Annotated in this window: 107 protein-coding genes and 5 pseudogenes (1 of these 112 running past the window's edge); 42 read left to right on the top strand and 70 right to left on the bottom strand. The window is 56.0% G+C overall.

All coding sequences use genetic code 11. The features are described 5' to 3' along the window. On the bottom strand, positions 1-697 hold the beginning of the coding sequence (gene mobH / locus AB3226_RS00560) for a MobH family relaxase (RefSeq protein WP_367371552.1). 1,028 nt of this gene lie to the left of the window's left edge; 697 of the gene's 1,725 nt are visible here — the first part of the coding sequence; the start codon lies at positions 695-697; its stop codon lies beyond the left edge, outside the window. 611 nt (positions 698-1,308) lie between these two features. On the opposite strand from mobH, the gene AB3226_RS00555 reads away from it, so the two are divergent. Both AB3226_RS00555 and AB3226_RS00550 read left to right on the top strand, forming a co-directional pair. After that, positions 1,309-3,471 carry a methyl-accepting chemotaxis protein gene (locus AB3226_RS00555; RefSeq protein WP_367371551.1) on the top strand — a complete coding sequence of 721 codons (2,163 nt, stop codon included), beginning with the start codon at positions 1,309-1,311 and terminating at the stop codon, positions 3,469-3,471. Between the two features lie 222 nt (positions 3,472-3,693). Beyond that, complete coding sequence (locus AB3226_RS00550) at positions 3,694-3,888, top strand: hypothetical protein (RefSeq protein WP_093432593.1); 195 nt, start codon at positions 3,694-3,696, stop codon at positions 3,886-3,888. A 144-nt stretch (positions 3,889-4,032) separates the two neighbouring features. On the opposite strand, the gene AB3226_RS00545 is transcribed toward AB3226_RS00550, so the two are convergent. Both AB3226_RS00545 and AB3226_RS00540 read right to left on the bottom strand, forming a co-directional pair. Then, positions 4,033-4,995 (bottom strand): ArdC family protein, encoded by a 963-nt coding sequence (locus AB3226_RS00545; protein WP_367371550.1) that lies wholly within the window; start codon positions 4,993-4,995, stop codon positions 4,033-4,035. Positions 4,996-5,130: 135 nt separating this feature from the next. Continuing rightward, positions 5,131-5,460, bottom strand: coding sequence for a hypothetical protein (locus AB3226_RS00540; protein ID WP_367371549.1), 330 nt, complete (start codon positions 5,458-5,460; stop codon positions 5,131-5,133). A gap of 456 nt (positions 5,461-5,916) precedes the next feature. On the opposite strand from AB3226_RS00540, the gene AB3226_RS00535 reads away from it, so the two are divergent. Further along, entirely contained in the window at positions 5,917-6,300 is a 384-nt protein-coding gene (locus AB3226_RS00535; protein WP_367371548.1) for a DUF3742 family protein, read from the top strand. Positions 6,301-6,309: 9 nt separating this feature from the next. On the opposite strand, the gene AB3226_RS00530 is transcribed toward AB3226_RS00535, so the two are convergent. The 5 genes from AB3226_RS00530 to AB3226_RS00510 all read right to left on the bottom strand — a co-directional run bounded on the left by AB3226_RS00530 (position 6,310) and on the right by AB3226_RS00510 (position 10,885). Next, positions 6,310-7,854, bottom strand: a complete 1,545-nt coding sequence (locus tag AB3226_RS00530) for a conjugal transfer protein TraG N-terminal domain-containing protein (RefSeq protein WP_367371547.1) — start codon at positions 7,852-7,854, stop codon at positions 6,310-6,312. A 10-nt stretch (positions 7,855-7,864) separates the two neighbouring features. Beyond that, positions 7,865-8,173, bottom strand: coding sequence for a hypothetical protein (locus AB3226_RS00525; RefSeq protein ID WP_367371546.1), 309 nt, complete (start codon positions 8,171-8,173; stop codon positions 7,865-7,867). Positions 8,174-8,177: 4 nt separating this feature from the next. Next, positions 8,178-9,560 (bottom strand): integrating conjugative element protein, encoded by a 1,383-nt coding sequence (locus AB3226_RS00520; RefSeq protein WP_367371545.1) that lies wholly within the window; start codon positions 9,558-9,560, stop codon positions 8,178-8,180. After that, entirely contained in the window at positions 9,557-10,513 is a 957-nt protein-coding gene (locus tag AB3226_RS00515; RefSeq protein WP_367371544.1) for a TIGR03756 family integrating conjugative element protein, read from the bottom strand. Before AB3226_RS00515 ends, AB3226_RS00520 begins: the two co-directional genes overlap by 4 nt. Before the next feature lie 117 nt (positions 10,514-10,630). Beyond that, positions 10,631-10,885 (bottom strand): helix-turn-helix domain-containing protein, encoded by a 255-nt coding sequence (locus AB3226_RS00510; RefSeq protein ID WP_258668114.1) that lies wholly within the window; start codon positions 10,883-10,885, stop codon positions 10,631-10,633. Positions 10,886-11,054: 169 nt separating this feature from the next. On the opposite strand from AB3226_RS00510, the gene AB3226_RS00505 reads away from it, so the two are divergent. Continuing rightward, a complete protein-coding gene (locus AB3226_RS00505; RefSeq protein ID WP_367371543.1) occupies positions 11,055-11,309 on the top strand; it encodes a LasR-specific antiactivator QslA in 255 nt (84 codons plus the stop codon). A 44-nt stretch (positions 11,310-11,353) separates the two neighbouring features. On the opposite strand, the gene AB3226_RS00500 is transcribed toward AB3226_RS00505, so the two are convergent. The 9 genes from AB3226_RS00500 to AB3226_RS00460 are packed head-to-tail and all read right to left on the bottom strand — an operon-like array spanning position 11,354 to position 18,818. After that, positions 11,354-14,107, bottom strand: a complete 2,754-nt coding sequence (locus AB3226_RS00500) for a conjugative transfer ATPase (RefSeq protein ID WP_367371542.1) — start codon at positions 14,105-14,107, stop codon at positions 11,354-11,356. Further along, positions 14,107-14,523, bottom strand: coding sequence for a TIGR03751 family conjugal transfer lipoprotein (locus tag AB3226_RS00495; RefSeq protein ID WP_367371541.1), 417 nt, complete (start codon positions 14,521-14,523; stop codon positions 14,107-14,109). The genes AB3226_RS00500 and AB3226_RS00495 overlap by 1 nt, the downstream gene beginning before the upstream one ends. Continuing rightward, a complete protein-coding gene (locus tag AB3226_RS00490) occupies positions 14,486-16,003 on the bottom strand; it encodes a TIGR03752 family integrating conjugative element protein (RefSeq protein WP_367371540.1) in 1,518 nt (505 codons plus the stop codon). The genes AB3226_RS00495 and AB3226_RS00490 overlap by 38 nt, the downstream gene beginning before the upstream one ends. After that, positions 15,993-16,805: a TIGR03749 family integrating conjugative element protein gene (locus AB3226_RS00485; RefSeq protein ID WP_367371539.1), complete on the bottom strand. Its 813-nt coding sequence runs from the start codon at positions 16,803-16,805 to the stop codon at positions 15,993-15,995. Before AB3226_RS00485 ends, AB3226_RS00490 begins: the two co-directional genes overlap by 11 nt. Next, a complete protein-coding gene (locus AB3226_RS00480; RefSeq protein WP_154974023.1) occupies positions 16,802-17,443 on the bottom strand; it encodes a PFL_4703 family integrating conjugative element protein in 642 nt (213 codons plus the stop codon). Before AB3226_RS00480 ends, AB3226_RS00485 begins: the two co-directional genes overlap by 4 nt. After that, positions 17,440-17,853 (bottom strand): TIGR03750 family conjugal transfer protein, encoded by a 414-nt coding sequence (locus AB3226_RS00475; RefSeq protein WP_367371538.1) that lies wholly within the window; start codon positions 17,851-17,853, stop codon positions 17,440-17,442. The genes AB3226_RS00480 and AB3226_RS00475 overlap by 4 nt, the downstream gene beginning before the upstream one ends. Before the next feature lie 7 nt (positions 17,854-17,860). Then, on the bottom strand, positions 17,861-18,232 hold the full coding sequence (locus tag AB3226_RS00470; RefSeq protein WP_108538393.1) for a TIGR03745 family integrating conjugative element membrane protein: 372 nt from the start codon (positions 18,230-18,232) through the stop codon (positions 17,861-17,863). Positions 18,233-18,249: 17 nt separating this feature from the next. Continuing rightward, a complete protein-coding gene (locus AB3226_RS00465) occupies positions 18,250-18,489 on the bottom strand; it encodes a TIGR03758 family integrating conjugative element protein (RefSeq protein ID WP_122513574.1) in 240 nt (79 codons plus the stop codon). Continuing rightward, a complete protein-coding gene (locus AB3226_RS00460) occupies positions 18,486-18,818 on the bottom strand; it encodes an RAQPRD family integrative conjugative element protein (protein ID WP_367371537.1) in 333 nt (110 codons plus the stop codon). Before AB3226_RS00460 ends, AB3226_RS00465 begins: the two co-directional genes overlap by 4 nt. Before the next feature lie 323 nt (positions 18,819-19,141). Here AB3226_RS00460 and AB3226_RS00455 point away from each other — a divergent pair, with 323 nt between their 5' ends. The 4 genes from AB3226_RS00455 to AB3226_RS00440 all read left to right on the top strand — a co-directional run bounded on the left by AB3226_RS00455 (position 19,142) and on the right by AB3226_RS00440 (position 21,893). After that, the gene (locus AB3226_RS00455; RefSeq protein WP_367371536.1) at positions 19,142-19,822 is read left to right on the top strand and encodes a tyrosine-type recombinase/integrase; all 681 of its coding nucleotides are present in this window, start codon (positions 19,142-19,144) and stop codon (positions 19,820-19,822) included. A gap of 536 nt (positions 19,823-20,358) precedes the next feature. Further along, positions 20,359-21,024 carry a competence protein CoiA gene (locus tag AB3226_RS00450; RefSeq protein WP_367371535.1) on the top strand — a complete coding sequence of 222 codons (666 nt, stop codon included), beginning with the start codon at positions 20,359-20,361 and terminating at the stop codon, positions 21,022-21,024. 32 nt (positions 21,025-21,056) lie between these two features. After that, a complete protein-coding gene (locus AB3226_RS00445) occupies positions 21,057-21,416 on the top strand; it encodes a hypothetical protein (protein WP_367371534.1) in 360 nt (119 codons plus the stop codon). 93 nt (positions 21,417-21,509) lie between these two features. Further along, the gene (locus tag AB3226_RS00440; RefSeq protein ID WP_367371533.1) at positions 21,510-21,893 is read left to right on the top strand and encodes a hypothetical protein; all 384 of its coding nucleotides are present in this window, start codon (positions 21,510-21,512) and stop codon (positions 21,891-21,893) included. 339 nt (positions 21,894-22,232) lie between these two features. Here AB3226_RS00440 and AB3226_RS00435 read toward each other — a convergent pair whose 3' ends face one another. The 27 genes and pseudogenes from AB3226_RS00435 to AB3226_RS00305 all read right to left on the bottom strand — a co-directional run. After that, positions 22,233-23,213: an integrase domain-containing protein gene (locus AB3226_RS00435; protein WP_367371532.1), complete on the bottom strand. Its 981-nt coding sequence runs from the start codon at positions 23,211-23,213 to the stop codon at positions 22,233-22,235. A gap of 138 nt (positions 23,214-23,351) precedes the next feature. Further along, positions 23,352-24,080, bottom strand: a complete 729-nt coding sequence (locus AB3226_RS00430; protein WP_367375726.1) for a TIGR03747 family integrating conjugative element membrane protein — start codon at positions 24,078-24,080, stop codon at positions 23,352-23,354. Between the two features lie 40 nt (positions 24,081-24,120). Beyond that, positions 24,121-26,280, bottom strand: a complete 2,160-nt coding sequence (traD, locus tag AB3226_RS00425; protein ID WP_367371531.1) for a type IV conjugative transfer system coupling protein TraD — start codon at positions 26,278-26,280, stop codon at positions 24,121-24,123. Positions 26,281-26,289: 9 nt separating this feature from the next. Then, the gene (locus AB3226_RS00420; protein WP_367371530.1) at positions 26,290-26,805 is read right to left on the bottom strand and encodes an integrating conjugative element protein; all 516 of its coding nucleotides are present in this window, start codon (positions 26,803-26,805) and stop codon (positions 26,290-26,292) included. Then, positions 26,802-27,350 (bottom strand): lytic transglycosylase, encoded by a 549-nt coding sequence (locus AB3226_RS00415; protein ID WP_367371529.1) that lies wholly within the window; start codon positions 27,348-27,350, stop codon positions 26,802-26,804. The genes AB3226_RS00420 and AB3226_RS00415 overlap by 4 nt, the downstream gene beginning before the upstream one ends. After that, positions 27,332-28,051: a TIGR03759 family integrating conjugative element protein gene (locus AB3226_RS00410; RefSeq protein ID WP_367371528.1), complete on the bottom strand. Its 720-nt coding sequence runs from the start codon at positions 28,049-28,051 to the stop codon at positions 27,332-27,334. The genes AB3226_RS00415 and AB3226_RS00410 overlap by 19 nt, the downstream gene beginning before the upstream one ends. Positions 28,052-28,060: 9 nt before the next feature. Then, a complete protein-coding gene (locus tag AB3226_RS00405) occupies positions 28,061-28,729 on the bottom strand; it encodes a chemotaxis protein (protein WP_367371527.1) in 669 nt (222 codons plus the stop codon). Beyond that, positions 28,726-29,268: a PilL N-terminal domain-containing protein gene (locus AB3226_RS00400; protein ID WP_367371526.1), complete on the bottom strand. Its 543-nt coding sequence runs from the start codon at positions 29,266-29,268 to the stop codon at positions 28,726-28,728. Before AB3226_RS00400 ends, AB3226_RS00405 begins: the two co-directional genes overlap by 4 nt. Before the next feature lie 105 nt (positions 29,269-29,373). Beyond that, positions 29,374-30,114: an ABC transporter substrate-binding protein gene (locus AB3226_RS00395; RefSeq protein WP_367371525.1), complete on the bottom strand. Its 741-nt coding sequence runs from the start codon at positions 30,112-30,114 to the stop codon at positions 29,374-29,376. Positions 30,115-30,166: 52 nt separating this feature from the next. Beyond that, entirely contained in the window at positions 30,167-30,661 is a 495-nt protein-coding gene (radC, locus tag AB3226_RS00390; RefSeq protein ID WP_367371524.1) for a DNA repair protein RadC, read from the bottom strand. 100 nt (positions 30,662-30,761) lie between these two features. Beyond that, positions 30,762-31,019 (bottom strand): hypothetical protein, encoded by a 258-nt coding sequence (locus tag AB3226_RS00385; RefSeq protein WP_367371523.1) that lies wholly within the window; start codon positions 31,017-31,019, stop codon positions 30,762-30,764. Positions 31,020-31,090: 71 nt separating this feature from the next. Further along, positions 31,091-31,672, bottom strand: coding sequence for an STY4534 family ICE replication protein (locus tag AB3226_RS00380; protein WP_367371522.1), 582 nt, complete (start codon positions 31,670-31,672; stop codon positions 31,091-31,093). Positions 31,673-32,583: 911 nt separating this feature from the next. Continuing rightward, entirely contained in the window at positions 32,584-34,551 is a 1,968-nt protein-coding gene (locus tag AB3226_RS00375) for a DNA topoisomerase III (protein WP_367371521.1), read from the bottom strand. A 225-nt stretch (positions 34,552-34,776) separates the two neighbouring features. After that, a complete protein-coding gene (locus AB3226_RS00370; protein ID WP_367371520.1) occupies positions 34,777-35,247 on the bottom strand; it encodes a single-stranded DNA-binding protein in 471 nt (156 codons plus the stop codon). Beyond that, positions 35,244-35,762 (bottom strand): DUF3158 family protein, encoded by a 519-nt coding sequence (locus AB3226_RS00365; RefSeq protein ID WP_367371519.1) that lies wholly within the window; start codon positions 35,760-35,762, stop codon positions 35,244-35,246. The genes AB3226_RS00370 and AB3226_RS00365 overlap by 4 nt, the downstream gene beginning before the upstream one ends. Beyond that, on the bottom strand, positions 35,759-36,514 hold the full coding sequence (locus AB3226_RS00360) for a PFL_4669 family integrating conjugative element protein (RefSeq protein ID WP_367371518.1): 756 nt from the start codon (positions 36,512-36,514) through the stop codon (positions 35,759-35,761). The genes AB3226_RS00365 and AB3226_RS00360 overlap by 4 nt, the downstream gene beginning before the upstream one ends. A gap of 231 nt (positions 36,515-36,745) precedes the next feature. Continuing rightward, entirely contained in the window at positions 36,746-37,936 is a 1,191-nt protein-coding gene (locus tag AB3226_RS00355) for an STY4528 family pathogenicity island replication protein (protein WP_367371517.1), read from the bottom strand. Next, positions 37,933-38,481 (bottom strand): DUF2857 domain-containing protein, encoded by a 549-nt coding sequence (locus tag AB3226_RS00350; protein ID WP_367371516.1) that lies wholly within the window; start codon positions 38,479-38,481, stop codon positions 37,933-37,935. Before AB3226_RS00350 ends, AB3226_RS00355 begins: the two co-directional genes overlap by 4 nt. Then, positions 38,478-40,064, bottom strand: a complete 1,587-nt coding sequence (locus AB3226_RS00345) for a ParB family protein (RefSeq protein WP_367371515.1) — start codon at positions 40,062-40,064, stop codon at positions 38,478-38,480. The genes AB3226_RS00350 and AB3226_RS00345 overlap by 4 nt, the downstream gene beginning before the upstream one ends. Positions 40,065-40,078: 14 nt before the next feature. Further along, the gene (locus AB3226_RS00340) at positions 40,079-40,288 is read right to left on the bottom strand and encodes a hypothetical protein (protein WP_367371514.1); all 210 of its coding nucleotides are present in this window, start codon (positions 40,286-40,288) and stop codon (positions 40,079-40,081) included. Positions 40,289-40,370: 82 nt separating this feature from the next. After that, positions 40,371-41,213 (bottom strand): ParA family protein, encoded by an 843-nt coding sequence (locus AB3226_RS00335; RefSeq protein WP_367371513.1) that lies wholly within the window; start codon positions 41,211-41,213, stop codon positions 40,371-40,373. 4 nt (positions 41,214-41,217) lie between these two features. Continuing rightward, a complete protein-coding gene (locus AB3226_RS00330) occupies positions 41,218-41,448 on the bottom strand; it encodes an AlpA family transcriptional regulator (RefSeq protein WP_367371512.1) in 231 nt (76 codons plus the stop codon). 115 nt (positions 41,449-41,563) lie between these two features. Next, entirely contained in the window at positions 41,564-42,313 is a 750-nt protein-coding gene (locus AB3226_RS00325) for a hypothetical protein (protein WP_367371511.1), read from the bottom strand. A gap of 263 nt (positions 42,314-42,576) precedes the next feature. Continuing rightward, positions 42,577-43,012 (bottom strand): annotated as a pseudogene (locus tag AB3226_RS00320) (helix-turn-helix domain-containing protein); the annotation flags it as partial. Between the two features lie 269 nt (positions 43,013-43,281). After that, entirely contained in the window at positions 43,282-44,304 is a 1,023-nt protein-coding gene (locus AB3226_RS00315) for a patatin-like phospholipase family protein (protein WP_367371510.1), read from the bottom strand. Next, a complete protein-coding gene (locus tag AB3226_RS00310; RefSeq protein ID WP_367371509.1) occupies positions 44,301-47,765 on the bottom strand; it encodes an adenylate/guanylate cyclase domain-containing protein in 3,465 nt (1,154 codons plus the stop codon). Before AB3226_RS00310 ends, AB3226_RS00315 begins: the two co-directional genes overlap by 4 nt. 378 nt (positions 47,766-48,143) lie before the next feature. Beyond that, positions 48,144-48,395 (bottom strand): annotated as a pseudogene (locus tag AB3226_RS00305) (short chain dehydrogenase); the annotation flags it as partial. Between the two features lie 60 nt (positions 48,396-48,455). Here AB3226_RS00305 and AB3226_RS00300 point away from each other — a divergent pair. After that, the gene (locus AB3226_RS00300; RefSeq protein WP_367371508.1) at positions 48,456-48,617 is read left to right on the top strand and encodes a hypothetical protein; all 162 of its coding nucleotides are present in this window, start codon (positions 48,456-48,458) and stop codon (positions 48,615-48,617) included. A 3-nt stretch (positions 48,618-48,620) separates the two neighbouring features. Here the strand turns inward: AB3226_RS00300 and AB3226_RS00295 are convergent. The 8 genes and pseudogenes from AB3226_RS00295 to AB3226_RS00260 all read right to left on the bottom strand — a co-directional run bounded on the left by AB3226_RS00295 (position 48,621) and on the right by AB3226_RS00260 (position 57,434). Beyond that, positions 48,621-50,016, bottom strand: a pseudogene (locus AB3226_RS00295) (NAD(P)(+) transhydrogenase (Re/Si-specific) subunit beta). A 106-nt stretch (positions 50,017-50,122) separates the two neighbouring features. After that, positions 50,123-51,064 carry an electron transfer flavoprotein subunit alpha/FixB family protein gene (locus tag AB3226_RS00290; protein ID WP_367371507.1) on the bottom strand — a complete coding sequence of 314 codons (942 nt, stop codon included), beginning with the start codon at positions 51,062-51,064 and terminating at the stop codon, positions 50,123-50,125. Positions 51,065-51,079: 15 nt separating this feature from the next. Next, positions 51,080-51,829, bottom strand: coding sequence for an electron transfer flavoprotein subunit beta/FixA family protein (locus tag AB3226_RS00285; RefSeq protein WP_367371506.1), 750 nt, complete (start codon positions 51,827-51,829; stop codon positions 51,080-51,082). Positions 51,830-51,894: 65 nt separating this feature from the next. Then, positions 51,895-53,046, bottom strand: coding sequence for an acyl-CoA dehydrogenase family protein (locus AB3226_RS00280; RefSeq protein WP_367371505.1), 1,152 nt, complete (start codon positions 53,044-53,046; stop codon positions 51,895-51,897). Between the two features lie 26 nt (positions 53,047-53,072). Beyond that, positions 53,073-54,167 carry an enoyl-CoA hydratase/isomerase family protein gene (locus tag AB3226_RS00275; protein WP_367371504.1) on the bottom strand — a complete coding sequence of 365 codons (1,095 nt, stop codon included), beginning with the start codon at positions 54,165-54,167 and terminating at the stop codon, positions 53,073-53,075. Between the two features lie 2 nt (positions 54,168-54,169). Then, positions 54,170-55,060 (bottom strand): 3-hydroxyisobutyrate dehydrogenase, encoded by an 891-nt coding sequence (gene mmsB / locus AB3226_RS00270; protein WP_367371503.1) that lies wholly within the window; start codon positions 55,058-55,060, stop codon positions 54,170-54,172. A gap of 27 nt (positions 55,061-55,087) precedes the next feature. Beyond that, the gene (locus tag AB3226_RS00265) at positions 55,088-55,861 is read right to left on the bottom strand and encodes an enoyl-CoA hydratase (RefSeq protein ID WP_367371502.1); all 774 of its coding nucleotides are present in this window, start codon (positions 55,859-55,861) and stop codon (positions 55,088-55,090) included. A 49-nt stretch (positions 55,862-55,910) separates the two neighbouring features. Beyond that, positions 55,911-57,434 (bottom strand): CoA-acylating methylmalonate-semialdehyde dehydrogenase, encoded by a 1,524-nt coding sequence (locus tag AB3226_RS00260; RefSeq protein WP_367371501.1) that lies wholly within the window; start codon positions 57,432-57,434, stop codon positions 55,911-55,913. 153 nt (positions 57,435-57,587) lie between these two features. Here AB3226_RS00260 and AB3226_RS00255 point away from each other — a divergent pair, with 153 nt between their 5' ends. Then, positions 57,588-58,496, top strand: coding sequence for a LysR family transcriptional regulator (locus AB3226_RS00255; RefSeq protein ID WP_367371500.1), 909 nt, complete (start codon positions 57,588-57,590; stop codon positions 58,494-58,496). Between the two features lie 153 nt (positions 58,497-58,649). On the opposite strand, the pseudogene AB3226_RS00250 reads toward AB3226_RS00255, so the two are convergent. The 3 genes and pseudogenes from AB3226_RS00250 to AB3226_RS00240 form a co-directional block, all read right to left on the bottom strand. Continuing rightward, a pseudogene (locus AB3226_RS00250) lies at positions 58,650-58,778 on the bottom strand (methyl-accepting chemotaxis protein); the annotation flags it as partial. Next, positions 58,723-58,983 carry a PAS domain-containing protein gene (locus AB3226_RS00245; RefSeq protein ID WP_367375725.1) on the bottom strand — a complete coding sequence of 87 codons (261 nt, stop codon included), beginning with the start codon at positions 58,981-58,983 and terminating at the stop codon, positions 58,723-58,725. The gene AB3226_RS00245 and the pseudogene AB3226_RS00250, both read right to left, overlap by 56 nt. A 78-nt stretch (positions 58,984-59,061) precedes the next feature. Then, complete coding sequence (locus AB3226_RS00240) at positions 59,062-59,220, bottom strand: hypothetical protein (protein ID WP_367371499.1); 159 nt, start codon at positions 59,218-59,220, stop codon at positions 59,062-59,064. Positions 59,221-59,808: 588 nt separating this feature from the next. On the opposite strand from AB3226_RS00240, the gene AB3226_RS00235 reads away from it, so the two are divergent. From AB3226_RS00235 to AB3226_RS00125, 23 genes are all read left to right on the top strand, one after another. Further along, entirely contained in the window at positions 59,809-61,008 is a 1,200-nt protein-coding gene (locus AB3226_RS00235; protein ID WP_367371498.1) for an NAD(P)/FAD-dependent oxidoreductase, read from the top strand. 28 nt (positions 61,009-61,036) lie between these two features. Next, positions 61,037-62,314, top strand: a complete 1,278-nt coding sequence (locus tag AB3226_RS00230; protein ID WP_367371497.1) for a Rieske 2Fe-2S domain-containing protein — start codon at positions 61,037-61,039, stop codon at positions 62,312-62,314. Between the two features lie 2 nt (positions 62,315-62,316). After that, positions 62,317-62,805: an aromatic-ring-hydroxylating dioxygenase subunit beta gene (locus AB3226_RS00225; protein ID WP_367371496.1), complete on the top strand. Its 489-nt coding sequence runs from the start codon at positions 62,317-62,319 to the stop codon at positions 62,803-62,805. Between the two features lie 13 nt (positions 62,806-62,818). Then, on the top strand, positions 62,819-63,718 hold the full coding sequence (locus AB3226_RS00220) for a VOC family protein (RefSeq protein ID WP_367371495.1): 900 nt from the start codon (positions 62,819-62,821) through the stop codon (positions 63,716-63,718). Continuing rightward, the gene (locus tag AB3226_RS00215) at positions 63,715-64,491 is read left to right on the top strand and encodes an SDR family oxidoreductase (protein WP_367371494.1); all 777 of its coding nucleotides are present in this window, start codon (positions 63,715-63,717) and stop codon (positions 64,489-64,491) included. Before AB3226_RS00220 ends, AB3226_RS00215 begins: the two co-directional genes overlap by 4 nt. Next, the gene (locus tag AB3226_RS00210) at positions 64,488-64,877 is read left to right on the top strand and encodes a non-heme iron oxygenase ferredoxin subunit (protein WP_367371493.1); all 390 of its coding nucleotides are present in this window, start codon (positions 64,488-64,490) and stop codon (positions 64,875-64,877) included. The genes AB3226_RS00215 and AB3226_RS00210 overlap by 4 nt, the downstream gene beginning before the upstream one ends. Continuing rightward, positions 64,874-65,584, top strand: coding sequence for a class II aldolase/adducin family protein (locus AB3226_RS00205; protein ID WP_367371492.1), 711 nt, complete (start codon positions 64,874-64,876; stop codon positions 65,582-65,584). Before AB3226_RS00210 ends, AB3226_RS00205 begins: the two co-directional genes overlap by 4 nt. A gap of 78 nt (positions 65,585-65,662) precedes the next feature. Continuing rightward, positions 65,663-66,295 (top strand): TetR/AcrR family transcriptional regulator, encoded by a 633-nt coding sequence (locus AB3226_RS00200; RefSeq protein ID WP_367371491.1) that lies wholly within the window; start codon positions 65,663-65,665, stop codon positions 66,293-66,295. A gap of 101 nt (positions 66,296-66,396) precedes the next feature. Continuing rightward, positions 66,397-67,263 (top strand): alpha/beta fold hydrolase, encoded by an 867-nt coding sequence (locus AB3226_RS00195; RefSeq protein WP_367371490.1) that lies wholly within the window; start codon positions 66,397-66,399, stop codon positions 67,261-67,263. An 8-nt stretch (positions 67,264-67,271) separates the two neighbouring features. Then, entirely contained in the window at positions 67,272-68,066 is a 795-nt protein-coding gene (locus AB3226_RS00190; protein ID WP_367371489.1) for a 2-keto-4-pentenoate hydratase, read from the top strand. A gap of 5 nt (positions 68,067-68,071) precedes the next feature. Then, positions 68,072-69,022 carry an acetaldehyde dehydrogenase (acetylating) gene (locus AB3226_RS00185; RefSeq protein WP_367371488.1) on the top strand — a complete coding sequence of 317 codons (951 nt, stop codon included), beginning with the start codon at positions 68,072-68,074 and terminating at the stop codon, positions 69,020-69,022. Between the two features lie 3 nt (positions 69,023-69,025). Then, positions 69,026-70,045: a 4-hydroxy-2-oxovalerate aldolase gene (dmpG, locus tag AB3226_RS00180; RefSeq protein ID WP_367371487.1), complete on the top strand. Its 1,020-nt coding sequence runs from the start codon at positions 69,026-69,028 to the stop codon at positions 70,043-70,045. 261 nt (positions 70,046-70,306) lie between these two features. Then, a complete protein-coding gene (prpE, locus tag AB3226_RS00175) occupies positions 70,307-72,259 on the top strand; it encodes a propionate--CoA ligase (RefSeq protein ID WP_367371486.1) in 1,953 nt (650 codons plus the stop codon). A gap of 104 nt (positions 72,260-72,363) precedes the next feature. Continuing rightward, complete coding sequence (locus AB3226_RS00170; RefSeq protein WP_367371485.1) at positions 72,364-73,119, top strand: SDR family NAD(P)-dependent oxidoreductase; 756 nt, start codon at positions 72,364-72,366, stop codon at positions 73,117-73,119. 45 nt (positions 73,120-73,164) lie between these two features. Continuing rightward, positions 73,165-74,649 carry an aldehyde dehydrogenase family protein gene (locus AB3226_RS00165; RefSeq protein WP_367371484.1) on the top strand — a complete coding sequence of 495 codons (1,485 nt, stop codon included), beginning with the start codon at positions 73,165-73,167 and terminating at the stop codon, positions 74,647-74,649. A gap of 58 nt (positions 74,650-74,707) precedes the next feature. Continuing rightward, positions 74,708-75,838 carry an alkane 1-monooxygenase gene (locus tag AB3226_RS00160; protein ID WP_367371483.1) on the top strand — a complete coding sequence of 377 codons (1,131 nt, stop codon included), beginning with the start codon at positions 74,708-74,710 and terminating at the stop codon, positions 75,836-75,838. Between the two features lie 15 nt (positions 75,839-75,853). After that, entirely contained in the window at positions 75,854-76,360 is a 507-nt protein-coding gene (styC, locus tag AB3226_RS00155; protein WP_367371482.1) for a styrene-oxide isomerase StyC, read from the top strand. A gap of 24 nt (positions 76,361-76,384) precedes the next feature. Next, complete coding sequence (locus tag AB3226_RS00150) at positions 76,385-77,434, top strand: 2Fe-2S iron-sulfur cluster-binding protein (RefSeq protein ID WP_367371481.1); 1,050 nt, start codon at positions 76,385-76,387, stop codon at positions 77,432-77,434. 39 nt (positions 77,435-77,473) lie between these two features. After that, positions 77,474-78,856 (top strand): OmpP1/FadL family transporter, encoded by a 1,383-nt coding sequence (locus AB3226_RS00145; RefSeq protein WP_367371480.1) that lies wholly within the window; start codon positions 77,474-77,476, stop codon positions 78,854-78,856. Between the two features lie 233 nt (positions 78,857-79,089). Further along, positions 79,090-80,394: a phytoene desaturase family protein gene (locus tag AB3226_RS00140; protein ID WP_367371479.1), complete on the top strand. Its 1,305-nt coding sequence runs from the start codon at positions 79,090-79,092 to the stop codon at positions 80,392-80,394. A gap of 21 nt (positions 80,395-80,415) precedes the next feature. Continuing rightward, positions 80,416-81,720, top strand: a complete 1,305-nt coding sequence (locus AB3226_RS00135; protein ID WP_367371478.1) for an NAD(P)/FAD-dependent oxidoreductase — start codon at positions 80,416-80,418, stop codon at positions 81,718-81,720. A gap of 525 nt (positions 81,721-82,245) precedes the next feature. Then, entirely contained in the window at positions 82,246-83,589 is a 1,344-nt protein-coding gene (locus AB3226_RS00130) for an FAD-dependent oxidoreductase (RefSeq protein ID WP_367371477.1), read from the top strand. A 392-nt stretch (positions 83,590-83,981) separates the two neighbouring features. Further along, positions 83,982-85,580 (top strand): methyl-accepting chemotaxis protein, encoded by a 1,599-nt coding sequence (locus AB3226_RS00125; protein ID WP_367371476.1) that lies wholly within the window; start codon positions 83,982-83,984, stop codon positions 85,578-85,580. Positions 85,581-85,718: 138 nt separating this feature from the next. Here the strand turns inward: AB3226_RS00125 and AB3226_RS00120 are convergent. The 4 genes and pseudogenes from AB3226_RS00120 to AB3226_RS00105 all read right to left on the bottom strand — a co-directional run. Beyond that, a pseudogene (locus tag AB3226_RS00120) lies at positions 85,719-86,646 on the bottom strand (site-specific integrase); the annotation flags it as partial. Between the two features lie 102 nt (positions 86,647-86,748). After that, on the bottom strand, positions 86,749-87,243 hold the full coding sequence (locus tag AB3226_RS00115; protein WP_367371475.1) for a MaoC/PaaZ C-terminal domain-containing protein: 495 nt from the start codon (positions 87,241-87,243) through the stop codon (positions 86,749-86,751). Positions 87,244-87,506: 263 nt separating this feature from the next. Further along, positions 87,507-88,697 carry an acetyl-CoA C-acyltransferase gene (locus AB3226_RS00110; RefSeq protein WP_367371474.1) on the bottom strand — a complete coding sequence of 397 codons (1,191 nt, stop codon included), beginning with the start codon at positions 88,695-88,697 and terminating at the stop codon, positions 87,507-87,509. A gap of 60 nt (positions 88,698-88,757) precedes the next feature. Continuing rightward, positions 88,758-89,525: a 3-hydroxyacyl-CoA dehydrogenase gene (locus AB3226_RS00105; RefSeq protein ID WP_367371473.1), complete on the bottom strand. Its 768-nt coding sequence runs from the start codon at positions 89,523-89,525 to the stop codon at positions 88,758-88,760. Positions 89,526-89,915: 390 nt separating this feature from the next. Between AB3226_RS00105 and AB3226_RS00100 the strand changes: the two genes are divergently transcribed. The 5 genes from AB3226_RS00100 (at position 89,916) to AB3226_RS00080 (ending at position 96,651) form a co-directional block, all read left to right on the top strand. Further along, positions 89,916-90,941, top strand: a complete 1,026-nt coding sequence (locus tag AB3226_RS00100; RefSeq protein WP_367371472.1) for an AraC family transcriptional regulator — start codon at positions 89,916-89,918, stop codon at positions 90,939-90,941. A gap of 338 nt (positions 90,942-91,279) precedes the next feature. After that, positions 91,280-92,623, top strand: coding sequence for an MFS transporter (locus AB3226_RS00095; RefSeq protein ID WP_367371471.1), 1,344 nt, complete (start codon positions 91,280-91,282; stop codon positions 92,621-92,623). Between the two features lie 45 nt (positions 92,624-92,668). Further along, positions 92,669-93,415: a nitroreductase gene (locus AB3226_RS00090; protein ID WP_367371470.1), complete on the top strand. Its 747-nt coding sequence runs from the start codon at positions 92,669-92,671 to the stop codon at positions 93,413-93,415. Beyond that, positions 93,412-95,064, top strand: a complete 1,653-nt coding sequence (locus AB3226_RS00085) for an AMP-binding protein (protein ID WP_367371469.1) — start codon at positions 93,412-93,414, stop codon at positions 95,062-95,064. The genes AB3226_RS00090 and AB3226_RS00085 overlap by 4 nt, the downstream gene beginning before the upstream one ends. A gap of 279 nt (positions 95,065-95,343) precedes the next feature. Then, positions 95,344-96,651: an OprD family porin gene (locus AB3226_RS00080; RefSeq protein WP_367371468.1), complete on the top strand. Its 1,308-nt coding sequence runs from the start codon at positions 95,344-95,346 to the stop codon at positions 96,649-96,651. Positions 96,652-97,022: 371 nt separating this feature from the next. Here the strand turns inward: AB3226_RS00080 and AB3226_RS00075 are convergent, their stop codons facing one another. The 10 genes from AB3226_RS00075 to AB3226_RS00030 all read right to left on the bottom strand — a co-directional run bounded on the left by AB3226_RS00075 (position 97,023) and on the right by AB3226_RS00030 (position 106,587). Then, a complete protein-coding gene (locus tag AB3226_RS00075) occupies positions 97,023-97,934 on the bottom strand; it encodes a hypothetical protein (protein WP_367371467.1) in 912 nt (303 codons plus the stop codon). A gap of 20 nt (positions 97,935-97,954) precedes the next feature. After that, positions 97,955-98,818: an HpcH/HpaI aldolase/citrate lyase family protein gene (locus AB3226_RS00070; RefSeq protein ID WP_367371466.1), complete on the bottom strand. Its 864-nt coding sequence runs from the start codon at positions 98,816-98,818 to the stop codon at positions 97,955-97,957. A 36-nt stretch (positions 98,819-98,854) separates the two neighbouring features. Further along, positions 98,855-99,556 (bottom strand): alpha/beta fold hydrolase, encoded by a 702-nt coding sequence (locus tag AB3226_RS00065; protein WP_367371465.1) that lies wholly within the window; start codon positions 99,554-99,556, stop codon positions 98,855-98,857. Positions 99,557-99,630: 74 nt separating this feature from the next. Further along, positions 99,631-100,527, bottom strand: coding sequence for a bifunctional methylenetetrahydrofolate dehydrogenase/methenyltetrahydrofolate cyclohydrolase FolD (folD, locus tag AB3226_RS00060; protein WP_367371464.1), 897 nt, complete (start codon positions 100,525-100,527; stop codon positions 99,631-99,633). Positions 100,528-100,638: 111 nt separating this feature from the next. After that, entirely contained in the window at positions 100,639-101,523 is an 885-nt protein-coding gene (purU, locus tag AB3226_RS00055) for a formyltetrahydrofolate deformylase (RefSeq protein ID WP_367371463.1), read from the bottom strand. Positions 101,524-101,585: 62 nt separating this feature from the next. Continuing rightward, the gene (locus tag AB3226_RS00050; RefSeq protein WP_367371462.1) at positions 101,586-102,917 is read right to left on the bottom strand and encodes a glycine cleavage T C-terminal barrel domain-containing protein; all 1,332 of its coding nucleotides are present in this window, start codon (positions 102,915-102,917) and stop codon (positions 101,586-101,588) included. Between the two features lie 44 nt (positions 102,918-102,961). Further along, positions 102,962-103,888 (bottom strand): 3-keto-5-aminohexanoate cleavage protein, encoded by a 927-nt coding sequence (locus AB3226_RS00045; RefSeq protein WP_367371461.1) that lies wholly within the window; start codon positions 103,886-103,888, stop codon positions 102,962-102,964. 77 nt (positions 103,889-103,965) lie between these two features. Continuing rightward, positions 103,966-104,979 carry a hypothetical protein gene (locus tag AB3226_RS00040; RefSeq protein WP_367371460.1) on the bottom strand — a complete coding sequence of 338 codons (1,014 nt, stop codon included), beginning with the start codon at positions 104,977-104,979 and terminating at the stop codon, positions 103,966-103,968. 20 nt (positions 104,980-104,999) lie between these two features. Continuing rightward, positions 105,000-105,452, bottom strand: coding sequence for a nuclear transport factor 2 family protein (locus AB3226_RS00035; RefSeq protein ID WP_367371459.1), 453 nt, complete (start codon positions 105,450-105,452; stop codon positions 105,000-105,002). Between the two features lie 718 nt (positions 105,453-106,170). Next, positions 106,171-106,587 (bottom strand): winged helix-turn-helix transcriptional regulator, encoded by a 417-nt coding sequence (locus AB3226_RS00030; RefSeq protein WP_367371458.1) that lies wholly within the window; start codon positions 106,585-106,587, stop codon positions 106,171-106,173. Positions 106,588-106,673: 86 nt separating this feature from the next. Here AB3226_RS00030 and AB3226_RS00025 point away from each other — a divergent pair, with 86 nt between their 5' ends. After that, entirely contained in the window at positions 106,674-107,525 is an 852-nt protein-coding gene (locus AB3226_RS00025; RefSeq protein ID WP_367371457.1) for an SDR family oxidoreductase, read from the top strand. 169 nt (positions 107,526-107,694) lie between these two features. On the opposite strand, the gene AB3226_RS00020 is transcribed toward AB3226_RS00025, so the two are convergent. Beyond that, positions 107,695-108,657: an AraC family transcriptional regulator gene (locus tag AB3226_RS00020; protein ID WP_367371456.1), complete on the bottom strand. Its 963-nt coding sequence runs from the start codon at positions 108,655-108,657 to the stop codon at positions 107,695-107,697. Between the two features lie 437 nt (positions 108,658-109,094). Here AB3226_RS00020 and AB3226_RS00015 point away from each other — a divergent pair, with 437 nt between their 5' ends. The 3 genes from AB3226_RS00015 (at position 109,095) to AB3226_RS00005 (ending at position 114,083) form a co-directional block, all read left to right on the top strand. Beyond that, a complete protein-coding gene (locus tag AB3226_RS00015; RefSeq protein WP_367371455.1) occupies positions 109,095-110,246 on the top strand; it encodes an OmpP1/FadL family transporter in 1,152 nt (383 codons plus the stop codon). A 45-nt stretch (positions 110,247-110,291) separates the two neighbouring features. Beyond that, entirely contained in the window at positions 110,292-112,385 is a 2,094-nt protein-coding gene (locus tag AB3226_RS00010) for a 3-hydroxyacyl-CoA dehydrogenase NAD-binding domain-containing protein (protein ID WP_367371454.1), read from the top strand. 93 nt (positions 112,386-112,478) lie between these two features. After that, entirely contained in the window at positions 112,479-114,083 is a 1,605-nt protein-coding gene (locus AB3226_RS00005) for a methyl-accepting chemotaxis protein (RefSeq protein ID WP_367371453.1), read from the top strand. Positions 114,084-114,257 lie beyond the last annotated feature (174 nt).

Here is a 114,257-nt window from a genome sequence, read left to right as displayed (position 1 = left end):
TGGAGACGCGGTCGGCTTGAATCACCAACTCACCGAGCACGCCGGCACGTTCGTACTGGCCCGCCAGGACATACAGCAGGCTGGCCCACAGTGACGGAAATCCACTGAGCCAATCGAGGATTGGGCGATCGAGAATCTGGGTGTAGAGCAAACCCGCGGCCGCGCCGTGCAGGTGGTAGTCACGATCCTTGAGGTAGCGAAAACGGTAGGGCTGATCCAGGGGACCGTGCCAAGGATGCCAAGGACGGCCATCCTGGCGTTCGATCAGCAAGTCCACGGCGATCTTGCCAATGTCATGCAGCAGGGCGCCGTAGGCGATACCGGCGGACCAGGCGTCGGTCTGGGCGGCCTGGTCTTCGGGCGCGGCGCCAGTGGGAAGTAGATACGACTGGCGCAGCTTCAGACTACAGGCGACCAACTCCAGACCATGGTCGAGCATGCCGCCGAGATAAGCATGATGGTGCGTCTCGCTGGCCGGGAGTTGCTGGACCTGTTCGGCGTAGCGATGGATCGGCTGCAAGTAGAGATGAGTGAATTGGGCGTGGGAGAGGGCGGTGTACTGCCAGATGCGATCGAGCAACTGGCGGCGGTGCTCCGCTGCTAACAAGCTGTGGGCCGACTCGATGGGCAGGTAACCTTCGGCGACGCTCACGGTCGGAGGCGGCTTCTGCCTTTTGTGGCGAAACAAACCGAGCATCGTGACCTCCGGGAAGTGACTGGGTCAGCGGCCTTTTAGCCTTTTCGGATAGCGCTCTTACCCTTGAGTCCCCATTCCCTTCCAACCCTTACCCGTCCTTTTGGCGCGAGTCCCTTTATGCGGCAATGGGAATACCGATTTCTCCGGGTACCGTTTAGTTGCCGAGCGAGGAGGGAGCCGGTTGGTGCTGTGCCATGATTTCGCTGATCAGCGGTAGACAATGATCCAGCGTCATATCGCCGACTATGAGTGATCGGTGAGGTGATACCGGTTCCCAGGGGGGCGGTCAAATCAATGATCTGAACGAGGTCGGCTGCAATACTCTTGTCGAGCTATCAGCGGTATCGGGTAGTCGTTTGCGGCCCTGTTTGTGAGCACGGATCGCATCGCGCACTTATTTGAAACACGAATGTTCCAATCGGATCGCTCGCAAATAACCTTCTGCCGCTCTGAGCTCCTACCTAGCGCCGATAACCTTCAGCTTGGGAGGTTCCTACGCAACCCAACTCGGAGTCTAAGTTCTTAAGCTGCGGCGATGGATAGCAAGCTTTCGAGTTGGCGTGGTATTTGCCTGAAGTTTCGGCACTCGTATGTCGTACTTGGGGAAGTGAATGTCGCTATCAAGCAATTCCATGCAGTTATCCTCCGCCGAAAAGCACTGGTTACCCTGGTTTGGCAAGACAGGAAAACTGGCGATGAACTGGTCCTGCCGACTCAATCGGTCTGCCTATCCGGTGATTGAGCAGACATTCGAGGCTATTGCCGAAACCCGAGTCAAATTGCTGCACAACTGGACTCGGGAGCAGTGGGAACACTTGGCCGAACTGGCCGCGACCCTTAGCCGCGACTTCTCCCATCTCGACAATCATCCGCTGCTGGACAAGCTCGGCCAGGCCGAGGACTTTTCCGAACTCTTTGTCGTCGATACAGGCGGCGCAGTCATCGCCTCGACCTGGAGTGGTCATGGCAAAAGCAGCCCCTGCAATCCCAAAGCATTGGCCGAAGGTTTGAAAGCTCCGTTTCTCCACGGCCCTTACAGCGATCCTCTGACTTTGCAGATTGGTCCCTCATCTTCGCGCTTTCACGATGAGGTCACGCTGATGTTCTACCAGCCCCTGAAGGCTGACGGCAAAGTCCTTGGCTGTCTCTGCGGTCGCGTGCCGAATGATGTCTTGAGTGACCTGATCCAGCGTGAGGCCGGGCATATTTTTGCCGAGTCGGGAGATAATTATCTATTCATGGTCCAGTCGCGCTTCGATCCAACGATTCAGCCGGGTATTGCCCTGTCTCGTTCGCGCTTCGAGGACGGTACGTTCACTCGCGGCGAGAATCTCAAAAGTGGCGTGCGCACCCCCTGGAAGACCGTACAAATACAGCGCCACACCGAACTGGAACTGCGCTTCACTGATCCGGCGACTCAACAATTGCACCCCGGTGTGCGGGAAACCATTCGCACTGGCTCCAATCTGTTCGTCACCTATCCCGGCTACTCGGACTACCGGCACATTCCGGTGGTTGGCAAGGGCGTTACTTTCCAATTGCCCGGTTCGCCTGACCGCTGGGGCATGATGTGCGAAGCCGATCTGGAGGAAGTCTATCGACGGCGCTCGCTGAGTTACGGGTTAATGAAACCTTACCTGGCAACCATGGTTGGCTTGTTCACCTGCAATTTCCTGGTCCAGCACTACAGTGGTCTGGAGCAGAGCCTGATCGATGCTTGCGAGACTTTGAGCATGCTGGCGGCTGCGCTCCTGTTCAGCACTTTTGGCCCGAAGCGGTTGGCTGCGCGTCTAAACGAAATGACCGGTGTGATCAGGACCATCGCTGAAGGCGAGGGCAATCTGCGTCAGCGCCTCGACACCACGCGTATGGCCAACGACGAGACCGGAGATATGGGCCGTTGGATCAACAGTTTTATCGACCATCTGGATGCGGTCGTTGGGCAGGTGATCAAGGCCAGTCACAGCGTCGGCAAAACCAACCAGCTGATGCTCGGCCGCAGCCAGGAGGCCAGCCTCACCTCCGGCGAAGTTGCGGAGGCGGTGCATCGCATGATGATCATCGTCGAAGAGCAACTGGGCGAGATCCAGCAAGCCTCGGCCAGTGCCGAACAAATGAAGCAAGCGATGGACGAAGTGGTCAGCCGAGCCCGCGAGCAATTTCTCGCGGTACAGGTGGGGACTCAGTCAATTCGCGATGTCGTGGAGCGGTCTTCTTCGAGCGTGCAGTTGCTTGACAGCCGGATGGCACAAATCGGCAATATCACCGGCCTGATCAGCGACATCACCAACCAGACCAACCTGCTGGCGCTGAACGCCGCCATTGAGGCCGCCCGCGCCGGCGAACATGGTCGTGGTTTTGCGGTGGTAGCCGATGAAGTTCGAACCTTGGCCTCGCGCACATCCCGCGCCGCCGACGACATCCGGCAGATGGTCGAAGGCCTGCAAAACGAAACGCAAAAAGCCGTGGGCTTTATGGAAAACGGAGTCAAGGATGTTGACAACAGCCTGCGCCTGGCCGAAGAGGCATCCTCGGAAAATGTGCAACTGCATCAGGCAGTGGAAAGCATGTTCAGCATCATCCAGCAACTCAATGAACGCAGCCTCGACTATGGCAAAACGATCAAGCAGGTCGACCAGTCGTCCGCAGAGATGCGCCAGACGGTGATCGTGCTACAGACCAGTGCGGAAACGGTACGGCTCGATGCCAATAAACTGCAAAAGCTGGTGGGGCTGTTCGAGGTGAGCAACAACTCCCGGCAAAGTGCTGCTTGAGGCTTTGTCGCGTACTTCAGAGTACGGCAGATCGGTGAAGAGTACGGGGTTGATCCGGGCCGTCATCGAAACGCTGGCTCATAGTTTTGGTGAGGAACCCAGATAATAAAAGACTGAAATATTGCTCACTCTCTTGCTGTGCGGTGAGTACATCGATGATCTAGTTAGTGTTGGGTACGGAGAACTCGGTACACTGCGGTGCAAATTTTTGTGAGTCCTATCATGACCCTCACTGACGCCACACTAGTGCTGCTGCTTGCGGCACGCATCCATGGGACAGACGAAGCCGTCAGGGCCTCGGCGAAGAGCGTGGTCAAGAAGTTGCCGCGCAGTAAACGCGATCTGATCTACAAGGTGATCGACAGCCGAAGTCCGCTCGAACTAGTGGATTTTCTGGCGCAGAACCTGGATACGTAACGGCGTGCTGCGGGTGTGCACCCATCTGGTGCTCTTTGCGTCAGAGTCCCGCGGCATGGCCCTTTTTTCTGAGTACCGGTACAGAAAAAAAGGGCCTAACTCGCGTTGGGCCCTGTGAAGCACTTGCAGTGGGTGAGGTAACAATTAAGCTCCATCGTTCATACATAGTGAGTCATCCAAGACCGCTTGCTGCAGTTGCTGCTCCAGGTTGAGCACATACTCCGAGGCGCTGCGGGCATGACCACTGGCGCGGAAGATCGCGCGTTTGTCAGCCTTAAGCAGGCCGAGCCAGGAGTCGATGTAGCCCTCGTGCCTAAGCTCTCCCTGTATACCGGTGTAGGCACATAAAAAAGCTGCGCCCATTTCGGCGATCAACTCCTCAAACGCGTAGCCTGGCGAGCCGAACGGACAGGATGACGTCACGCCTTCGCGCTGCAACCGAGAGTGATGCCCGGTCCAGTGCGTCAGCTCGTGCAGTGCGGTGGCGTAGTACCCGCCTTTATCGTGAAATTGCGCTTTTGTCGGTAGTTGGATGAGATCCCTGATCGGATGGTAAAAGGCTTCGTCGGTAGATCGATGAACGATGTGTGCACCCGAACTTAACAGCAGATTTTCCGCAGCGATGTTGGCCTGGAAGGGATCACTCGGTTCCGTCTCAAGCAGGGTTTCATTGAGCATTTCGAACCCCTCCGTTTGCTCGATGTTGAACAGAAAATGCGTCCTGAGAATACCGAAGTGAGCGACTTTGGGCTCACCGTGTTCATCGAGTATGGGCTGACCTGACTCGTTCTGTTCTTCACGCTCCATCGGCTTGTAGAGCACTGCCAAGGCACTGTGTTCACCCTTACGGATGTGTCCGCCGGCCTTTTTGGCTTGGTTGAAGGTCAGCCAACGATCTTGAGTGAATCCCTGCAACCTGGCCTCGGCCCAGAGCAACGGCAAGTTGATCCCCGAGTAGGGGCGACGCGTGATGGCGTTAATGGGGAAGGGTTGATGGTGACCGACGTCAGCTGAGCCACTTGAGGACCAGGGTTTGATCCAAGGGGCAGCGCCTTGGTTTAACGCGGTAACGATCTTGTCAGTCACGTCTTGGTAGATATCGCGCATGGCATTTTCCTCGAGAGAAAACGGAGGAACGCCTTGCCCGTCGGGGAGGGTTCCCCGGTGGGTGATGGTTGGATTGATGCAGGGCTTACATGCCGTCTGAGTGTGGATCGGGGTGTCGAGTACGACCGTATGCGTTTAGCGTTGATGTTCTCCTGTAAGCGCTATCAGCAAGGCGTTAGGCTGGCCAGGCTCTAGGAGCAGGCTGAGGCTCAGTTGCAGCAACGGATCATGGCGTGGATGACCCGTTGGGGCGATTTGGGCTACCTCGAACAGCACATAGGGCTCGTGTGGATAGGCCAGGTGAGCCTCGAAGGCTGCGCGCAATACGTTGCTCAGCCGATCGACCTGCAGCTTCTCAGGATGACCCCAGCGATCGAGCAGTACTGCGCGTTGCCACGCGCCAGGCGTGAACACAATGGGCAACCGAAGGGTGTTCAGTACTTCCGGTGTAAGTAAGTTGGACATGGTGTGCCTCCGTTGAAAACGCGAAGAAACCTGTCCCGCTGGGGGAAGGGATTTCCCCGCGGTGGGTTGAAGAAAAACAAGGGGATTTGCCTGGCGAGCAGAGCTCGAAAGGCGCTCAGGAGAGCAGTAGGCGTTCATCACCGTAGAAACGGTGACCGTGCGAGCTACCGAACGCTAATCGCACTTGGGGAGAACCATCACCGAAGTGACGTAGTCTTGAAGGCTCTGGCTACCTGGAAAGATGCTGTCGATAACAGCGATCCGTACCTTGTATTTAGCGGAGCGATTTATACGGGTCAACCTCCGAAGAAAAGCTGTGTCCTGATGTTCGTCTTCTATCTTCCAGTGAAGATTTTTTGGCTGGGCAAGCTGATAAACGGTCAGGCACGGATAGTTTTCAGTAGTACGCTGTTACTCCTGTTTCAATCATGAAAACGCTCAGAAGAGGGCGAGGCCATGGCGACTCAGCAACCTGTTCAGAATTCACGTGCCCACCGCTGGGCGTACGCCTGTGGCATGTTGGTAAAGCGTGGTCACCGTAGGTTGAAAATGTTTGAATCCCGCGTGGCTGAGCGAGTGGTGATGGCAGGCATGCCCGCAGGTAAAATACTTGTTCGCGGGAGTTTTCTAATCATCAAGTTGGCAGTTGCTGCCGGACTCCTTCTAGTTAGCTTATGGTTCACAGTGTCGGTGATGATCCTTATTGTCTTGTGTTGGGCCATCGCCAATGGAACGCCTATCAAACCTAAGGATGCTCACCGTTACAAAGCATATGGCGACCCATATGGTGAGTATGAATATGGCCGCGCACCCGGTCAGCCTGATTTAAAGGATCTGTAGTCGAGTTCTTCACCCCTTCCTCAAGGCCTTTCCAGCAGACATCAGAGCTCCAGCGCCCCTTGCTCCAGCGTCCTGCGCTTGAGCTGCTCCTTTGCTAAGCATGCCATCGCCAATTGAGCCAACGCTGTATCCTGCCCAGCTCATCGCAGCCAAAAACAACATTGGAAGCACGATGAACATTGCCCCCATCACGTACTCGATCACCTGCGCCGTGACCGTCCCCTCCATAAACCCGGACGTAGGCAGCGATAACAGCACTTGATTGGACGCCGAAACTTGGTTGTACAAGGTGTCGAGCATGCTGGAGTCGACCCAGCGGGCCAACTCCCACCAGAAGGTCAGGATGTGCAAGGTGAACAGCGCGAACGTCACCGTCATGACGGTCTTCAGCTGGTAGGTGCTGACCAGCAGGATCAGCGGCAAGCTGATGATGACGCCCATGATCAGGAAGGCCTGCACCATTGGCAGGGCGGCGCGTAGCGCATTCATCGCCGGGAAGTTGCTGAAGGAGCCTAGGGCCAGCCCGGTGTTGGTGGCCAGGTTATTGAGCCCCTGATTGATCGAGCCGCCGCGAGCACTGGAGCCATAGTCCTGGTACACCTGTCCGGGCGACATGGACATCGATTGCTGGCGCGGGCTGACCAGCTCGCGCAGGGTGGCATCCTCGATCTCGTTGCTTGAACGGCCAGTCAACCAACCTTTCAGCTGAGTCAGCAGCGAAGGATCGACCTGCCCGATCAAACGTTCGCGCAACCCGACACCGCTATCGCTCCACCATTGCTTGCAGGTGGGGTAGCCCCCGCCATTCTCCAGCCGCGGTAAGGAAACATCGCGGCTGTCGTCATACGGCCAGCTGACTCGCGGTGTGCGTGAACGATCGGTGTCGTAGTAGCCGGGCGTGTCGAGAAAATAGCTTGAGCCGATCCAGGAGGCGTCATGACTTTGTGCCTTATCCAACTGCGGGCGATTGGTAAACAACCGAGAACGGGAATAGCCATAACAGTCGCGAGTGAAGTCGGCGACTTCCTGCAGCAGTAACTGGCTGTCGATGCGCGAACTGTCGATCTCCATGCGCATCTGCCGGATATCCGGTGCGCAGGGAATGGAGGCGGTGGCCGCCGCGGTCACGCCTTTGCTCAAGGCATGCACCAGAAACCACCAGATCGGCACGTTGGCGGAGCGTTCGCCGATGGTATTGAAGGTGGTCCCCCAAGCGGTTTCCGCTGGTTTGGTCACACTCACGCCGCAGCGCTGGCTCGCCGCGTCATCGAACGCCATCGAGGCGAGGCTCAACGGAAAGACCGGCGCGCAACCGAACAACACGACGATATAGGCCAGCCACAGCCGGTTTTCGATTCGCGGCACCGAGAGCAGTCCCTTGTTGCCTTCATCCGCGCCTTGCTGACGGGCAGACAACCATTCCTGCAAGATGATCGCGCCGAAGGGTGCGGCGAACAGTCCAGTATCGGACAATACACTCCAGAGGCCGTTATTGATGATCCAAGCCAGCAGGGAGAGGTAAAACTCGAGGTAGCTGTTGGTACTCATGAGCATAGTGGTGACCTCACAGTCGGGTGAACTCGACGACGGTCAAGAGCACGAGCCCTAGTGTCCCAATGCGCTTCACGCGCAGTCGATCCAGTGGTCGATGGCGGTAGTGTCGAAGCAGATCCCACCAAAGCGTAAAGAGGGCGCCGTAGAGCAGGGCACGCCACCACCGCAGATAGGGCCGTACGGATTCGAATGCCTGCTGCCAGACCTCGAAACTGCCCAGCGCAGTGCGGCCGATCCAGGCGACCAGTGCGGCGCTCAGGATCATCACCGCGGCAATCCCCAGACCTGAAAGCAGAGTGAACAGCCGTGAGCGTTTCATGGCTTCAGTTGCGCCTGGCGTCTGCGTCCTTGAGTCGACCGGGCTCGGGGTCGCCTTGCTCGACGGTGCGCGAAGCGTCGGCACCCCCGGCATGCCTATCGAGCACCAGGCTGGCGGTATTGGTGGCGAGCATCTGCCGAACCTGCAGCTCGGTTTGTAGCAGACGTATTTCGCGCTCCAGGGCGTCGATGTTTTTTGTCAAGGCGGTCTGGGCCGGCTCGGCTGAAGCGATGTTCGGTTCGTGACTGCCTGCCAGCAGGGTGCGCAGTAGCAGGAGCGCGTTATCGAGTACGCTGGACAGGGCCGTCTCGCTGGCCAGGCGTCGCGCCAGCAGATCCTGGTCGGGATCGTCGCGCAAGGCTTCGATCACGCCACGGGTCACCGGCAGCATCGGGCTGGAGGCTTTCACCAGGTTGTCAGAGGTAGGCGGCAGAGAGCCAGACAGCAACCCTTGCAGGGCCTTGAGGCGTTCGCTGTAGGCCTCCTGAATCAACGGCGTCAATCCGCTGCCAGCGGTCGCACGCAGGGTTTCGCAGGTGTCACAGGTCGCGACTTCGCTCTCGCCCAACACGCGAACGGCCCATTCGGATTCTTCTTGGGGCGAGGCCCAGGTCTGGCAAATAGCGCCACCCAGGCAGTCGCTGCTACTGATCGAGGCACTGTCATCCACCGTACGGTTATGCAGCAGGTTATAGCCCGCGCGCACCACGTCGGCGGTCACCCGAATGGGCGTCTGCCCATTACCTCCAGCCTTCGAGCCACCGACCCAGGACACCCCATTGTTGCCGTTATGGGCTTCGGTGTTTTTCACCGCGGCCACTGCATCACCGCCGGTTTGCTCCAAATTACCCTGCATCTCCTGGTTCTTGGCCAACGCGCCCCAGCCGGCTTGACCAACCTTGTCCGCCATCTTCTCGGCCATGGCCTGGCAGGTCAGTTTGGAACGGTCGAAGTCGATACGGCCCTGCATCACCCCGTTGCTCAACAGCTCATAGAGGCCAGGGTTAGCGCGTTGGATGATCAACGCCGGCAGCGACATCACCGCCTGGGTTGCGTTCTGCACGATGCTGCCCATGATCTGCTGGAAACCTTCGGTGGCGCCGTTCAGCTGGTTTTGCAAGGTGTTGGTGAGGCTCATGTTTCCGCACATCATGTTCGCTCGCCAGGACCCGCCGACACCGAGACCGCTGGGTCGGTAGAGCGAACTCGGTGAGCCGACTGCCGAGCCGCCACCGATGGTGTACATCACCCGGTCGTCGAGCACTTCGCCTTGAGTGCCCAGGCGGTAATCGCTTTCGGCGGCGTGGGCATGCGTGGCCATGGCGAGCAGTCCACAGAGCAACAGACTCACCACGCCGAAACAGGGGCGCGCGAGAAGCCGACTCATGATGCACCGCCTTCGAAGTCGATGCTGAACAGAAAGGTCTGCCCCTCACGTTTGCAGCAGCTATAGGGCCGCCACAGCGACCAGGCGTAGCCGTCATCCGCACTCTGGACCGGATCGCTGGGGAAGATGCCGCACGTGGGCTGAGCCTGGGGGTAGAGCAATTGCCACTTGTGGGTCGAAGCGTCGTTTTCAACGACCGGGCCAGGTGGCCAGTAGCCGTCGCGTTTGGCGGGCGTGAGCGGTAAGTACACATGTGGTTGTCCGTTACGGGTGATGACATCGCCGGCCCGTTGCGCCATGACCGCGGCCGCTTTGAAGTCGTCGGGCTGTACTAGAAAGCCCTGGCGGGGATAGACGCTGCCCCACATGTTTCCCGAAGCCTGACGACCGATTTCACGGATCCCCGGCACGAGGGCCTCGGGGAAGAAGTTTTCCGGGATGCCCTGGCGCCAGGCCAGTGAGTCCAGGGTGCTCAGGTAGTAGGGCATGAACGCAGTAGCGCCGCTGACGCAAGCGTAACCGGACTGCGAGGCCAGTTGCGTGGCGGCCCAGCCACCGGGGTGGCCAATACCGTCGACGTTCTTGAAACGGGGCAGGTTGTCGCGCTGGGTGTTCGGCGTGATCAGGTTGCCGCCACCTTCCGCACCGCTGATGGGAGAGGAGAGGGGGGCCATCTCGGTCCAGGGGTTGTTGCCGGTGGTGGCGTAGCTCGAGACCACCAGCTCAGGAATGAAATGACGCACCTTGGTCGAGGTTTTGACTGTGCAGCCGAAGGGCGTGCAGAGGAGCCAGAAACAAATGCCGACGACCCTGTAGGCGAGGCAATTGGGCGACAACACCGAGGACGTGATGCTGCCGGTGTCCAGCGCCATGCTTGGCCCGCACGCCAGCAGGATGCTCAGCGCCAAAGGTCGTAGCTTTTGGGGCGCAATTGACGGGCATAGGACAGGCATGATCCAGGCTCTTTGGGCTAATGGCCTGGACACGTTCAATGATTGACCGTACACCGTCAGTGATAAAGCTGAAGCTGGCGTTGTCGGTTTACAAGGATTTTCAGGGCGACGAGGTGGCTATTCGATGGTCAACGCACGGCGAAGGGCGTCTGGCTCGGTGAGTAGCTGATCCGTCGTAACCTCGAGGATATTGGCGAGCTTGCACAGGACCATCAGCGACGGATTGCCCGTGCATCGTTCGATTTGACTGACGTAGGTACGATCGACTTCGGCCATGAGCGCCAACTGCTCTTGGGTAAGATTCTTTATGCGTCGCATCCAGCGGATGTTTTCCGCCAGCTGCAGACGAAGCTGTTCGTAGTCTTGAGTCATGCGCGCAAATTGCGCCTTGAGGGACTCTCAATCCACGGGATATAGTCTACATTGGTATTGATCTAGGCCATTTGATGCACATACCTGTTATCCAGCGTTCATTTGGTTACGTTATGATTTCGAGGCTGGGTCCAGCGTCTAACAATAAAATCAGAACCCTAGGGTGTGTATGGACGAAAACTACATCTCAATTCCTGCGGCAGATGGTTGCCCAAGTCTTCTGACACCTTGGGGCAACGAATTTGCCCCAATGATCGAACGTGGTGTGCAATGCGCTCAGGCTTGGCTTGATACGCCCAGCGAGATTCCACTGTGGTGGGAGCTGGCGCAAACACGCAAGACCTTTCCTGTCGGTGACTGCCAAGATGCTTTTGAAGCCGGATTCTTGTTGAGGATTCAGCAGCGGGTTCGAGGCACATCGTAATAACCGGTCACTCGCTTCAGCGCGCGATACCTGAATAGATTTTCCTATGCGGGTTCTATGCCTCGTGCTCTATCGATCCGTTCAGCTACCCAGTGAGCCGCTTCCAACTCTGAGCAGCCATTCTCTTGCATCAGTGTCCAGCGCTCGGCTTTTTCCTCGGGCTCTGTCATGGCCAGGGCGAGATAAAGACTGGGCGGCACGGCTCGAAACAGCGTTTCGAGTTTTTTCGACAGCACGACCCCCTCGGTGTATTTGCCCGGCTCCTTGCTGGCGGAGAGCAACAAGGCTTTCTGTGCCGGCGTGAGTTTCTTGAAGCGAGCGATTTCTTCGATTTCCGCCGGTGGCATGTTCAAGCAAATCCACCATTCGATCATGTTGAGCATGGTCTGCGCGGCCGTGGGGAAGTCGGCCAGGTTCTGTGTGGCGAGCCAGAACCAGGCACCGAGCTTGCGCCACATCTTCGTGCCCTTGACCACGAACGGTGCCAACAGCGGGTTCTTGGTGATGATATGACCCTCGTCGGTGACCATGATGATCGGCCGGCCCAGATACTGATCACGCTCGGCGAGGTTGTTCACGGTGTTCATCAGGCTGATGTAGCTGATGGACATCTGCGCCTCGTAGCCTTCGCGAGCGTAAGTGGCCAGGTCGACAATGGTCACATCGCTCTCGGGCCAAGACGTGCCCTCGCGGTCGAACAGTTCACCCTCGAAACCCTGGCAAAACAGGTCGATGGACTCGCCCATTTCCTGGGCACGCTCGCGACGCTTCTCCGGCAGGTGCGGGTCGGCGGCGATGCGCAGCAAGGCGTCGCGCACGTCGCGGGTCAGTACCTGACGGCCGGCGGCAACACAGGTCTGCGCCGCATCGAGGATGCACTCGCGGATCAAGCTGCGATCGGCTCGACTCAGGCGGGCTTCTTCCTTGGCCTCGCCACCGGTGATCATCAGGCGAGCGGTGATTTCCAATTCGCCAAGAACATCGCGTTGGTCTTCGCGACTGGCTACCGCCTCATCGTCCAGCTCATCAATCGACAGACTCGCCACCTGATCCGGTTGCTCGACCAGGCGCCAGGCATCGACAAAGGGCGCGAGGCTAACCGAGGCGCCAGGTTTCAATTGGACCTTGTTGACCGACAGGCCCTGTGTCGCGAAGTAGTCGCCCTGCAAGCCGAATGAGTTGCCGGCCTCGACGATAAACAGGCGAGGGCGGTACACCGCCATGACCTGCATCAGCAGGGTGACGAGGGTCGCCGACTTGCCGGCACCAGTGGGGCCGAACAACAGCAGATGACCGTTCATGGCTCGGTCCAGGCGTGATAGCGGATCGAAACTCAACGGCGAGCCGCCACGATTGAACAGGGTGATGCCCGGGTGGCCGGTGCCGGTGCTTCGACCCCACACCGGAACCAGGTTCGCCAGGTGCTGGGCGAACATCAGCCTCGTGTACCAGTTGCGCGTGTCGCGGGCCGGGTTGTACGCCATTGGCAACCAGCGTAGGTAGCTGTTGCAGGCGGCGACCTCGTCGCCTTCACGTACTGGTTGCAGCCCCGCACCCAGCAGCGCGTTGGCCAGGCTGACCGAGCGCTGGTGCAATTGGTGCTCATCGTGACCGCGCACGTAAAACGCCAGGGTGCCCCGGTACAGCTTGTGCTGGCGGCCGATGATCGCGCGAGCCTCTTCGACATCCTGACGGGTCTGGGTCGAGGCCAGGTTTTCACCGATGGCTTTGCGGGCCAGGCGGTTCAACTGCTCCTCAAGTACATCCTGCGGTTTGACCACCAGGGTCAGGCTCATCACCGTCCCTTCAGGTAACTGGTCGAACAGGGCATTCACCGCGTCACCCTTGCGGGTTTCGCCGGTGAGTTGACCAATCAAGGGTGCCCGGCGCAGCTTGTCCACTACCATGACCCGATGGGGCTGACCGTCGAAAAACCAGAGTCCACGTTGGACCTCCGAATGCGGCTCATTGAAAAATAGGCGCTCGGCGAAATCGTGATCGAAGGGCAGTTCCAGCGACTCGCCATCGCCCGGCTCCGGATAGGTCACGCGGCGGTAGAACTCCTCGGGCGCTTCATCGGTGAGCTTGGGGGCTGGATTGAACCAAGGCAGCAGCCAGGCATACAAACTTCGGCCCTCGACTCGCGTCGAATGCACCCCACACGCTTGCAACGAAACCGCGATACGTTCGCAAGCCTGTTGCAGGGATTGCACCGGGGTGAGTCCCGTCTCCTCATCGCCAGACTCGAGCCAGCGATAGACCACCAAGCGCACCCGACGGTTATTGCCACGCCAGGGCAGGCGCGTCACCACCTTATCCTCAAACAGACCACCGGGCTTGGCGATGGCCTTCAGATGACGGCGGCTGAGCTCCAAATACGCCTCGGTGAAGACCGTGCCTCGCGCGCTGTCCTGGATATAATCGGTGAGCCGGGTCAGGTAGGGGGTGAAGTCTTTGTCGTCCTGGCAGAAAAACTGCGCCACCCACGGCGCTTGATCCAGCTCGTCAAAGCTATCCTGCAGAGCATCCTCGAGGGCATCGCGGGCTGCCATCAGCCAATCGGGTTCGCGCCCTTCGGTGCCAATGGGCAGCAACTCGAACACTGCACCCACCGAACGATTGTCATCGAGCAGAAAACACTGCTCGGTGTCGAGGTACTCGACCCACGGCAGGTGATCGGTGAAGCTGGGGTGGTGCGCATAGAGTGCCGCGTCATCGGCCAAGGTGGCGCGCGGGCGCAATGGGTGGCGCCAGGCTTTCCACGCAGGAGTGCGGTTGCCCGAATCGCCGGTACGCACTACAAGTCTTCCTGACGTTCACCCGGCAACGCGTACTGCACCCGTTGGTAGAACGGAAAGACGGTTGAGTAACCCGGGATCGGTGCCTGCTCGGTACCACTCAAGTGCGGATACACGTACAGCACCAGATCGGGATTGGGCAGGCGAGGGAACAGGTTGCGGATCTCGTTCGTCGTTGTGCGAGTGTACAGTTCCTGGAGAGAAGCGGAGACATCTGCCTGAGCCAGTGGGCGGCGTAACTGTTGGCGAGCATCCAGCAGTTGCTGCTGAGTGCCTTGCGAACCGGCGCCGTTCCAGATGTCCAGCATGGTTTGCTCGCCATGGGGCAGAAGCGTCTCCTTGTCGGTGGAACACCCCGCCAGGACCCAGCAGAACACGCTAATCCAGATCAGGCAGAGATGCATGGTCTTTTTCATGGCGAACGCTCCGGCCCTTGGGCTCGTAGTCGATGGTGATCTCATGGTCGAGGTGCAGGGCGACTTGTGCTGCCGGTGGCACGTACACGGCAGCAAAGGCTTCGCCATACAGTTTGTTGACCCACTCGCGGATGTCGCTGACCCCACCACTGAGAATTGAATTCAGCGCGCTGTTGCCCGTGCTACTGGTGACCCCGAGGGCACTGCCGCCCGAACTGATCACGCTGCTGTTTTTTTGCTCATTCCCGAGCAAGGCGGCAACACCCGCGCCGGCCGCAGTGATCAGGCTCTGGCTGCCGAGGTACTGCTGGGCGTTCGAGCGGCGCTCGCCGGCAATGCAAGGAATGCCATACGGATCGGACAGGTAACCGAGGCCGCCACGGATCTTGTCGGTGTTCGAGCTCTGGGTGGTGGAGGCATTGCGGGTGGCTACCGCCTTTGGCTGAGGCACCGTGCGGATGGTGCCATCGGTAAACACAAAGGTGATTGACTCGACCTGCCCGCGTACGCAAGACAGGGTCCAGTCACCGGACGCCGTGCCGCTCATCACGGCGCCCGCGACGTCCGGCAGGTCGATGCCGTTGGCAGTCAGGTTCTCCGGACCAACCAGCACCTTGAAGGGGTAGGGATCATTCACTGTGCCGTCCACCGGGACTCGGCCGATCAGCGCGGTCATGGCGACCGAGCCCATCAATGTCGCGTTTTCGGGAATCGTGTAGACCGGCTTCGCGCCTTCGGTACGATCAACAGACTGGGTCAGGTCACGCTCACCCTGGGTGACGGCACGCAGCTGTTTCTGGCTGCGATCAATCGCGTTATCGTTCAAGCCTTCCAGTGAGTTGAAGGCGGTAGGCAGACTCAGTGCGGAGGCAGTCTTGGTTTTGCCTCGGGCATCGGTGGACGGAGCATCCGAAGGTTCAATCCACTGCAGCGCATCATTGGCAAGATGGCCACCCTCGAACTGAGCCCCATCGCCCGACTCAAGCCCCAATCCGATTGGCATGTCCTTGCCTTTGCCGGTCAGCCCCGACAACTGCTCCTGCAATTGCGTCAGCAGACCGCGAGCCTGGCGACTGTCTTGTTCCGCTTTGAGTCGGGCCTCATTGGCTTGTCGGCGGCCTTCGTCGACCTGTTGGGTCACGCTGCCAAGCGCGGTCTGGATGCGCGAATCAACACTGTTTTCCCGCTCGCGCAGGCGGTTGTTTTCCGTCTGCAGCGAATCGTTGTGTTTCTTCAAACCGAGCATGTCGCTGCGCATGGCTTTCACCTGGCCGACCAGGGTGGCGACCGTATCGCGTGGGGTATCGCCCGCAATGCCGAGCGACTTGGCTTGCTCGGCGGATAACTGAAGGTTGCCCTGATCGACCGGCTTCTCTGGAGAGGAACTACTGCCGCCCGCGACCCAGGTTTTCAGAATGATCAACACCACGGCCAGTAGCGCAGCCGGTACCAACCATTTGAGCAAGGCGTTAGCTTTCATCGTCAGCACCTCGCACAACGAGCGGGAGCAGCACGGCGTGTTCGAGGCCAGCACCGCGAGTGACGAGGTAAGCGATCGTGGTGTCTTCAGCACTGCCGACCGGCCCGAGGAAAGCATGCTGGAAGGTCGCAGCGAACAGCGTGGCCTGCAGCCGACGCGGATCGAGTTGCACCGTCGCTGGACCACGGTTGCGCAGCTTCACCGCCGTCACCCAGTAATCACCGAGTCGCCAGGCGGCGATGGGTGTGCTGGACACATTTTCGGTCGGCAGCAGGGTCGGCAATTCGGTGCGCAGCTTGAGCGGTACGCGGCGTACGCCGGGTAGGGATTCTACGGTGCGCAGCGGCGCGTACAGGCTCTGTGCGGCATAGCGCGTCAAAGCGACCGGAGTCGGCGTGCGTTCTGGAACAGGGGCGGTGCTCGATTCCGCCTCGGTAGCCTGCACCTGAGCATTCTTGAGAATACGCACGGGCTCCAACGGTTGATCACCAGGAGTGGCCGCGATATCCAGCAGGATAATCTCGCCCGTCGTGAGCGATTGCAGTTGCAGGCGGGTCGGGGCAATGGCTTCCGACGCGCGCAGGTACAGCGTGCCGCCGGCTGATTGCACGCGCAGCTTGCCCGTCAGGGTTGAGGGCATGCCGACGCGAACAGCCTCATCGACAAAGACCACCCGCTCCTGATTGATCACCAGTGGGACCGCGAGCGGTAGGCGTTCCCAGTGCATCAGCTCGACGGCCTGCGCTGCAGCTCCCCATAGCATCAGTGCGACGGTGAGTCCCAGAGTAGACATCCACTTCATGGCTCACCTCCAGGTAGGGAGATTTTTTGCGGCGTGCCCTGATAACAATCCAGTGCCAGCCCCCACTTATTGCGTTCGGGATCCAAGTCAAAACGCACCACGCGCAATGGATAGCGCACCACTACCCGTTTCACCGGTTCGGCGGCGTAATACTCATCGGCATTGAGATCGAGCTTGACCAGCCAGCTGTCGCGGTCGAGTTGCTTGACCCTGAGGTCCGGATCTTCGCTGTAGCCTCGGCCCAGAATTTCGTAGACGCCACGCACCCGCTGGCGCAGTTCGCCGGCGGCCTTGCGGTACTCGTAGTCGCCGTCGAGGAAGGCCTTGCAAGCGGGTGTCAGGTAGGACTGCAAGCCATAGATCGCGCGGCGATAGTCCTGCTCGCCATCCGACGGCCAACGGTTGAGCTGGCCAAAGATGTACAGGGCAAAGGCATACACATTCTCTGAGGGGATATCCCACCACTTGCGTGTGCTGCCCGAGCGCAGATCTGGGGGTACATGCACGGTCAGATCGGTCGGTGCCGAACGCCAGCCGTACCAGAGCCCGGCACAGACCAGGGCAAGGATCATTACCGCCAGGCGCAGGCTGAAGATGTGGGCCTGTTGGGCATCGACCTTGTTTCGAAATCGGCTCATGACTGCCACCGAGACAGGGCAGGGCGCAGTCGACGCGAACGGCGAACCGTCCAGGCACCGGAGTGGAGGATCAGACTGCCGCGACCCAAGCGCCAACGGCTAGCCAGTACCCATTCGAGTTTGCGGTACAACCAGGTCTCGGGGCGAGCCCGTTTGGCCCGGCGCAGTAGCGTGCCACCGGCAAATAGCACCAGCGCCATGCCTGCGATCATGCCGGTCGGCGCTACGGCAATGGAAGCGGTGGCAATCGCTAGAGGAACGCCCATCAGTAGGCCAATGACGGCGCCGGTGCCGAGTGCTACCCACATCTCATCATTGGTCAACCCGCGCAATACGGCGGGATCACGATTGAGTCGCTCTGGGAGAAAGACCAAGGTGCCGTCAGCCAGGCGTTCGATAGTGTCGTTCATGCCGACCTCACAGAATTGCGGCAGCCTTGGTCAGGAACCAGATGATGATCACCACCAGCAGGGCACCGATGCCGACCACTGCACCCAAGTCCTTCCAGGTCTTACGCTGGTTTTGCACGTCGGCGTACACGGTCAACGAGTGCCAGGCCACACCCAAGAAAGCGAGTAGGGCGATCAGCAGACCGAGCAGGATGCCGCCGTCGTAGGCATAGTTTTTGATCGTCTCGATCAACCCGGATCCTTCGCCGCGCGAGGGGGCTTCCATGGTGGGGAGCTCGGCAAAAGCCAGGCTTGGGCCGAGTACCAGGAGCAGACCGATCAAGCGCAGGCTGGCACGATCACGCAGGTTGTTTTTCAGGGGGGCAAAGCACTTGAGCATGGCGGCGATCTCCTGGATTAGGACAGGGTGAAGAACATCAGAACGAGTAGGGCGAGCAGCACGCGAGCGGTGCTGCCACCGAAGGCACCGAAGCGCACACTGCCGGTCGCCCATCCCCGGTAGGCCGTCCACATCACCCAGGCACACCAGAGCAAAGCCAGGACCAGAACCAGGGACAGCCAGAGGGTCGAACTGCTCTGTGCCGAAAAGCCGGAGGCGTTTTGGAACGCTGAGCTCTGCGCGTCAGTCATGCTCATGGCGACGGCTCCGTGGGCAGTGTGTCGAGACGGTAATCACCGACCAGCTCAGTGGGATCGCGGGGTTGAGCACGGGAGGGAGACAGGTAGCCCTGAACGCCTTGGCGAATGCGTTGGAGGTCTTGAGTCAGCCGGGGATAGTCGAAGCGATAGCGCTCGACTGATTCAGCCGCGCTGGCTGTCGCAGCTCGTGTCGTAAGACGCTCGATAGTGTCGAGCTGCTGCAGAATCAGAATGAATTGACTCTGTTCATGAGTGGAGTCGGCATAGCTGCTTCCATGGACGGCTATGACGAGTAGTAATAAGCAGCGAACGACGGTATTTGGCATGATGCTGGTCCATATGAATCTGGAAACAGAATCAAGTAAGAGGTCGAATTATTCCGTAAGAAACCTGAGGTCTGAGGAATCGCTTTTTCTGGGGAAGGGCTGGGGATGTTTACATTACCGCTAATGTGGTCCTTCGATCTTTGGTGGAGGGAGCGGGGCTGCTGGGAAATTGCACTCTCGATGAGTTTTGTTGATGACAATATCGTCACAACCCACTTTCCGTGAACACCATGTCGGGCCTGCTGATATGCTTTTCAGGAGGCTCTGACCCGACTCTCTCAGGATCAATCACAAATCACCGCCATTCCTGACAGAGAGTACCCATGGTCACCGCAATCCGCCGCGCTACATCCCTTCGCCCTGGACAATTTCGGCACCTGAGTCGCGTTGCATCTGTCACGTGTCGAATGCCAGAGAGGGACGTACTTTTACTTTGGCTTACTCATACAACCGGCATTCGCGTTACCGAGCTGGCTTTGCTGGAGATTGCCGACGTGTTTCATCCCAGTGGTGCTATCAAGCCCGAGATGTACTTGTGCGCAGAAATCACCAAGGGTTGCCGGCCGCGAAACGTTTATTTGACTCATGCCCGGTGCCTAGCTGGTCTCGATGTTTGGTTTGAGGTGCGTTCCCGTCGCAGCTGGGGGCTTTCCGGTACTGATGAGTATCGATGGTTCCGACCTACATCGAAGTTGGTCACGACTCACAAGGGACAGGCTTTTAAACTGGCCTTCAAACATCGGGAACTGGACAGTGGGCCAGAGGTTTATCGGGCGTGTGATTCGCTTCAACAGATCATCAGCAGGCTCTACCGACAGGCCGGTATTAAGCTGGGATCCTCCCACAGCGGCAGACGCTCGCTTGCTGCAAAAGTCCTGGCCGCAACCGGCAGTGTCGAGACAGTTCAGATCATTCTCGGGCACGCCTGTCTCGACCACAGCAAGCCGTATATGACTGTTGACATCGAGGTTATCCGCCGCGCTTTCGAGGTTGCACTAGCATAGTGATATCGGTAACTGTATCCGCTAGTCAGCATTAATAAGGAAACGAAATTTATGACGACTTATGGACGACAGTCACTACCTATCATTGCGACAATTCTGCTATCGGCCTGCGGCGGGGATAAGGCTCACGATTCGAGCCCGCAGGACCGAATGACAAGGGAAGCGGCGTGCGTGGCTGCATCAGAGCGCTTCGCTCTATATGACGATGCAAAAAAACATTTTGCTCATGGCATGGATGCGGCTTCGGACTACTTTAGGTCGTCTGGCAAACCTGCCCAGTTCCCTAAAATGATCAACGTAGCTCGATCATCGCTCGTTTCAAAGCCCAATGAATTCGTGGCTACTCTGATCTCGACAATGTGCAACGGCCAAGTGACAGTCGGGCAGGTAGCTGATTTTTAGGCGCTAAATGAATGCCTGTATCAAGAATCACAGTGTTAAGGGAAAGGATCGCTGCACACCACCGGCCCTTGATTGGGCCTTTTGCAGTACCAGGGTGCGCCTTTCGCGTCCGAGAACTGACATGGAAAGCCTGAATGCGATATGCAGACGTCAATGGGGTGAAGTCAGAGGCACAGCCTAAAACGCGGGCGTTATGCCGCGCTTGCGGCGGTGAGGTTGTCGCAAAATGCGGCAAACATGTCATTTGGCATTGGTCTCATATTTCCTTGGCCACCTGTGATCGGTGGTGGGAAACAGAAACTGAATGGCATCGTCGATGGAAGGATCGGTTCCCGAAGGACTGGCAAGAAGTCGTTCAATACGACGCACTGACGGGGGAAAAGCACATCGCCGATGTTCGTACAAGACATGGTGTAGTCGTGGAGTTTCAGCGCTCGACTATCGAGCCTTCCGAAGTAAAAGATCGCGAGAGCTTCCACCAGCGAATGGTATGGGTAATCGATGGGGCAAAAAATGAATCTGACTGCGTGAACTTCTCGAATATGCGCACCCGTCCTGATGACAATGGTTTTGCAGTTTTTCAGTGGTATGGCAGGAGCAAATTGTTTCACCGCTGGCATACAACAACACCAGTATTCATCGACTTTGGTGATCAGTATGGGTTTTGGCGAGTGTGTAGGTTCGATCCCCAAAACAAAAAGGGAGTAGCGCTTCTGGTAGATCGTTCACTGTTCACCGCAGCGTTGATTGAAGGGACGTCAGATTTTAGTAGAAATGGTGGGCCAGCATCCGCCTTTTGATAGATAGGCAAATTGCACAAGGAAAACGCCCCGTGTTCTGGATCTTCCGCAAGAAAACTCCTACGCAAAAGGCATTTGGAGTTCTCCAGCGCCAATGTCGCCGCTCGCCGTCTGTAGAACAAATCGGTGCAGGGGTGGTGATTGATGTGCTCCATGGTGGGTTCAGCAAGGAGTTCGGTAGCCTGAGCGAGTTTTGCAACCTGTCTCGCACGGTTCAAAGTGAATACATGAGGCGGTTAGCGCAAATGCAGGGCCACAAACAAACCAAGCTTGGCACCGATCTGTTTGGCTTGTGGGTCATCTCTGCCCAAGTTGAAGATACTGTGACGCATTATGCAGTCGAGAAAATTATGAAGCAGTTCTCTCGTCAAGCCAGCAGCGTTAAGTCATAGGAAAAGCCGCTCCACCGCCAGCCCGCCAATGCGCGGGCTAAGCCCGTAGGAGAGGACTACTTTCGCGTCCACGTTTACAAGGGGATCAGCATTATGAGCATTGCTACCTGCCGCATCTGCGGGCTTCTTTATGTGTCGTCTTTGGTAGAGGATCAAAAAACTCACGCTGCTATTCATAAAAAGCTAGCAAGCGGTTCACAGCCGCAGAAGGTTCGGGACTTTTCCAAAGCCTTTGGCTGGGCGGTAGCTCATAACGATGGCGGTCTTGAGCGAATGAAAGATCAGCATGACCCTGAACTCGGTAAGCTGGTAGTCGCATTTTCTTGGTGGAGTCGCGCTCTTTCGAATGGTGTCCAGGTGAAGGACTTTGACAGTTACATGGAGGCTCACCTTGCATTTGCCGATTCACTCGTCAGTGGTATAGACGTGGATAAAACCAGCGCAGCGATCAAAAAATGGGAAAGGTTCGCAGGCTGATCACCAGCTAGAGGAAACCACGGCTATGACCATGCGCACGTATGAATACTTTGCTTGCCCCAACGGCCACTAGGGCGAAGAGAAAACCACCGAGAACGATCAGCCATATTCGAAGTGCTGGGAGAGTATTTTGATCAAGGGCCTCAGAAACGGGCCAGATGGCAGCTACCTATGCGAAGTGTGCGGGTTGCTGATGTCTCGCGTCCCGAAGCCATCCACATAGGAAACGACCATGTCATTCCCAAAGATCCACCAGCACAATTCACACGTCACGGCCGATCCGATCATATCGGACTACGTTCGCGAGCAGTAGCAACGGCTTCATATCGGATGGCTTACTCATGTTCGACCACCAATGTAAGTCGATAACAGGTCGATACGGCCGAGTCCCAACTCGTAGCTGATTTGCACTCGGGCATCCTGATCTAGGCGTCGGTCGAGTTGGTAGCAACGGCCACCGTTGATGGGCGCAAGATGATGAGTGCTCTGCTCATAGCGTTCGCACGCATAGGCGGCCCGAAGCTCGTGGAAGCCTTTGAGGTTGTGCGAATGGAGGATCTCTCGTGCGGGGCGGACGATTTGCCGTTGTAAATCGACATAGCTTTCGTTCGGTGCAAGCAGATTGCGGCTACCGTTGGGTGAAACCTGTTCGGCAAATTTCAGCGCGTCACGAATAGGATCATTTACCGTAATCCAACGAAGCGCCGACGCACGTGAGCGGCCACCTTGGATGCCATCTCGGATGTTGATTTTGCCGTAGTGTTCGGTCTCATGTTTTAGGCGCGGTAGGTCGGCCAAAATGGCCTCGCGCAAGCGCATGCCGGTGGCTCGCGCCAACTGAACGATGGCCGCCGCGCGCGGCATTTGGTGTTCGCAGAGCACGTCGACGATCCGCTTCACCTGCTCATGGTCTTGGCCTTGCGGCGTCGAGCGATGAACACTGGTACGCCGCATTCCCAAGGCCTTACTCGGGCTTGGCACCGCCACAGACTGATCGCCGCGAAGCGCCGCCATAGTCCGGTTCACGCTGGACAACCGGTTTTGCGCGGTGGCGATGCCGATAGCGCCTTGTTCAACTTGTTGGCGAAGATGCCCTGCGTAGTCCAGCAAGGTCTGCCGATCTACCTGTCGCGCATCGTTAAACCCCGGCCCATCCTCCGAACGACACCAGCGGACAAACGCCTGCCAGCGATCACTGTGCGCCTTGACCGTGGCGTAATGCCCGCCGCCAAAAAGATCGCGCAAGGCTTGCGGTCCGGCATAACTCAGTTGTCGGCCATAGCCAAAATTGCGCCCATCTCGTCTACCAACCAATGCCATGATCAAACTCCTCTCGAAGCCAAACACCTGTGAGGGTTGTCCACTAACGCGGGACTGGCGGCTCCTTACGACCGGGAACTTGGGCCTCTCATGAGCTGGCCTCCTGAACACTTCCGCAGATAAGCATTCGTGTCGCACTCAGAGATATTTTTTGAATGTCGCCGTCGTGATGGCCATGGCGACCCCGAGCATCACGGCGCAAGGCAGAAGTACCGCCATTGGGTTGAGCGAAAAGGGTAGGGACAGGTAAAGGATCCAGGGCACGATCAGCAGTGGGATGACCGCTCGCTTGGCCCGATGATAGACAAAGCTGCTTTCGCGCCCAGCGCCGAATTTACGCAGGTCGCGGCGCATCAAACCATCGATGAAGCCGGTGAACATGGCCAGCAGAAGCAGGGGGGTCGCCAAGACCAGAATGGTCAGACGCACCACGAAAGTGAAAGTGACATACACCGCCGCCAGTACAAAATCCTCGATGCTCACATACAGCTGATTGAGCCCGCTCCAGATACCTTTGTCCTGGCTCGACGCCCGCGCCTGCTGGGCGAAATCCGTAAAACCGGTCTTGACCAGTAACCACTGCTGGAGGAAATCCAGCCACTGGACAATCGTCTGTCCAGGCTGTTGGATAATCAGTGAGGATGTGAAGTGCTCACTGAGCCAGCCCAGTTCGCTGCTCAGCATCGCCTGACTGTGTCGCCAGCCTTGAGCACCCCAGAACAGCAGCAGACCGACCCACTCGATCAGAATCGAGAACAGCAACGAGGCGATCAGCAAACCGATGACGTGCAGGACCAGGTTAATCGCCGAGACGATTAGCCCTGGGCGCTGGATGGGTTGCGGTGGAGGGTTCTGAGCTGAAGTCATCCTTCTTGACTCCGCGAGATGCACTGCAGGGCCGACGGCGTCATGGGGCCTCCTGAGCAGGAACACTTGCATCCACCGCTGAAGAAGTGCGTGGAGGCGTAACCCGATCTGGATCGAAGTCGAGCGTCGGGCCGCCGCCACTGGCACTCCACCAGTGACCCGCCTGTTCGTTGTAGCTGGCGCGCATCCGCTGGGTAAGCTCCTGCAGATCCTTGGGCATCGCATCGTCGGGAGAGGGTCTGGGCAGTGGCATACGGACTTTCCAGAGCTGCCCGCCCACCTGGAAGGAGAACATTTGCCCCTTTGGCAAGCTGACGATGTGAGCCGGCTCGATCAGGGGCACGCAGGTGCTGCTGACCCGATCTTGGGAGGACGAAGTGAAATCCGTATTCGCCTCAGGATCGGAGGTGTCGGTGGCGCCCGACACCAGGGTTTTGGTCAGCACGTTGACCTTGGGCAACTGCTGGGTGAGCAGTTCAGCGGTGGCGGTTTCGCGCACACGGAGCATCTGCAGGGTGTTGAAATTGCCGATCACCTGGCCAGCTTTGGCGCGGTTGCCGATACGTGCTTCGATATCACTGAGGGTCTGGGTGTAGGCGGTTACCTGGATACCGGCACCGCCGCCCTTATTGATCAGCGGGATGAATTCATCACCCATCAACTCGTTGAACTCATCGGCGTGGAGGTTGATCGGCAACTTGTCACTGTTGTTACCCGATTGGGGCAGGCCATGGTCGATGCCGTGTTTGTAGATGTGTCCGGCGACCGAGACCAAGTCGGCGAACATGGAGTTGCCTACAGCGGCGGCCACCTCGGCGTCGGTCAGCGCATCCAGACCGACGTAGACGATGCCGCGCTTACGGATGATCTGCATCCAGTCGAAGATTGGTCGCGGGTCATCTAAATCGGTGTAGTTGGGGGCCAGTAACTGGGCGGTCTTGCCGGTGGTGAGTTTTTCCAGCAGCGGCAGCAGCGAAGCGACGATTTTGTCGAAGTAAGTACGGTCATATCGTACCGCCGAACGCAGTCCATCCAGCACCGGATCAAATACCCGCCTCACCGCCAGGTACTGCTCAATGGCCACCACACGCTTTTCGCGCCCGATCATATGCCGGGGGATGTTCTTCTCGGTGAGCTTGCCTTCAAGCTGAACGATCACCTCCCACGCCTTCGGGTCGGTCTTGGCGAAAAACTGCTGGGCGTACTCGATGAACAGTGCGTCGATGTTGACCACATGCCGTTGGATCTGCAGGTAGTCCGGACGCCGGCCTAACTCGATCAGGGCACGGGCGATGATGTTGACGAAACGCCAGGCAAACTCGCGAAAGGCCGCGGAGTTACCTTCGCCGCTGAGCTGCCCGGCGATGCGTGACGCCACTTCCGAGATACGCCCGAAGCGTCCCACGGCGTTGTAACGAGCGGAGATCTCCGGCCAGCCTAGATGGAAAACATAGAACTCCTTATCCCGACCGGCCCGCTTGGCTTCAACGTACATCCGTTTGAGCAAGTCGGCATCGCCCTTCGGATCGAAGACGATGACCACCTCATGTTCGATGCGATGAATGTCCTGGGTGATATACACCTCGGCGAGCCGCGTCTTGCCGACACGGGTCGTGCCCAGCACCAGTGTGTGTCCGACCCGTTCGCCCAGCGGCAGACTGACTTCCGTTTCGTCGGGCTCGACCCCATGCAGCAGCGGCGAGCCACCTACCGGGGGCAAAGGGCGCAACGGATTGAAGGCACTGTCCCAAGCCGTGACTCGGGCCAATGTCGAGAGCGGAAACGGTGCGTATTCCAGGCGTCGTTCGAGTTCACGGGCCAGGCGATAGCTGGTCGGTTGGTCGACATAGTGAGCAACAGCCGGATCCTGGGCCTCGACCAAGCGCTGGGTGTGCAGGCGGGTCCAGCGAAAGCCGCGCCCCATAAACAAACGCTTACGGCTGACCGGAATCTGCCGACTGGTCAGCTCGTAGCGGGGCAGCCGGCGGATATTGCGCCGATAACGCAGCACTTCCCAGGCTTGGCGCAGGCGGATCAAGCCGAACAGGGTATAGGCCAACGCCGCAACCAGACCGATCTCGGGTGACAGGGCCACGGCCCAGGGTGAGTACGCGCACAGCACTGTAGCGGCGATGCAGATCGCTACGGTATACAGTTCCACCGCTGGCCGGAGCTTGGACTCCATTGCATGCTCGGCCATGACCTGGACTCACTGTTCCAGTGAGGTGGCGGTGATCAAGACGGGGTAGTGCTTAATCAGCAGACGGGTGGCGATGTCGTTGCCGTTGACCGGCAGGATGGTGATGCCCGGAGCGGCTGCTCGAATCCGGGCCAGGGCTTCAGTATCGGTCACTTCGACGGCGAGGCCGGCCGCGCCCATTTCCTGCAGTTCAGCCGCACGTTGACGCAACCAAGCCAGTGAGTGGGGATCCTCACCGACCAGGAAAAATGGTCGCAAGCCCGGCATGTTCAGGGCGCGGGACGTGATCTGGCCGGGGCTCAAGTGAGAGCTGTGGACGGGCAGTATCCAGGTTTCATCGGCAACCGTGGACAGGTCCGCATGCATGGCCCGATCAGGCTGAGTCTTGTTGTTGATTGGCGGTCTGGAAACTTGAAAATGGGGCCGGGTGAAGTCGCTAGGCTGATCCCTAGCTACGGTCAGTTCCGACTGGGCGAAAGGTGCGAAGAGCAGGATGAAATAACAGGTAAGGGGGATTCGCTTCATGGCGGTGTGCCTTGTTCGAAGGAAACCAGCAGTCGTTCAAGTTGCCGGGAAAAACCTGCGCGGTAACGTGCGGCCAGCGCTCCTCCCGCCGGGCGGTGATAGCGTCCGGCCGCTGACACCCAATCACCGGTGGCGGCGTGATGCTCCTGCAACAGCGCGGCGGTCACGGCGAGATTTCGGTAGGGGTCGAGGGCTACGCAGGGGCTGGAAAAACGTTGTCCGTGGTAACCCAAGTTGGTTTGCCCAAGTCCGGCATCGACCCGCTTGGCGTCATGGTGGGCGAGCGCCTGAAGTAAGGCGTGACAGGCGGCCTGGCGAGTGGCGAAGCGGTAGGGTGTTCCGGCGATGTTCAGCGTCCAGGGCCAGGGCAGCAGTCGACCACGGACGCGGATACCACTCTCCTGCAGGGCAATCGCGAACAGCACCGTAGAAGGGATGTCGGCGTCATGTGCCGCCAATTGGTAAGCGGGAGGCGGAAGTTCGTCAGCCTGGCCGGCGAGCATCGTCAGCAGGAGCGCAATACCACTCAGTCGAGGCGTTGCCATTGTCCATTTACCTGTTGAAATGTGGCAGGCAAGGATCCCGGGGCACCGAGGCTGAACCAGCGACCACGGTCATGGTTCAAGGTGATCTGTCGTCGTTGGACCTTGGCCGGATCGATGTCTGCTTGCCGAGCCCAGCTACGCACGCGTTCATCCTCACCTTGGCTGCCCACCAGGAAGATATCGAACGCCGTGTCACTGCTTTGCAGACGCTGTGCTTCGGCGGTGCACGCTGGGCAGTGGTCCTCCACAAACAGGGCCTGGCGCGGCACGACCGCTGAGCTGGCAGGGGACGGGGATGCCATGCCCTGGATCGGCAGCAGCCCGGGAAACAGCTTGGCCCAGGCCGCGGTGTAAGCGTTTTGGTAGGCCAACTCGCGCTCGGCGCGTTTGGCTTCCAGCGCTACCTGTAATTCGGCATAGCGCTGGCGCTCTTGGTCGGTCTGGGCCTCAACCCCAAGTGCGGTCAACGGATCGAGGTTCGGGCTCCAGAAACCGCGTGGACCGGCTTGGATCTGTTCGAAGCGAGTCCACTCCTGCTCCGTCAGCCCCCAGCTTGCCGCCTGTTCAGACTGAGAGCGCCCCAGCGGAGCGGACTGTGTGTCCTGGATCCGTGACTGTGTCGTGACGGGGTTACCCATCGCAACGCCCATGGCCAGTAGCGAAGCGAGACAGACAACGGTGGGCAATAGCGCTCTGTTCATGATCGCTTCTCAAGGGAGATGCACGGTCTGGTCTGGCTGAGCGGCCACCGCGAAGATGGCTGCGTTCGGCCCCAGCACTTTCAGGTGCCAGGCGCCGAGCTGCTCGCCGCTATGCAGCAGCCGAACATCCATAAGCGAGCGACTGTCATGAGGAGCGACCGCTAGAAAGCGCTCACCACCGCGGGACTCGACGCTCAACACCGAGAACGGTGGCGAGAGTGGGTCAGGTTTAGGGCGAGCCGTTTTTTTCGGCTTGGCTCTGGCAGTCGATGGTGGAGTTGATGGCTGGGTCTTGAGCTCCAGGAGCTGTTGCTCGACTTGCTCAAGGCGTGCGCGTAGCGCGGTCATGTCCGCTGCGGTGGCACGGGCTGCCAGACCGTCGCGCAGTTCCTGTATTTCTTGCGCCCACTGGTCCAGCATCGGATCGAGGGTATTGGCCTGTTGCTCACCGGAATCGACCATTTGCTTTAGGTCTTTCAGCGCGTACTGCAGTTTTTCCTGTGCATCCTTGAGCGCGTTTGAATCAAGTCGCAGGGTGTCCAGGGTTTGTCGGTATTGCGTGTTCATGTTCTGCAGTTCGGCCACGCGTTGATACTGGTTATACAAACTACCGCTCAGGCCGGCAATCGCTAGGCAAAGTAAGCCGACAATGAGGGTTTGAAACGTTGAGGCTTTCATGGACGCACCTCCAACTGATGCGACGAGCCTGGTGTGACCCGCACGATGCCAACATCAGCTTTCTGCCGTTCGAAGCAGACCGAACGGCTGACTTCATCGGTTGTGAGTTGCCAGGCGGGGCCAGCCAGCACTTGCAGCGCGCTGCGCAAAGAGATCGGGCCGAGCCGGTAATGGGCTGCGGGTAGAGGCCGGGTAAAAAGCACCTTCACCGAAGTGGAAACTGGACAGAGCGAATAGCCCGAGCGCCGCAAGACGTGCTGCAACGCCTCCTGCACCGAAGGGCTCAGGCTGGACGGGATGCTCACGTCGATGATCTGGACGAGAAGATCGCGTTGTTCCGTGGTGGGCTCGGTGCTGACCAGCGTATAGCGGCCATAGCGAAGTTCTGGCGGATGACTTTCTTCAGCGGTGACTGTCGAGAACTGGGCCCGATTGGAGCCGTTGTCGATCGCTGGATCGGTCGGCAATGGGGTGGGGATTTGCCCGGTACAGGCGCTCAGCAACCCCAACAGGCAGACAGGCGTGAAAAAACGCTCCATGGAAAAGCCTCATGTCAGATTCAGTGCAGAACCTGACATGAGGTGAAGGAGCGATTCAGTGAGAAAGTTGATTCAAGACGGGTCGTGTTAAAGCAGAACACGTTGTTACTCATCAAAAACGGCGAGCCCATCCAAGACGGCAGCGTCGGGGTCGAAGATCAACAATCGCACATCTGCCAATGCTGCGAGATACAGTACGTTGACTAAGGCTTCCGGCGTGCCGGCGTCGAGTTGTTCTTGTTTGAGGGTTGAATAAGGTTTGCCGTCAATGTTCTGCACGTTGTCGTCCGTCCATGGTGTGCCGATCAGTTTGCAACCGATGCAATCCGGCAACGCGAACAGTTCGAACAAGAGGCCAGTTTGCCTCGGAACGAAGTGACTGACCCACGCCTCCAGATACAGCATCGCTTCTTCGGGAATGTGTGCGGTACTGATCTCCCAGGCTCGGCTGTAGTGTCCCGTTTCGAAGACTAGGCGATGGACCATAGCTTGGGCTTCTTCTAGGGAGTACAGGTCGCCGACGTGATGCCGCTCTTTGAGCACTTCTCCCATCACGGCGTAAATCACTTGGCGCACCAGACCGGTGGATTGGCAGCGTTCATCCAACTCATCCGGAATGAATTGGCCTTCGCTGATCAAGGCGAAATCGTCATTGAACAGGCAGGGGAACAGTTGCAGCTCATCGTCGGGCAGATGGGCCTGTGAGTCGTGTACGGGTCGAAAGCAGGGAGGGCAGTCGTCTTCGTAGGTGATCAGTAGCAATCGTTCGATATGCAGGTTGTCGTAGCCGCGAGCAAATGGGTTGGAGGCCGGCAGCAGGGCTGGAGCTTGATGTGTAGGGTTCATGAAGGTTCTCCAGAATGAAAGTGAACAAGGCGCCCGAAGGCGCCTGCGAGGGTTAAAGCCAGCCGTATTCGGCCAGGGAGAGCGGATGACCTTCACCGACGATGAAGTGATCCAGTACGCGCACTTCGATCAAGGCCAAGGCCTCCTTCAGCCGTGCGGTCAAGGCGCGATCCGCCTGACTGGGTTCCGTACACCCAGAGGGATGGTTGTGCACAAAAATGGCGGCTGCAGCGTTATGTGCGAGAGAGCGCTTAACGACTTGGCGGGGGTAAACGCTGGCGGCATCAATGCTGCCGTGAAAGAGGATTTCGAACGCCAGCACGCGGTGCTGGGCATCGAGAAAAATCACACCGAAGACTTCATGCTCCTGTTGTACAAGATGCAGTTTTAGGTATGAGGCCACGGCGCCAGGTGACGTCAGGTTAGGGCCGCGGGCGAACAGCCGACGATCCAGAATATGCAGTGCCTCGTCGATCAGCTGGTTTTCGTGGACGATACGATCAGCCTCGAAATCCGAGGTTTCAATCAGGGTGAATTGGGTGTTCATGGTGGTACCTCCGAAGGGAATAATCAGGGGTACACGCCCGAGGGGAGCGGTGTCCCCTAGGTGGAAATAGAGTCGCGGGCATTAGCCGATGACGCGCTGTTTACAGCCGGGTGAATCGGTGACGTTGACCGTGTAGGGGTGAGCCACAACCGCCGCAGGGCAATGGGGAAAAGGCTTTTGTTCCCCAGCCGGTTTCGGGATCGAAGTCGGCACTGATGGGCATTAAGCGAACCAGTCCACGCTGGATACCGGCGATGCGTTTCTCGATTTCATCCGTCGTGTAGTAGAGCGATAACGTGCTGTAGTCCTCGTAAGCCGCAGCGAACAAACAGTCGTCGCAAAGCCAGAAGGATTCCATGTGGATTCTCCTGTGCGGATTGAAGAAAAGGCGCTCGAGGGAGCGCCTTGATGTGGAACATCGTGGACTATTCAGGCGGACTGAACGGTACGGGTGGCATCACGGCGGGCCGTGCGGGGAGCAGCTGGAGATTCAGGTTCGACCCGAGTTTCTATTGGGTTTTCACTCTCCTCAACTTCGGCATCAGCCGATGATGGGGATGACTCACTGGTGGGCGCTTGCTCAGCAGGTGCTGTTGCTTCCTGCCTGGCGGGCGCTTTGTACTCGAATGTGCCGTCGACCTTGATCCAGTCGATGAACAGCAAACGACCTTTCAGACTGGCGCCTGGTTGACCTTGTTTATCGCCTTTCTCGTAGAGAAACGGATCGATCCACAGGTCGCCAATACGGAACGAAAGCAAGACTTTTTTCTCGGCCTTGACGGCGTCCATATAAAGACGAATCAAGCGTTCAGCTTCACCCCCCGCGACTTTGCAGTCGAAGCGGGTGTACTCCACCGCATCGGTGGCGCCGTGCAGGGCGGCGATATCGCAGGCCATAAATGGCTGGCCGCGGCGGACTTGGACTTCACGAACACGATTGAGGTAACCGATACCGACGGTGTGCAGGTTGAAGTAAGTGGTCGCTTCTTGGGATTGGTTGGCGTGGGCCATGGTGGTTCTCCTGTTTCAAGGGGAACGGCGACGCACAGGCCCTGACGGGGAAGTGAGCCCCCGTCAGGGTGGGTAAGGTGAAGGCGAGCGATGAAGGACTTGGTACCGGCAAGCCAATGACGAGCAGAACTTTGCGTCTGGGGGAATAGCGATGCAGCAGAGGAACGTCTGCGGTAGTGGTCCGCAAACCTGGGGTAGTGGGCATTCATCACCGCTGAAGCGGTAACCGTGCGAGCTTCCGAACGCTGATCACACTTGGGTAAACCACCACGAACGTGGCGTAGCCTTGAAGGTTCTGGCTACCTGGGCTGGGCTGTCAACGACAGCGAACCACGCCCTTTGTATAAGCCCGTTACAGGGGAGCGTCAAGACGCTGCAACCCAGTTTTTTATGGCCGGAACTCAGTGGCAGTCACTGGAATGAAGAAAATGAAGAGTGAGCCTGACGGGTCGCCAGGCGAGGAAGAGAAAAGCCACCTTTGACGGTCTTGTGCAGTCGACAAGCTCCTCGCAAAGCTTGGTTTAACTGCATCATGATTCGCCAACCGACCCTTGTCGTGGCCTGGGTCGGAACATGCTGGCACGCATCCGCGCACAAAGGGTGCCCAGTGTTTCCCCGGTGGGCTCCGGGGCTGAATACGATCGCCGAGGCGGATGACCGCTATTGCCTGGTAGAGGCAACAGTGGTCATCCGCCACCACGATCAGGTGGAGCACAAAACGGGAATGTAATCCCGCAGAGGAGAAGGCTCCGAACTCTAAGAGTTCGACCGAGCTACCCGGAGCGAATCGGTCTTGGGTCGCCGTTGGCGATGATCCTGAGGCACTACAGCAGAGAGGGTGGGATGACGTCAAGGCAGAGTGCGTTGCCTTAAAGGTCGCCCCAATATTCAAGTTGATCTTCAATGGGGAGTCATGGGCGCCGCACATCTTTGCTGATCGGCACAGTGCCCTTGCAGTCGGGGTAGTGGGAGCACGACCAGAACGACCCTGATTTTCCCTTTCGCCTGAACATTGAGGTGTTGCAAATGGGGCAGACCGGGCTGGCTTCGACAGGTAAGGCTAAAGTAAGTGAGCCGTAGTGTGCGACCAACTGCGCAATCCAATTCGCCTGCTTGGCGACGAACGCATCAAGGGTCAGACGTCCTGCTTCGATTTCGTCCAGAGCCTGTTCCCAGACTGCGGTCATACCCGGATCTGCAACCGCTGTTGGTACCGCTTCGATCAGGGTATGGGCCGCCGCCGAGGCCATTAAGGCGCGTTTTTTCTTCAGCAAATAACCGCGATCAATCAACCCCTTGATGATGCTGGCTCGCGTGGCTTCGGTACCGATACCGGTGGTGTCCCGAAGTTTCTGTTTCAGGCGTGGATCGTTGACCAGCTTGGCCACATTTTTCATCGCCTTGATCAGATCGCCCTCAGTGAGAGGTTTGGGGGCGGCGGTGCGCATGGACTTGAGTTCGACGTCGTCCACTGCGCACTGAGTACCTTGTTGCAAGACGGGTAAGACCTGGGACTTGTGATTGGGCTCATCCTTCTCGGTGTTTTCGTAGAGCAAGCCTTTCCAGCCCTGAACCAGGATCTGTTTGCCAACAGCGGTCAATCGCTCTGCGCCACACTCCAGTTCGACCTGGGTCCGATCAAACTCATGGTGCGGAAGAAATTGCGCGAGGTAGTGGCTACGGATCAGTTCGTAGACTTGGCGCTCTTGTTCAGACATCCGCGCAAGGTTGGCCGACTCGGTGGTGGGGATGATGCCGTGGTGCGCGGTGACCTTGTCATCGTTCCATACCCGTGAGCGCAGTGATCGATCGAGGCTTCCGAGTGCGTGCCGCAGTGCGGGATCCGTTTTGAGCAGGGCATCGAATACCGCGGGTACCTCGTCGAACATACTCGCTGGCAAATAGCGGCAATCGCTGCGCGGGTAGGTGGTGGCTTTGTGGGTTTCATACAGGGCTTGGGCGATGTTTAGGGTTTCCTGAACGCCGAGCCCCAGCTTGCGCGAGCAGATTTCCTGCAGGGTACTCAGGTCGAAGGGCAGTGGCGGTGGTTCTCGGGAATGCTCAGTCTGCAGCGAGAGTACTGTGGCGGCGCAACCGTCAATGATTGTTTGGACTGCCTGACGTGCAATCTCGCGCTGAAGGCAACGACCGGCTTCATCTCGTCCTGAGCTGGGTGGTAACCACGATGCGATAAATGGTTGCCCCGTGGAGGACAGGTGCACATCCACTTCCCAGTAGGGCACCGAGACGAAGCTGGCAATCGCACGATCCCGATCGACCACCAGACGTAAGGTGGGTGTCTGGACGCGTCCCACTGACAACACGCCATCGTAGCCTGTTCGTCGACCAAGAAGGGTAAACAAACGACTGAGGTTCATGCCGATCAGCCAGTCGGCGCGGCTGCGGGCGAGGGCTGAGTGGTAGAGTGGGTAGGTCTCCTGACCAGACTTCAGCGAGGACAGTGCCCTGCGAATCGACGCCTCGTTGAGTGCGGACAGCCAGAGGCGCTGAACAGGGCCTCGATACTTGCAGAGCTCCAGCAATTCTCGGGCAATCATTTCACCTTCGCGATCGGCGTCGGTGGCGATGACGACGGTGGCCGCTTCACTGAGCAGGCGCTTGATGACTTTGAACTGTGCCGCAGTCTTGGGTTTGACCTCGACCTGCCACTGCGCGGGAATGATGGGTAGATGATCCAACGACCAGTTCTTGTACTGCATGCCATAGGCTTCGGGAGGGGCCGTCTCCAGCAGGTGGCCGATACACCAGGTGACGGTTGTCTCGGGTCCGATCAGGCAGCCATCGCTGCGCCGGCTAGCTCCGAGAACCTTGGCAATGTCACGACCTTGGGACGGTTTCTCACAGAGGAAGAGGCGCATAGAACTGCTCCGGATTGAGTTCGGAGCAGCGTTGTTGGAAACCGCAGGTGAGGGATATGAGAAACCTGAATCGAAGGATCTTCATATTAGTCAGTCAGGGCCGCCAGGTATGGGACGAGGTTGCACCCCCGTCGCATCCCGACGACAGTGTGCATATTCACGAGCAGAGAGTGAAAATGGCTCAGCAACTTCACGCAAAGGCGCAATTTTTATGCCTGAAGTCTGTCAGTCTGTAGGTGGTTGCCCTCTGCTTTTTCTGGGTTTCGACGCAGGTGAACTGGCGCGCTCTGTGTTTTGCCCGACGGGTGTCGCAGATGCTGCCGGTTCAGTGGAGCGTTCCCGCATGACTACATTGTGCACGCGGTGAGGCAGGATGCCGACGCGGCGGGCCTCGATCTTGAAGGTGACCCGCGCATTGTCTTCGCTGTCCTCCCACTCATCGCGTACGGTGCGGCCTTCGACCAGCACACGCATGCCTTTCTGATACAGCGTGCCCCAGTGTTCAGCATCGCGGTGCCAGAGCTCAACCGGCGCCCAGTAGCCACCTCGATCTTCATAGCTGCCTTCGCGTGGCACGGGGTTGTCGAAATACACATTCAGCCGTAGCAAACGCCGTGGCTCGTCATTGCCTGATGGAAATTCCTGGAACTCTGGCGCACTGCCGATATTGCCTTCACCGACGAAAAAAGTACTCATCCTAATACCTCCACTGCTGGTGTGAACTGGCGCAGCAGCCGTTCGGCACTGGCCAATTTGATCGCGCAGGTCGAGGCCTGGCGGTAGAGCGAATGCACTACGCTCATCTGCAGGTTCAGTGCAATGCGCTCGCCTTCGAAACGGTGCAATCCCTCGCGTACGACTTGCGGCAGGGCTTGGTTGCAGACTTGGCGTTCCCAGACCGCAACCCCCATACGGGCGAAGTCACGGCTGCGCCAACGCAAAAAAGTGCTGCCCACGCTGGTGTTCTGCAGCACCAATCGAATATCCAAGTGTGAGTAAGGGGGCTGTCCGGCTTGCTGCACAACAGCCTCCATCAGATGACATAACTGCGCCTCGATTTCCCTCGCCACCTGCGCCAGGTGCTCCAACTCACCCTTACCCTTAAAGGGCTTTAAAAGGCCTTTTAGGGAGGCGGCGTGTTCGAGCTGTCGATAGGCATCGCTTGTCAACACATCGAAGGGCATTGGTTGAGCCGAAGTCAGGGGATTCATGCTTCGTCCTCCGGCTCATCCACCGTTGCAGATAGCTCTCCCGTTTCCTCTGCCAACGCGTCAGCGTCATCCACTGCCACAGCGCCCCGCCGAATGATCGGCGGCGCGAACTGGGAGCGGCGATGCCCCTCAAGGATGTCCATGGGAGGCAAACCCAATTTCTCGATGGCCGCAATGGCACGGGCGTTGTTCGCCGCCATGTCATCGCGGGTTACGCCGCCATGCCGATAGCGCTGCGCCTGGCCGAATAGGCTGCGCAGCAGATGGGCGCCGTCGTCGATCCAGGCTTCCATGTCGGTGCGGCCGATCAAGGCGGTGTGATGGGCCAATAGGGTCCGGCGCACCAGGGTGTCATAGTCGGTCAGCAGGTAGACCGCCAGAAAACCCAGCTGACTGCCGATGTACAACGGCAAGGTGACGGGGTGGATGTTGAGGTTGTCGCCCATGTCGATTTGTGTCGGCAGGTCCTGCCTGATCCGATCCAGTTGCTGAGTCAGTTCCAGCATTCCAGCTTTGGCCTGCATCAGTTTTTCTTCGAGTTGCACGATGGCCCAGTCGGCATAGGGATCGTCCTGGGCCGCGGTTTGTTTGATCAGGTTGGTGACACTGATGTAGCCGGCCATGCCCATGATCGAGTGGACGCCTTCGCGTGCGGTTCGGCCTTGCCAGATACGGGCAGCGTGGTGGGTGTGCAGGGTCAGGGTGATGCTGCTACGCAATGAGCCCAGGTTGAGTTGGTAGTGATCGGCCACGGTGTTGTCCTCGCATCGGCTTGGACGGGAACGTTGTGACAGATGATCGTCAAGAGCAGCCAAAAAGCTGAATGCGGTCTGTTCGGTTTGGTGTGAGAGGGTTCATTTCGAAGACGTTCGTGAGTGACGCTGGTGACATCAGACGATGGCCGTATCAGTCGGAGTGCGCAGGTTCGGCGCTTTGCGATCTCATAATAGAACTCAGTAGATTTGATGCCACTGGCATCAAATCTACTGACGTCCAGGACGTTTGCCGCGCAGTTGGCGCAACTCATTCAGGCACGTTTGGGCGAGGACGGAGGCGGGTTCGCCCTGTTGTCGGGACGGGCGTGACGGGCCTGTTGGGGGCGGTTCTGCAATGGGGGAGGGCTCTGTCTGACCTGCCCAAGGATGAAAATCACCGTTCAGTGCGCGCTGGATCAAGCCCATCAGATAGGCCGCTGGCTTGCGGATACCTCCTGCGGTACAGCGTGCACCGGCTTCGTTGAGCACCGCCTGACGATCCGCCGGTTTGAGTTTGTTCAGCGCCACGGCGACGGCCTGACGCTCGCTTGGACTCAGGTGCAGCGGATCGGGCCAGTGCAGGTTATCCACCGCTGGAGTCGCGCGCGGTACAGTACAAATACTTTCTTTTAATACAGTACAGGCGGCGTTCGGATTCCGAACGGTGCCGGAAATATTGGCGTTCAAGCCCGGTTCGGAATCCGAACGAGGTCCCACACGATTCCGAACGCGGTGATCGTCACCCAGTTCGGAATCGTGTAAGGCGTCCTCGGGTGCGAAATCCAGTCCTTGCTGCATCCAGTGTTCGCCCCAGCTCTCCAGTCGTGTCGGTAATCGACCTAAATCAATATCCGTGTCTTGGCGAATTTCTTCCAGCATGTGCTGGGCGACAATCCGCACCGCCTTGGTGGCATGGCTGAGGCAATGTCCCACCAGCTCGAGGTAATCTTGATCCAGCTCCTTGGCTTCAGCGGGGGTTAACGGTTCATCATGTAGGACGTACAGAGAACCTTGCAGACGTCCGCTGAGCTGGTCGCGTCCGCGACTCACCAAGCTGAGCCAGCGCGTGAGCCTGAGCATGGTCAAGACGCGAGCGATGGTTTCACGGGAGGCAGACGTGCCATAGGGCACGCTTGATAGGTAAGGCTGCAAATCCTCATAGCGCGGCGTGACCACGCCCTGGCCTTGCAGCATGAGTCGAAACACTTGCCAGGCATTACGCTCCAACGGCGTCAGCCGACTATCCAACAGCAGGCGACGTGGCACGACTTCGTGTGATTGGCCACTGAACAGAAAGCCAGCCTGCAGAGCCTGGTTGGAAGGTTGTTCGGTGGTAGGGCGTGCGGGCCAGCGTTCACTCAGCTGCTGGGTGCATTGCTGCAGGACTCGCTGCCAGCGGCTGGAAGGGGCAGTGTTCATGTTTCGGTGCTGTACTGGTCAATCTGCTGCCAGACGATGGCCAAGCTGATCTGTTGCTCCTCCGCCAGCATCATCATGGCATCGAGTTGATCCTCGGTACCGTCCTGCGTGCGTAGTTGGCACCATCGCTGCCAGAGCGCATGTTCCTGCGCTTCGCTCAAATGCTGAGGGCGGCCCTTTCGGGTTTCTATTTTGAGCAGACGTCGGCGCAGAGCGGTTTCCGAATGCGCCAAGCCGAAGCACTGATACATGATGGTGCTGCTGGCACCGAGCTTGAGCGCCCGGTTGATCAATCTCTCGTTCTGTTCGTCGCGTTCGGATTGCTCTATCAACCGATGCAGCACCGGCGAGTCAATCTTGACCTCAACCCAGGGGACAGTGGCGTGGGCCAGGCGCGACAGCGTGGTGGCGGGTAAAGATTGCAACAGGTAGATGTCGTCTTCACCCAGTCCGAGGGCTTTGCAGCGTTGCAAATTACCCAGGCGCAGCTCATGCAGTACCTGGGTCAGCATGGCCTGGTTGAGCATATTGAAGGACAGGTTCATGGCAGCTCCTTCGGTGAGTCAGCTTCAGAGGTTAGCGTTAGATCGATCAGGCGACGGGCCAGACGGATCAGGCGATACAGTTTGATTAACAAACTGTCAGGCAGTCGCTCCAGTCCTACGTCCACGGCGGGACGATCTATCAGCGGGAGTTTATAGATCCCCAGCAACAGCTGGCCAAACAGGGCTGAAGGCAGTTGCTTGCGATCCTCCCAGTTCACGTCGTCTTGAGCGCGCAATAGGGCCAGGAGCAGAAGGTGAACTCCGGTCGAGCGAGGTGTCGCAAGATCTACCCGCTCCATATCTAGAGCAAAACCCAATCCATGCTGCTGATCGATGATGCTCGCGGGATGTCCGGCATAGGCCGCCATTTCCCGCGCCAGTCCGGCAATGGCTAAACGCAGCTGTTCGGGGGTGTCCAGTGTGGGTGCGATGGTCCAGATGTCTTCGATCGCGCAGGCCTCGACTGTCGGTGTTGCTTCGATGGAAATCTCGTGATCGATCTGTTCGCGAATCTGTTGAATACGTGACGGAGGGTTGACTGCTGAGGCGCCATTCGTTTCGGGCGGGGTGAGCAGCTCCTCTCGCGCTGTTTCGGTCTGGGTTCTGGCCTCGCTTGATTTATGACGGGACTCGGAGGCAGGAGGTCCGGCCGCAGTTTCATCAACGCTCGGCAGATGGCTGTTCTCCGAAGGCGTGGTGACGACAACGCCGGGCGTCGAGATGACCCGTTGGTTGTCGCTCAGCTCCAAGGCCAACATGCGGTAGGACTGTCCGAGCAAACGGCTCATGCGCTCGAGCAGTTCATCCTGGATCTGCTCAAGATCGAAGGATTCGGGATCGGCATCGAAGTTGCCCAGGATCTCGAGCCAAAACTCGGCGAACGCAACGGTGGCGGTTGGATAACGGTTCCAGGTTCGTTCCGCTTGGCTACGCAGAGCGATCAGGCGTTCGACCTGGGGCTTACCCAATCCGGCATACAGGGTTTGTGGAATGGCGGGCAGTAAGTGTTCGAGGGTGTCGAGCATCCGGCTGATGTGCGACTGCGAAATGGGATAGCCACCAGCGGCAAGACGTCGTGCCAGCTCCCGTTGCGAGAGCACAGCGCCATCTGGTTCCAGCATGGTTTTGAGTTTGGCCACCGCCAGAGCACGCTCGATGAAGGTAAGTTGGCCGTGCAGATCGCTTTCGGCAAGATGGCCGAGAAGGGCGGTTATTTCATTGCTCCAAGGTCGGAACAGGCAATGAATGCGGAAGTAGCGCTCATCACGAGTTTCCTGCCACAGCTCGCCGAGAATCGCCAAGCGCGTATTACCGCCGTTGCGGATGATGAAATAGGTTTCACCCGGACGGCGAGTAATCGGCGGTGGTTGATCCAACCCGCGTTCACGGATCGAGGACTTGATATCCTCGTAAAGCGGATTACGGATGAAGCGCGGGTTGTGTTCGTAGGGTCGCAACTGCTCCAGAGTGACCAACATAGGCGTATCAGTGAGTGGATCGGACAGCCGCTCCACTTTTGGACCTGGAGTGAAGTGGTCCTGGTACAGCCTGTCGGTGATCTCCTCCTGACTGAGCTTCTTCATCGGAACAACCTCAGTTAACGCCGTATGCACAAATGGTCACCGACCTCGAACTTGACGATCTCGACAGTCCCCGAACCTTCGAAATGTTGGGAGAGTTCTGCGAGGAGCCAACCCATGGCCGAGCGTCCACCCTGCAGACGAAAGACCACGGTGCAGTACTCCTCGCAAGGTGGATGACGTGGTCGAATAGATGGCTGAACGATGATGGGCAGTTGATCCAACATCAAAGGACTCCTTGCCAAACGCAGTTGGCAGCAAGGTCGATAAAATGTGATATGACGAGAAATACCGGCTTGTTGATTCGTCTCATTGAGCCTCCGTGCACCTGCCCACCGTAGAGATTGCTTCGCGCCATTCCGGAAACAACTCGATGGCCAGTGCTTGCATGGTTTCCAGCGCCGATGGCGAGCGTCGTTGACGTGATTGGCGCGTCTCGATTCGGTGGACCGGTAGGCCAAGAGAGGCGGCATTGAGATACGCCACTCGGTCTGGAACTACGGTGTCTAGAACCAAGATGTTGGTAACCCCAGCGAAAGTCTCCCGCAAACCGCAAATGATCATCCTAGTGTCCATCCGAATGGCGTTCACCTGGTTCAGTAGCAATCGCAAGGGTGGTGGGGGAATGCCCAGGTGGCGGAACGGTTCGAGTTCGCTGAGCAGCTTCAAGGTGCCGCGGCGCAGTTCGCGAGCGGCGAGCATTTCCGGCGTGATGGGAGAAAGGGCGAGATCGGATGCAAGGATGGCCATCTCCAGCAGCACGCTACGTGCGCCTTGGGTGTCGATCAACAGCAGGTCATAACTGGAACGGAAATGGTCGAGCAAATTGCGCAGCCGTAATCGCCCGTCAGGGGCATGCAGCAGCAAAGTGCTCAGTCGGCCTTGGTCGTCGTTGGAGAGGATCAGGTCGAGACCGACGACCTCCGTCGCGGAAATTATCTGCGCAGGATCTGTCTGGTTGAGCGCAATGAGTTCGTACGCACCTGCGATAGCCTTGTGATTCAAGGCGTAATAGCTGGAGAGGGTGGGTTGGCTATCCAGATCGAGCAGCAGGACGCGTAGGCCAGCATCCGCCAGCAGACCGCCGAGATTGGCAGCCACTGTTGTTTTGCCTACTCCACCTTTGGTGGACACCGCTGATACCACACGCATGGCATCAAGCCTGCTGCGCCAAACGCTCGGTGATCCACTGTTCGATCTCCAGCGAGTCCCAGCCGACGGCGCGCAGTCCAATGCGTTTGGCATGAGGGAATTTACCTTCCTTCATCAAGTTGTAGATGTGCGCACGCTTGAAGCCGGTTTTCCGCTCCACTTCGTCACGCCGCATGATGTGACGTTCGGCCGGTGGTTGAGGGCTGTCGGCGAGCGAGACGGATGAGCTGGACATGCTGGTCACTCCTGGCGCCGCTTGGCGCGTGGTGGGAAGTGACCTGAATTGAATATCAGAAAAGCGAGGGAGTCATTGCACTGCAATCGAGTGCATTGCAGTGCAATGATTTGGCTCAGGTGGTTTTTTTGAGAGTGCGATTGGCTGCCGCGAACTTTTTATCCAGCGTTCGTTTGCTGAGACCGGGAATGTCATTGTGGCGCGCGGTCAAAGCATCGACGATTGCGGCTTGGCTTTTGAACACGGAAAGCGGTTTACCTGCGGGCGACACGTCTAAGACGGTGTTGACCAAGGCACCGATGATCTGCAGGTAGGTATGTTCACTACGATCGCTGAGCTGTCCCTGCGTTTTTACCAGCGTTTTAAGGCTTTCCTGCTCAAGTCCCAGTGCCTGAAGGTCAGCTTCGACATCTTGGAGCTGACGTTGCAGAGCATCGCGCTCTCGCAGGAGGGCATCCCGCTCGGCCTGGAGTGCAAAATAAACACCCATGCTGATTTTATCTTGAGCGTCGTCGTTCGATTCGAACAGGAAATCGGGCCGCTGATCGGGGTAGTAGATTTGCATCCAAAGACGTAAGTCGGAGTGTCTAACGGTCAACAGCGTGAGCTCGACAGGGGTGCCCAGGGGGACCGAAATGCCGAAGGAGCCATACGGTAATTCCCCATTGCGGACGGCGTCATAAATTTTGTCAGTATTGGCCTGTAGGCACGGCCATTGAGGAAACAGATTCCTGAGCTTTTCCGGGCAAGACCAAGCTGCTTGCACGATCTGCGCTTCGTAACGAATGAGATTGCACCAGCGCAATGCGGCGTCGATAGGCCGATAGAAGATTTTAGCCTGCGGGTTGAAGTTGTTTGAAGACATGTGCGAACGGACCTCCATTCCTTATGGATCGGCCTCCCGCGAAACATCTCTACATCGCCTACCTGCTGGAAAACTGCTGGCAGTGGCTGTTTTAATCGGATTTTTTACTCGATGAGGTCATTCCATTTACCAGCATCTGAAGAAGTTACATTTGCTTTGTTGATGGCTTCGTCCCAGGCAGGTGGGGGGATCGCTAATTGGATCCAATGTGAAGACCATCATTTTCAGGGCGGGTTCAAACCGTCAGTCGTGAACTAGTGGAGATCGTTGTTGATTTTGAAAGTCTTCAGGCGATGGGGTTTGAGGTCGGAAGCGGCCCAGACCTGCCGAACTGACACGTGGTGACCCGCGCATACTTGGCCATCAAACGAACGCTCCAGTGAGTGGCTTCCCGGGGGACACGCCGGGTGGTCAGTGTCAGGATTTCGTTGATTTTTTTGGGCCCAAGTTTGAGTGGTTGGCCGCTACGCGGCAGATCGCTCAACCCTTCGATTCCGCCTCAAAATAATATTTTCGCCATTTGAATACCGTCGACGGCGTGACCTATAACTGCTAGCTGACGACCTTGGGCGTCAATCCATCAGCCAGTAGAAACAGGATGGGCGCTCGCTGGGGGAGGCTCTGCTCCAGCGCGCAACAACTTTGCAGGGCGAAGAGATCAGAAGGCGTTAAAGCAAAGGGGGAAGTCGGTCGGGTTATGCGCATAACCAATCCATGACATTGGACGCACAGTATATCGTTACCTGTAGATAAATTAATTAATCGCTAAGACCGCTGCACGCCAGCCGGACGCTCAGGACACTAAATGGTTTGATAGGGGCAGTTAGAGTGCCCCTGCCTTCGCGGCTGCGGGGGCCTACGTGCTACCCAAGATTCGTTCGGAAATGTGTATCATCGTCCGGCAAGCGTCGCCAGCACTACGCGCCAGTCAAAAACGCCAGCCACCTTTTCCCGTGTCATGGTAGCGTTCAAAGAAACTCCTTTCGGATGTCAATACTCGACCGTTCGCCAATATTCCGGTAGTTCTCCGTCAGCCACGCCTCGACCTCGCGTCGTCCGCTGTCGCGCAGTCCGCAAAGGAAGTCCCAACCCGCGTTGTACTTGCTGGACACGCTGAGCGCGCACATCGCCTCGTCGGATCGAATGGAGTGAATCAGCATCTCCTTCATCTCGTCGCGATCGAGCTTGCCTTGCTGGATAAGGTCGGTGACAAAGGCGATGGTGCGCATCTCACGCATCAGCGACGAGTTGAAGCTGATTTCATTGATGCGATTGAGGATGTCGGCAGCTGTAATGGGCACGCCCGGGCGGACAAGTGGGTTGATGTGGACGATCACCACATCGCGCGTGTTGCAGTGGTAGATCAACGGGAAAATGGCCGGGTTGCCCATATAGCCGCCATCCCAGTAGTGCTGGCCGTCGATCGCAATCGCCTGGAACAATGTCGGCACACAGGCCGAAGCAAGCACCGCTTCGACGCAGACGTCCTCGCCCGAGAAGATGCGGATCTTCCCCGTCTCGACATTGGTCGCGCACAGATAGAGGTGGAGCGGGCATTGCTTGCGCAAGGCGGCGAAATCGACCTGACTCTCCAGCACCCCCCGCAGCGGATTCAAGTTGTCGCGATTGAACTGGTAAGGCGAGAAGAGACGAAGCGCCATGTCCGCGAATGCATACATGGGCGAATAGTCCAGCCCGAAGCTGTGCGTTCCTTTCAGCCATGGCATCCAGCGCAACGGGTTATGACGCTCGGCGGACTGCGCCACGGCGTACCAGAAATCGTGCAGCGCCTGGCGCGCGCCGGCCTCGTCACCCTGCAGCATACCGTAGGCCAGCACGGCGGCATTCATCGCGCCGGCACTGGTTGCGCTCACCCCTTCAATGGCAAGCCTGCCGTCCTCGAGCAACCGATCGAGCACGCCCCAGGTGAACGCACCGTGCATCCCGCCGCCCTGCAAAGCCAGAGCGACCGACTTACGCTCATGCGTCATCGACCGTTCACCCCCTCGTTTGGCGCCCATGTATCGAGCAGCGCCTTGGCTTGTAGCAAATCAACGCTGTCGAAGCCTTCGGTGAAGAAACTATAGATGTCAGCCAACATCTGCCTGGCCGCCTCTTTGTCTCCTGCCTCCCATAGCTGAGCAAGGCTCACGGTGGCTCGCAGTTCGAGCGACTTTGCCCCTTGTTGTCGAGCGACCGAGATCGCCTTGTGAAAGCATGCTTGCGCTTGCTGCTGCACGGAAGAAGCCTGGCTGTCTTCACCCGGACATTGGAGGGTAAGCGTTCCCTTGAGCCGGTACAGTTCTGCTTCGTAAAAGTGCTCGCCGGTTCTGTTCACCATAGCCAGAGCGTCGGTCACGGCAGCCAATCCTGTCTGCGGTTGCCCGGCGCGTCCGTGAGCTGCGGCCAGCAGGGCCAGAAAATAAGAGCATCCAAGCTCTGCTCCGGCTGCTTGGTAAGTAGCGATACCCTTGGTTATCTGAGCGATTCCCTCGTCAAAGTTTCCCTGCTCGGCACGAGCCCAACCTTGGAGAATAGTCCCCCATGCCAAATAAATCGGAAACCCTAGTTCCAGGGAAAGCTCGATGACGGCATCAGCACATTCTTCGGCGAGTTTTACGTCGTGTCGAAACTGTCCTAGTGCCGACGTAGCAGTCAAAGTGAAGGCCAAGCTCAACGGGTGGAAAATCTTCTTGGCCAGAGCAAGGGCCTCCCGGCTGCGCGTGCTTGCCTGATCGGGGAACCCCAAGTACCAAAGACTCCAGGCCGAAAATGTCAGGGTGTAGCCCGGATCCATGCCGTAGGTAATGGCATGTGTGCGATGACGGTCTGAGTTGTAGAGGGCACACGCCCGCTCCTGGTGTTCATGGGCATTTTTGAGAACACCTTGGAAAAGCAATGTCGAACCGAGTGCGGCATGGGCTTCCACGAGCAAGTCTGGATCTTGCGCTGTTTGCGCAATATTGAGCATTCGTTCAGCCAGTTCGCATGCAGTTGAGTATTGCGCACGCAGCGTGTAGTAAGTGCGCAGCCCCAGCAGCGCAGGGAAAAGCCCTGAGTCGTCGCCTACTTGCGCGCATAGCGCCAGTGCGCGGGTGTAGGTGGTCGCAACCTCGGGCGCAGCATAGCCTCGCACGGCCATCAAGGCCGGCCCCAGGCAGAGCAGCAACGTCAGTTCCTGATGAGCACGCGCGGGCGTGTCGGGCAAATGCTCGAGCAATTCCAGCGCCGCGCCGAGGTGCCGCACCGCATCGAGATGGGCGGAATTCTGGAGGGCCTGTTGCCCGGTACGGTGCAGGTATTCCACGGCCTTCGGGACATTGCCGCTCAGCCTGTAGTGGTGCGCCAGTTCGCTGCAGTAATCCGCGATGCGGGTGGGGAACAGTGCCTCGATGGCCTGCGCCGTGCGTTCATGCAGTGCGCTACGCCGCTCCGTGAGCAGCGAGTGGCCCGCGACCTCCTGGGTCAGCGCATGCTTGAACGAATACTCCACCTCCGGAAATGCGGGCCGCTGGTAAATGAACTCCGCGGCCTCCAGTCGGGCCAGCAGATCGCGCAAATCGTCGTCCATCCGAGCGCCCCGGCCCTCATAGATGCGCTGGATCAGACTGAACACAAACTCCTTGCCGATGACGGCGAGCGTCTGCAGCAATTCCTTCTGCGCAACGGGGAGCCGGTCGATACGGGCGGCGAGCACACCCTGCACGGTGGTGGGAATATGCAGCGCCGCCGGCGTTTGCTCGATCCGGTAACGGCCGGGTTCGCCGAGCAACGATTTCTCCTCGACCAGCGTCTGGACCACTTCCTCCATAAAGAACGGGTTGCCCTCCGTCTTCTCCAGGATGAGCTGTTTGAGGGGAACGAGCGTGGGATCGTCCCCCAGCAGGGCCGCGAGCAGTCTCTGGGCTTCGGCCGGGCCCAGCGGTTCGAGCCGTAGCTGGCGGCAATGACCGGCGCGCGTCCACCCAGGCTGATATTCGGGCCGGTAGTTCACCAGGAGCAGGATCGGAGCACTCGCCACGCGGTCGATGAGGCACGCCAGGAATGCTTCGGTCTCGCGGTCCAGCCATTGCAGATCCTCGAACAGCAGTTCGATCGGCTGATCGCGACTCTCGCGCATCAGAAGTTGCGTAATCGCGTCGAAGATACGATCGCGCCGGATCTGCGGATCCATTTCCGCGAGCGCCGAACTGCGTTCGCCGATACCCAGCAGATAGAGCAGGTAGGGCACGAGTTCCTCGAAGCTGCGCTCAAGCGTCAGGGTCTTGCCCATGACCTTTTCCCGGCACCGCCGCTCGTCGTCCAGAGCAGTGATCTGAAAATAGCTTTTCAGCAGCTCGATGAGCGGAAAATAGGCAAAGGCCTTGCCGTGCGACACCGAGAACGTCTCCAGCACCAGACAGCCGCGCCGCGAGCGTTCCTTGAACTCATGGAACAGCCGCGACTTCCCGACCCCGGCCTCGCCTGCCACCGCGACAACCTGCCCGTGGCCCGCTTTGGCCTGATCGAGCGCCTGATGCAGGTGGTCGAGCTCGACCTGGCGGCCGACGAACCTGGCCAGCCCGCGATGTGCCGCCAGTTGCAGGCGCGTGCGCAGCGCGCCGATACCCTGCACCTCGTAGACGACGAGCGGCTCGGGGATGCCTTTGACCTGGGTGGCCCCCAGAGTCCTGAACTCGAAATAGCCCTCTGCCAGCTTGTGGGTGGACTCGCTCACCAGGATCGACGATGGCGCGGCGATTCCCTCCATCCGGGACGCAATGTGAATCGTGTGCCCGACCGGATCGTAATCGGTGTGCAAATTGTCCGTGCGGATCGAACGCACGATGACCTCTCCGGTGTGGATGCCGACGCGGATTTGCAGCGCAATGCCTTTCTCCAGACGAATACGGTCGCCATGTCGGTGTATCGCCTCCTGCATACGCAGCGCCGCATACAGCGCCCGCTGCGGATGGTCCTCATGGGCGATGGGGGCGCCGAACAGCGCGAGGATGCCATCGCCCAGCGTCTTGGCCACATAGCCTTCGTAGTAGTGGACGGCTTCCATCATCATCGCGACGACAGGCTCGATCAGGCGCTGGGCCTCTTCCGGATCGAGGTCGTGGATCAGCGCCATGGAGCCGGCCATGTCGGCAAACAGCGCGGTGATGGTCTTGCGTTCGCCGGCGGTCTCGCCCCGGGCCTCCATGGCCGCCTGTTCGGCGCGGATGCGCTCGGCAAGGTAATGGGGCGTATAATGAATGGGCTCTGGAGAAGACCCTAAAATAGGCGTGGAGCGCGATGACGGCGCAGCAGGTGCATCAGTCAGCGGCGCCCCGCACTCACTGCAGAATTTGGCGCCAAGGCCCGCCTCGTGTCCACATCGCGGACAGTCGTGAGACAGCCTGGCGCCGCACGCTTCACAGAAGCTGGCACCGAAGGGACTCTCGAATCCGCAGTTTGCGCAGCCCATACGACCTCTTCGCTTGCCTGGCCCACCGGGAGGCCGATGGCGCGCTCAGCATGCTGAATAACGGCTGACCGTTATCTTGATCGAAAAGAGGTGTGGTGCATAGGTTCGCGTAACCTTTTGCTTGATGGGCGGCGCTTTTCTCCGAGGAGTTCGGAGCAGCACCACAGTCATCCTTTTGACCGCAAAGCAGCGCCCATCAGGCGTGCTCTAATACATGATTAGCGTGCGCGTTGCTGGCGTCCAAGATGAAGCGCGATCAAAGACCCGACAAGTAGCAGTCCAGCGCTAGCTGCCTTCGACTCGACTTGAGGGAGTGAGGTGCTGATCATGACTGTCGTCAGTCTCTTGAGGGGGCAGATCTACGTGAGCGTTATAGTGCACCATGTTCAACTTCAGACCTGCGCTGTCGGCTAACGCCAGTGTAAGGTCTTCGATGGTGCCGGCGACTCGATCGGGAAACACTAGCTCGCCTGCCGGTTCAAGTTCCTCGTACAGAAAACTTCTGGCCCTCCAGCCACCCGACGGCGGTCAGCAACACGGGGTTCAGGTAATACTGCCAAGGAGAAAGAAACCGGGGAAATGTCGCATGCGTTCGGGGCTCTCGACGGCGTACCGCTCGCCTGGCTTCATACCGGGTGAGGGTCAATCATAGACGGCCCTTACCATTACCCGTCGGAATATATCCGTGGCATGGGCGGGACCACTTGGTACTGGGTCGCCCAGGCGTGGCGGCTGGTGCCCGGTGCTCTGAGAATCATGAGCCTGTACGACGTAGCTGTCGACTGGCCCATGACCTTCGAGGAGCTCGACCCTTTCTATCAGGAAGCGGAACAGATCTGGGGTATCCATTAGCCGTCAGTCGACCGCTTTGACCATGTCCTCGATGACCTTCTTGGCGTCACCGAAGACCATCATGGTCTTGTCCAAATAGAACAGTTCGTTGTCCAGGCCGGCGTAGCCGCTGGCCATCGAGTGTTTGTTGACGATGATGGTCTTGGCCTTGAACGCCTCGAGAATCGGCATGCCGGCAATCGGCGATTTAGGGTCGTTCTTCGCGGCCGGGTTGACCACGTCGTTAGCGCCGAGCACCAGTACCACGTCGGTCTGACCGAATTCGGAGTTGATGTCTTCCATCTCGAACACTTGCTCGTAAGGCACTTCGGCCTCGGCCAGCAGGACGTTCATGTGCCCCGGCATCCGCCCGGCCACCGGGTGGATCGCAAACTTCACGGTGACACCACGGTGAGTCAGCTTCTCCGCCAGCTCCATCAGCGTGTGCTGGGCACGCGCCACTGCCAGGCCATAGCCGGGCACGATGATCACGGTATCGGCGTTGGTCAGCAGGAACGCGGCGTCGTCGGACGAGCCGGACTTCACCGGGCGCGCTTCCTTGGAACCGGCAGGACCGGCCACATCCGCTGCACCGCCGAAACCACCGAGGATCACGTTGAAGAACGAGCGGTTCATCGCCTTGCACATGATGTACGAGAGGATCGCGCCCGATGAGCCCACCAGGGAACCGGCGATGATCAGCATCGAGTTGTTCAGCGAGAAACCGATACCGGCCGCCGCCCAACCCGAGTAGCTGTTGAGCATCGACACCACGACCGGCATGTCGGCGCCGCCGATCGGGATGATGATCAGCACGCCCAGTACGAAAGCCAACGCCAGCATCACTGCGAACGCCGTGAGGTCGCCGGTCAGCGTGAACACCAGGCCCAGGCCCAGGCCCAGGGTGGACAAGCCCAACACCAGGTTCAACTGGTGTTGACCGCCGAACTGTACCGGTGCGCCCTGGAACAGGCGGAACTTGTACTTGCCCGACAGCTTGCCGAAGGCAATCACCGAACCGGAGAAGGTAATGGCACCGATCGCCGCGCCAAGGAACAGCTCCAGGCGGTTACCGGCCGGAATCGCATCACCCAGCTGCTTGACGATACCCAGCGATTGCGGCTCGACCACGGCGGCGATGGCGATGCCCACCACAACGGTACCGTTCTTGATCTGGGTCAGTTCGCTGTCGCTGGGCGCCACAACCTTGAGAATCAGTTGCGTACCGAAGGCATCGGCAGCGCTGCCAATAGTGGCACCGGCTGCTTCATAAGCACTGTTCGGGATGCTCGCGCTGACGCCGGCACCGGTTTGTACTATGACCTGATGGCCTTGGCCGATCAGCTTCTTGATGGTTTCTGGCGTGGCAGGTACACGCGTCCTCGCTGGCATGGGTTTCGAGAGGAACACCGATGTGCACTTAAAGCCTCCAGTGAATATTTTTAAGCAAAACCCACCTGCAGATGCGTGAAGGGCATCCGTAAGGTGGGTTGGCAGCAGGGGCGGCGAGGTGCCGGAGGAGTCCCTTAAAGGGTTTTTTCCAGCTCTGGAACAGCCTCGAACAGATCCGCCACCAGACTGTAATCGGCCACCTGGAAGATCGGGGCTTCTTCGTCCTTGTTGATCGCAACGATCACCTTGGAGTCTTTCATGCCGGCCAAATGCTGGATCGCGCCGGAGATACCGACGGCGATGTACAGCTGTGGAGCAACGATCTTGCCGGTCTGACCGACCTGCATGTCATTGGGTACGAAACCTGCGTCGACCGCGGCGCGGGAAGCACCGACGGCAGCGCCCAGCTTGTCGGCTAAGGCGTACAGGTGTTTGAAGTTGTCGCCGTTCTGCATGCCACGGCCGCCGGAAACGACGATCTTGGCAGCGGTCAGTTCCGGACGATCGGACTTGACCAGTTCTTCGCCGACAAAGCTCGAAGTGCCCGCGTCGTGAGCAGCCGCAACGGCTTCAACAGCCGCCGAACCACCTTCAGCAGCAACCGGGTCGAAACCGGTGGCGCGAACGGTGATCACTTTGACCGCAGCGTTCGACTGAACGGTCGCGATGGCGTTACCAGCGTAGATCGGGCGCTTGAAGGTGTCAGCGCTTTCGACCGAGATGACCTCGGAGATCTGATCAACGTCCAGCTGAGCGGCAACGCGCGGCAGGATGTTTTTGCCGTTGGAAGTAGCTGGCGCTAAGACATGGGTGAAAATCGTGTGTTGCTCGATCACCAGACTGGCCACTAACGGGGCGACATTCTCAGGTAGTTGATGGGCGTAGACGGCGTTGTCGGCCACCAGCACTTTAGCCACGCCAGCGATTTTCGCAGCGGCTTCAGCCACGGCGCCAACGCCTTGACCTGCAACCAGAACGTGGATGTCACCACCGATTTTGACGGCAGCAGCCACGGTGTTCAGTGTGGCCGGGGCCACTACTTTGTTGTCGTGTTCAGCAATAACCAAGATAGTCATATTAGGCTCCTTAACTCAAAGCACCTTCGCTTCGTTTTTCAGTTTCTCGACCAGTTCAGCCACCGACTTGACCTTGATACCCGCGCTGCGTGCAGCGGGCGCTTCGACTTTCACGGTCTTATTGGTGGAGGCTGTGGAAACGCCCAAAGCGTCCGGAGTCAGCACTTTAAGAGGCTTCTTCTTGGCTTTCATGATGTTTGGCAGGGATGCGTAGCGCGGCTCGTTCAAACGCAGGTCGGTGGTGACGATGGCCGGCAGTTTCAGGGAAACTGTCTGCGCGCCGCCGTCGACTTCGCGAGTCACGGCAACAGTGTCGCCGGACACTTCGACTTTGGACGAGAAGGTGCCCTGACCGTAGCCGCTCAATGCCGCGAGCATCTGGCCAGTCTGGTTGTTGTCGCTGTCGATGGCTTGTTTGCCAAGGATCACCAGCTGAGGCTGTTCCTTGTCGACAACCGTTTTCAACAGTTTGGCAACGGCCAGGGAAGTCAGATCTTCGGCGGATTCGATGAGGATGGCGCGGTCGGCACCCAGAGCCAGCGCGGTGCGCAGTTGCTCTTGAGCGGTGGACGGGCCGACGGAGACGACGACGATTTCAGTCGCCACGCCTTTCTCTTTCAGGCGCACGGCTTCTTCCACTGCAATTTCGCAGAATGGGTTCATCGACATCTTGATGTTGGCGAGGTCGACGCCGGAATTGTCCGCCTTGACGCGAACCTTGACGTTGTAGTCGACCACGCGTTTGACGGCTACCAGAACTCTCATGGGGTCTCTCTTGATTGAATAAAAAAGCGCAGGCCTCTCGGGGAGGTGATCCTGCGAAAATGGACTCACAACGGGTAGTGGGCCAGCTCGCGGGCGATCAATAGGCGCTGGATTTCGCTGGAGCCTTCGTAGATCTGGGTGATGCGGGCATCGCGGTAGTACCGCTCCACCGGGTAGTCCTCCAGGTATCCGTAGCCGCCGTGGATCTGCATCGCCTTGGAACAGACCCGTTCGGCCATCTCCGAGGCGAATAGCTTGGCCTGCGAGGCCTCCGACAGGCAGGGGTACCCGGCGCTCTTCAGCCGTGCCGAATGCAGGATCAGCAGGCGAGTGGCATTCAGCTGGGTGTGCATGTCAGCGAGCATGTTGGCGATGCTCTGGTGCTCGCCAATAGATTTGCCGAACTGGATACGCTCGCGGGAGTAACCCAGGGCTGCGTCGAAGGCCGCGCGGGCGATACCGAGGGCCTGGGCTGCGATGCCGATGCGGCCCCCTTCCAGATTGGACAGGGCAATCGACAACCCTTTACCGCGCGGGCCGAGCAAGTTGGCTTCGGGGATCTTGCATTCATTTAGGGTCACCGCACAGGTGTCGGAGGCGCGGATGCCCATTTTGTGTTCGCTGCGGTCAACTGTGAAGCCCGGGGTGTCGGTCGGTATGAGGAAGGCCGACAGGCCCTTCTTGCCCATCTCCGGATCAGTGACGGCGAAGACGATTGCCAGCTTGGCGCGTTTGCCGTTGCTGACGAACTGCTTTGCGCCATTCAGTACCCATTGGCCATCTCGCAATTCAGCACGGGTGCGCAGGTTATTGGCTTCGGAGCCAGCATGCGGCTCGGTCAGGCAGAAGCAGCCAATCGCCTTGCCGCTGGCCAGATCGGCAAGCCAGAAATCTTTCTGCGCCCGGGTACCGAAATTCAGGATCGGGCCACAACCGACCGAGTTATGAATACTCATCAGCGCACCAACGGCACCGTCGCCGGCCGAAATTTCTTCCACGGCCAGTGCATAGGCGACGTAATCGATGTAGGTGCCGCCCCATTCTTCAGGCACCACCATGCCAAGCAAGCCCAGCTCGCCCATCTGGGCCACCAGGGCATCATCGATCCAGCCGGCCTTTTCCATGGCCTGTGCCTTGGGTGAGATCTCGCGACGGGCGAAGTCGCGGGCCATGTCGCGGATCATGCGTTGCTCTTCGCTCAGTTCGAGGTCATGCATCGGGCATCTCTCTTGTTCTATAGGGCTCAGGTGGTGACTGTGCGTCGGACTTTGCCGGCTCCAGGCTTGAAGCCATCGAAGAAGGCCTGCACACGTGCGGGGTCAAGCTCTGCCAGAGTTGGTGGATTCCAGCGTGGGTTTTTGTCCTTGTCGATAATCAGCGCACGCACGCCTTCCATAAAGTCGCCCTTGTCGAACCATTGGTAGTCCAGATGCAATTCCTGGGCGAAGCAGTCAGCAAGCGGCAGCTTGCGCCCGCGACGCAGCAGTTCTAGGGTCACGGCCATGGCCAGCGGTGAGCGGCTGTCGAGCAGTTTGACGGTTTCCTCAGCCCAGTCCTGAAACTCCGGACGGCTTTCTGTCAGCAGTGCCGCGCGTATCGACGGCAAGTCGGACAGGGCGAAATACTCGTCGATGACTGGACGAAACGCCTTGAGTTCCGAGCCCGGGAGCTTGCTGACGGCGAGTGTGGCGAGCAGGGTGCACAAGTCTTCCCGGGGATGGCTGGTCCAGCTCATGCTGTCGAGGCAGCGATCCAATTCGGTAATCTGTTTGCTGGGGATGCACCAGTCGGCCAGGCGCGCGTAAAGGGCATCGGCGGCGCGTATCTGAATGCCGCTGACGCCCAGGTAGATGCCTAGTTCGCCAGACAGGCGCGGCAGGAAATAGCTGCCGGCGACATCCGGGTAGAAGCCGATACCCACCTCCGGCATGCCCATGCGCGTGCGCTCGGTGATCACTCGCAGTGTGGCGCCTTGCGCCAGCCCCATGCCGCCGCCGAGCACGAAGCCGTCCATCAGCGCCATAATTGGCTTCGGGTACGTGTGGATATGTTCGTCGAGGGCATATTCCTCTTCGAGGAAGATCTCGTGCTGGTTGTTGCCTGACTCATGGCTGTCGTAAAGCATGCGAATGTCGCCGCCAGCACAGAAGGCTTTCTCGCCGGTGGCGCGCAACACCACGGCGACAATTTCCGGATCCTGTTCCCAGGCATGCAACTGCTGCAGGAGCAGGCGCACCATGGGCAGGGTCAGGGCATTCAGCCCACCCGGACGATTCAGCGTCAGATGGCCGATGCGGTTGCGGACTGCCGCCAGAATTGGCGCTTCGACATCGGTCATGCTCAGGCGTCCTCGCGGTACATGTTGACGATCGCGGAGAAGTCCAGGCCGCCATTACCCTGATTACTGAAGCTCTGGTAGAGCTGTTGGGCGAGGGCGCCCAGGATCACCGGTTGACCGACCTGCTTGGCAGCTTCGCTGGCTAGGCCAAGATCCTTGAGCATCAGATCGGTACCGAAACCGCCGCTGTAGCCACGGGAGGCCGGTGCATTTTCCAGCACGCCGGGGAAGGGGTTGTAGGTGTCCGAGCTCCAGCAGCGGCCGCTCGAGGTATTGATGACGCCGGCCAGCACGCTGGCATCCATACCCAGGGACACGCCGAGGGCCATGGCTTCGGCGACGCCGATCATGGAGATGCCGAGCAGCATGTTGTTGGCGACCTTGGCCACCTGGCCGTTGCCGGTGTCGCCGCAGTGCACGATGTTCTTGCCCATGGTCGCGAGAATCGGTTGGGCGCGGTCGAAGTCGGCGAGCGAGCCTCCGACCATAAAGGTCAGGATGCCGGCAGTCGCGCCGCCGGTGCCACCGGAAACGGGGGCGTCAAGCATTGGGTTGCCGCGTTCGGTCGCCGCCTTGGCCACTTCGCGGGCGCTGAGCGGGTCGATGGTCGAGCAGTCGATTAGCAGGACGCCGGGCTGTACATGGGCCAGTAGGCCGTTGTCGCCCAGGTACACGGACTTCACATGCGCGGCGGCGGGCAGCATGGTGATGATCACTTCGGCATCGCTCTGGGCGATGACCGCTGGCGAGGCCGCGGCGGTGGCGCCGGCCTCGACCAGGCGTGCCAGCGAGGCCGGCGACAAGTCGAAGACCGTCAGGGTGTGGCCGGCCTTGAGCAGGTTAAGGGCCATCGGGCCACCCATGTTGCCGAGTCCTAGAAAACCTATGTTCATAGTGGATCCTCGCTTAATGGGGTGGCATCAGCAGTGCTTGAACTGTGCGGCGCGTTTCTCGACGAAGGCAGTCATGCCTTCCTTCTGATCGGCGGTGGCGAATATCGAATGAAACACCCGGCGCTCGAAGCGCACGCCTTCACTGAGACTGGTCTCGAACACGCGGTTGATGCTTTCCTTGATCATCATGCTGCTCGGCAATGATTTTCCCGCGATGGCATGGGCGGCCTTGAGGGTTGCTTCCAGCAAGCTATCGGCGGGTAGTACGCGGGCCACCAGGCCGGCGCGCTCGGCTTCCTGGGCGTCCATCTGGCGACCAGTCAGGCACATCTCCATGGCCTTGGCCTTGCCCAGGGCGCGGGTCAGGCGCTGGGTGCCGCCGATTCCGGGGAGTACGCCGAGGTTGATTTCCGGCTGGCCGAACTTGGCGTTGTCGGCGGCGTAGATGAAGTCGCACATCAGCGCCAGTTCACAACCGCCGCCCAGGGCGTAACCAGCGACTGCGGCGATCAGCGGTTTACGGCGGCTGGCGATACGGTCCGCCGGGGCGAAGAAATCGTCCAGGTAAATCTGCGGAAAGGTGAGCTCGGCCATTTCCTTGATATCGGCACCGGCGGCGAAGGCCTTGGCCGAACCGGTGAGGACCATGCAGCCGATCTGCGGGTCCTTCTCCAACTGATCCAGCGCCAGGTTCAGTTCGGCGATCAGTTGGCCATTGAGAGCGTTCAGCGCTTGCGGGCGGTTGAGGGTGATTAGCCCAACGCGTCCTTGCACTTCTAGTAGCAGGGTTTCAAATTGCATGACGCAGACTCCTAAGAAGCAGGCGCCAAGCAGGCGCCTGCCTGACGGCCTATTTCAGGGTGATGGTGGTGTTGACGGCGCCGCTGACTTCATCTTCGTCGAACCAGCGCTGGGTGATGGTTTTGGTTTGGGTATAGAACTGCACCACCTGCTTGCCATACGGACCAAGGTCGCCGAGCTTGGAGGCGCGGGAGCCGCTGAAGGAGAACAGCGGGACCGGAACCGGGATAGGCACGTTGATGCCGACCTGACCGACGTCTATCTCTTCCTGGAAGTGCCGTGCCGCGGCGCCTGAGCGGGTGAACAGGGCCGTGCCGTTACCGTTCGGGTTGGCGTTGATCAGCTCGATGGCATCGTTCAGAGTGTCGGCGTGCAAGACGCAGATTACCGGGCCGAAGATCTCTTCGCGGTAGATGGTCATGTTGGTGGTCACGCCGGAGAAGATAGTCGGGCCGACGAAGTTGCCCTGGGCGTAGCCAGCCACCTCAGGGTTACGGCCATCCAGCTCCAGCGTGGCGCCTTCGCTGACCCCGGTGGCGATCAGGCTGCCGATCCGGTCCAGCGCCGAGCAGGACACCACCGGACCGATATCGGTGCCTGGTTCTGCGCCGGCACTGATTTTCAGGGTCTTGGTTTTCTCGATCAGCTCGGGCAGCCACTGTTGTGCCTCGCCGACCAGGATCACCACCGGCAGCGCCATGCAGCGCTGGCCGGCAGCACCGAAGGCGGCGCCGAGCAGGTTGTTCAGGGTCTGCTGCTTATTGGCATCTGGCAGGACGATGGCGTGGTTCTTCGCGCCCATCATGCACTGTGCGCGCTTGCCGTTCTGGGTGGCACGGTTGTAGACATGGGTGCCAACCTTGGTCGAGCCGACGAAGGACACTGCTTTGATGTCCGGGTGATCGCAGATCAGGTTGACTGCATCGACGCCACCGTGGATGACGTTGAGCACGCCCGGTGGAACCCCGGCTTCCATGGCCAGTTCGGCCAGACGCATGGTCACCATCGGGTCTTGCTCGGACGGCTTGAGCACAAAGGTATTGCCAGTGGCGATGGCCATCGGAAACATCCACAGCGGAATCATCGCCGGGAAGTTGAACGGGGTGATTCCGGCGCAGACGCCTAGCGGCTGCAGCAGGGTGTAGGTATCGACGCCACCGGCCACGTTATTGGCCAGCTCGCCGAGCTGCAGGTTGCCGATGCTGGCTGCATGCTCGACGACTTCCAGACCGCGAAATACGTCGCCTTCGGCGTCCGGCAAGGTCTTGCCCTGTTCGGCGGTGAGGATCGCCGCCAGCTCCTTCATGTTTTCGCGGATCAGTTGCTGGTACTTGAGGAAGACTCGCGCACGGGCGCCGATCGGCGTCTTGCGCCAGGTTTTGAAGGCTTCCTTGGCGCTGGCCACGGCAGCATTCATTTCTTCCGTAGTGGCAAAGGGCACACGGGCCAGGACTTCCTGAGTCGCCGGATTGACCACATCGCGCCATTGGGTGGTCTTGGATTCGACCAGTTGGCCGCCGATCAGCAGTTTAACGGTGGGCACAGTGTTCTGGGTGTTTGCTTGCGCTGTCATTAGGACTCCAGCCTTTCAAGGGCAGATATTGGCAGGTGGTCATCGTGGAGCTTGAGAACCTTGGCCTTGATCCTAACAGTGCATTTTTGTCTATAGCAATGCGGCTGAGTGCAGGGTTATTCTGCATTTTTGCACAGCTAAGTTGGTGTCTGGATGGATTGGGACAATCTGCGTTATTTCCTCGAGCTGTCCCGTGCGTGCAAACTAACTGCCGCTGCGCGCCGACTGGGCGTCGATCACACCACGGTATCGCGCCGTGTCCAGGCGTTGGAAAAGAGTATGGATACTTCGCTGTTCGTGCGCGCGGCCGCGGGCTACAGCCTGACCGAGGCCGGGCGCACTCTATTGCCGCAAGCGGAAGCGATGGAGAGCGCTTTCTCGGCAATCGAACAGGCGCGAGCAGGGCAGCAGCAAGACAGACTGTCGGGACAAGTGCGCATCGGTGCGACCGAAGGCTATGGTTTGACGATGCTCGCTCCGCAGCTCGCCGAGTTAACCCGACGTTATCCAAACCTGGGGATCGATCTACTGGCTGTGCCGCGGATGGTACAACTGTCGCGCCGCGAGGCCGACATCGTGATTACCCTGGAGCGCCCCGAGCGAGGGCCCTTCATCATTACCAGGTTGACCGACTACGTGCTCAAGTTGTATGCCTCCGCTAACTATCTGGAGCGGCATCCACCCATTAAGCATCGGGATGATCTGCGCGAACATACGTTTGTGAGCTATATCGACGATTTGCTGTACAGCAAGGAACTCCTCTATCTCGATGAAATCGGCAAACCCCGGCATATCGCCGTGCGCAGCACCAGTATTCTCGCGCAGCAGCAAGCCACCTCCGCCGGGGCCGGTATCGCGATCCTGCCGTCATTCTCTGCCGATGCCGATCCGCGCCTGAGGCGGGTGCTCAGTGAGCAAATCGAATTCACCCGTACGTTCTGGATGCTGATACCAATTGAACTGAAGGACATTGCTCGGATGAAGGTAACGTGGAATTTTTTGCGGGAAATGGCGCAGGCCAACCAGGCGCTCTTGCTAGGGACGCTAGTTGGCGAAGGGTAATGCTGTCACGAAATACTCCTCGGGAAAGGTACTGACGTAGTATGGATTTTTGAGTCATTTTTCGCGATTGCTCTGCAAGCAGCGGCCCATGAGGGCGTGCTGTAGAGAAGCAGGCCTTAGCCATTCACGTACGCAAGTCGATCAAGTCGCGGCCTGAAAGGCGGCTTCACTGGGGCGAGTTGCAAGCTTGCGCACTTCGTCAGCCACTGCAAAACCGCGACCTGCATCACCAGCGCGAGCGGCTTCGATGGCGGCGTTGAGCGCCTGCAGGTTGGTCGTTTTCAGCTTGATCCGGTAGATCGCCCCGAACGGTTTCCTCCCCACTGCGGTCGGCCAGATGCGCGGCGGACAGGCTGATCACCTCCGGCTTGTCCTGCGGGTGAATGCGCGAGGCCCAGTTGTCCAGCACATTGGGAAAGTCATCGGAGGTGCTCAAGCCGAGGATGCTGCAGAACTGCGCCGACCAACAGGAGGGGCGTGGATTCATCGGGTCACCATCGATAACTTCCATGTCCCACAGGCCTCCGCTGAGCAATGCCCGCGTCAGCTCGAAACGGGTCAAGACCTAGTCGAGTTCCTTTTCCCGGTCGTGCTGCTGGTGAATGCCGCGCAGCCAGCCGTCAACGTACACCGGCAGGCTGCGTTCATCGCGCAGCGCTTCGGCGCTGCTGTCGAACCGTTTGCAGTGCCAAGCGGTATTGCGCGTAATAGGCGGGGTGTCCATTCCGGTCGTTCAGGTTGCGCTCCTGGGCATCGATGGCGGCCGCCTTATCGTCGGGGTGCAGGCGATCGCTTCAGCTGCCGAGCTGGTTGGGGAAGTCTGCGCACTTGATCGGTCCACCAGAAGGCGTCATGCGGGTGCAGCGGATCCTCTGCCCTGACATCCATACCCCAAAGACTTTCGTTGCTAACCTAGCTGACCAGTTCGAAGCAGGTGTGCAGGCGCTGGCGTTCGGCTTCGCTGCCGGTCAGGCGCGCAGTGAGTGCGGGCAGCTCGCTCGCCAGGGCGTCATTTCATCAGCCTGTCGCGGCTTGGCCTCTCGGATAGTTTGGAACGGCGGTGTTCCCCTGTGCACCGTTTACTTTGACGCCTTAGGTGGTACCGCCCTTACCGTGAGCTGTGAGAGCACTCTGAATCAGCGGTGCCACGTGTCGGTCAGACCCCCGCCATATTCCCGTCTTGACTTGTTGACAACCGACTCGGAGCGGCATATCGTTTCTTTAACTTACAGACCGAACTGTCTGTTTGTAACAACAAGAAAGCGCTTGGCCTGTTTGTATGACAGGCTCAGGCTAGAGAGGGTTACATTAGATGAAGAGCCTTATTCGTACTGTTCTCATCGCCGGCGCCGGGCAAGCAGGGGCGGCAGTAGCGTTTGAGATTCGAGCTCAGGGGTATGAAGGGCAAGTGATCTTGGTAGGGGCCGAGAAGCATTTTCCGTATGAGCGGCCGCAGCTTTCCAAGCAAGTGTTGCAAGTCGGTGATAATGAGCTGAGGTTCATTCGAGAACCCGATGCCTACCGGGAGGCCAATATTGAGCTTCGCCTCGGGCTCGAGATTGTCAGTATCAATTCGGAAGAAAATACTGCCCTGCTATCTGATGGGACTTTGGTGGGCTTTGACCGGCTGGTGATTGCTACCGGTGTGCGCGCACGATTTTTGCCAGGACTGTCTGGGGCAGGTGTCACTTATCTACGGACAGTCGAGGATGCGCTGAATCTTCGTGAAGTGATCAAACCACAAAGCCGTATCGCTATTGTCGGTGGTGGGGTGATCGGTCTCGAGGTGGCCTCGGCGGTGGTTGCCGCTCAAGGGAGCCCCGTGGTGATAGAGGCTGGCACTCGACTAATGGCGCGTAGCCTGTGCGAGCGCGCGGCAAACTTTCTCGACTCTTGGCATCGCCAACAAGGTGCTGATATTCGCTATGGTGTGACTGTTGCTCGTTATGAGGCCGGGATGCTCACGCTATCTAATAGCGAGCAAATTGAAGTGGATCATGTGCTGGTTTGTGTCGGGGTCCAACCCAATCAAGAGCCTTTTGTGGACTGTGAGATTACAGTGCCGCAGGGGGTGCTGATTGATGAGTTCGGAAGTACCGCCAATCCGAGTATTTATGCCACTGGCGATATTGCAGTTCATCAGCATAACGGCTCTTTCTATCGAGTGGAAACCTGGGAGCATGCGCAATTGCATGCCGAAATGGTTGGCCGAAATATTCTTGGCGTACAGAACGGTTACAACCAGCCCGTCTGGTTTTGGTCTGATCAGGGATCTTTGAACTTGCAGGTTGTTGGAAGTGCTGTCAGCGGCCGAGAAGTGTGCCGCACGGGAAATCGAGAAGGCTCTTTCAGCATATTCAGAGTTTCCGAAGATGGGCAAGTGTTGGGTTGTACGTCAATAAATTCACCAAAAGATATGGCAATGGCTCGACGATGGATAAAGCAAGGGGTTCGTATTGATCATCATGCGCTTGCTGATATGTCGATAGATTTACGCAAGTGCATTGTTTAACAAACGTTTTTGAGTCTCTGAGGAATCTATGAAAACAACAATAAATGAACAATTTCTTGATGTTGATAAGGAAAGTTCGGTATTCAAAGTCTCGCGCTCTACCTTTGTCAGGCCCGACCTCCTGGAGCGAGAGTATGAGCAGATATTTGATAAATGTTGGCTGTACCTCGGTCATGTGTCGGAGTTAAGCAAGCCTGGTGACTTTGTTACGCGTACCGTAGCTCGCCGCAACATTCTCTTCACCCGGGATTCCAAGGGTGAGCTCAATGCTTTTTTAAACGTTTGTCCGCACCGAGGGGCAACCGTTTGTCGTGAGCCTTCAGGCAATGCCAAGAACTTCCAATGCTTCTACCATGGCTGGATCTTTGGCAATAACGGCCAGCTGAAAAGCCAGGCTGGTGCCGAGCATTACAGTGATGCCTGCAAAAAAAGCGACTGCAACAACCTGACAGCCGTGCCGCGTTTTGATGTATTCGCTGGTTTTTGCTTTATCAGCTTTGATCCAGACATTATTTCACTGCCAGACTATCTGGCTGACGCCAAAGACTATCTAGAGCTGATTTCCAAACAGTCGGAAAGTGGCATGGCAATCGTCAGCGGCTCTCAGGAGTACTCCATCCGCGCCAACTGGAAACTGTTGGTGGAAAACAGTGTGGACGGCTATCACGCCGTCACCACTCATGCCAGCTACTTCGACTACATCAAGAACACCAACGGAGGCTTAAATCCAGAACCTCTTGCGGGGCGCAGTCTGGACTTGGGCAATGGGCACGCGGTGCTGGAATACAGTGCACCTTGGGGGCGTCCGATAGCGCAGTGGATCCCTCTGTTCGGCGAGGAAGGAAAGCGTGAGATGGACGAGCTTTATGCCCGTCTCGTCGAGTTGCACGGTGAGGAGTTGGCTGAGCGTATGGCGCGCAAGAACCGCAACCTGCTGATTTATCCGAACCTTGTAATCAATGACATTATGGCTGTCACGGTACGTACCTTCTATCCGGAAGCACCGGACTACATGCTGATCAATGGCTGGGCTCTGGCTCCTCGTGAAGAGACAGAACGTGCGCGTAAGTATCGCTTGTACAACTTCCTCGAATTCCTCGGCCCAGGAGGCTTTGCCACACCGGACGATGTCGAGGCTCTGGAGGCTTGTCAGAAGGGCTTCCAAAACTATCGGTTGGCACAATGGAATGACATCTCAAAGGGGATGCACAAAGAGCAGCCGGCATACGACGACGAGCAGCAGATGCGTGTGTTTTGGACTCGCTGGAACGAACAAATGCGCGTAAGCGATGAGGCTGAGGATTGAACATGACCAACTCAATTACACGCAGCGATATTGAAGATTTTTTCTACACCGAAGCCGACCTACTCGACAGCTGGAAGCTGAAGGAGTGGCTCGCACTATTTACCAATGACGGCCGATATCTGGTGCCATCGGCCGATCTGCCACGTGATGCCGATCCGGAAAAGAGTCTGTTCTACATCGCTGACGATTGGGCCCGTTTGAATGAGCGTGTGATTCGGCTCATGAAAAAAACCGCACATGCGGAATGGCCACGCTCGCGCACCCGCCACCTGGTCAGCAACGTGATGTTCGAGCATGCGGGCAATGGAGAGATCCTGGCTCGCGCCGCATTCGTCACCTTCCGGATAAAGGGTGGCTTCACCGATACCTATGTGGGCACTAGTTATTACCGTCTGGTGAAGGTGGATGGTCAGCTGCGGATTCTTGAAAAGCGGTGCCAACTCGATCTTGAGAATCTGCGTCCTCATGGTCGCGTAAGTATCATTCTGTAATGGGGGCTTGAATATGAATTTTCCATTCCGGTACCGCAAGCTTGCATATGTCGCACTGAACGTGACAGATCTGCCTCGCTCGTTGGAGTTCTACAAGACGCTGCTGGGGCTTGAGGTCTCAGAACACAATGATGAGATCGCCTATCTGCGTTGTAGTCGCGACCACCATAACATTGTGCTTCACGCTGCGCCGGAACGTGGTGTCAAGCGTGTGGGATTCGAGCTGGAAAGCGACGATGATGTGGAGGCCGCATTTACTCACTTCCAGGAGCTTGGCTACAAACCGGCCTGGGTGTCGAAGGATGAAACTACGCTGCTTAAGCAAGGCCGTAGCTTTCGTCTACGCGAGCGGCACAGCCTGCTTCAGTTGGAGATGTTCAGTAAGTCCACCCAAATGGCCAAGCCGTTTCTACCGACGGTTGCCAACATTGCGCGCGTTGGGCATGTGGTGATCGGCGCTGTAGAGTTCGAGAAGGCCTGCGACGCCTTCATTCAGGACTTCAACTTCAAGGTTTCCGATTTGATCGAAGACCGAATTTCCTTCATGCGCTGCCATCCTAACCCGCTCCACCATACCTTTGCAGTGGGACCGGCCAAGGAGAATCAGTTGCATCATGTGAACTTCATGGTGACCGATATCGACGATATTGGTCGAGCCCTGTATCGCATGAAAAAGAACAACGTGCAGATCGTTTATGGCCCTGGACGGCATCCGCCGTCTAATAGCGTATTCATCTACTTTCAAGATCCAGACGGCATGACCTTGGAATATAGCTTCGGCATGGAGGAGTTTCCCGAGGTTGGGGCACGAGAGCCGCGGATGCTTGAGGCCGTGCCGGAGTCTCTGGATACCTGGGGGGCAGTACCGCATCCTGAATTTGGCAAGAGCGGTGTTATCGAGGTGAGCTCATGAACACGATGTCAGTAGTTACTCCACTGGCCGGGCAGGTGGCAGTCGTCACCGGCGCAGCGCGGGGTATAGGTCTTGGTATTGCCCGCAGGCTGGCTGCCAGTGGGGCTGATTTGGTGCTCTCGGACCTCGATGTCGATGCGCTGCTCGGTGTTGAACATGCCCTCAAGCAAGAATTTCCGGTCAGCGTGATCAGTTGCCCTGGTGACCTGTCCCGCGAGGATGTGGTGGCGCAATTGCAAACGCAATCGCGTGAGCGCTTTGGAAAGGTACAGATACTGATCAACTGCGCGGGGGGTGGGGTGATCCGCCCTTTCCTCGACCACACTGCAGAAACACTCAAGGCTACCGTGGATCGTAACCTGTGGACCGTGCTGTGGTGTACCCGTGCCTTCCTGCCCGAAATGCTGGAGGCCGGTTACGGCCGTGTCATCAATCTCGGCGCGGATTCAGTGCGCAACGGTCTCTGGGATCATGCTGCCTACAACGCCGCTAAAGGTGGCGTGCATGCACTGACTTCCGGGCTGGCTCGTGAGTTTGCCACCAGTGGCGTAACCTTTAACACAGTGGCGCCTTGCGCGGTGGCAACGCCGCAACTCATCCACTTCATCGAAACCCAACCCGATCTGGCGCAGCGTTTCATTGACGTGATTCCTATGGGAAGGGCCGCTGAAATAGATGAAGTAGCGTCAATGGTTCACTACTTGGCGCTGCCCGAATCCAGCTTCGTGACTGGACAGGTTATCAGCGTTAACGGTGGGAGCAGCATGCAATGAGTGCTCAACTTATCGAAGTCGTTGCCATTGATGATGTGGCCGGACATCAGTTTCCGGTCGCTGTCTGTGTCACGGACGATGTAGCCCCCGGCGATATCTATCCGGCACTGCTGCCCTCAGGGCACAAGCTGGCGGTTTATAACGTCAACGGTGAGTTTTATGTCACTGACGACACCTGCTCCCATGGTGAAGCGTCTCTATCTGAAGACGGTATGCTGGAAGGGACGGAAGTCGAATGCACTTGGCACTTCGGTCGTTTCGATGTACGCACCGGAGAGGCCTGTGCCATGCCATGTACGCATCCTCTGCGTACATGGGGTGTTGAGGTACGGGATGGCAGCGTGTGGGTGACGGGCGTTCGTCCATTGGTTGGAGAACTGAAATGAGCCAGGCAGCACTTGAACGATATGTACGTGTTGCTGCTAGAGCACTGGCCAGACATGGCTTGGTTCAGGCGTGGGGGCATTGCAGTGCACGGATTGATGAGAGGCACTTTCTGGTCTGTGCGGCGCAACCAATGGGGTCCATCGGACTGCAGTCCGGAACAGTGGTTTCAATCGATGAGCCGTTGCCGCCTGGTGTACTAGGAGAGGTGCGCATCCACCAGCAGGTTTATGCGCGACGCCCAGAGGTGGGTGGGATATGCAGGATTATGCCCCACTACACCATGGCGCTATCCACTCTTGGGCAGGTACCCAGCCCTAGGCATGGTGTCGGAGCCTTCACTGCGGACTGTCGTTATTGGGATGACCCGCGTTTGCTACGTGATGATGGTTTGGCAAAACAATTGGCTGAGACATTGGGTGAGGCCAATGCATTGGTGATGCGAGCCAATGGTGCTGTCACTGTCGGACCAACACTGGATGTTGCCGTCGGAATTGCCTGGTGTTTGGAGGATGCTGCTCGTATCGAATGCACTCTTCGCTCAATGATCCAGGACGTCAATGCCGGGCTGCTTTCGCCTGACGAGGTGCGGGCCAGGCAGGTTAGCACGGGCCAGGTATTCGAGAGACTATGGACACATCTGACGTTTGGCGATCAGGAGCAAGCCGATCCTGCAACGGATTGGCGGCAGGTTGTTCAGACAGACTAAGCAGAACTGGCCGATGAGCTTCGTGTTTGTGTGAGACTCGACCATAATCAACAGTTTTCTGTTAAAGAGCTATTTGCCATGCATTCGACTTCCACCGTACCGACAAAGATTACGCGCCGTACCCAGGCTGAGCGTAGAGACGCAACTCGGGAAAAAATCCTGAATGCTGCAGTGGAGTTGCTCCTTAGCAGAGGGTATGCAAGCTTTCGCGTGAGCGATGTTGCCGATGCGGCGCAAGTGTCCAGGGGCGCGCAAACCCATCATTTTCCGACTAAGAGCAGTTTGCTGTTGGCTGTGCTTGAACGGGTGTATGCAGACTCAACTGCTTCCAGTATGAGTCGCATACAAATGCTCCGCCCAGGCGACGACCCCCTGGACCTGCTCTTTGAAGAGGCCGAGGGGTTTTTTATGGGACCCAATTTTGCGATTGCCCTGGACTTACTGAATATGGGGGATGCAGATCCTGAACTTCGGAAGACCGTACAAGAACTGTCGCGAATTCATCGCCTTCCCCTTGAACAGGGTTGGATTGAAGTACTAATTAAGTTTGGTGTTGATCCGGAGCGGGCCAAAAATATCGTCTGGATGAATTATGCAATTTATCGTGGACTCGCGATGCGTGCCATGATCCAGGAAGACCCTGAGCATAATGCACAGGTGATATCCGAGTGGAGAATTATTGCCCATCAGCAGATTGCATCTGTAAAATAGTCTGAAATAACAAAAGAGTTTATTGCTGGAGGTTGGAACCACATGGTTGTGGGGTGCTCGCTCGTTCTTAATTTAAGAAATATAAATATAAGGAGTTGATTATGAGTTTGTGGCTAGATTTTTTAGGTGTTGAAATTCGATATGTAAAAACCCGCAACTTTGGAACTATTCGAGTGGCAGAAGCGGGTGCTCATAATGACCACGCCATTATATTTCAACATGGAATTAATGGTCATTTTGAAGCCTATGCCAAGAACCTTATTCCTCTGTCCAAGCATTTCCACGTAATTGCGTTTGATTATGTAGGACATGGCTTGTCGAGTAAGCCTGACTGCGAATACACGCCGATGATGTTGGCTGAGCAGTTGGGTGAGCTGATGGATGCCATGGGGATTGCCAAAGCACATCTGTCGGGTGAATCCCTTGGAGGCTGGGTATCTGCACTGTTTGCGGTGCGGTGGCCAGAACGGGTCGATCGCTTGATGCTTAATACGGCAGGCGGTCTGCCGATTGTGACTGAGAAAGGACGACAGGATCTCAAGCACTTTATCGAGTTGAACAAGCGCAACATCGATAACGTACCGAGCTATGAGTCGGTTCAGGCGCGCCTGCACTGGCTGATGCACCCTGACAACCATCACATGGTCAACGACGAATTAATCAACCTGCGTCTGGGGATTTACCTGCAGCCAGCCAGTCGTGCGGTGCTTCCACGCTTGAACGAGATCCTGGCCCATCACGATGACTACCTCATCCCGCTGGAAAAACTGCCGCAAGGCACGTTGTTCCTGTGGACCGAAGACAACCCTATCCACGACATGGAAACGGTCAAGGCCGCCCATGCTCGTGTCGAAGGTAGCCTGTTGTATGTCATGAAGGGGCTAGCTGCGCATTGGCCACAGTACGAGCAGCCTGAGGAGTTCAACGCGGTGGCCACGAAATTCTTCACAGACGGTAGCGTGGCGTGAGGTGTGACATGACTGACAAACAAGCGATCGCCGACCTGCTTTGGCGGGCGGAGCAAACGCGCCAGGCATGTACGCCTGTGCGCGAGTTTTTTACTGAACAGGATCCACGGGCACTGATTGACGCGGCATATGCCGTACAGCGCATCAACATTGAACGACAGCTGTCAGAGGGGCGTCGGGTGGTTGGACGCAAGATTGGTCTGACCTCGCTCGCGGTGCAGCGCCAACTCGGAGTTGACAGCCCGGACTTCGGCACTCTGCTGGACAGCATGAGCATTTGCGACGGTGAGGAGATTCAAACCTCGCGTCTGTTGCAGCCTAAGGTTGAGGCGGAGCTCGCCCTGGTGTTAGAGCGTGACCTTACCCACGAGAAGCACAGCGTCGCTGACATCATCGGTGCGACGGCCTATGCCTTGGCGTCGATTGAGGTCGTGGCCAGCCGCATCGAAGGCTGGAATATCCGCCTGGTGGATACCGTGGCGGATAACGCCTCCTCAGGTCTGTTTGTGCTGGGCACTCAGCCGATGAAGCTGTCGAGGTTGGACCTGGCGGGCATGAAGATGGCGATGCATGCAGGCGACACTCTGGTTTCCGAAGGGCAGGGTAGTGCCTGCCTCGGCAACCCACTGCATGCTGCGTGTTGGCTAGCCGACACGATGGTGCGTGCAGGCACCCCACTGCGTGCCGGCGATATTGTTCTAACTGGTGCACTCGGCCCGATGGCTGCGGTTGCTCCTGGTACGACTTATACCGCTCGTATCGAAGGCTTTACCCCGGTACGTGCCATCTTTTCCCAGGAGTAGCTGTGATGAATAAGATGAACAAGAAAACTGCGGTGGCGATTATCGGCTCGGGCAATATCGGCACCGACCTGATGATCAAGGTTCTGCGCCATGGCCAGCACATCAAAATGGGCGCGATGGTTGGTATTGACCCCACGTCCGATGGTCTGGCGCGTGCTGAGCGCATGGGCGTTGCGACAACCTCTGGCGGTATTGAAGGTCTGCTGGCGCTGCCGGGGTTCTCCGAGATCAAGATCGTCTTCGACGCTACCTCGGCTGGTGCCCATGCCCATCATAACCAACTGCTGCAGGAGTACGGCATCAAGGTTATCGACCTGACCCCGGCGGCACTTGGACCCTATGTCATACCGGCGATTAACCTGGATGACGAGTTGGATGCACCGAATATCAACATGGTGACCTGTGGCGGTCAGGCTACGATTCCTATCGTTGCTGCCGTTTCTCGGGTGACGAAGGTGCATTACGGTGAAATCGTTGCGTCGATCTCCAGCAAGTCGGCTGGGCCGGGTACTCGCGCCAACATCGACGAATTCACTGAAACCACCTCCAAGGCCATCGAGAAACTGGGTGGGGCGACGAAAGGCAAAGCCATTATCGTTCTCAATCCGGCCGACCCTCCGTTGATCATGCGCGACACGGTGTTCATTCTATCTGAGATGGCCGATCAGGCAGCGATTGAGCGTTCCATTCAGTCGATGGTTGAGGTGGTGCAAAGCTACGTACCGGGTTATCGCCTCAAGCAAAAGGTGCAGTTCGATGTCATTCCAGTCGATGCCCCGGTGAATGTGCCGGGGCTGGGTCTGCGCTCTGGTCTGAAAACCTCGGTCTTCCTGGAAGTCGAGGGTGCTGCGCATTACCTGCCAGCCTATGCCGGTAACCTGGACATCATGACCAGCGCCGCCATGGCATGTGCCGAGCGTATTGCCGAAACCCGCCTCAACGTGTCGGAGGTCTGAGTAATGACTGACAAGAAGATTTATATCTCTGACGTGACCCTGCGTGACGGTAGCCATGCGGTCCGCCACCAGTACTCTATCCAGAATGTGCAGGACATCGCCCGAGCCCTGGACAAGGCCAAGGTCGATTCGATCGAGGTCGCCCACGGCGACGGACTACAAGGTTCGAGCTTCAACTACGGCTTCGGCAAGCACACCGACCTCGAGTACATCGAGGCCGCCGCTGACGTGATCCAGCACGCCAAGATCACTACGCTATTGTTGCCTGGCATTGGCACGGTGCATGACCTGAAAGCGGCCTACAACGCCGGTGCCCGAGTGGTGCGCATCGCCACCCACTGCACCGAAGCCGATGTCTCGAAACAGCACATCGAATACGCCCGGGAGCTGGGCATGGACACGGTCGGCTTCCTGATGATGAGCCACATGATCCCAGCCGAGCAGTTGGCTGCTCAGGCCAAACTGATGGAAAGCTACGGTGCGACATGTGTGTACATGGCCGACTCCGGTGGCGCGATGAACATGCAGGATATCCGCGATCGCTTCCGTGCGTTCAAGGCCGTGCTCAATCCGGAAACCGAGACGGGCATGCACGCGCATCATAACTTGAGCCTGGGCGTGGCCAACTCAATCACCGCCGTCGAAGAAGGTTGCGACCGTATCGATGCAAGCTTGGCGGGCATGGGGGCCGGGGCAGGTAACGCGCCGCTGGAAGTGTTTATCGCGGCCGCCGAGCGCCTGGGCTGGAACCACGGCACCGATCTTTACACGCTAATGGACGCCGCCGATGACATCGTGCGTCCGCTGCAGGACCGTCCGGTGCGGGTCGATCGCGAGACCTTGGCGCTGGGTTATGCTGGTGTCTATTCAAGCTTCCTGCGCCATGCCGAAATCGCCGCCGCCAAGTACGGCCTCAAGACCCTCGATATCCTTGTGGAGCTCGGCAAGCGACGCATGGTCGGTGGCCAGGAAGACATGATCATTGATGTCGCGCTGGATCTCCTGTCACGTAGCAATAACTAATTGTTTTCATTGGCTTAAGAGCAGGGGTGCGAGTGCCCCTGTAGCCATCGGTGAACACTGAAATAGCTGCGTTAGGCGGCGTCGATGAGTTTCTGATTTAGAAAGGTGCTCCACGGCTAAAAATGTTGTTGACATTGCACCGCCGTAGGGCAATATTTGACATATAAAATACAGACAGATCAGTCTGTTTATAAAAAAAACCTGCCATGCCATGCACTGAGAAGTGCGACAGGCTAGGCAGGAAGCGGAGAGTGCATAACCATGAGTGCTCCTATCCATGCCACCACGACCACGCAAGATGGTTTGCTTGAGGGATCTTCGTTTGCAACAGGTGCCTACGAGGAGCTGTATCGCCGCTCTGTTGATAGCCCTGAAGCTTTCTGGGAAGAGCAATCTCAACGCATCCACTGGCACAAAACTCCCGAGATTATTCTCGACTCACAACCGCCATTCCGACGCTGGTTTGTAGGCGGAGAAACCAATCTTTGTTACAACGCAGTTGATCGGCACCTGGAGAGTCGCGCAGACCAGCTGGCGCTTGTTGCTATCTCCAGCGAAACCGGCGTCACTCGTGAGTTCACGTATCAGCAGTTGTACATCGAAGTAAACGCCTTTTCCGCCGTGCTGAAAAAGCTAGGCGTAGGTCGTGGCGATCGCGTAGTCATATACATGCCCAACATGGCAGAAGCAGTGTTTGCGATGCTTGCCTGTGCCCGCATCGGAGCTATCCATTCGGTTGTATTTGGTGGCTTTGCCGCGCATAGCCTGGCAGTGCGCATTGATGATGCTGAGCCCAGTCTGGTCATTGCTGCAGATGCGGGGATCCGCGGCGGCAAGATCATTCCCTACAAGCCACTGGTTGATGCGGCTTTGGCTCAGGTCAGTAAGCTGCCGTCGAAGGTGTTGATCGTTTCTCGCGGATTGGATCAGAACCTTAGCTGGGTATCCGGTCGTGACGAGGATTACGCAACTCTGAAGGCTGAAGTTGGTGACACCCTGGTGCCGGTGGAGTGGTTGGAGTCGAATGAGCCGAGCTATCTGTTGTATACCTCGGGAACCACCGGTAAGCCCAAGGGTATCCAGCGTGATGTTGGAGGCTATGCGGTAGCCTTGGCACTGTCCATGCCGACAGTCTTCGATGTGCACCCAGGCCAGGTCATGTTCTCAACCTCTGACGTGGGTTGGGCGGTCGGCCACTCTTACAATGTCTATGGTCCGCTGCTGGTGGGTGCTACTTCTTTATTGTACGAAGGACTACCGACCCATCCGGATGCCGGTGTGTGGTGGAGCATCTGCGCACAGTACAAGGTGCGCACGATCTTTTCCTCGCCGACCGCCATTCGTGTCTTGAAGAAGCACTCGCCGGAGTTTATCGAGCGTCATGATCTGAGCGAGTTGAAGTATCTATTTCTTGCTGGTGAGCCTCTGGACGAGCCAACAGCGCACTGGATCAGCGAAATCCTTGACAAGCCGGTAATCGATAACTACTGGCAAACCGAAACCGGTTGGCCGGCGCTGACAATGTTACCGGGCATCGAAATGAAGCCGATCAAGTTTGGCTCGCCCGGTCTGCCAAATTTGGGCTACAAGACCAGAGTCATCGACAGCGTTACTGGTGTGGATGTTGCGCCGAATCAGAAAGGTATTCTGGTGTTTGAGCCACCACTGCCGCCTGGCTGTCTGACCACCATCTGGCGTGATGATCAGCGCATGGTGGATAGTTATTACAGCCACTTTGACGAATTGTTGTACAGCTCGTTGGATTGGGCGATCAGAGACGAAGATGGATACACCTTTATCCTCGGTCGAACCGATGATGTTATCAACGTGGCAGGCCATCGAATTGGGACGCGAGAGATTGAAGAAGTTGTGTCATCACTCAGCTGTATTGCTGAAGTTGCGGTGATTGGTCTTGCAGACGCCGTCAAAGGACAAGTTCCGGCTGTTTTCGTCACGTTGCGCGAACATACCTTGGATGCTGGAGCACGGCTAGATATATCAACGAGCGTGATCCAGGTAGTAGAGAAAAAGTTGGGTGCAATATCACGCCCAGCCAAGGCTTATATTGTAGAAGCGTTACCAAAAACCCGCTCAGGGAAGTTGCTACGTCGTCTGCTCAAAGCGCTAGCGCACGGCGAAGATCCCGGTGATCTTTCCACGCTGGATAATCCCGTGGCGTTAGAAGATATCAAAAGAGTTTTGGGGATCGCCTAGTTTTACTAGAGATGGCTTAGGACTCATAAGGATTAGCCGGTACCCTCCCGGGAAATTTGGCGGCTAGGGTATATTTTCATCAGATAAAGTCGAGAGTAAAAATAATGAGACTTGAGAATAAAGTTGCTATTGTAACAGGTGCCGCTACTGGTATTGGACGCGCGATTGCTGAATTCTATTACCGTGAAGGTGCCTGCGTTGTTATTGCTGATATCAAAGGGGCAGATGAAGCCGCCAGCGAGATGGGTGAACGTGCATTTGGCGTAGTGGCCGATGTCGCGGACCCGGAAAGTACCAAAGCCATGGCTGCAGCCGCTGTCGAGCGCTTCGGCAAGATTGATATCCTGGTCAATAATGCCGGAATTTTCACTGGTGTTAACTACACCCCAATGGAGAATCTGCAGGTTGCTGACTGGCAGAAGATGATGGCAGTCAATGTTATGGGGCCATGGCTGTGTGCCAGTGCTGTTGCTCCGTACATGCGCGAGAGTGGTGGTGGTCGCATCATTAATATTGCGTCGGTAATTGCCCATATGGGTGTTCCCTTCATGTTGCATTACGTGGCAAGTAAGGGGGCGGTCTCTGCGATGACGCGCTCCATGGCACGCGAGTTCGCGGCGACCAAGTCCGGAATTAACGTCAATTCCATTTCCCCTGGTTATATCCATTCGCAGAACGCTGTTGCCAACAGCGGGCAACACGAACAGTTCGAGGCGGTTTCTGCGCAAATGCGTACTGTCGAGCGCTCGCAAACTCCCGAAGATATTGCCGGTACAGCCTTGTGGCTGGCCAGTGATGAGTCAGCCACCGTCAACGGGCAGAACATAATCGTTGATGGCGGAATATTCATGAGTCTTTAATGTTTAGTTGCTCGAGCTAACACAATAATTACAAGAGTAAATGCCATGAATGATGAGCAAAGAGTCAGAGACATTCTCGACCTGAACAAACGAAAGAATTTGATCGGTGGTAACTGGGTCGACTCACTGTCGGGCGAGACGCTGGCTATCGAAAATCCGGCAACTGGCGAAATCATTGCTTATGTTCCGCGTGCTGGTGCAGCAGACATAGACTTGGCCGTCAAGGAAGCACGACGCGCCTTCGAGGCCCGTTCCTGGCGCAATATGCGCGCGTCCGATCGTGGTCGCTTGTTGGAAAGTATCGCGCGCAAGCTCGAAGAGCATGCTGATGAACTGGCGTTCCTTGAGGCTCTCGATACCGGTAAGGCCGTGAGTTTTGCCAAGATACTGGATCTGCCAGCGGCGATTGAAGTGTTCCGCTATATGGGTGGCTGGTGCAGCAAGATTGCTGGGAAGACGTTACCGGTGTCTTTTGATGGAAAGGAGTACCACGCCTATACCCGCCGCGAAGCTGTTGGTGTTGTCGGCGCCATCACCCCCTGGAACTACCCCTTGGCGCTGGGGGCGTGGAAGATCGCTTCGGCGCTAGCTGCTGGGTGTACGATGGTCATAAAGCCCACCGAGCTGACGCCGCTGAGTACGCTGCGCCTAGTTGAGTTGTGCCTGGAGGCGGGCCTGCCGGAGGGAGTGTTGAACGTTATCAACGGTCATGGTCATGAGGCTGGTGCCGCGTTGGCTCAGCACCCGGACGTCAACAAAATCACCTTCACCGGTTCTACGGCAGTCGGCAAGAAAATTGTCGAGTACTCGTTGGGCAATCTCAAGCGCGTCACCCTTGAACTGGGTGGAAAGTCGCCGAGCATCGTGTTTGATGATGCTGACCTTGATCAAGTGGGCTTGGGGGCAGCGCTAGCGGTGTTCTTCAATTCCGGGCAGATTTGCTTTGCCGCCACTCGTCTGTTCGTACAGGAAAACGTCTACGACCAAGTGGTCGAGGCGGTGGCGGCCGCTGCGCAGCAGTTCACTGTGGGCAACGGTCTGGACCCACAAACCATGCTCGGCCCACTGGTGTCGGCCAAACAGCAGGATCGTGTGTTGGGCTACATCGAGTCTGGTGTGGAGCAGGGCGCTCGATTGGTGTGTGGCGGTAAGCGTATTGGCGACAAAGGCTACTTCGTTGAACCGACCGTATTCGCTGATGCCACTCCGTCGATGAAAATCGTCAGTGAAGAAATCTTCGGCCCGGTCGTTAGCGTCATGAAGTTCAAGGACGTTGAAGAGGTCACCCGTATGGCTAACGACTCCCAATACGGCCTGGCTGCCAATATCTGGACCCGTGATATCAAAAAGGCTCACAAGTTGGCGCACCGCCTTGAGGCCGGGTCGGTCTGGATCAATTGCCACGGCATTCTGGATCCGGCACTCCCATTTGGTGGGTTCAAACAGTCTGGCTGGGGTCGGGAAGTTTCGGAAGAAGGTTTGCTGGCGTATACCGAAACTAAAACCGTTTGCATGCTTCTGGACGAATAAGCGGTCTTGAAAGAATAAAAAACTATTAGGAATTCGTTATTCCTAAAGGAGAAGACTGATGTTGGATTATATTAAGTACTATTTGGCTCCGTGCATCCAAGTATTGGCCACCCTGGGTTTTTATTGGGGAGGTGATTATGCCTGGATTGCCATCGCGGCATTCCCGGCTCTGGCCATTGGTGACGCGCTGCTGCCTTATGATCTAAAAAAACGTAACATGAAGAGCCACTTCTGGGCCTATCTGCCGGTATGGCTATCCACCTTGATGCTACCGGTCATGTACGTCGTATTTGCCTGGTCAATCGCAAATCATGATCTGACTTACTGGCAGATGATTGCTGGGGTTTTAGGTTGTGCTTGGCTGTCTGTGGTACCGGGTGTGCCGGCAACCCATGAGTTGTATCACTCTCGTGGTCGTCTCGCGCGCTTCGCGGGGCGCTATGGGCAGATTGCATTCCTGGACACCATGCGCATGGAAGTCCATGTCGTCGGTCACCACCGTGACGTGGGGACAGCCGAGGACTGCGATACCGCATCACGCGGCACCAATCTGTATAGCTTCGTGTTCCGTTCGATGATTATGTCCACTGGGCTGGAAATGAAGCTCGACGCCGACACCTTGGAGAAGCGCGGACATACACGCTATGGCATCCGCCATTCCGTCTGGCGCGCGTTGCTGACGGTGGTGGTATTCCTCACGGCCATTTATTTCATTGGTGGTTGGGTTGCCGTTGGCCTTTGCTTTGCCGCAATGCTGGTCGCTCGTTTCTGGGTCGAGGCGTTCAACTACTATCAACACTACGGTCAGATTCGCGTGGAAGGCACGCCGATCGAGAAACACCATGTGTGGAATCATTACGGCACCCTGTCGCGTTTGGTCGCCTTTGAAATTACCAACCACGCCGATCACCACCTGAACTCGTACATTCCTTACTACAAGTTGGTGCCGGACGAGGGTGCTATCCCCGTGCGCAGCATTATCGTGTGCTTCCTGTCTGGCTTCATTCCACCGCTGTGGCACAACGTCATCATTAAACCTGCGCTGCGTCGATGGGACCGCGAGCATGCCTCGCCGGCTGAACGACGTCTGGCGCAGGAACAGAACCGTCGGGCGGGATGGGAAGACTGGTTCGATGACCAGGGCGGGCGCGGGAAGAAACCTGATAAATCCGCATTGGCGCATGGTTGAACGGGAGCATGTCGGATGACTCTATCCACGAACCAAGAAAAGCCCCCGATTCGAGGGCTGCAGAGACGAATGATAGGGCACGGCATGCTGATTCTGCTGATCGGCTTGCTGGCTGGAGTGGGGTTGCTGATCAGTCTGATCGGCGGGTTAGAGATCTTGCCTGGCAAATTGGTATCGCTGGTTCTACCTGGCAATAGCGATGGTTGGGTGAGATTTCATATCGGGCAGTTCCTCAACGCGTTCCTGATTGTCCTGGTGGCCCTTTCGTTGCCCGTACTGGGGTTCGACACCCAACGGGCAGGCCTCCTTGGCTGGTGTGTGATCGGGGTTGGTTGGGCGAACACCTTGTTCTACGCGGCTGCGCTGTTCGCACCAAACCGGGCGCTGAGCTTTGCAGACAACGCCCTGGGGACCGCTAACTTGGCATCAGTAATTGGCTTAGTACCAGCCTTGGTGTTTGCAGTCGTTTCCATTGTTGTTGTGGGCATGCTGGCAAAGCAGGCCTTCCATCGCCCAGCGTGACTGGCATCTCCTGAGGTTTTTCAAATGCAAAGTTTTATTCAGTCCATCTTCGGCAAGAAAGCGCCGAAGCAACTGCGAATCCTGCCCCAGGACGTGACGATTGATTTAACGCCGGGACAAACGTTGCTGGAGGCCGCTTTGGCCAACGGTATTGCCTATCCGCACGACTGTACGGTTGGCACCTGTGCCTCGTGCAAGACGCGTCTGAAACAGGGTAGGGTCCGGGAAGCGACGCCATTCGGCTACACCTTGTCCAAGGCGGAGCTGGATGCAGGCTATATCCTGGCCTGTCAGGCGGTCCCACGTGACGAGCTCACCGTCATCGAGATCGATCCACTGTTGGCCGAGCTGCCACCAGTCGAACAGTTCGCCGCCCGTATTGTGGCGACCGAACAGCTTACTCACGACATCCTTAAAGTGACCGTCCAGGCGGATCGCCCGGTCCATTACGTGGCTGGTCAGTACGCCAACCTTCGCGTCCCCGGCGCCGCTCGTTACCGCAGCTATTCGTTCGCCAACGCGCCGCAGCGCAAGGGACGCAGCACCCTCGAGTTCTATATCCGCAAGGTGCCAGGAGGTGAGTTCACTGAGGCGTTGTTCCGCGGTGAGCTAGATGATCAGCCGATGGAGATGGAGACACCACACGGCACTTTTCATTTACACGGTGGCGACGCACCGATGATGTGTATCGCCGGAGGGAGTGGTCTGGCGCCGTTGGTGAGCATCCTCGAGCACGCTCGGGTAAATCGCATCAAGCGTGACTGCACGTTGTTGTTTGGCGCAAGAACCCAGGACGATCTGTATCAACTCAAGGTCATCAGCAACATCGCCTCCAACTGGCAGGGCGAGTTCCGTTTCATTCCAGTGTTATCGCATGAACCGGAATCCAGCAGTTGGGCGGGCGCGCGCGGCCTGGTAACTGAGCATATTCCTGCAGGGTTCTGCGAGGGTGCGGAGGGTTACCTCTGCGGGCCTCCGCCGATGATCGACGCTGCCATCGCTCGACTTGCGGAGCATGGCATACCACTGGAAAGGGTCTTCTACGACAAGTTCACAGACGGCCGAAATCCATAGATTCCATTCTTAATACAATAATAAAAGAAGGACTGGTATATGAACAAAACAATATACAGCTGTGGTGTCGGAGGCGTTCTGGCCTGCCTGTGTAGTGGTGTTGCGTGCGCGACTGATGCCTTTAATCTCAGCGGATTTGGCCCGATTTCCCTGAGTATGGGGGGGACCGGTGTGGCTCATGACATCGGAGCAGCGGGAATGATGATGAACCCGGCGACCCTCGTCTTGATGCAGGAAGGTGCGCATCTCGGTGTTGGTGTGGACATTATTACTGCCGACCTTGAGATCAAGAATACCGAGACCGGAGAGACAGCTCGCTCACAAAACCATGGTCGCAATAATGGGCCGTACTTTGGGCCGGAGCTTTCCTTTGTCTGGCGTGATGAGCGTTATGCTCTGGGTATTGGAGCTTTTGCTTCCGACGGTGTCGGAACCCAATTTGGGGACAACAGTTTTCTCTCCCGCACCTCTACCAACAGCATTGATACGGGACTGGATAATTTCTCCCGGTTGCTCGTTTTACGAGTGCCGTTCTCTGCCGCTTACCAGGTGAGTGAAAAGTTGTCTGTCGGCGCTTCGTTGGAGGCGGTATGGACATCGGTAAACCTGGGACTGCTGCTGGATGCCACGCAGATCGGTAGTCTGGCTGGGCAGGGGCGATTGTCTGGTTCGTTGGTCCCCGCACTGCTGAGCGTACCGGAGCTGTCGGCGGGCTACTTGTCTGTTGACAATCATCGTGCTGCTGGTGGTGGTACGGATGCCTGGGGGCTGGGTGGCAAAGTCGGCCTGACTTATCAATTGTCCCCGCAGACTCGTTTTGGGTTGGCATATAACTTCAAAACGAATGTCGGTGACCTCTCCGGAGACGCCGATTTGACGGCGGTAAGCGCTGTCGCTGGCAACATTCCGCTCTCTGGCTCCATGAAGCTGCGCAATTTCGAGATGCCGGCTCATCTGGCGGTCGGCATCAATCATGAGTTCACGGATCGATTTGCCGTCTCGTTTGACTACAAGCGCGTTTTCTGGAGCGATGTCATGAAGGACATCCGCGTCCAGTTCAAGCAGAATGGCTCGGGTGATAGCCTCGACCTGAAATTGCCTTTCAACTATCGGGACACCAATGTGTATTCCCTGGGAGCACAATATCGCTATGACGCGCGCTGGGTGTTCCGTGCTGGCTTTCACTATGCCCAGCAGGCAACTTCCTCCGGTGGAGTACTGCCAATCATACCCTCAACGCCCACCACCAATGTCACGGGAGGTGTTTCATACGCATTTAGTGCTGACGATGTCATCGATTTTGGTTTGGCCTATGGGTTTAAGAAAAAAGTGTCCAATGACAGTCTTCCAATAACCGATACACCCATCGAAGCATCGCATTCCCAGACTGTTGCTTCTATTGCCTATACAAAGCGCTTCTAAGTAGTGCAGTGATAAAACGCCGTTTGCCCAGCTGATAGAAAGAAGAACTAAAACTACTCGAGTGTGGTGAGCAATCGACTGTCGGATATCGATGGTTATCAACATTGCTACATCGGAGGATCGACAAGGAGAATCCCGGTGATGACACTCGCATAAATACAGTTTCTGCGAAATCTCGGTTCGTTATTGAGAGGTATTGATTTCCAATTGTTTGAGTAGTCTGGAGTTCGCTTATGTCAAATAAAAATAGTAACTTCGATGCAGTTGTGATTGGCGCCGGGGCCGGAGGTCTCTGCGCAGCAGCGCGTTTGGCGCACAACGGCTATCGTGTTCTGGTGTTGGAGGCGCTGGAGGTGATTGGTGGAAGAGCTTCTACCCGCACGGTTGACGGTTTTTTGTGCAACACCGGGGCGCTGGTGATTGAACTCGATGGCGCCGTAGCGGACACCTATCGTGATCTTGGCCTGGAGCTGAAGCTCTACGAGCCTCATCGCTCCAGTACCGTACTGCGTGTGGGTGAGCGTGATGTCAACATCACTGAGGGGCCGGCAGGCTGGGTCCGCAATATCGCGCCGGTTATCCTGCGAAGTATCACTAATCTACGACCGTCGTTGCGGCCGCTGCCGGGACAATCTCTCAAGGTCTGGCTCAACAAATTCACTCGCCGTCCCTGGATTCACGGTCTGATGAACAATGTGGTGGGGGCAATGTTTGCTGCCAGCACTGAAGACGTTCCGGCGGATGTGATCTTGCACTACTTCACCAAGGGCACCTCGTTCAAGAAGATCGGCATGCCGGTCGGTGGCACCATCGAAGTGTGGAAGCCGCTGGTTGAGGTGATCAAGAAGAGCGGGGGTGAGGTCTGGCTGGGGAGCAAGGCAAACCGACTCAACTTCTCCGAGGATGGATTGGTCAGCGGTGTAATAGTCGAGAATGGAGGCGACCTGATCGAGATCTCGACCAGTCTGCTTATCAGCAATATCGGTCCACTGGCGACCATTGAACTTGCCGATGTAGGCGATCTTCCTGAGGGCTACGCGCAAGGGGTGCGTGAAGCTAGTGATCCAGCTGCGATCATCACTGTCCATTTTGCCAGCCCACGACCATTGGCATCCTTCCCGTGCCTGGCGATCTTCAGCCAGAGCCGCCGCATGGTCTATGCCGCCAACTTCAGTGCCCCGGAGCTGCAAAGGGCACCGGCCGGATGGCACCTGTACTGCGGCGCTTCGGTGCCACGCCCGGCACGTGGCGAGTTCGATGTGGAGTTGGAAAAACGTTTGTTGCTTGAGGATATTCGCGAGCAGTTCCCGGGATTCGATCAGTCGATGGTGGTGGCTATAGACGTCACAGCTCATGAATGGCCGGCGCAACGTGCCATCACTGGTTACGATCTGCCGCCAACCACGCCAATCAAGAACCTTTGGAATGTCGGTGACGGGGTGAAGCCGTGGGGGGGCGCAGGCACGGCAGCATGCGCGGAAACCGCCAAGTTGATCGTTGGCGAGATCTGCCGCCGTTTCCCGCTCAGTGTCCAATAATTCAAAATGTGTGGTGACTCTATGAAAATTGCAGTTGTTGGTGCTGGGCCGGCAGGTTGTGCTGCGACATATACGCTTCGCAAGAATGGCCATGAGGTATATCTGTTTGACGCTCAAGACCAAGTGGGTGGACGAACCAGTCAAATACAGCGCGAGGGATTCAACCTCGGGACGGGGGCCCTGTTTCTGATGGGGGGAATCTATCCGCGGACCAATGCTATTCTCAAAGAGCTTGGCAAGTACAAGGAGTTGGTGCGCTGGGATGCCAAAGCACACATTATCGACCGTGATCAGCAGCGCTATACCGTTGAATTCGATCAAGTGATGAGCTTTCTCAAACTTCCTGTCTTCAGTTTTAGCGAAAAACTTAGCGTCGCCTACGGCGTGCTAAAGCAATTGTTCTCTTCCGGACCTAAGAGCTGCTTCGACGGGGCTGAGTTAGCCAAGTATGACAATGGTGAGAGCCTGCAAGCGTGGTCTGAGCGTGAGCTGGGGGATAAGGCGACGCGCTACATTACCCTGCCGTATATGGGATTTCTGTACGCTGTGCCCTTAAGTTCGCTGAGTACTTCACTCTTTCAGGCGGTCGTGCAGCAGTTCTACAAGCTGTCGCTTTCCGTTCCACCCAAAGGAATGGGGCAGATTTCGGATTGGCTGATTGAAGGTTCTCAAGGCGTGCATTTGAGTCTCTCCAGCAGGGTCGACTCTGTGTGCCGCAAGGGAGCCAGATATGTAGTGGCCACTCAGGGCCGTGAGGTGGAGGTCGATGCAGTAGTCTTGGCATCGGAGCCAGGTGTATCGGCTGACCTGTTGCAAGGATTGGCACCGAATTCAGCTTGCGAGAGTCTACGCAACTGCACTTATTCCGAGTATGCCCATGTGCAGGTTTGCTACAAGCAGAACCCATGGCCAGACTTCCCGGTCAGTCTGGCGCTACCGGGTAACCAGGTGAGAACCTGGGGTGCCTGCGTGTTGCAAAGCCGTCGTCACCCAGGGGCCGTTCCTCCGGGGGGAGAGGCAGTAGGAGTTTACTTCTACACCCCACCATTGAAGGACATGAGTGAAGAGGACATCAAGCGCGAAGCCCTCATGGCGGTGACCGAGGTATTTGGTAGCGCGCCGGAGCCGTCGTTTGTGGAGGTTTTCTATTACAAGCGTGGGCTTTCGATTGCGGTGCCAGGCCATTACGCCAAAATGGATTCGGTTCATCAAGAAATGCCCAGAGGAATATATCTGGCGGGGGATTACTTCGCTCACGCGGGTGTTGAGGCGGCAATTCTCAGCGGAGAGTTGGCTGCGAACCGGCTGGTACGTGACCTGTCCTGACGAGTTTAAAGGTTGCAGAGCGGGGCAGTCGGATTCACACGTGCCGCTCTAGCAGCCGTTGACGTTTCACCAAGGCCAGTTACTTTGAAGATTACGCAGCAAATGACTCCTCGTTTTGTGGGGCTTGGTGCGGGAGCAATGGCTTAGAAAGAGGGTGTGGCTTCTTCCAACTGCTCATCAGTTTTGCCATGGGAACTGTAAAAAAACGCCATTAAGATTGCGGTGATAATTATAAAGACAAGGCGGGAGGGCAGGCGGCGGCCAAATCAATGCGAACTGTTATGAATTAACGATAGCGTGTGGCTAGAATGTATGAAGCGGAAGTCCTGACCGTTGTCTCAGTCATGTAACTCACTTTACAGTGCGATTCGTTCAATCTGCAGTGCGTGAAATTTTACTTTGCATGGAGGCTGAATTCTTAATTCAATCGAACGACTCCCCGTGTGAAAGTTCTTAGGCGATTTTAATCGAAAATCATATAAATCCTCTACCCGTGTTATTTCTGGCGAATCAATAGGAAAGACAATGATAGAAAATAAGCTTCGATTTGATGCGCTCGTGATCGGTGCCGGTGCAGGTGGTGTTTCCGCTGCGGCGCGGCTGACGCAGGCTGGTTATCGTACGCTGCTAGTCGAGTCTCTGGAGCGTGTCGGCGGACGCGCCTCGACGCGGGAGGTCGATGGGTTCCTGCTGAACAGCGGTGCCCTGGCGATCGAGCGCGACGGTGCGGTAGCCGAGTTGTACAAGGACCTTGGACTCAAGCTCGACCTGTGGATCCCCGAGCCGCAGACCTCGCTGCTGTGGGGGAGGCGCGTGTTTGATGTCGATCCGGGCAAAGGACTGACCGGAACAGCCAGAACGCTAGTACCCTATCTGCTCAAGTTCATCGGATCGGTCGCACCTGCTTTTCGTCCCAAGAAGGGTCAGTCCACCACTGAATGGGTGAACCGGTTCACGCGCAGCAAGCATATCCACAACTTGGTGGACAACGTCTGCGGTGCGTTCTTCGCGGGCTCCGGCGAGGATGTGCTCGCCGAGGTGTTCCTCTTCTGCCTGACCCAGGGTACATCGTTCAAGAGCATCGGTTACACAGTGGGTGGCACGATCGAGGTGTGGAAGGGGCTTTCCAACTGGATTGAATCCCAGGGCGGCGAGGTCTGGCTGAACTCGCCGGTGAAGCGGCTGATCTTCGGCTCCGACGGCCTGGTCACCGGTGCTGAGATTGAGCATGAGGGTCAAACTGTCTCCGTGTCGGTGGACGTGGTGGTGAGCAACGTCGGCCCGCTGAACACGGTCCGCATCGCTGGTGCGGAGAATTTCCCCGTCGGCTACGCCGAATCGGTGGAGAAAGCGACCGATGGCGCCGCGATCATCACCATGCATTTCGCCAGTCCCAAGCCGCTGGTGCAGTGGCCCGGCCTGGCGCTGATCGGAAAGAGCCGACGCCTGACCTATGCGGGCAACTTCAGCGCGCCGGAGCAGAAGCGCATCCTGCGGCCTGGTGAGTGGTACCTCTACAGTGGGGCATCCACGCCCCGTCCGGCGCGTGGCGACTTCGACCTTGAGAAAGAAAAGCAACTGCTCATCGCTGACCTGAAGGACTACTTCCCAGGCTTCGATGAATCAATGATCGTCGCGATCGACGTGACAGCGCATGAGTGGCCGGCGCAACGCGCGATCACCGGCTACGATCTGCCGATCGAAACGCCGGTCGCCAACTTGTGGAACGTGGGTGACGGCGTCAAGGAGTTCGGCGACGCGGGGACCGCCGCCTGCACGCGCACGGCGAACAGGGCGGTCAAACAGGTTATTGAGAATTTCCCGATAAAGGTTAAGCAAGCACCGGTTTCCATACCGAGCCACTCCTAGTAACTCTCGGTAAGTTCCAATGATAATAATTCCGTTTCGAATCGCGTGCTGAAAATTGAGCGGTTTGTTCGCATTCATTGCGATCACGGTCAGCTTTGTCGGGCTAGTTTTTTCAGGACTGTTGCCATTCCCGCTGGGCCCTGACAGCCCACAGAACGAAGTCGTCGCTTCTATTTGGGAAACCCTCGTGTGGTCATGAGGTTGGCTATTGACTCGGTCGGTCTAGGTCTAATCGCGATCCTTGTCGCTGGGATCACAGTTTTGATGTGGAGGACCGAGGGAGAATCGACCGGCAATTGATTGGAAAGGGCTGACTTATTCGGAGTCTACTTAAAGGCTGCGCATTGGAAACGCAGAACTACCATTTTATAACAAAAACTAGGGGGGTGATTGTGAAAAATAGTGACTATATGTTGGGAGGGGTTGGGGTTCAATCCAAGTTGATGCTCGTGTTTTCTCTGGTTATTGGTGTCGGACTAATTGTCACACTTACTGGGTTTTACAGTGTTTACGCACTCTCCGGTCTGCTAGAAAAAAGTGGGCTTGTTAGTGATTTTAAGGTGGAAGTGCAAAATCTAAAGGCGGTGGAAAGGCAATATCTGTTTCTTCATGACGAACAAGCTCTTCAGGATAGAACCTCATCAATGGAGCGGCTAAAGAGTAGCATTGAAGAGGCTTTGCCTTTGTTCGTGTTTCCGGCCGCAAACGACTTAAATGGATTGACTAGCGAATTAGTTATCCATGATCGGAAGTTTTCTGGACTGGTCCGCGCTGCAGTGCCTAATAACTCCGGATTGGCGCCGGGAGTGATAGTTTCTTGGAGGGAAGAGGCTGAGCAATTGGCTGGTCAACATGCAGACTTGGAGAGGTCGGTAGACAAACTGATGTCGTATCTGGTCAGTGATCGTGATGATAAGGTGGCTTTGATATACACGCTATTGGCTGGGGCTACACTGATTGCGATATTTATCTCCGCGTGTGGTGTCTGGTTCATATCGCACCAACTGGTTCCTCCTCTAAAAGCGACTGTTCAGATGGCTGAGCGCATTGCCTCTGGTGATTTGGTCGATGTGGAGGAAAGCTGCCGTAACGATGAGATAGGGCAGTTGCAAAACGCTACTCGTAGAATGGCGAATGGTTTACGTCATCTCGTAGGAGACATCAATCAGGGAGCTGCGCAATTGGTTGCTGCTTCCGAGGGGCTTTCGTCGATTTGCGAGCAGGCTCAAACTGATATTGAGCAGCAGACGTTGGCAATAGTGCAGGTCTCTGCTGCTGTAAATGAACTGGTGACAACCGTTCAAGCGATTGCACAAAGCACAGAGGAAGCAGCTGCATTGGCAAGCATGGCGGATGAAAAGGCGCGCGGCGGAGAGCAAGTAGTAAATGGTGCAGTCGAATACATAGAATGCCTTTCTGAGGATATGGCCAAGTTAGGTGGCGCTATGGAAAGACTCCAGCACGATAGTGCATGCATCAACCAGGTGATTGATGTAATAAAAGCTGTTGCGGAGCAAACTAATCTCTTGGCATTAAATGCGGCAATCGAGGCTGCTCGAGCAGGAGAGCAGGGGCGTGGATTTGCAGTGGTCGCGGACGAGGTTCGAGGGCTGGCGATGCGTACTCAGCAATCGACAAAGCAGATAGAAAGTCTCGTAATTTCGCTTCAGGATGGAAGCCATACGGCGTGGGAGCTTATGCAGCGCGGCAATTTACGAACCAGAGAGGCTGTAAACCTAGCCCAGCAAGCACGTATCTCGTTGCTTGAAATCACTCAAGCAGTAGCTGATATTCAGGCCATGAACCATCAGATCGCTGCAGGTGCCGAAGAGCAGGGCGTTACAGTGGTTCAGATCAACCAAAACATCATAGAGATTCACAGCATGGCTGACCTGTCTGCAATTAAGTCGGGGCAAACGATGAGTTCTTCAGTAGAACTAGCTCGTTTAGGTAGTGACTTGCAGCAGTCGGTCGGGCGTTTTCGTTGGTAAAAAAATCGAAAGACTTCAATATCGTATTTGCCCGCGACCTTACTATGGGGCAGTGGGTTTCCTTAGCGAGGTAGTTTATGTTTTTACACAGCCTCAGCCGGCTCCTGCCTGTCGTCAATGGCTGAAAGCAGTCCGACATTATGTGGGGGACCGCGTCTCCGTCGCCGCGTATGCAGGAACAGACATTATCGACTCGGCCGGAGGATGCTCGTAGGTCGAGGACAGCACGGCACTGAGTCGATCGCCCAATAGATTCCAGGCGCGTTTCTTCTCTTCGGCATAGTCGTGATATAGGTAGTGGCGTCTCACCCGCGAGCCGGCCAACACATGGTTTTGGCATCTATTAATGAGGTCCTGGCTGACCCCCCAAAGCCTGCATCATGGTCGCGCCGGTACGGCGCAGGTCATGCAGTGTTCAGTTGCCGTTCTGGCCATCGGCAAGCACCAGGATATCGTCATGACGCCGTCGTGAGAGGGCCTCGCGGTTTTTGAACCGGGCTTTGCGGTCACCCACCCGTTTGCTCACCACTTTTACGTCCACATGCCCATCAGCCTGTTTGTTGGGAAAGCACCACTGGGAATGTCCCGTCAATATCTTCAGCTCTTGAAAGAAATGCAGGGCGAAAGGCGAGAGGAAAACATGGTGGTCCTGTTATTTACCGCGCGTGCCTTTGACATTTTCACCGGGGAGGAACCAGGTCCGCTGTTCCAGATCGACAATTTTCCATTTGGCCTGCAGCAACTCACCCATCCGGCACAAAGTACCCTGGCTGATCCAGAATGCAAGTTGGCTTTCCTTCTTTAACGGCCGAATACCCTCGTATTTTTGACCGGCGGGGGTGGGCGTTGTAATTGGTTGCCATCTATTGGAAACGGTAATGCAGTTCCAATAGTTCAGCCGGCGAAAGGATGTGGCTTCATTCCTCTTCGTAGTCTGCGGGGGATCATGCTTATTAATCTCAATCAGGTTGGTCGGGTTGCCATTAACCAGCAGAGCACGCCAGGGCTGGTGCTTTTCTGCCCATGCAAACATCTGAGTGATATCGGCAAACAAACCAATGGCCTGTTCTTCTCGGCGCAGAGATCAAGCATCTCCTGGGTCTCTTGAGTAACGCCTAGCTGGCTCTACCATCCGTGTGCTTCTGGCCAAAAGAGGGTCACAGGAGTCTCAATGCTGGCCAACGCTTCCCGGTAAAGACCCACCCTGTCCGCCCCTGCGCAATATCAATACCGTCATCTCATAAACAAGGACGGTTTTTCCCCTCGTCGTAGCGACGTCGACTTTAAACACAATCCACCCTCGTTCATGGTTCCCCGCGTGGATGAGTGATCGAACGACTTGAGCTGAGAGCTTGAGAATGTCTCCAGGCACTACTGGAGCAACCATCCTAAAACCATCGATCTTCCCACCCGCCACGACATTTGTTTGAAGCAGTAAGGCATCACACATCAACCGCTGCGAGATACCGAAGGTTTGTACGCCGCTGGCACAGTGCACCCCAAGCGGACTCGAACGGGCAAGGTCAGGATCTATATGAATATCGAGAGGATCGTACTCGGCAGCAAAGGCGATAATTTGTTCCGTTGTGATAGGAACAGATTGCTTGGCTGTCCAAGTTCTACCCGGGGTGAGGTCTTCCCAATACAGTTCTTTCTCTGCCACGGTATCTCCTGGATTCTGCAGCGTTAAACTCGCGACACTGACGCTCAAAACTTAGCTGCGAGTTTCTCCACAAATGCTCGCATCCCTTCTTTCTGGCCAGGCGTTGCGTGGATCGCATTTAGTGCGTCTGGCGGTTAAGCGTGATCAAGCCAGCCCCTTCGACATGATCAACTATTAGGGGCCGGTAGTTCACAGACAAATCCTTTGCGCAAAAAAAGATTTCCGAGGCGCAGCGGGAAACTTGTTACAGCCAGTACGCTCCTCTATGAGAGGAGTTCGATAGCAATCGCGGTCGACTCGCCGCCACCAATGCACACAGAAGCGATGCCACGCTTTAGCGTGTTCTGCCTCAAGGCATTTACCAACGTAACAACAACACGCGCACCTGACGCACCAATCGGGTGCCCCAAAGCGCATGCCCCACCGTGGACATTTAACTGCTCATGTCCGACGTTCAAGTCTCGGATAACAACCATGGGCACCACGGCAAAGGCCTCATTGATCTCAAAGAGATCAACATCCTGCATTGACCAGTTGGTTCGCTCCAGCAAGCGTTTAATCGCACCGACCGGAGCGCAGGCAAAGAGGCCGGGAGCGTGCGCGTAGGATGCATGACCTGCTATCCGGGCCAACGGTGTAAGGCCTCTACGCTCGGCTTCAGACAAGCGCATTAGCACGAGGGCAGCCGAGCCATCCGAAATAGAACTGGAGTTCGCCGCAGTCACCGTCCCCCCTTCGCGAAACGCAGGTTTCAACGTAGGAATTTTGTCGATCCGGGCCTTACCCGGCTGTTCATCGCTTTCAATCGAAACCGTCTCACGGCCAGACGAGGCCAGCACAGGGACAATCTCGTCCTGGAAACGCCCTTCGGTGATTGCCTTCTGAGCTCGGGTCAACGAGCTGATCGCAAACTCATCCTGCTGGCCTCGAGTGAATCCATAACTCTGAGCACAGTCTTCGGCGTATGTGCCCATGAGCCGGCCTTTCTCGTAGGCATCCTCCAACCCATCGAGAAACATATGATCAATGATCTTGCTGTGGCCCATTCGATAGCCTGAGCGAGCCCGCTCCAACAGGTAGGGAGCGTTTGACATGCTTTCCATACCTCCGGCAACCACCACCTCTGCGCTCCCGGCATGGAGAAGGTCGTGGCCGAACATCAGCGCTTTCATGCCAGAGCCGCACATCTTGTTGACTGTTGAGCACACCACTTGCTCCGGAAGATTCGCCAACAGGGCAGCTTGGCGAGCCGGAGCCTGGCCTTGCCCAGCTTGTAGCACGCATCCCATGATGACCTCGTCAATGTCACGGGGCTGCAGGCTGGCTCGTTCCACGGCGGCACGAATTGCAACCGCTCCCAGCTGCGCAGCGGTGACTTCCTTGAAATTCCCAAGAAAGCCTCCTAACGGAGTTCGGACAGCACTGACAATGACGATAGGGTCGGTATGGCTCATAACTGAATCCTCTGTTTCATGTTGGGGGGCTTGTGCCCGATCACAGACTTTTAACTCGATCTATTTCGCGGCCATTCTCAAAGCACCATCCAAACGAATCACCTCACCATTGAGCATGGAGTTTTCGATGATGTGCGCTGCCAACGCTGCGTACTCGGAAGGCCGTCCCAGCCGTGGAGGGAACGGCACATTGGCTGCCAATGATGCCTGCACGTCCCGAGGCATACCCGCCATCATCGGGGTCTCAAATATTCCGGGTGCAATGCACATAACACGGATGCCTGAACGAGCTAGGTCGCGTGCCAATGGCAGTGTCATGGCAGCAACACCACCTTTGGACGCGGCGTAAGCGGCTTGGCCCGTCTGACCGTCAAAAGCTGCGACAGAGGCCGTATTTATGACTACGCCGCGCTCACCTTCTTCATCGGGCTCTCCCCCCGCCATAGCCTCAGCAGCAAGGCGAACCATGTTGAAGCTACCGATCAAATTGATTTCGATAGTTCGACGAAAACTCTCAAGCCCATGTGCGCCATTACGGCCTAAAATCCGTTCGGCTGGTGCAACACCCGCGCAGTTGATCACCCCATGCAACGCGCCAAAGACGCCTACCGCAGAGGCAATTGCTGTACGGCAATCAATTTCACTGGTGATGTCTGCTCGCACGAAAATCGCACGTTTTCCTAGCTCGTCAGCGCGAGCTACACCAGCGGCTTCGTTCACATCGACCAGCACCACGTTTGCACCTCGGCCCACCAACTCACGCGCCGAAGCCAGCCCGAGTCCAGAACCTGCGCCAGTAATCAGGAAGACTGAGTTTTCGATGCGCATGATGTTTCCTCACAATTTGGCAGTACCGCATACGCGGTTATTTGACATGTAAAAGGCCCAACGGCCAGATCGGTGCCGGCCGCCGGTTTACTTCAGGTGTAAGTCACGCTGGAGATTCTTAAACGGATATTGTCGGTGATCAGTGGCCTCGACAATGCTCAAATGCCTCAGCTTGGTTGAATGCTTTGGATAATTGAGGCCAGGTATCGAGGGCTAGGAGGGGGGTTGCAGAAGCGTTCCCTGATTACAAAACCTTCGGGTTGACATGCAATGCTGTGAAGCTGGAACGTAGATAAACAATTCAGGCTCGCCAGGTTGCTCAATGCAGACCTGCCGAAGAGATTTGAAGGTCAGCATAATGTCAAATATCAACTGCGCAGAGGAATAAGCATGCTCATCCAGGACAAGGGAACTACTTCAATTGGATTGGTGCATGAAGCCCTCGATGGCGCATTGCGACGCCAACTGGACACATCCATCGCATTGCAGCAAGCACGCATAGATCCGGAACTCCTCACTTCTCCCCAGGCCAGGGTTTCGGCTGCTGCATTTTCTCGCCTGTGGGTCGCTCTTTCAGATCTACTCGACGATGAGTTTTTCGGAATCGATAGCCATCCAATGCGACGAGGTAGCTTCCGATTGATGTGCCAGGCTTCGATTGACTGCGAGTCGTTAGAGCAAGCGTTGCGGCGGATTCTGAAATTTCTACGCCTCGTATTGGACGATATTCACGGTGAGCTGAGGCTTGAAGACGACTCCGCCGTCATCGTTATCCATGACAAAGGAATTGAGCGCCGCCTCTTTAGCTACGGAACATGGCTGATCTTGGTACATGGATTGCTCTGCTGGCTGGGTAACAGACGCATTCCGATAAAGGAGCTCTGCTTTAGACCGAATCGACCGCTCGACGATAGCGACTATCGGATGCGCTTTTGTGAAGAAATTCAGTTTGGCGCTCCAGTTACGATGATTCGATTTGACCGCATTTTTCTAAGCCTCAAGGTCGTGCAAAACAAGGCCAGCCTATCGACGTTTTTGAAAGAGTCGCCTGCTAGTCTGTTGGTAAAATATCGTAACGAGGACAGCATCAGCGCCCAGATCCGAATGAGATTGAGAGACCTGAATCCAGAGGAATGGCCAGAGCTGGATAAGGTGGCCAAAGTGCTCCGCATGTCATATTCGACGCTTCAGCGAAGGCTCCAGGCCGAGGGGGTTAGCTATCAGCGTTTGAAAGACAATCTGCGCCGCGACATGGCGATCAACCTGCTGTGCCAGCCAAATATGACAGTAACCGAAGTAGCTGCTCTCACAGGCTTCCAGGAAAGCAGTGCATTTCACCGCGCCTTCAAGAAGTGGACGGGAGTGAGCCCTGGCGCATATCGCCGCTCCAATGCGGAAGAACCGGGCGAAAGCTAAAAGCCTTACTTGCGGAACAAGAGCACTACTTCCCCCGCCAGATTTCGTACTGAGATCTGCAACTCGTTGCACCCGCCAAAATGCCGATGGACATCTCCTCCCCAAGATCACATGGGTGGTTTCTGGCCAGCTATGGGTGTCCAAATCGGTCAAGCAGAACGATGTCGCAGGGCATAGGCCGCAGCAAGCCCAACTCCTACGATGCGACGCAGGTAGCCCAAGGTGTCGCATCTCAAGCAGACCACCGAGCCTTCAACCGGTGCGTCCCCCCTGGATATGCCTCCAAGACCGGGTGCCTGGCACTTCACAAACAAAAACAAGATCGAAGGAGACGCGATATGCAGCCGATAAACGTTTATGCACTCGCGGTTGAATCGAAGTTCAACCGCTTCCATGGGCTCATTCTATTTTGGTGTGTCCTCATTCTGATAATCGATGGCTATGACCTCGCTGTAGTCGGTGCAGCCCTTCCGGCAATCATGAAGGACATGGACATTGATCCAACCAGCGCCGGCATCATGGCTGGTTCTGCGCTCTTCGGAACGATGCTCGGAGCGATATTTCTTGGAACGCTAGCTGACCGTATCGGGCGTCCCAAGATGATCGCAATCTGTGTGGCCTTGTTCAGCATTTTCACTGCCGGGGCTGGTCTCACCAGTGACCCGATCAGCTTCAGCATTTCTCGCTTCATCGCGGGCCTTGGCATCGGCGGAGTACTGCCAATTTGCACCGCTCAGATGGGTGAGTTTTCTCCACTCAAACTCCGTACGCGCCTGGTAACCCTCGTTTTCGCGGGGTACTCCGTGGGCGGTATCTTGGTTGCACTAACTGGCAAGCAACTCATTGAGAGTCACGGATGGCAGTGGGTGTTTTATGTGGCGCTGCTGCCAGTGCTTTTGATTCCTATGATCCTGAAGACCATGCCTGAGTCCATAGGCTACCTGCTTAAAACCGGACGTCAGGATGAGCTACGGGCTATTGCTCGCAAGATAGACCCTACTCTCATGATCGACGAAAACACTGTGATGACCGGAAATGCCAGTGTATTGGATAAACAGGAAGCGCCAGTTCGTAACTTGTTCAAGGATGGTCGAGGCTTTAGCACCATAATGATTTGGGCGGCGTTCATGACCGGCCTCTTCATGGTGTACGCCCTTAACTCCTGGTTGACCAAGCTTATGGCGATGGCTGGGTTCAGTCTTGGCTCCGCGTTGAACTTTGTGATTGTTTTCAATGTGGGGGCAATCGCCGGTGCAATTGGCGGGGGATGGTTGAGCGACAAGCTAAACATCAAACACGTACTGGTCTGCTTTTATATCGTAGGAGCAATTGCTCTAACAATTTTGGGCTATACGCGCTCAACAACTTTGCTATTTCCAGTGGTGTTCATTGTCGGGGCATCGACGCTTGGTACCCAGCTGTTGGCATATGCGTACGCCGGGGATTTCTACCCTTCATCGATTCGTTCAACCGGTGTGGGTTTCGCGTCTGGTGTAGGAAGAATTGGCGCTATCGTCGCACCTATCCTCATCGGCTGGCTGGTATCACTAAACCTTCCGCTTGAGAAAAACTTCATGGCCATTAGCCTTGCTGGTCTTATTGGCGCTGCCGCCGTCACCATGATTAACCAGTCGCGCGCAGACTCGACTCAAGTCAGAAAGGCCCCAGCCCTGTCTAGCTAAAACCATGATGCATCCGCCTGTAACTGAATCCGTGGACTCTAACGCATGAAAATGAATCGCTTATCCCAACCGCCAGTATCGTCTGAACTGCTTAGCCAAACGGTTGATTGGGCGATAGCTTCACGACGCAGCATTCGGGCTTTTTTGCCCACTCCTGTACCACGCGAAGAAATTGAATCGATACTTGATATCGCTCGATTCTGCGCAACGGGAGTGAACATGCAGCCTTGGCGCGTCCATGTTGTCACTGGAGAAGCAAAGACTCGTCTTTCATGCGCCATCGCGGAAATTGACAACAATCCGTCACTCAGCAACAACCTTGAAGACGCATACGAATATTACCCACGCGAATGGACTTCACCATACGTGGATCGGAGAAGGAAAGTAGGCTGGGAGCTCTATGGACTGCTGGGAATTGCAAAGGGTGACAAGCAGCGGATGCATGCGCAACACGGTCGCAATTACCATTTCTTTGATGCGCCAGTCGGCTTGATCTTCACCATTGATCGAGTGCTTAAGGAGGGGAGTCTCCTTGACTACGGAATGTTTCTGCAGGCGGTGATGGTGGCAGCGCGAGGAAGGAAGTTGCACACCTGCCCACAAGCAGCCTTTTTGAAATATCACCACGTGATTTCGCAAGCCCTTGCGATCCCCGCTGATCAAATGCTGGTTTGCGGAATGAGTCTTGGATACGCCGACGAGACCAGTATTGAGAACACCTTGGTTACTGATCGGGAGCCGGTGAGCGCGTTTTCCACTTTTCATCACAATAATAAGGAGACAACACCATGAAGCCTGGTGCTTATGAGAATGGGCTTGATCACTGCAAGGCAAACTATTTGCCCCTGACTCCCCTTGGTTTTCTAGATCGCGCAGCACTTGTGCACCCGGATCGGACAGCTGTAGTTCATGGAGAACTTCGCAGAACCTGGAGTGAAACTCGCGAACGGTGCTATCGACTCGCCTCGGCACTTTCCGAAAAAGGCATGGGTGCGGGAGACACCATTTCAATCCTGTCTCCCAATACTCCTGCCATGCTCGAGGCGCATTTTGGGATACCCCTCTGCGGCGCGGTACTGAATACAGTCAACTACCGCCTGGATGCTGAAGGAGTGGCATTCATACTTCGCCATGGGGAATGCAAGCTCCTCTTGGTGGATCGAGAGTTTGCTGCACTGGCTGATGCCGCTCTTGGACTCCTTGAGCACCGCCCTATGGTCATCGACATCAATGATCACCTGGCGCCCATTTGCAAAAGCATTGGAGACATCGATTACGAAACCTTCATTGGCAGCGGTAGTCCTGATTTCGAGGGCGTATGGCCAAGTGACGAGTGGCAGCCGATAGCGCTCAACTACACCTCAGGTACAACCGGCGATCCTAAGGGGGTCGTCGCTAGCCATCGCGGCACTTACCTCATGAGTATGCTGCAGATGACTAACTGGCCGCTTTCTCGGGCTCCTCGTTACCTGTGGACACTACCCATGTTCCACGCTAACGGATGGTGTTTTACCTGGGCGATCACTGCGGCGGCCGGCACGCACGTGTGCCTGAGAAAAGTTTCCGCAGAGACGGTGTTTGAGTCGATAGATAACTATGGTGTCGATCATTTCTGTGCGGCGCCTATTGTTATGGCCATGATTGCGAACGCCGCAGACCGTCCTGCGCTTAAAACTCCGGTTCGAGTGCTGACTGCTGGTTCCCCACCTCCGGCCACCGTACTTAACGCCGTAGTCTCACGAGGCTTCGACGTTGACCACGTTTATGGAATTACTGAAGTTTCCGGCACCCCGATTAGCTGCGTATGGCAAGACGGTTGGGACGATTTGACACCGAGTGAGCAAGGCGCTTTCCGTGTGCGCCAAGGGGCTCGTGCGGCAGCCTTCGAAGGCTTAATGGTCGCTGACTCCGAAACTATGCAGCCAGTACCAAAAGACGGCCAAACAACTGGTGAGCTGCTGCTCAAGGGCAACACCGTGATGATGGGTTATCTGAAGAATGAAAGCGCAACCCGAAAAGCCTTTGAAGGCGGCTGGTTTCATACTGGTGATGTAGCCGTTGTGCACCCCAACGGTTATGTACAAATTACCGACCGTTGCAAGGACGTCATTATTTCCGGAGGGGAGAATATCTCGTCCGTAGAGATCGAAGAAACCATCCATTGTCATCCAGCTGTTTTACATGCTGCAGTCGTCGCTCAGCCTGATGACAAATGGGGGGAAGTCCCCTGCGCGTTTGTTGAACTAAAAAGTGGTATTGAGCCTCCCAGCGAGGCAGAAATAATTGTGTTCTGCCAAACCCGTCTTGCTCGATTCAAATGCCCTCGCAGAGTGATTTTTACGGAATTACCAAAAACCGCAACTGGGAAAATCCAGAAGTTTTTACTTCGAGAGCAAGCAGGCAGTCGCGATGCAATTGTCCGTTTAGCTTCAAATTGCTAGGGCGTGTTCAGCTCACTCTAGGGAGAACTGAATTGTTTGGTATGGATGAAGATTTTGGTTCGCAGATATAACTCGCACGGCGCTACCAATTAGATAGTCGAAAATCATACGCACTACAAACAAGTAAAAGGTGCTTGAAGTGTTGAGCAATTTGCGCATATTCAATTGATGCATTCGCGTGAGCGAACTCTGCGTGAGATTCGTGTGTGTTGCGTTGGTTTGGAAGATTTCCTTGTTGCTTCTGTTACTTACAAATATAAAAAAATCGGAGCGTTATAAGTGAGCGTAAAGAAAATTTCTGCAACTTTGGTGTTTGGCAGCATTGCCCTAAGTGGCCAGGCGTTTGCTGACTTCCTAAGTGATAGCAAAGCTACCTTGGGAATGAGGAGTTTCTACTTCAATAACGACAACCGTGATGGCACCGCTGCCCCTTCGAAAACCGAGGAGTGGGCGCAGGGTTTCATGTTGGACTTCAAATCGGGATATACGGATGGCGCCGTTGGTTTTGGTGTTGATACCCTGGGGTTGCTGGGAATTACCCTGGATACTGGCAAGGGACGACACGTCGGCAGCTCTATGATTCCCTCGGACAGTGACAACCGCGCCGTCGACGAGTGGAGCCGGCTGGGGCTGACCGGAAAAGTCAAAATGTCGAAGACCGAACTACGCTACGGCACCTTGATTCCGAAACTTCCGATTCTGGTCGCCAATGATGGACGGGTGCTTCCACAAACCTTTGAGGGCGGCCAAATCACCTCGAGCGAGTTCAAGGATCTGACCCTGACGGGTGGGCGAATTGAACATGCAACAGGTCGCGGTTCAACTGATCAGACGGGGCTGGCCGCTATGGGCGGTACGCGTGAAAGCAACCAGTTCGACTTCGCCGGGGGCGACTGGAAAGTCACCAAGGATCTGACGGCTCAGTACTACTATGCCCATCTCGAGAACTACTATAGCCAGCAGTTTTTCGGACTGATTCACACGCTTGCGTTCTCGGACAATCAATCCCTGAAAACTGACCTGCGCTACTTCAAAACTGACTCATCAGGTGAAAACAGCTCCGGTACATCGGGTTACAGGGTCAGTGGCTACACCAAAAACGGTGATGGCGTGATCGACAACCGTCTCTGGAGCGCTGCATTGATATACACCCTTGGCGGCCATGCGATAACTGCGGGCTACCAAAGCGTTTCGGACGGTAGCAGCTTCACCCAAGTCAACCAGGGTAGCTTGGTAGATAAAGGCGCCGGAGGCAGCAGCTTGTACCTGTATACAGATCGTCTGATCCAGAGCTTCACCCGTGCAGGGGAGCGTGCATCTTTCGGTCAGTATGCCTATGACTTTGCCGCTCTGGGTGTCCCAGGCCTGAAAGCCTCGGTCATGTACGTCTCCGGGGACAATATCAAAACGAGATCCGGCGACAATCAGAAAGAATGGGAAAGGGATATTTTTTTGGACTACGTCCTTCAGTCGGGGGCACTCAAAGGTGTTGGCTTCGGCTGGCGTAACGGTAAATCCAATAGCGAAGCCGCCCGTGATCAAGATCAGAACCGGGTGTTTGTAAGCTACAGCATTCCACTTCTCTAAGGACGCAGCATAAACATATCGCGCTCATTTCGAGAGTTCTAAGCTGGTCAATTTGCCTCTGAGCTGACACGTCCTGTTGACGCCGACGCCGACGCCGACGCCGAATTGACCCACGTGCTGAAGCAAGCCTGACCCACCTCAAAATCTGCACAAATCCCGCATGGGCAATGGTTCGAGAGGAACAGACTGGGTCAGTGATATCTCGGCAACTGGGTCAATTAGGCATCGGTGCCAACATTGAATACACAAAAAAGCCCGAGAAGGGCTTTTTGTGTAGCTGGTTACTAGACACATCTCTGACTCGACACGTTCTGCGAGTGTAGCAAAACCTACAGTTAGTGCTGGTGCAGGTCAAGTAAACAGGCAGATCTTTACAGGGGGGATATCGATGCCGGGAGCGGGTATTCGTCGGCGTTAAGTACCCAGCCTTCCTTCAAGGAAAAGTCGACCCGAGGGGGGGAAAAAATATCGATCAATTGATTCCGCCCGTCCTCCATACCTCGCGATGTGTGAATCGCTGGCGGAGGAATAACCGCGAGAGATGGAGAGGCACAGAACTCGTGGTCGTCGGCACGCCAGGTGTTCAAGTCTGAATTCCATGGCCAGCGCACGTGGTGAGTGAACGCGCCTTCCAGGGCAAGGGATCCCTGCTCAAAGGTATCGTGATGATGCGGCGACAGCTTGGTAATGTCCCGTGGCCCTATCTGGACGGGAAGTACATTGATCATAAAGGTCGAACAACGCCAGATTCGACCAAATCTCCCCGGCTCGTCAGCTACATCAAGGCCGTAGTGCCTTACCTTAGGGCCGGTTGGTGGTTCCGGCCATTTTTCAAACGGAGGGATGTTCGCGTGTTGAGTTTTGTATGCTGCGGAGTTCGCGCAAAGATCGCAAACATCGTTGTTTTGGGTCGTAATCATTAGCGTGAGACGACCTCCATCTTGCAAGCGGATCGAACTTGGGCCAGCCGGTACGAATGCTATAGAACCACCTTTCACTTGGGTCTGGACGCCTCCCCAGGTGATTTCGAAAGGCACGTTGGTATCTAGGGACAGAACGGCATATTCGTCCACCTGATTTAGTCGCTGGATCTCACCGCCCGGTTTTGCATCGACATGGCCTACGACGAAGTTTTGGCCGCGTGCGTACCAAATTTCCACGTGGTCTTGGGAGACAGAAGGGGGGGTAGCATAGAAGCGAGCATACTGAGCTGGGTAGGACTCAGCAGCTTGTGCTTGACCATATGCTGCGAGACTAGCTCGGGGATCAGTGGACTGGCCCATGGTGGCTCCTGATAAAAGAATTAGGTTCTGGCAGAATTGGAATCGGCGAACGCGCTGAGCGCCTGAGCGGCAGCCGTGCGAAGAAAGCCTTGGTCAGACGATATGACGAAAGCTCCAACGCCTCGAGAGTAAAACTCTGCCGCCTCCTGCGGTGTTGAGGCCAAGAGAAATACCGCTTTCCCAGCTTTAACAGCTGCACTGATCACCTTGGAGGTCGCCTCCTGAACCACTGGCGCACCTGGTTCCCGATCATTGAGAGCAACCGCCATATCCCCACGCCCGATGAACACAGCGTCTAGTCCATCCACACCGAGAATTTCGTCGATGTTGGATACGGCTTTGGGGTCTTCAATCATGCCGATCACGATGACCTCATCATCAGCTTGATCAACGTGCTGCCATATCGTTCTCTGTCCATAGCCGCCTGCGCGAGGCGAATTCGAAAAGCCACGACCCTTGCTGTAGCGGCTCTCAGCCACCAAAGCTTTCGCTTTTTCCACCGAATCTATATGCGGGGCTATTACGCCGGCGGCTCCGGAATCAAGTGGAGATAGAATGTGGCTGGTAGACGTCTCGGCTATCCTGACCAACGCTGCGATACCGCTGGCTTTAGCTGCCAGCAGTAGATGATCAACTGTTCCTCTATCAAATGGCGCGTGCTCCGCATCAATAATCACGAAATCAAAGCCGAGATCCCCGAGGATTTCAATTGCTTGGGGGGACGGAGATTTAATGAAAGTGCCGAGCAGTGCGCGATCTGTTGCCCTCAGTTGTTGCCGAAAACTTGCCTTAATGGAGTTCATAAGTAGGTTGCCTTGATTGTTTTTGGAACCGCCACCTTGAACGAGCATCGATCTGATGCGCGCATTACCTGAATGCAGCATTACAGGAAGGCTCCAGCGCCGCTCTGTAACGCTGAACTAGCTTGCAGCCAAAAATCGAAGTGCAGCGGCCATAAAATCTTTGTTCTCAGGAAGATGCAGATGGTCAATGCCGGTCAGGATTTCTACCGATGAATGCGTAATAGAGTCGGCAAGCAGATCAACGGGATATGCGACCGTGTCTGCGTCGCCTGAGACAAGCAGCACAGGGCACTCCACCGCCTGAAGCCGTTCGGGGGTCAATACAGGGTTAGGCTCTCGTCTTAAGCATGCGGCAATCGCGAGTGGATCATTACCCGCAGAAACACCATAACGGGCGAGCATTTTTGCCACCGGCGGGGAATCCTCTGGAATCCCTTCTTCTAGGCATTGGGCAACGACTGTACCTAGAGCTTCCGGTGCAAATACGTTCCCGCCCAATCCACCGAGGACAAGTGCAGTAAACCGTCCGGGCTGCCTTGCTTCGATCTCGAGCAATATTTTACAGCCCAACGAGTACCCGATTCCGAGTAAAGCTTGGTCGTTGGGCAGTTGGGCCATAACCTCACTCGCGAGATCCGCATACTGTGCAGGATCGTGTGACCGAAGGGCGTCACCGTGTCCGGGCAGATCTATACCCACTGGATCGAATCCAGAGTTACGAAGCAGGTCAAACCAGCCGTTGGCGTTCCACACGGATTGGGCCGATCCGCCCCAACCGTGGATGAGTACAACAGATTTACGATCAATCGATTGAGACATGGAACGTGTCCTCCAAGTGATCAATGGGTAACGCTGCAAACCAAGAGGAGACTGCAGGCCGCTCATCTAAGGTGTTAGTGTGATGCTGCGTCCCACCCTTCAGAGCCAATGCCTCGACCAATTCCCAGGCGGCGTTCAGCAGACCGTAATGTGTTTTCGATCAACATTGTGACCGTCATCGGGCCTACTCCACCTGGCACTGGTGTAACCCAGGAAGCACGTTCTTTCACGGAAGCGAAATCGACATCGCCCACAATACGCCCGTCAGGCAGCTTGTTAATGCCTACATCAATGACTATTGCATCGCGTTTGACCAGCTGGCCAGTGATGAGCCCTGGCACGCCCGCCGCAACGATTAGAATGTCCGCCAGGATGGTGTATTGGGCTAGATCGCGTGTTTTGGCATGACACACCGTAACCGTGGCTTCTTTCTGTAGAAGCATAAGTGCCATAGGTTTTCCAACGATGTTCGAAGCACCTACAACAACAACATTTTTACCTGCGACATCAATCCCAGTTGTATCCAAAAGCAGCTGAACGCCATAAGGCGTGCAGGGTGGAAATATGCTGTTGCCAACAACCAAGCTTCCGACATTGTATAGATGAAAACCATCAACATCCTTGTCCACAGCAATTGCCTCTAGGATCGTTCTCATGTCGATATGAGATGGCAAAGGCAGTTGGACGAGTATGCCATGTACGTCGTCATTCCCATTGAGCTTGTCTATAATTTCAAGCAGCTGATCTTGCGTAGTATCCGGAGGCAGCAAGTGAGGGAATGACCTGATGCCACAATCATCGCACGCATTAATTTTATTTCTTACATACACCCGAGACGCGGCATTATCCCCTAAAAGAATAACAGCTAAACCAGGTCGAATATCTTGATCGGCCAGTTTAGAAACTCGAGTTCGAAATGCTAGTCGTAGCTTCGATGATAACGCTTTGCCATCGATAATCCTGGCAGTCATTTTTTTCTCCAACAAAAAGCGGGCTGGCAAGCGTCAACATTTACTAATCGCTTACCGCGACCTGCTCCTTATTCCTCACGAAAAGGGTACAGGCGCGGTATCCGCAAATGATCAGCTCCCTTGGAACACTATTGTCTTGTTACCATCGACAAAAACTCGGCGCTCAATGTGGTACTTCACAGCTGCCGCTAGAGCCATACACTCATTGTCGCGTCCAACCCGAACCAGTTCTTGTGGCTTGTAGCTGTGATCAACACGCGTGACGACTTGATCGATGATTGGCCCTTCGTCAAGATCGGATGTTACATAGTGCGCCGTGGCGCCAATCTGCTTCACACCTCGTTCGAAAGCTTGGTGATAGGGCATAGCGCCTTTGAAACCAGGCAAGAACGAATGGTGAATGTTAATGCACTTTCCAGCGAGCTCAGCGGTAAGTTCATTTGAGAGAATTTGCATATACCGAGCTAGGATCACCAGCTCCGATTGCGTCTCCTCAACAATTTCAACTAAGCGAGCTTCCTGCTGCGCCTTGTTGTCTGAGTTCACAGGGAGATGAACAAAGCGAATACCTTCTCGCTCAGCCATGGGTCGCAGTTCCTGATGGTTCGATACCACTGCGGTGATCTCCATGTTGAGATCACCCTTACGGCGGCGGTATAGCAGGTCATCCAAGCAGTGGTCGAACTTCGACACCATGATTACGGTTTTAACTGGAAGGCTTGGATCAAAGAAGTTCCAAGACATACCCAGCCGCTCAGCAATATCTACAAAACCGTCTTTGAGTTCGTCAAGTCTAGGCGCCGCAGCCTCAGGCTTAAACAGTGCGCGCATGAAGAAACGTTCAGTCGATTCATCATCGAATTGCTCAAGGGAGCAGATATAGCAATCATTTTCCGCAAGAAAAGAAGTAACTGCCGCGACAATACCTTTAGTCGCTTTGCAGGTAGCATTCAATATGTACGTCTTTTCGTTTTTTGGCTTATCTGGCGCAGCCATGATAATTCTCCGCACGCATAATCATTAATACGTAATGCAAGGTGTAGTAAATAACACTTGAGTCAGAGCTTGGTCAGGTCGGCTCGGCGAGTGTCTTGCTTGTAAGGAGCACGTGCAACGGTAGCTCGAAGTTTGATCTGTGGCGTACCTGGATCGCCCCACAAAACCTCAACTTCAGTACCAGGCTCGGCGTATGCGACATCGATGAAACTAAGCGCAAGCACTTTGCGGAAGTAAAGGCTATAGCCAGGGTGTGTGGCATGACCCACGGTTTTGTCGTCTTTGAGGATCAGATCTGTCCATGCCATCTGATGCGGAATATCTGGATATTCGAACTGACGATAGACTTCACCATCGCTGAACAAAGACGCATGGACGGCCTTCACGTCGTCACTATTGAACTCCAGAGTGACGACTTTGCGACGGGGAGTCTCAAGTTCAATCTCTAGTGCTTTACGCCCAATGAAATCATGATCAAACGAAATATTTTTGCCCCAGCCCATTTCGACGGGACTGCGGTACAAATCAGAGAGCTCATCACCGTCCCAACTTCCTGTGAATGCGCCAGAAAAATTGAATCGCAAAACCGTCTCAAATGGCGTGCCCCGCCATTCGTCCGGCAAATTCTTATCATCGGCCATGAAGTCTAGGTAATCCTGACGACTTTTATCTGACAGCGCGTTGTAGAAGTGCATGCTCCCAGTGGGGTAGCAAGCTTCAAGGTGGTTGATCATCAGATTTCTCGCGCCCAAGCGGCGCATGCCGAACTCTGGGGCCAGTTCCATGACCGCCGCAACCAATTCATCCCGTTGCGTGATTGGGCCCTGTAACTCGAAACCTATTTCACCGGCCATGCCTTGGCGCAGGAAGGTAACATCGAGGTTTTTCACCTTACCCTTCTTGGTGTACATGAATTTGACGTCTCTCAGGCTTTCGCCCGCGAGCTTTTCACAAAGTCCTAACGCGTTTGGCCCGGAAATTTGCATTTTATAGCTGACTGGGAAACTGGCTTGCGCGTCGTAACCCTTCGATTTGAGGTGGTAGTAAACCCATTGGGGGGTACCGCATTGGTACTCGAAATCGTCCTCGGCGTGTCGAAACAACACACCCTCAGAAATGACTTTCCCTTCCTCATTGCATTGGATGCAATGCTTGGCGCGGTTAAGAGGCATACTGTCAAAACTGTTAGTAGAGAGCTCGGTGAACAGTTTCAGTGCGTCGGGGCCTTTGATACGGATCTGCGGGACGAACGACCAGTCCCCCATATAACAAGTGCTTTTCCACGACATCTGTTCATCCATCCACCCGGTATACTCAGGGGTATTTCCAGTGGTGGTGGACGCATAATGAGGCACTACAGCGGTGAAGGCGCGATAATCAGAAGCTTTAGACATGATCAATAACTCCAGTTAATCTTATTTTAATAGGGTGTTTAAAACTAAAACGCGACTGAATTTCGGCCTTTCAATTGCAGCATTTGTCGCGCTTCTTCTGGTGTTGCTACTTCAAGCGATAAAGCCTCGATGATCGTGCGAACTCGTTTCACCTGTGACGCACTGGATGTTGCAAGTTGACCAGGAGACTCCCAGAGTGAGTCCTCTAGGCCAACACGGACGTTTCCACCAATGGATGCAGAAATAGCTGCAATCGGCATCTGTCCTCTGCCTGCCCCTAGAACCGACCACACATAGTCTTTTCCAAATAGGCGATCAGCCGTACGACGCATTTGCAAGATATCTTCAGCGTGGCCGCCGATGCCGCCTCGAAGCCCGAATACTGACTGAATGAACAGTGGTGGTTTAAGCAGGCCGCGTTCCAAAAAGTGCGCAGCGGTGTACAGGTGTCCGATGTCATAGCATTCAATTTCAAAGCGGGTTTGATTCTCGCTGCAAGACTGAAGAATATAAGCAATGTCTTTAAATGTATTTTTGAAGACCCGATCTTCACTTCCGGCGAGATAAGGTTGCTCCCAGTCATGTTTGAATTCTTTGAAACGACCAAGCATTTCGTAGAGACCAAAGTTCATGGAGCCCATGTTGAGAGAAGCAATCTCAGGTTTTAGCTGAAGAGCCGGCTGTAAGCGCTCTTCCACCGACATGGTTGGCGAGCCACCAGTGGTGATATTGATGATTACATCTGAGCTGTCCTTGATTCTAGGAACAAATTGACGGAACAGACCTACGTCCTGGGTAGGTCTACCGTCTGATGGATCGCGTGCGTGCAAGTGAACAATAGCGGCACCTGCTTCCGCTGCCTCCAACGCCGCTGTCGCAATTTCATCCGGTGTTACAGGCAAGTACGGTGACATTGACGGCGTGTGAATAGATCCGGTCACCGCACACGTGATAATAACTTTCTTGTTCATATTAATACCCTGATTTAACTTGGCCGACACCAAGTCGAGGTCATAATTAGATTTGTAGTGTGCTACCCAATAGCTGATCAGGCTTGGCGTGATGAAGGATCGCTATGAACGATTCCTGCTCCGACCGCAAAGGTTGTTTCGCCTGAATAAAAATCAACCTGGAAATCTGTCCGTTCATCGCAGGCTTGGGCAGCTGCAGCTGCCGCGATCCAAAGTCGTACTTCTGATCCGCCATAACCAGCGGCATCCAGGACTTCGGTGTCTGTCCAGCTGTCAAATTGTGTGAGGTCGCCGCTCGCAAGTGTGGACAAAAACTTTTTGTCCCATTCTTCGTTTATCCACGGTGCAGTAAAAGTCCCATCTACTAAGTTTTTACTTAACTTGTCCATTCCAATGACAACATCATTGCGCCATTTTTCGCGAGTAATTGGCCCCTTTTCCCCACCATGTACAAGGTAGTCTCGTACATCCAGGTTTGGAGCAGTGTGGTACTGTGGAAACACAAAGTCAGTCTGATGAGATAGACCGCCAGTACCCAGAAACGCTATGCGCTTATTCAGCGAGCGCGCGAAGCGACCAATTTCTTCGCCCAGTAAACGGCAGCGCCGCAAGGTAGGTCGAGGATCTGCGATAGTATTGATATGAATAGGAAGAACTGGACGGGCGTTGAGCTCGCCCATGAAATAGTGCAGTGGATTAGAGAATCCGTGATCGACCTCCATGGCGTATGAGGTCGTGATGTCAAATTCGCGCTCGTTAAGGTGTTCTGTCAACGCTGTAGCCACATCCATCGGGACGTCGAGCGGGCCAGGCCAGCCACCGCAATCGTCCAAGGCCTCTGCTGCATGTATCACCACGAACTGGGGCATAAGCTTCAGGTGGATACCATCCATATGGTTCCCACCGAAGATAATCACCAGCTCAGGATCGAACGCTTTGAATTCTTCTACGCGTTTTTCGTAGCTCAGCCAAAATTCGGCGTTTGCCTTCACCCCCAGAGACTCTTGGATCTTCGTAAGCGGCACATGAGGTACGCATGCGAGAAAGCCTTCGGAGGGTTTGTTTACAGATGCATTGTTGTTCTTAGACATGTGAGGATTTCCTGAGAATATTAAGTTCGCTGAGCAAATTTGGCCGCTGATGCACCGACGAAAATTGGCCTAATCAATCGGCTTTCAAACAGCCATTCTCCAGTTGCGGACAGCACCAGCACGTCATCCACATCAGCAATGGTCGAAGGCGTGTCGGAGGGCAGCGGTAAGGATCCGGAACCTGCGAAAACCATCACGACGGATCTCACAAGCATGCGTTCGCTGCTCACTACCTCTGGAGCGAAGCCGCTGGAAAAGTGCCGGGTTATCCGGCCTGATGATTGGTTTTCGCGGGTGCGTTCTGTGAAGAATTTCTCGATTTGATCTCGTCCGACCAAATCAAGCGCCCCCAGTTGGAGCCTTCCAGTAGGGGTAAACAAAAGCTGAACAGCTTTGTCTGCGCGTCCATCCGCGCATGCCCAGTAAGTTTGATTTAGGTGAAGCGAAGAGAGGTGTATCTCGGAAGAGATCATGTTGGCCTCTGAAGCGACTAGCGCAGAATGAGCCTCAGCCCTCTGCTTATTCTTGTAGTGACAGCACCCAAAGTGCATGCGTCGTTATGGGCTCAGATTGACTCATAGCAACGGGAGTTGCGCGCCTGTAAAGGACATTCGATTAGGAGCCCAGAGACGAGGGTATCGAGCATCCAGCTCTCCTGGCAAAAAGGAACGGAGGCTCAATCTGGGGTGGATTGCACCGAAGGACTCGGAGCAAAGAGGAGACGTTTGTGGAGGTCATCTGGAAATGATCGAAGCTCGAATTCGACGACGAACCTCAAGACTTGGTTCGCAGGCGAACACGAGCGAAAAAGGCTGCTTATGCAATCGAAACGCTGCAGGAGGGGACATTGACCCAGAGAGATCTTGTCCAATTGATCGGCGACGCCCAAGCCATAAGTTTCAGCCTCGAAGCTGAATGGTTCTGACACGCTACTTGGACGATGACGTCATGACCATTGACATCATTGGGTGGAAGACCCGGTCAGACCTTGGGCACGTGGATGCTTGAACGGTTTGTTTGTAGGATCGCCTCCCAGTAGAGCCGGGCGATGGTGATGATGAGCCTGAACCAGACTCCGCGCGTGAACAGAAACGATCCCCGTGCTTATCTAAAGAACGCTCTGCATCGACTGCCGATACTATGGGCAAGTGAGATTGCTCACGGGTGTCTAATAAATGGAAAGTACGGGCATCAGCCAGGGTTTCTCGGCGCAAAGTTTCCAACCTCACGACGATGAGACATTATTCTCGGAAGGTTTTCTTCGATCCAGTCAACCATTCCTTCAATGTGCTGCGCAGCCTCTTGACCCATTGGGGTCAGACTGTACTCCACATGAGGCGGTACTACGGGTAGTGATTTACGCTCGATAAGTCCATCAAACTCAAGCCCCTGGAGGGTCTGCGAAAGCATCTTCTCGCTCACTCCACCTATCTTGCGTCGTAGCCCGCTGAAGCGGTGCATCCCGCCCAACAGCATTACCAGAACCAGCACGCCCCAGCGGCTAGTCATGTGCTTGAGTACCTCACGGGACGGGCAATCAGCGCTCTGTACGTCGCCGCGTCGAACGGCGGCTGAGAACGGGTTAGAAACTTCAGTGGCTGTGCTCATGACACTTACCTTTTAGTGCGTACTTACGAAAAGTTAGCTGCACGGCTAGGGTGACTACTCTTCTATTTCCAATCAAGGTATTTGTCATGATCGCAATCACCGGAGCCTCGGGCCAATTAGGCCGTCTTGTTATTCGATACCTGCTTGAGCGCAGGCCAGCCGACCAAGTAATCGCCCTGGTCAGAGACCCAAGCAAGGCTCAAGACCTGGTCGAACTGGGTGTGACTCTACGCAAGGCTGACTACAACGAACCAGAGACCTTTACTGATGCGCTGAAAGGCGTCGATAAACTGCTTTTGATTTCCTCAAATGAAGCGGGAATCCGAACTATCCAACACCGCGCTGTGATAGATGCCGCCAAGGCCGCAGAGATCAATCTCATTGCCTATACCAGTGTTCTACACGCTGATATCTCTACCTTGGGCTTGGCTGCTGACCACCGCGACACTGAAGAGGCCTTGAGAGCATCTGGCGTACCGCACGTATTACTTCGCAATGGCTGGTACAGCGAAAACTACCTGGCAAGTGTACCTACGGCTGTGGAACATGGCGCCCTGCTGGGCAGCGCGGCCAACGGTCGAATCAGTTCTGCACCACGCGCCGACTACGCCCAAGCTACTGCGGTGGTTCTGACCACTGAGGGGCAGGCAGGCAAGGTTTACGAACTGGCAGGTAATAGAAGCTATACCTTATCCGACCTGGCTTCGATGATTAGCCAGAAGGCTGGTAAGCCTGTGATTTATCAGAACCTGCCACAGGCTGAGTTTGAAGCAGTTTTGATCAGCGCTGGCTTGCCAGCAGGCTTGGCGGCGTTGCTTGCCGACTCGGATGCAGCGGCAGCGCACGGAGCGCTATTCGATGAAAGCGGGATATTAGGCCGTTTGATCGAACGACCGACTACGTCAATTCTGGACTCCTTAACTGATTTAGTTCCTTAGGACTGCGGCGGTCAACTGCTTCCTCTCAACGAGTCTATCTGTCAGAGACCATCGCTTCGGGGGATGCTGTTGACCGAAGCCAACAAGCTCGTTCCGTCACCCACCTCATAGGGGGGTTACCATCCGCTTACACCAAACAATTAGAAAGGCAGTGCGCGAGGCCGCCCCGTCATGGCTGACGGAGCGATGAGCGGTACTGAGAGGGGGTAGTGTTAAAAGCTGATTTGAACAGCCGAGCAAAATGGCTTTGGTCGACGAAACCCACCGACCAAGCAATATCGCTGATGGATACGATGGCCTGTGACGGTGTTGCTAGCAATTGGGCTGCTTTGTTCAATCGTGTCTCAAGCAGCAAACCGCTGTAGCTCTCATTGAAAGTCGCCAGCACTCGGTGGAGGTGACGGGTGCTGATCCCGAGATGTCCCGCGATGGTAGCCGGGGTAAGGGTAGGGTTTGGATAGTATTCCAAGATGAAACTTTTGATGCGGGTAGCGAGTTCAGAATTGTGCTTTTCAGGCAATTTGACGTTTGCGACTAGGGCACACATTGCGCCGAATTGGTCAGCAAGCACGAAACGAGGCAGCGGCGCAGTCTCCAAACCTGCATCGGCAAATGCGGTCAATAATCCTTGTAATGGAAGCGACCATGGCACTCCTAGACCCAGCGGCTTGCCTACGAGACGATTAGGGTCTGGTACCCATTGCCTCAACCAATCCTCTGGCATATGTGCGGTTAGGCAAACGCTACCGTCTGGAAACTCCAAAGAGTAAGGTTTTTGATCTGAAAGAAGGACGAATGCACCGGAAGGAATCTCTGAAATCTCGTCACAATGAGAGACTTGGATTCGACCTTTTCTCGCATAAAGCAGCTCAAAAAAGGGCCGCTGATCCCGCTTTGCCATTTCTATTGAGCGAGAGGTTTTCTGTGCGTCGCACTCTAAAAAGTTGAGGTCTATCGGCCCCAAGCCATAACGCGTCCAGGAGGCTCGAAATGAGTCCTGCAATCTGCTTTCCACGGACATCTCAGCAATCTCTGCCGAAACAACTGCTTTGAAAGCATTCAGAGGCGCCAAGTCTCGCGCATCGGATGTAGACCACCGTCTATCTCGAGCTTCACTTGGGTTGATGACCACGACTGGCCTCCCTCGCGGCATATGCTGCGAAATCGCTCGCAGAGAGCGTTTGTCTTAGCATTTCAGGAGCCTCTGTTTTTATTTTAGATCTAACCTGATTAGGACACGCATCAGACCTAGTGGCACCGGAGAGTGATTCGGACAAGGACGTAACGCAGAAATGCTCCGCTACCGGGATGACGCCAATTCACTCTATCTCAGGACTACACGACGGACAACATCTGGCGTTTTTAAGATGGACATGTCCCTGAAATCCTATTCCAAGGTCGCCTTGGTGCGCGCGTCAGCTTGCGCAATCTGGCAGTCTGGCCACAGATCAGCAGCGCTTGGTGCCTCATCTGGATCGACAAAAGACCCTCGTCACTCAGGGTCTTTATTTGACCTGATTGCAGCCTTGATCTACACGCCTCTATCAATAAAAATAAAGAGAATAAGTCGTGAACAAAATCCTCGTCCTCGCAGGTGTAGTCCTTTCGTCTCAAATCCCAAATATTTGCTTCGCAGCTAACGGAACGCAGCTTACCGGTTACGGGGCCAAAGCAGCGGGCATGGCGGGAGCTAGCGTCGCATTCCCTCAGGATGCCATCGCTGCGGCTAACAACCCTGCTGGCATGGCAGAAGTGGGTAGCCGAATTGATGGCGACTTCCAAATTCTGTACGTCGACACGGAAACCGAGTTTCTGAACAGCGAGAACAAGCATAGCGGCAAGCGTTATGCGCCGATTCCAGAATTCGGGGTGAACTTTCAGGTTAATGACAGGCTTTCATTGGGTTTCTCCACGGCGGCCAGCGGAGTACTGTTTCGCTATGATGACGCGCTTATTCCTAATCCAAACGTTGATCGGGCCAAAGGAGCATTTATCCAAGCGATAGGACTTCCGACCATCGCTTATAAGGTTACCGACCAGCTTTCCCTAGGGTTTTCTCTTGCATTGGCCGCCCAACGACTTGAGATACAAGGAATTCCTTTGCCAGATGGGAGTGCAAGTAATCCAGCGCATGGCGCTGAGTATTCCTATGGGGCAGGTTGGCGTGCAGGTGCTCTTTGGAAAGCCAATCCATGGCTTTCCGTAGGTGCGATGTACGCAAGCAAGATAAAAATGAGCAGCTATAACGGGTATGAGGATGATCTACTCTCTACCGTGGATGGTTCGATTGATATACCAGAGCAATATGCATTGGGTCTGGCAGTAAAACCAACTGATTCCTTGACTGTTGCACTGGACTGGCAACATATCTCTTGGCAGAACAGCGATGCTTACCATCAGCTATTCGGATGGCGCTCGCAGGACATTGTGAGGCTTGGAGCCGCTTATGAACTTTCACCGGAGTGGACAGTTCGAGCAGGCTACAGCACTACTCGTAAACAATTTCCTTCAGAATACACACTACAAAACACGTTATTAGTTGGTATAAATCCTAAGGCGGCAACATTTGGTGTAACTCGTAGCTTCAAAAACAACGGGGAGTTGACGCTTGGGTATGAATATGATTTAAGCACAAGTTCAAAAGGCAGCGGCCCAAGTGAGGGTACAAAAATACATACCAACATGGGCTTCGTGACAGTTGGGTACGGATGGAAGTTCTGAAACTAGCGTCCGAAAAGATTTACTTTAGAGTTTAAGGAATATTACATGTACTCTGGAATCACCATGAGTCTCTTTCGGCTGCCCGAAGGATTTATCGAATGGCGCCTGGATATGCCTGGCCCAGTTAATATACTTAATGAGCAAGCTATCCGCGAGTGGGGCGAGGTGTTGGATGTGCTCGAGCAAGCTGGGGAGACTAAAGGATTGGTCATCACCAGCGGAAAAAATAGTTTCATTGCTGGTGCGGACGTTAAAAGCTTTCCAACTATATTTTCCGGTAGCGAGAAAAACGTTGAGCAGTGGGCGGCCCGCTCTCAGACGCTATGCGACAGAATTGAGATGTTGCCTTTCCCCTCAGTAGTGGCTATAGATCGGTTTGCGCTAGGCGGAGGCTTGGAGCTTGCGCTCAGTGCAGATTACAGAGTTATTACGCATGGTTCGCGCCTAGGATTGCCGGAAGTAACGCTTGGCCTTTGTCCTGGATGGGGGGGATCGGTTCGTCTATCACGCCTAATAGGTCTAGACGCTGCCCTTACCTATATAGCCGGAGGTAAGAGCATCGATTCTAATGCTGCAATTTCTCTTTGTTTGGCTGACCTAGCAGTCAAGAGTGATGAGCTTCTAAATGAGTCCATGGCCCTGTTGAAGTCTAAAGCTCGGTCAAAATCTCTCTGGGAAGGTAGAAGGGAGGTGAAACGAACCCCCCTCCAAGCTTATTCGCTCAACACGCGCGTTGAATCAGAAAGTCAGGATGATGCCTTCCAGGCACCTGCGGAAATTCGTCGTCTAGTCTTTTCGAATGCTTCTGTAGCGTTTGACGAAGCCCTACGAGCTGAGCGAGAGCTTTTTGCAAGGCTTGCGAAACGTCATGAGGCTCGCAACCTTGTGGGTTTGTTCATTGCAGAGCAGGCGCTGAAGAAGCGATCTGCACGATATGTGGCCCAGTTCCCCAAAGTGGACGTGGGAGGTGTAGTCGGTGCAGGTGTTATGGGGGGCGGTATCGCTTTCCAGATGGCGACGCATGGCCTCAATGTCGTGCTGAAGGACATCTCGCAAACGGCCTTGGATCTAGGTATTGATACCATTGAGGGATACCTGTCCAAACAAACCAAGCGCGGTAAATTGACGGCGTTCGAGGCTGAAACTGCTTTTGCGAAAGTCACCTCCACGCTGGAAGACGCGCCAATCTCTCAATGCCAACTTGTAGTGGAAGCTGTGGCAGAGAGGGTTGATATAAAAAGTGCTGTCTTATCAACACTTGAAGGGCAACTCTCCGATGGCGCCATACTTTCATCTAACACCTCGACTATTTCCATAAACACGTTGGCCCGGCATCTTTCTCGGCCTCAAAATTTTTGTGGGATTCACTTTTTTAACCCCGTCCCAGCGATGGCACTGGTAGAAGTTGTGCGGGGTGAAAAGACATCCGACGACACGATCTCTCGCGCGGTAGCGTTTGCTGCTGCGATTGGAAAGGCGCCTATAGTCGTCAATGATGGAGCGGGGTTTTATGTAAACCGTATTTTGTTTCCTTATTTCAATGCGTTCAATCGCTTGTTGGATGCAGGTGTTGGCTTTTATCGAATAGATCGAGTTATGGAGCGCTTCGGTTGGCCTATGGGGCCGGCAGCGCTGGCTGATGTTATTGGCTTAGATATTTTGGTGCATGCTGACACCGTTCTGCAGGATGCCTTTCCTGATCGGATGCTTCATCACGCTCCAGTAATTGCGGAAGAGCTACTTGACGCTGGTGCTCGAGGCAAGAAAAGTGGCTCAGGATTCTACAACTACTCGGTTGATGTTCGCGACGTACATCAAAAAACCTCATCGGTTATTGCTGAGAATTATGCAAGTGGAACAATCACAGTAGAGGAAATTTCTGATCAAGAGATAGTGGATCGGCTGATGATCCCTATGTGTTTAGAAGCTGCCCGTTGCCTTGCTGATAACACGATTTCCAGTGCCGAGGATGCAGATCTTGCAGCTGTAATGGGGCTGGGCTTCCCGCGATTTCGGGGTGGGCCACTCAGTTATATCAAATCAGTCGGTACAGAAAACTTCATGAAGTCTGCTCTGTCATTAGAATATTTGGGGCCTCTTTATCAAATGAATTTATCTTTGAGTCTATTTGATAGGTAAGGATTGTAGTCTCAAAGCTAGCATTTAATTAGTTGAGTTGCTTATGGTCGTGCGCGAGAGTTTTTGAAGGCTAGGTATTGGTGGTGTTTTTAAGTGGGTTTTTTTGTTTGTGGTTTTCATAGGGGTAGTGCTGTGCTTAATCTACGTAAGCTTATCGAAAATATGAGGGTTCAGTATAAGCTGGCGTTAGGCTTCTCTATTGCCATAATTATTGGTCTTGGGGTAACCATTTCTGGTTTCGTAGGAACCTATAAGCTCTCTTCATTGATTCACGAGAACTGGGAGGTGGTAGGGCTAGAAAGAAAGCTCGTATTTCTAACCGTCAGGTTTCACCAACAGTTTCCCGAGGTGAGCGTCAATGCGACGGCAGTATTGCCCCTGGAGCAGGATCAGTCCAACCCGCCCAGACACACCGATATCGCCTCATCAACCGGGAAAGCGCTGTCAACAGTAGGTTCTGAGCTCGGTGGCATTCAGGAGACTTTAGATACCTACAGGTCTGGCTCCGCCCCTGATCTAAATAGCCGCCTGACCGCTGCCGAGGCTTTAGCGAACTCTATAAAAAATGCCGGATTAATACTCGCTGGCGCAGCGGCGCAAATTTATGCGGATCAGAAGAGCACTGTTTATGGCATTTATTGGTTTCTGATCTCCGCATCCGTTCTGGCAATGATAGGTAGCGCCTTCGCCGTGATCGTGATCTCACGGCAACTTGTCCCTCCAATTAAATCTACAGCATTCATTGCGGAAAGCATCGCAGCAGGGGATTTACGGGAGGCTGCTCCTTCAGACCGCCGCGACGAGATCGGCCAGCTACAGCGCGCTACCCACTCCATGTGCTCGGGCCTTCGAGATTTGGTTGGTCGTATAGGTGAAAGCGCAACCCTATTGAGTAATGCCTCCGAAGAACTACTCGATGATGGCAGTGCGGCCCAGCTCAATATAGATCAACAACGAGCACAGGTTGAGCAGGTCGCTGCAGCGATTAATCAGCTGGTTTTCACCGTGCAAGAGATCGCCCGCAATACAGAGATCGCAGCAGTTTCAGCCGCGAACTCCGATGCGAAGGCGCGAAACGGGGAAGCCGTCGTTCGCGATACCGTAGCCCAGATTGAACATCTTGGGGAGGAAATGGAGGAGCTTGGCTCAGCAATGGAAAGGCTTCGCCTGGACGGAGCTAAGATCGGTCAGATCGTAGACGTCATCAACTCCATCGCAACACAGACCAACCTATTGGCGCTAAACGCGGCGATTGAAGCCGCACGAGCGGGAGAGCAAGGCAGGGGTTTCGCAGTGGTTGCAGATGAAGTCAGGGCTTTGGCGATGCGGACGCAGCAATCGACCACAGAAATTGAAGGTCTGGTGGATGCACTCCAGCAAGGTAGCTCTGCGGCTTCCTCATTGGTATTACGGGGGAACGACCGTACCCGTGAAATTGTAACGAAGGCCAAGGACGTCAGGACTCTCTTGGTAGAGTTCGGCCAGTCTGTTGCGGAAATCCAGGCCATGAATCAGCAAATCGCAGCGGCGGCGGAACAGCAGGGTGCTGCTGTAGGCGAAATAAACCAAAGTATCAAGCACGTCAGGTCATTGGCGGATGCGTCTGCGATAACGGCAGAGCGAAATACTAGATCGATTCGAAACTTGGCAGGATTAGGGTCAGAATTGACGGCGTCCGTGAGTCGCTTTCGGCTTTAACAAAATGCAGGTTCAACTGCTATTGCTCCAACATTAATTTGCGCCAGGCTATTGTTGGAGGCGCTGGCGGAACGAGCTTGGACTGCAATTCGACTTTTCCTGACGATGAAGAAGGGTAAGAACAGGGCACCTCTGACAATGGATCTCCACGCATAGCCACGCCGGGTATCTCGT

It is taken from the genome of Pseudomonas lini (assembly GCF_964063345.1).
Taxonomy (GTDB): Bacteria; Pseudomonadota; Gammaproteobacteria; order Pseudomonadales; family Pseudomonadaceae; genus Aquipseudomonas; species Aquipseudomonas lini_B.
Note: the sequence above shows the minus strand (reverse complement) of the source record. Positions and strands in the feature narration are given on the sequence as shown.

Excerpts from the sequence above, each read along its gene's own strand:
- AB3226_RS00240 (WP_367371499.1), bottom strand. The coding sequence starts at position 59,220 with ATGGACACCCCGCCTATTACGCGCAATACCGCTTGGCACTGCAAACGG.
- AB3226_RS00255 (WP_367371500.1), top strand. The coding sequence starts at position 57,588 with ATGGATTGGGACAATCTGCGTTATTTCCTCGAGCTGTCCCGTGCGTGC.
- AB3226_RS00430 (WP_367375726.1), bottom strand. The coding sequence starts at position 24,080 with ATGACTTCAGCTCAGAACCCTCCACCGCAACCCATCCAGCGCCCAGGG.
- AB3226_RS00370 (WP_367371520.1), bottom strand. The coding sequence starts at position 35,247 with ATGAGTACTTTTTTCGTCGGTGAAGGCAATATCGGCAGTGCGCCAGAG.
- AB3226_RS00165 (WP_367371484.1), top strand. The coding sequence starts at position 73,165 with ATGAATGATGAGCAAAGAGTCAGAGACATTCTCGACCTGAACAAACGA.
- AB3226_RS00035 (WP_367371459.1), bottom strand. The coding sequence starts at position 105,452 with ATGATCTCTTCCGAGATACACCTCTCTTCGCTTCACCTAAATCAAACT.
- AB3226_RS00100 (WP_367371472.1), top strand. The coding sequence starts at position 89,916 with ATGCTCATCCAGGACAAGGGAACTACTTCAATTGGATTGGTGCATGAA.
- AB3226_RS00260 (WP_367371501.1), bottom strand. The coding sequence starts at position 57,434 with ATGACAGCGCAAGCAAACACCCAGAACACTGTGCCCACCGTTAAACTG.
- prpE (WP_367371486.1), top strand. The coding sequence starts at position 70,307 with ATGAGTGCTCCTATCCATGCCACCACGACCACGCAAGATGGTTTGCTT.
- AB3226_RS00135 (WP_367371478.1), top strand. The coding sequence starts at position 80,416 with ATGAAAATTGCAGTTGTTGGTGCTGGGCCGGCAGGTTGTGCTGCGACA.
- AB3226_RS00040 (WP_367371460.1), bottom strand. The coding sequence starts at position 104,979 with ATGTCTAAGAACAACAATGCATCTGTAAACAAACCCTCCGAAGGCTTT.
- AB3226_RS00230 (WP_367371497.1), top strand. The coding sequence starts at position 61,037 with ATGAAAACAACAATAAATGAACAATTTCTTGATGTTGATAAGGAAAGT.
- AB3226_RS00470 (WP_108538393.1), bottom strand. The coding sequence starts at position 18,232 with ATGCTCAAGTGCTTTGCCCCCCTGAAAAACAACCTGCGTGATCGTGCC.
- AB3226_RS00050 (WP_367371462.1), bottom strand. The coding sequence starts at position 102,917 with ATGTCTAAAGCTTCTGATTATCGCGCCTTCACCGCTGTAGTGCCTCAT.
- AB3226_RS00365 (WP_367371519.1), bottom strand. The coding sequence starts at position 35,762 with ATGAATCCCCTGACTTCGGCTCAACCAATGCCCTTCGATGTGTTGACA.
- AB3226_RS00085 (WP_367371469.1), top strand. The coding sequence starts at position 93,412 with ATGAAGCCTGGTGCTTATGAGAATGGGCTTGATCACTGCAAGGCAAAC.
- AB3226_RS00540 (WP_367371549.1), bottom strand. The coding sequence starts at position 5,460 with ATGTCCAACTTACTTACACCGGAAGTACTGAACACCCTTCGGTTGCCC.
- dmpG (WP_367371487.1), top strand. The coding sequence starts at position 69,026 with ATGACTGACAAGAAGATTTATATCTCTGACGTGACCCTGCGTGACGGT.
- AB3226_RS00190 (WP_367371489.1), top strand. The coding sequence starts at position 67,272 with ATGACTGACAAACAAGCGATCGCCGACCTGCTTTGGCGGGCGGAGCAA.
- AB3226_RS00380 (WP_367371522.1), bottom strand. The coding sequence starts at position 31,672 with ATGGCCCACGCCAACCAATCCCAAGAAGCGACCACTTACTTCAACCTG.
- AB3226_RS00215 (WP_367371494.1), top strand. The coding sequence starts at position 63,715 with ATGAACACGATGTCAGTAGTTACTCCACTGGCCGGGCAGGTGGCAGTC.
- AB3226_RS00140 (WP_367371479.1), top strand. The coding sequence starts at position 79,090 with ATGTCAAATAAAAATAGTAACTTCGATGCAGTTGTGATTGGCGCCGGG.
- AB3226_RS00340 (WP_367371514.1), bottom strand. The coding sequence starts at position 40,288 with ATGTTGGATCAACTGCCCATCATCGTTCAGCCATCTATTCGACCACGT.
- AB3226_RS00145 (WP_367371480.1), top strand. The coding sequence starts at position 77,474 with ATGAACAAAACAATATACAGCTGTGGTGTCGGAGGCGTTCTGGCCTGC.
- AB3226_RS00510 (WP_258668114.1), bottom strand. The coding sequence starts at position 10,885 with ATGACTCAAGACTACGAACAGCTTCGTCTGCAGCTGGCGGAAAACATC.
- AB3226_RS00070 (WP_367371466.1), bottom strand. The coding sequence starts at position 98,818 with ATGCTGCATTCAGGTAATGCGCGCATCAGATCGATGCTCGTTCAAGGT.
- AB3226_RS00170 (WP_367371485.1), top strand. The coding sequence starts at position 72,364 with ATGAGACTTGAGAATAAAGTTGCTATTGTAACAGGTGCCGCTACTGGT.
- AB3226_RS00130 (WP_367371477.1), top strand. The coding sequence starts at position 82,246 with ATGATAGAAAATAAGCTTCGATTTGATGCGCTCGTGATCGGTGCCGGT.
- AB3226_RS00530 (WP_367371547.1), bottom strand. The coding sequence starts at position 7,854 with ATGCTCATGAGTACCAACAGCTACCTCGAGTTTTACCTCTCCCTGCTG.
- AB3226_RS00480 (WP_154974023.1), bottom strand. The coding sequence starts at position 17,443 with ATGAGCCGATTTCGAAACAAGGTCGATGCCCAACAGGCCCACATCTTC.
- AB3226_RS00090 (WP_367371470.1), top strand. The coding sequence starts at position 92,669 with ATGAAAATGAATCGCTTATCCCAACCGCCAGTATCGTCTGAACTGCTT.
- AB3226_RS00010 (WP_367371454.1), top strand. The coding sequence starts at position 110,292 with ATGTACTCTGGAATCACCATGAGTCTCTTTCGGCTGCCCGAAGGATTT.
- AB3226_RS00350 (WP_367371516.1), bottom strand. The coding sequence starts at position 38,481 with ATGAACCTGTCCTTCAATATGCTCAACCAGGCCATGCTGACCCAGGTA.
- AB3226_RS00450 (WP_367371535.1), top strand. The coding sequence starts at position 20,359 with ATGCGATATGCAGACGTCAATGGGGTGAAGTCAGAGGCACAGCCTAAA.
- AB3226_RS00335 (WP_367371513.1), bottom strand. The coding sequence starts at position 41,213 with ATGCGTGTGGTATCAGCGGTGTCCACCAAAGGTGGAGTAGGCAAAACA.
- AB3226_RS00550 (WP_093432593.1), top strand. The coding sequence starts at position 3,694 with ATGACCCTCACTGACGCCACACTAGTGCTGCTGCTTGCGGCACGCATC.
- AB3226_RS00225 (WP_367371496.1), top strand. The coding sequence starts at position 62,317 with ATGACCAACTCAATTACACGCAGCGATATTGAAGATTTTTTCTACACC.
- AB3226_RS00195 (WP_367371490.1), top strand. The coding sequence starts at position 66,397 with ATGAGTTTGTGGCTAGATTTTTTAGGTGTTGAAATTCGATATGTAAAA.
- AB3226_RS00490 (WP_367371540.1), bottom strand. The coding sequence starts at position 16,003 with ATGAAAGCTAACGCCTTGCTCAAATGGTTGGTACCGGCTGCGCTACTG.
- AB3226_RS00275 (WP_367371504.1), bottom strand. The coding sequence starts at position 54,167 with ATGACCGATGTCGAAGCGCCAATTCTGGCGGCAGTCCGCAACCGCATC.
- AB3226_RS00465 (WP_122513574.1), bottom strand. The coding sequence starts at position 18,489 with ATGAGCATGACTGACGCGCAGAGCTCAGCGTTCCAAAACGCCTCCGGC.
- AB3226_RS00315 (WP_367371510.1), bottom strand. The coding sequence starts at position 44,304 with ATGACGCATGAGCGTAAGTCGGTCGCTCTGGCTTTGCAGGGCGGCGGG.
- AB3226_RS00455 (WP_367371536.1), top strand. The coding sequence starts at position 19,142 with ATGGTCACCGCAATCCGCCGCGCTACATCCCTTCGCCCTGGACAATTT.
- styC (WP_367371482.1), top strand. The coding sequence starts at position 75,854 with ATGACTCTATCCACGAACCAAGAAAAGCCCCCGATTCGAGGGCTGCAG.
- AB3226_RS00400 (WP_367371526.1), bottom strand. The coding sequence starts at position 29,268 with ATGGAGCGTTTTTTCACGCCTGTCTGCCTGTTGGGGTTGCTGAGCGCC.
- AB3226_RS00535 (WP_367371548.1), top strand. The coding sequence starts at position 5,917 with ATGGCGACTCAGCAACCTGTTCAGAATTCACGTGCCCACCGCTGGGCG.
- AB3226_RS00095 (WP_367371471.1), top strand. The coding sequence starts at position 91,280 with ATGCAGCCGATAAACGTTTATGCACTCGCGGTTGAATCGAAGTTCAAC.
- AB3226_RS00495 (WP_367371541.1), bottom strand. The coding sequence starts at position 14,523 with ATGAAAAAGACCATGCATCTCTGCCTGATCTGGATTAGCGTGTTCTGC.
- AB3226_RS00355 (WP_367371517.1), bottom strand. The coding sequence starts at position 37,936 with ATGAACACTGCCCCTTCCAGCCGCTGGCAGCGAGTCCTGCAGCAATGC.
- AB3226_RS00265 (WP_367371502.1), bottom strand. The coding sequence starts at position 55,861 with ATGCAATTTGAAACCCTGCTACTAGAAGTGCAAGGACGCGTTGGGCTA.
- radC (WP_367371524.1), bottom strand. The coding sequence starts at position 30,661 with ATGAACACCCAATTCACCCTGATTGAAACCTCGGATTTCGAGGCTGAT.
- folD (WP_367371464.1), bottom strand. The coding sequence starts at position 100,527 with ATGACTGCCAGGATTATCGATGGCAAAGCGTTATCATCGAAGCTACGA.
- AB3226_RS00410 (WP_367371528.1), bottom strand. The coding sequence starts at position 28,051 with ATGAACAGAGCGCTATTGCCCACCGTTGTCTGTCTCGCTTCGCTACTG.
- AB3226_RS00375 (WP_367371521.1), bottom strand. The coding sequence starts at position 34,551 with ATGCGCCTCTTCCTCTGTGAGAAACCGTCCCAAGGTCGTGACATTGCC.
- AB3226_RS00485 (WP_367371539.1), bottom strand. The coding sequence starts at position 16,805 with ATGAAGTGGATGTCTACTCTGGGACTCACCGTCGCACTGATGCTATGG.
- AB3226_RS00415 (WP_367371529.1), bottom strand. The coding sequence starts at position 27,350 with ATGGCAACGCCTCGACTGAGTGGTATTGCGCTCCTGCTGACGATGCTC.
- AB3226_RS00300 (WP_367371508.1), top strand. The coding sequence starts at position 48,456 with ATGGGCGGGACCACTTGGTACTGGGTCGCCCAGGCGTGGCGGCTGGTG.
- AB3226_RS00420 (WP_367371530.1), bottom strand. The coding sequence starts at position 26,805 with ATGAAGCGAATCCCCCTTACCTGTTATTTCATCCTGCTCTTCGCACCT.
- AB3226_RS00330 (WP_367371512.1), bottom strand. The coding sequence starts at position 41,448 with ATGTCCAGCTCATCCGTCTCGCTCGCCGACAGCCCTCAACCACCGGCC.
- mmsB (WP_367371503.1), bottom strand. The coding sequence starts at position 55,060 with ATGAACATAGGTTTTCTAGGACTCGGCAACATGGGTGGCCCGATGGCC.
- AB3226_RS00345 (WP_367371515.1), bottom strand. The coding sequence starts at position 40,064 with ATGAAGAAGCTCAGTCAGGAGGAGATCACCGACAGGCTGTACCAGGAC.
- AB3226_RS00405 (WP_367371527.1), bottom strand. The coding sequence starts at position 28,729 with ATGAAAGCCTCAACGTTTCAAACCCTCATTGTCGGCTTACTTTGCCTA.
- AB3226_RS00435 (WP_367371532.1), bottom strand. The coding sequence starts at position 23,213 with ATGGCATTGGTTGGTAGACGAGATGGGCGCAATTTTGGCTATGGCCGA.
- AB3226_RS00200 (WP_367371491.1), top strand. The coding sequence starts at position 65,663 with ATGCATTCGACTTCCACCGTACCGACAAAGATTACGCGCCGTACCCAG.
- AB3226_RS00030 (WP_367371458.1), bottom strand. The coding sequence starts at position 106,587 with ATGAGCACAGCCACTGAAGTTTCTAACCCGTTCTCAGCCGCCGTTCGA.
- AB3226_RS00235 (WP_367371498.1), top strand. The coding sequence starts at position 59,809 with ATGAAGAGCCTTATTCGTACTGTTCTCATCGCCGGCGCCGGGCAAGCA.
- AB3226_RS00285 (WP_367371506.1), bottom strand. The coding sequence starts at position 51,829 with ATGAGAGTTCTGGTAGCCGTCAAACGCGTGGTCGACTACAACGTCAAG.
- AB3226_RS00280 (WP_367371505.1), bottom strand. The coding sequence starts at position 53,046 with ATGCATGACCTCGAACTGAGCGAAGAGCAACGCATGATCCGCGACATG.
- AB3226_RS00520 (WP_367371545.1), bottom strand. The coding sequence starts at position 9,560 with ATGAGTCGGCTTCTCGCGCGCCCCTGTTTCGGCGTGGTGAGTCTGTTG.
- AB3226_RS00555 (WP_367371551.1), top strand. The coding sequence starts at position 1,309 with ATGTCGCTATCAAGCAATTCCATGCAGTTATCCTCCGCCGAAAAGCAC.
- AB3226_RS00385 (WP_367371523.1), bottom strand. The coding sequence starts at position 31,019 with ATGGAATCCTTCTGGCTTTGCGACGACTGTTTGTTCGCTGCGGCTTAC.
- AB3226_RS00045 (WP_367371461.1), bottom strand. The coding sequence starts at position 103,888 with ATGAACAAGAAAGTTATTATCACGTGTGCGGTGACCGGATCTATTCAC.
- AB3226_RS00160 (WP_367371483.1), top strand. The coding sequence starts at position 74,708 with ATGTTGGATTATATTAAGTACTATTTGGCTCCGTGCATCCAAGTATTG.
- AB3226_RS00185 (WP_367371488.1), top strand. The coding sequence starts at position 68,072 with ATGAATAAGATGAACAAGAAAACTGCGGTGGCGATTATCGGCTCGGGC.
- AB3226_RS00395 (WP_367371525.1), bottom strand. The coding sequence starts at position 30,114 with ATGAACCCTACACATCAAGCTCCAGCCCTGCTGCCGGCCTCCAACCCA.
- AB3226_RS00505 (WP_367371543.1), top strand. The coding sequence starts at position 11,055 with ATGGACGAAAACTACATCTCAATTCCTGCGGCAGATGGTTGCCCAAGT.
- AB3226_RS00150 (WP_367371481.1), top strand. The coding sequence starts at position 76,385 with ATGCAAAGTTTTATTCAGTCCATCTTCGGCAAGAAAGCGCCGAAGCAA.
- AB3226_RS00515 (WP_367371544.1), bottom strand. The coding sequence starts at position 10,513 with ATGCCTGTCCTATGCCCGTCAATTGCGCCCCAAAAGCTACGACCTTTG.
- AB3226_RS00545 (WP_367371550.1), bottom strand. The coding sequence starts at position 4,995 with ATGCGCGATATCTACCAAGACGTGACTGACAAGATCGTTACCGCGTTA.
- AB3226_RS00525 (WP_367371546.1), bottom strand. The coding sequence starts at position 8,173 with ATGAAACGCTCACGGCTGTTCACTCTGCTTTCAGGTCTGGGGATTGCC.
- AB3226_RS00245 (WP_367375725.1), bottom strand. The coding sequence starts at position 58,983 with ATGAATCCACGCCCCTCCTGTTGGTCGGCGCAGTTCTGCAGCATCCTC.
- AB3226_RS00475 (WP_367371538.1), bottom strand. The coding sequence starts at position 17,853 with ATGAACGACACTATCGAACGCCTGGCTGACGGCACCTTGGTCTTTCTC.
- AB3226_RS00310 (WP_367371509.1), bottom strand. The coding sequence starts at position 47,765 with ATGGGCTGCGCAAACTGCGGATTCGAGAGTCCCTTCGGTGCCAGCTTC.
- AB3226_RS00460 (WP_367371537.1), bottom strand. The coding sequence starts at position 18,818 with ATGCCAAATACCGTCGTTCGCTGCTTATTACTACTCGTCATAGCCGTC.
- AB3226_RS00065 (WP_367371465.1), bottom strand. The coding sequence starts at position 99,556 with ATGTCTCAATCGATTGATCGTAAATCTGTTGTACTCATCCACGGTTGG.
- AB3226_RS00110 (WP_367371474.1), bottom strand. The coding sequence starts at position 88,697 with ATGAGCCATACCGACCCTATCGTCATTGTCAGTGCTGTCCGAACTCCG.
- AB3226_RS00440 (WP_367371533.1), top strand. The coding sequence starts at position 21,510 with ATGAGCATTGCTACCTGCCGCATCTGCGGGCTTCTTTATGTGTCGTCT.
- purU (WP_367371463.1), bottom strand. The coding sequence starts at position 101,523 with ATGGCTGCGCCAGATAAGCCAAAAAACGAAAAGACGTACATATTGAAT.
- AB3226_RS00075 (WP_367371467.1), bottom strand. The coding sequence starts at position 97,934 with ATGGGCCAGTCCACTGATCCCCGAGCTAGTCTCGCAGCATATGGTCAA.
- AB3226_RS00220 (WP_367371495.1), top strand. The coding sequence starts at position 62,819 with ATGAATTTTCCATTCCGGTACCGCAAGCTTGCATATGTCGCACTGAAC.
- AB3226_RS00105 (WP_367371473.1), bottom strand. The coding sequence starts at position 89,525 with ATGCGCATCGAAAACTCAGTCTTCCTGATTACTGGCGCAGGTTCTGGA.
- AB3226_RS00325 (WP_367371511.1), bottom strand. The coding sequence starts at position 42,313 with ATGTCTTCAAACAACTTCAACCCGCAGGCTAAAATCTTCTATCGGCCT.
- AB3226_RS00290 (WP_367371507.1), bottom strand. The coding sequence starts at position 51,064 with ATGACTATCTTGGTTATTGCTGAACACGACAACAAAGTAGTGGCCCCG.
- AB3226_RS00025 (WP_367371457.1), top strand. The coding sequence starts at position 106,674 with ATGATCGCAATCACCGGAGCCTCGGGCCAATTAGGCCGTCTTGTTATT.
- traD (WP_367371531.1), bottom strand. The coding sequence starts at position 26,280 with ATGGCCGAGCATGCAATGGAGTCCAAGCTCCGGCCAGCGGTGGAACTG.
- AB3226_RS00210 (WP_367371493.1), top strand. The coding sequence starts at position 64,488 with ATGAGTGCTCAACTTATCGAAGTCGTTGCCATTGATGATGTGGCCGGA.
- AB3226_RS00205 (WP_367371492.1), top strand. The coding sequence starts at position 64,874 with ATGAGCCAGGCAGCACTTGAACGATATGTACGTGTTGCTGCTAGAGCA.